The following is a 112,754-nucleotide window of genomic DNA, read 5'->3' on the forward strand; positions in this document are numbered from 1 at the left end:
CGAAGCGCTCGAGGATCTGGGCACGGTTCATACCCTCGGCCTCGCCGGCGCAGACCTCCCGCAGCCGAGGGTCGTACGCAGCCTCCAGGCCGGTCTCCCCGGCGACGTACGCCGCGGTCTGCCGTGCCCGCATCAGGTCCGAGGAGACGAGGCCGGTGACGGTGAAGGTCGTGCCGAGCGCACGAGCAGCGGCCTTCGCCTGCTGGTGGCCGGTCTCGGCCAGCTCGATGTCGGTCTGGCCCTGGTAGCGGCCGTCGGCGTTCCAGCCGGTGACGCCGTGACGGAGCAGGATGAGCCGACGGATCTCGGCAGGCTCGACCACGGGCGATCAGCCCTCGGAGACGACGTCGGCGGGCAGCGTGATCGACGGGCAGTCGCGCCAGAGCCGCTCGAGGGCGTAGAACTGGCGCTCCTCCTCGTGCTGGACGTGCACGACGATCTCGCCGTAGTCGAGGAGCACCCAGCGCCCCTCCTTGTGACCCTCGCGACGCAGCGGCTTGGAACCGAGGTCGCGCAGCTTCAGCTCGACCTCGTCGACGATCGACTGCACCTGACGCTCGTTGGGCGCGGAGGCGAGCACGAAGGCGTCGGTGATGGCCAGCTGGTCGCTGACGTCGAAGGCGAGGATGTGTCCGGCCTTCTTCTCCGAGGCCGCCCGGGCGGCGGTGATGGTGAGCTCGATGGCGTGCTCGGTCGCGGTCATGCGCGGTCCTTGTCTGAGGGAGTCTTGCGGTAGAGGTCGTGCTTGCCGATGTACTGCACCACGCCGTCGGGGACGAGATACCAGACCGGCTCGCCACGGTGACGCCGCTCGCGGCAGTCGGAGGAGGAGATCGCCAGCGCGGGGATCTCGAGCATGGTGATGCGATCGGCGGGTATCTTCGCGATGACCTCGGGGTCCATGCTGTATCCCGGACGCGTGCACCCCACGAACTGGGCGAGCTCGAAGAGCTCGTCGGTGTCGCGCCAGGTGAAGATCTCGGCGAGCGCGTCGGCTCCGGTGATGAAGTAGAGCTCGGAGTCGGGCAGCGCCTTGGCCAGGTCGCGCAGCGTGTCGATCGTGTAGGTCTTGCCGGCCCGGTCGATGTCGACCCGGCTGACGGTGAAGCGGGGGTTGGCGGCGGTCGCGATGACCGTCATCAGGTAGCGGTGCTCGGCCGGCGAGACGTCCCGGTCGGCCTTCTGCCAGGGGTCGCCGGTGGGCACGAAGACGACCTCGTCTAGGTCGAAGAAGGACTGCACCTCGGAGGCCGCCACCAGGTGGCCGTGGTGGATGGGATCGAACGTGCCACCCATCACCCCGACACGGCGCTTGCCGGTCAGGCCCTCCAGACCTGGCTCGGGCGCTCCCCCGCTGCCCATCTGATCAGCGCTCAGGAGTGCTCACGGCCGCCGGCGAACCAGACCAGGACCAGCAGAGCGAAGACGAGGATCGCCAGGGAGACACCACCGATGACCCACTCGACGCCGGAGGTGCCGTGCTCGGCCCCGTGCTCGGCGGCGGTGATGATGCTCGACACAACAGAGTTCGACATGGCGCACAGATTACCTTGCCCGTTGCCAGGTCAGCGCACGTGCCCGTCCCCGGTGACGACGTACTTCGTCGAGGTCATCTCGGGCAGGCCCATCGGGCCCCGGGCGTGCAGCTTCTGGGTCGAGATCCCGATCTCCGCCCCGAAGCCGAACTCGCCCCCGTCGGTGAACCGCGTCGAGGCGTTGACCATGACCGCCGCGGAGTCGACGGCGGCGGTGAACCGACGGGCCGCACCGAGGTCCTCGGTCACGATCGCCTCGGTGTGACCGCTCGACCAGCGGCGGATGTGCTGGACGGCGGCATCGAGGGAAGGTACGACGGCGGCGCTGATCTTCAGCGCCAGGAACTCGGCCGCGTAGTCCTCGTCGGTGACCGGCTCGACCCGGTCGTAGGCCTGGAAGGCGTCGTCGCCGTGGATCTGCACGCCCCGCTCCTGCAGCGCGGGGACGACCTTGGGCAGGAACTCCTTGGCGATGTCGGCGTGCACGAGCAGCGACTCGGCGGAGTTGCACACGCTGGTGCGCTGCGTCTTGGAGTTGATGACGATCGAGAGCGCCTTGTCGAGGTCGGCGGCCTTGTCCACATACACGTGTACGTTGCCCACCCCCGTCTCGATGACCGGCACCGTCGACTCCTCGACGACCGTGCGGATCAGGCCGGCACCACCGCGCGGGATGAGCACGTCGACCAGGCCGCGGGCGCGCATCAGCGCCTTGACCGAGTCGTGCCCCTCCCCCGGGACGACCTGGATCACGTCGGCCGGGAGTCCGGCGGAGACGACGGCGTCACGGAGCACGGCGGCGATCGCCTCGTTGCTGGCCGCGATGTTGGACGAGCCGCGCAGGAGCGCCGCGTTGCCGGACTTCAGGCAGATCCCGGCCGCGTCGACCGTGACGTTGGGGCGGGCCTCGTAGATCATCCCGACGACGCCGAAGGGCACCCGCACCTGGCGCAGCTCGAGGCCGTTGGCGAGGGTGCTGCCGCGTACGACGTCTCCGACGGGGTCCGGGAGGGCGGCCAGCTCGCGGAGCGCGGCGGCGATGCCCTCGAGGCGTTCCGGGGTCAGGGTGAGGCGGTCGATGATGTTGGCCGGGCTGCCCGACGCCTCGGCGCGGGCCACGTCGGTCGCGTTGGCGGCCAGCACCTCGTCGGCGCGCTCGAGGAGCGCGTCGGCCATCGCGTGCAGCGCGGCGTCCTTCACGCTGCGCGGCGCGACCGCGAGCTCATAGCTCGCCTCTCGTGCCTTCGCCGCCACCTCACGGATCACTGCCTCTGCGCTCATGTCTGCAGGATAGTGACCCGAGCCCGGATGATCCCGCCCGTTCCATCTGTCGTGCGGGTCGCGGGCCTCCGCTCAGCGGCGCTGGCCGCCGCCGAACAGCTCGGACAGGCCGGCGAACGGGCCCGTCGGGCTCTCCGACGGAGCCGGTGACGACGGCTCCGTGGGCTCGGCGCTCGCGGCCTGCTCGGTCGTCTTCGGGCGGGCATGCCGGGGCGTGGCGGTGGGCGTCGGGTCGGGGCGACGGCTCTCCACCGGCGCCTCGGCCTTCCTCTCCCGCCGAACGGGCTCGGGCTGCGACGAGGACGCCTCGACGACGCCCGCCTCCACGTCCGGCTCGTCGATCGCCGGATAGGGCGCGGGCGGCTCGTAGGAGTTCCGTACGTACGCCATCCCCGACATGGCGCCGGCGAACATCGCGGCGCCCACCAGAGCCGTTATCCAGACCGTCCAGCCACGCAGCCAGCTCCTGGCTACGCCGCGGACCCCTCCACTCACACCCACAACCATTCCCCCATGTAGACCGGTGCGATCCACAGTGCACCCTAGCCGCCGGGCCGGGACTTTCGGCCCTGCCGTGCCGCTGCTCTCACGATTCGGGCACGGTGTGGACGTCTCCGGAGCGCGCGATCGCCAGCAGGAGGTCGTGCGCCCGCGCCGCCACCGGGTTCTCCGTACGCCGCGCCGCCAGCTCCACCAGTGCGACCAGGTCCGCGGAGCGGGCCAGATCGAGGGCGTCCGCGGTGCTGCCGCCGCGCACCGCGACGTAGCCTTCCAGCACCCCCGAGACGTACGCCTCGCCGCGGTCGAACCGCAGCAGGTTGCCGAGGTCGGTGTACGGCGAGCCGGCATGGGCGAACTCCCAGTCGAGCACCGCGCGCACGCGCAGGGTCTCCGGGTCGACGATGAGGTTCTTGGGGTTGAGGTCGCTGTGCACCAGGCTCACCCGGACCACGGCGTCGAGGAGGTACTGGGCATCGGCCGCCACCTCGCGCAGCCCCTCCAGGTCGTCCGGCGCCCAGGCGAGACGCTCGGCGTGCGACTCGACCCACTCGGTCAGGTCCAGCGCGAACGGCTCGACCCGCAGGTCCCGGTCGGCGAAGGTGCCGGCTGTCAGGAACGGCATCCCCGCCAGGGTCGCCGCGAGCTCACCGAGGCGTCGCCCGAGCCTGCCCTGGTCCGCCTCGTCCAGGTCCGGGAGCAGCAGGTCGCCGCGTACGCCGTCGACGAACGCGGTCACCAGGAGCGCTGGCGTGCCCATCGCAGGGTCGGCGCGGCGTACCTCCAGGACCTCGGGCGCCGGGACGAGGCCCCGCACCAGCCGGTGCAGGGCCTCGTGGATCTCCGCAGCCTGCGGGTGGTGGCGGGGGTCGGCGTAGACCCGCACCACCGACCTCTCGTCGCCTGCCTCCGCCAGGAACGTCTCGCCGGACCAGCCGCCGTCGAGCGGCCGGAGGCCCCCACCGAGTTCACCGAAGCTCACGCGCCGAGGTTAACCGCCCGGCGGTCAGGCGCAGGGACGGGTCTTCGGCTGCAGGTAGACGCGGTGGGTCGCCCGCGGGCTCTCCCACATCTTGTTGAAGCGGTTGGTGTAGGCGGTGTAGTAGCTCTTCGAGGTGAACCGGAAGGTGACCTCGTCGTTGCTGAACGACGGCGGCGACCAGTTCTCCGAGCCGGTCCAGACGCTGAAGGTGCCCCGGTCGTTGAAGCGGCCGTTGACGCTCATCCACTTGTAGTGGGAGTAGCAGCGCGAGCCGTAGACGATCTTGTCACCGCTGGTCGAGGTCTTCTGGCCCCAGTCCCAGGCGGCGTCGCGCACCGGGATGCCGACCGCCTTGAGCTTGCGGTAGACAGCGTTGCTGGTGACCGAGCCGATCACCCGGACGACGCAGCCGCGCTTCTTCAGCCGGACGACCTCGTCGGCGATCCGCTCACCGCGGCGGCTGTACCACGCGTACATGTGGATCCGCAGGATCGTCCTGCCCTTGGTGCCGTAGCCGCTCGGCGCACGGCAGCCGATGAGCCGCAGCCGGTCGATCACCCGGTCACCGCTCCCCCGGGCGTAGACCTCGTCGCTGGTCGTGCCCGGAAGCTGACGCTGGAAGCCGACCGAGGTGCCACCACCGGTCCAGGACACGTAGCGCGGGGACGCCTTCCGGTCGGCCTTGAGCTCGTTGAACATCCGCAACCAGGTCTTCCACAGGCTGTCGTTGGCGAAGATCGTCTGGGCGTCGTTCCACTGCGAGCCGGCCGCGCCGCCACCGAGGTTGCCGGAGCTGTTGATGATGACGTTGCGCTTGGTGCCGACCTGGGTGAACGAGTGGATCTTGATGTGCAGGTTGCCGGTGTCGTAGCCGCGGCAGGCACCCTCGCAGCCGTAGATGAAGCTCGGGCGGGAGCGCCTGGTGCCGAGCTCGGCGGCCAGGTTGCGCTCGCCGCTGCTCCACATCTTGCGGTTGACCAGGATCTGCACGTGCACCCCGCGCTTGTGGGCCGCGATGAGGTGCTTGACGGTGTCGGCACGGTCCAGGTTGTAGGTGACGAACCGGATGTAGGAGCCCTTGGGCGCGTAGCGGACGCTGTTGTTGATCCGGTGCACGATGAAGTTGCGCTGCGTCGCGTCACCGGTCGGGTTGTTGAAGAACGGACCCGCGGGCGGGGACCAGGTCGCCGCCGTCGCAGGGGTCGAGACCACGGACATCGTCGCCACGACCAGAGCCGCCACGCAGCCCGCCACAGCCGAAGCAATCGAGATCTTCCGGGTCGTCCTGGACCTGAGCACATTCCCCCACATGCGGCCGGACTATACCCAGCGACGTATGGGCCGCAACGGCAATTCGCCAAACAAGACGACGAACAGAAGAAAACCCGCCTCCGAGCAGTGCTCGGAGGCGGGTTGTGTGACGTACGTCCCAGGCTCAGGCCTTCGCCGCCTTGACGGCCTCGGTGACGGCCGGGAGGACGGTGTGCAGGTCGCCCACGACGCCGAAGTCGACGAGCTCGAAGATCGGCGCCTCCTCGTCCTTGTTGACCGCGACGATGGTCTTCGAGGTCTGCATACCGGCACGGTGCTGGATCGCACCGGAGATCCCGTTGGCCACGTAGAGCTGCGGGGAGACGGTCTTACCGGTCTGGCCGACCTGGAAGGTGTGCGGCATCCAGCCGGAGTCGACCGCGGCACGCGAGGCGCCGACAGCGGCACCCAGGGCGTCGGCGAGACCCTCGACGGCGGAGAAGTCGCCGCCGGTGCCACGACCACCGGAGACCACGATCGCGGCCTCGGTGAGCTCGGGGCGACCGGAAGCCTTACGCGGCTGGGAGGCCACGATCTGGGCGGTCTTGGCGGCGTCGGAGATGGTCACCTCGAACGGGGTGACCGCGGCGGCGCCGGCCTTCTCGACCGGAGCGGCCGAGTTGGGCTTGACCGTGATGATCGGGGTGCCCTTGGTGACCTTGCCCTTGACGGTGTAGTTCCCGGCGAAGACGGACTGGGTCGCCACACCGGACTCGTCGAGGTCGACGGCGTCGGTGATCAGACCGGAGTCGAGCTTGATCGCCAGACGGGCGGCGACCTCCTTGTTCTCCGCGGAGGAGGGCAGCAGGATCGCGGCCGGCGACGCAGCACCGGCGACCTGAGCCAGCGCCTCCGCCTTCGGGGCCACCAGGTAGCCCTTGATCTGGGCGTCGTCGATGACGTAGACCTTCTCGGCACCGTAGCCCTTGACGGCCTCGGCGGCGCCGGCAGCACCGTCGGCGCCACCGATGTAGACCGCGGACGGCTCGCCGAGCTTGGCGGCCAGGGTGAGCAGCTCGTAGGTCGGCTTCTTGACCTGACCGCCCACGTGGTCGATGAGAACGAGAACTTCAGCCATGATTCAGATATCCCTTCTCGGCCTCAGATGAACTTCTTGGACGCGAGGAACTCGGCCAGCGCCTTGGCGCCCGAGCCGTCCTCGTCGGTGACGATCTCACCGGCGGTGCGCGGCGGGCGGGCCGCGGTCTCCTCGACCGCGGTGTACGCAGCGCCCAGACCGACCTGGGAGGCGTCGACACCGAGGTCGGCCAGCGACCAGGTTTCCAGCGGCTTCTTCTTGGCCGCCATGATGCCCTTGAAGGACGGGTAGCGGGCCTCGCCCGACTGGTCGGTGACCGAGAGGACCAGCGGCAGGGTGCCACCGATGACCTCGGTGGCGACGTCACCGTCGCGCTTGATGCGGACCTGGTCGCCCTGGGTCTCGACGACCGAGGCGAGGGTGACCTGCGGCAGGCCGAGACGCTCGGCGAGCATCGCCGGGACGACGCTCATGCCGGCGTCGGTCGAGGCCAGACCGCCGACGACGAGGTCGACCTTGGTCTCGGCGCCGAGCTTCTCGATCGCCTTGGCGAGCACCAGCGAGGTGGCGATGGCGTCGGAGCCGGCGATCGCGTCGTCGACGACGTGGACGCCCTTGTCGGCGCCCATCTGCAGCGCCTTGCGGACCGCAGCCTCGGCCGCCTCCGGACCAACGGTCAGCGCGGTGACGGTGATCTCCTCGCCCTCGCGCTTCTCCTTGATCTGCAACGACTGCTCAACCGCGTACTCATCGAGCTCGGAGAGCAGACCGTCGACGTTCACGCGGTCGACGGTGAAGTCGTCCTCGAACTGCCGGTCCGCGGTCGCGTCCGGCACGTACTTCACAAGCACAACAATGTTCATGGTGGTGCGGCCTTGCCGGCCCCTCCTGGAATGGTCGTAGTTCGCCAGCGATGTTACCCGTCAGTCACATAGGGACGACAGGTGCCTACGCGTTGAGAATGTCACATGGTCTCAGGGCCGGATGAACCCGGCCACGATCCGGCCGACGATCAGCCAGGCCAGTGCGCCGAGGCCCCAGTTGAAGAGGGCGTTCTTGATCTCCGCGTCCTCGCCGCCGAACTGCTTGATGCCGTTCTCCCGCGAGAACAGGCCGAGATCGGCGGTGTCGGCCGCGTTGAGCACGAACTCGACCAGGGTGTTGCCCTGATTGGCCTTCAGCGCGATCAGCAGGGCGCCGATGGCCAGCACCAGGGCAGCGATCAGCGCGATCGCCCAGACCACCCTGGAGGCATAGGACCGGACGGTGTGGACCACACCCGGACCGGAAGACGTCTTGGTGTCGGACACGGTGTTCACTTCCCTTCGAAGGTTGCTTTGCCGGGGCCGTTCTCCAGGAACGATGCCATCCCGGTCTGGGAGTCCTGCGTCGCGAACACGCCGGCGAACTGCTGCTGCTCGATGGCCAGCCCGGTGGCGAGGTCCACCCCGAGTCCCTTGTCGATCGCTGTCTTCGCCGCCGCCAGAGCGTACGGGGCCGCCTTCGTGAACTGGCTCGCCCACGCGAGCGCCTCCTCATAGACCGAGGCCGCCGGCACGAGCCGGTCGGCCAAGCCGATTGCAAGCGCCTCGTCAGCCTTGACGAAGCGGCCCGAGAAGATCAGATCCTTGGCCTTCGACGGCCCGACCAGCCGCGCCAGCCGTTGGGTGCCACCGGCACCCGGGATGATGCCGAGCAGCACCTCCGGCTGACCGAAGGTGGCGTCGTCGGCGGCGATCCGGAAGTCGGCCGCGAGCGCCAGCTCGCACCCACCGCCGAGCGCGTAGCCGGTCACCGCCGCGACCACCGGCTTGGGAATCTCCGCGACCGCTGTCACGGCCGCCTGCACGCCCGCGACCCGCTTGGCCATCTCGGAGTAGGAGAGGCCGGCCATCTCCTTGACGTCGTTGCCGGCGGCGAAGAGCTTCTCGCCGCCGTAGACGACCACCGCGCGTACGTCGTCGTCGGCCGCCGCCTCGGTCGCGACCTCGAGCAGCTCTGCCTGCACCTGGAAGCTGATCGCGTTCATCTTCGGCCGGTCGAGACGGATCGTGCCGATGCCGTCCTCGACGGTGAGGTTGACGAAGTCACCCATCGTGGCGCTCCCCTGTCTGTGAAGGCGGTTACATGTGTCCGGAACACTATCGGGTGCTCTCCACCTCGTGTGTGCCGGTTGGCGGTACATGCGTTGCGTGTATCGCGTAACCCCCGTTGGTAAAGGGGCGTTTCAATCACATGACCGATATTCGTTCCAGTCGCACTCGGGTGAGCCTCGGTGCCGCGCTGAGCCTGGCCCTCGGCGCCTTCGTGCTGGCGACGCCGGTCTCGGGTGCCGCGCTCTCCACTACTGATGACACTGCCAACACCAAGGCCGACCTGGCCCGCTCCGGCGGGCTGCTCGGTCACGAGGCCGATGCCGGCCTGGACGTACGCGACCGCGTGCTGCCCACCTCGACCCAGGAGTCCGCGGCCAAGGCCCTGGACGCCGTGGACATCCGCTGGAACGCGCACGGGACGCCGACCTCGCTGATCACCGACGACGGTGTGCTGGCCGCGGCCGGCTCCTCGGACCCGGTCGCCGCCGCGCGGGGCTTCCTCGCCGACAACGCGGCGGTCTTCGGGCTCACCGCCGCCCAGATGGGCGACCTCGAGCTGGTCAGCGACCAGAAGCTGGCCGGGGGCGGCGGCCACGCCGTGCTCTTCCGGCAGACCTACGACGGTCTCTCCGCCGCCACCGAGGGGCTGGTGACCGTCGGGGTGGCCGACGGCGACATCACCTACGTCTCCTCCTCGCTGTCGAAGGTGACCGGCACGCCGGCGAAGGCGGAGCTCAGCCCGACCGAGGCGTGGCTGAAGGCGGCGGCGTCGGCTGGACGCCCGGTCGCCGCCTCGAAGGTCGGCGAGATCGTCACCGACGCCGCCGAGAAGCTGACCGACTGGACGAAGCTCACCGTGCCCGGCCTGGCGACCGAGCAGCTGGTGCGGCTGCGGGCGTTCCCGGTCCCCGGCGAGGGCGTGCGCCCCGTCTTCCAGGCCACCGTCGTCGACTCCGCCGCGGCGACGCTGCTGGGGCAGACGGTTCTGGTCGACGCGGTCACCGGGAAGGTGCTGTGGCGTCACGACAACGTCGACCACGAGAACGACGTCGAGGGCCCGTTCACAGGCACCGCGCTCGGTGCCTGCGGGCCCAAGCACACCTTCGAGATCACCGACGACAAGACGCGCACGATCGCCGCGGTCGCGGTCGGGCTGCCGACCGACGACTTCACCGTGAAGCTCTTCGCCCCGGACGGGAAGCTGCTCGTGGAGGGTGACCTGCTCACCAGCCCCGAGACGGCGACCTACACGGCGGAGAAGATCGACCCGGGGACGTACGCGGTCCAGGTCTGTCCGTTCGACGACTCGCTGCTGGTGGGCAGCTACACCGTGACGGTGGCGTCCTCCGACGCGGGCGCAGAGACCAGCGACCTGCCGGGCAGCAACCCGCGCTGGTCCTACTTCCCCGGCACGCCCGACGCCGCCTCGACCGGCGGTGACGCGGTCCCCACCAACGACGTGATCGCCTGCTGGACCAAGGTCGCCGAGTGCACCGGGCCGGAGCTGAAGAGCCTGGCCAACGCCGGTCCGTGGGACACGCTCCTCAACACGACCGTCGGCGTGCCTTCGCTGACGACGATCGGCAACAACGCCAACACCCACGAGGGCTGGCTCTCCCCGATCGGACCGGTCGGGCTCGCGCAGGCGCCGGTCTCGCCGGTGCGTGACTACACCGGCACCTTCACCGACGCGTGGAACAACTCCCAGTGCTCGCCGACGACGCTGGTGCCCGGCGGCAACGACGTGAACTACGTGGTCGGCAACCTGTTCGCCAGCCACAACCGGATGCACGACTGGTCCTACTTCCTCGGCTTCACCGAGGAGAACTACAACCTGCAGACCGACAACCTCGCCCGCGGCGGACGCAGCGGCGACGCCGAGGTCGGCAACGCGCAGGCCGCAGCGCTCGACTCGCAGGTGGTCGAGCAGACGGGCATCCTGACCGGCCGCAACAACGCCAACCAGCTGACCCTGATGGACGGGGTGCCGGGCATCACGAACCAGTACCTCTTCCAGCCCGCCGCCGGCGCCTTCTACGCGCCGTGCACCGACGGCTCGCTGGACTTCGGGATCGTGGGCCACGAATACACCCACGCCATCTCCAACCGGATGGTCGGCGGCCCCGACGACGGGCTGACCTCGGACCAGGGCGGTGCGATGGGCGAGTCCTGGAGCGACCTGGCCGCGGCCGAGCACATGTTCGCCCACGACCTCTACAACGGCGGCAGCCCGTGGGCCGTGGGCTCCTACGCCACCGGCAACACCGACACTGCGATCCGTAACTTCGCGATCGACAAGAACCCGCTCAACTTCTCCGACGTCGGCTACGACAGCACCGGCCCCCAGGTCCATGCCGACGGCGAGATCTGGAACGGCACGATGTGGTCGGTCCGCCAGGCGCTGGTCGACAAGTACGACGCGACCTACCCCTACGCCGACAAGGCGCTGCAGCGGCGCTGCTCGGTCGGGACGACGACGGCGTCGCCGCTGGCGGCCGACAAGTGCCCCGGCAACCGCCGCTGGATCCAGCTGGTCTTCGACTCGTTCCTGCTCCAGCAGGGTGCGACCTCGATGCTGGACGCCCGCGACGCCTTCCTCGCCGCCGACCAGATGCGCTTCGGCGGCGCCAACCGCCAGGTGATCGCGGACGCGTTCGCCCGGCGCGGCATGGGCCGGTACGCCACCACGACCGCCGACGACCACGAGCCGACCCCGAGCTTCGCCTCACCGGCCTCGCGCAACGTCAAGGTCACCTTCAGCGCCCCCGCCGGCACCCCCGGCAAGGTGTACGTCGGCCGCTTCGAGGCACGGGCCACGCCCATCGCCGACACGCTGGTCGACACCGCGATGGGGTCGGTGGCGCACTTCGTCCCCGGGACGTACGAGTTCCTGTACGTCACCAAGACCGGCGGTGCCCAGCGCAAGACCGTCACGATCTCCCCTGCGGAGATCACCAAGACGGTCTCCTTCGCGACGAGCACCAACCTCGCCGCGGCCGCCAGGGGCGCGACGGTGATCGCCTCGACCGACGGGTCCCGCAACCCGGACGCGTTGATCGACGGCACGGAGAGCACCAACTGGGGCGGCGTGACCGAGGGCAACGTCGACGAGACCACGCCGTCGATCGCCGTCGACCTGGCCGGTGGCACGCACACGGTGACGCGGGTCAACGTGAGCGCCTACCTCTCCCCCGCCACCGAGACGGACGCCGACTCGGGCTCGCGCTTCACCGCCCTGCGCAAGTTCGCACTCGAGGCGTGCGTCTCCGGGTGCAACACCGCCGGTGCGGTCTGGAAGCGCTTCTACACCTCGGCCGACGACGCCTTCCCCGGAAAGCGCCCGAGGCCGGTCGCGCCCAACCTCAACCTGCGTTCCTTCGACGTCCCCGACACCGCCGCTGCCGCGGTACGTCTGGTGGCGCTGGAGAACCAGTGCACGGGCTACGCCGGCTACGCCGGCGAGCAGGACGCCGACCCGACCACCACGACCGACTGCAAGGCCGGGTCGGACCGAGGGACGATCGTCCACGCTGCTGAGCTGCAGGTCTTCGGTCAGTGAGTCCGTAGGCGTCTCGGTGTCCTGGGGTGGCACCGAGGCGCCTTTCGGGTCTTACGCGGCCCTTCGTTGAACCGTATCTCGAAGGCTGGTGGCCGCCGACCCGTTACGGAGGGTGTTCTCGCCTGACCCCGGAGTCAAGGCGATGTATCGAGCTTGTCGAGATGACGGCCTTCGGCCGCCGGCTTCGCCGGCCGCTTACGCGGTCCTTGACACCGGGCTCCGCCGAGAAGATTTGGCTGGCTATCGGGTCGGCGGCGGCAGTTCGGCGCAGCAAGATTTGGCTTCGGTACGGGCTTGGGGACCCGGCCAGCGCTCCGGGCAGGCAGACGAGCTCCCCTGGGCTTTTACTAGACGATGACACCTTGTGAAGGATTCACAAGGGACGAGGCAGTGCCCTCAGGTGCGTCGGGTGAACCGGATCCGGCCGTCCGGGAGTCGCTCATAGCCGTATTTGGGGTCGTGGATCCGACGATGGTCACTGCCACACAACAGGACCATGTTGGCGAGGTCGGTTCTTCCGCCTTCGGACCACGGTTTCAGGTGATGGGCTTCGGTCCATGCGGCTGGGGCGTCGCAGTCTTCGGCTTGGCAGCACCTGTCGCGTAGCCGGAGTGCGCGGTGTTGGATCGGATGCGCCAACCGCGCGGTCCTGCCGAAGTCGAGGATCTCAGAGTCGGTGCCCAGCACCAACGGGACGAGGTCGGCATTGCAGGCCATCCGGCGGGCCTCGGCGGCGGTGATCTGATCACCGTCGAACCCCAACGCTGCGGTGCCGAGGTCAGCACGCAGCTGATCGAGGGTCATGGTGATGAACACCGTGGTGCCATGCCCACCATGCCGCGGGAGCTGGTCGACGTCGTAGGTCTCGACCACCCGGGCGAACGCCTGCCCCAACAACCGGTCATACGGCGCCTTGACACCCCGGTCCTGAGCCGAGAGCTTCCGCGGCTGGGCCAGCGAGTCCAGGATCGTGCGGAGCCGAACGCCGACGGCACGGGACACCCGGACGTGGATGTCGACGGTCCCGTCGCCGTTGTCCCGCGACTGGAAGAACGTACGCCGCTGCGCCCGCTCCTCCTCCCGCTGCAACGCCTTCGCCTCAACGGCCTCGAACCGCTCGGGGTCGATCTCGGCGAGAATCCGCTTCCCGACGATCTTGAGCTCGTTCGCCGTCAGCCGGGTCGCGTAGTCGACCAGCAGCTTCTCGGCCAAGACCAGGTCTTCGCTGCTGGCGGCGGGATCGGCCTCGATCGCATCCAGGGCCTTGGTGATCACCCGGGCCTTGTCTTGGGACACCATCCCCTCGGCCAGACCGGCGGCCACGAGGTCGTACTTCGCGACCCCGGCCGCCAGCTTGACCTGCGAACGCGCGACCGCCTTGTCGACCAGCAGGTCGGTTCGCAACCATCCCGAGGCGTCCTTGGCGCCGGTCTCCTCGGCGATATCGCCGGCAACAGCAAGGACCCGGAGCTTCAACGCCGCCTGCTGGGCCTGCAACTTCTCGAGCCGCTCGAGCAGGTCCTTCTTCTGCTCGATCCGCCAATACGCCGGATCGGTCGACAGCAGCTCTTGAACGGAGGATTCGATGGCGGTCAGGGCAGCGTCGACCATGTCGCCAGGGCTGGTGCCCCAGTGGTCGATCCCGCTCCCGAGACTCATCGCTTCCCGCCTTCAAGGGGTGTGCTGCGATAGCCCCAATTCTACTCCGGAACCACCCCCGGGAGAACCTATTTCCCCAGGTCAACCCCAACTTTCGCGGCCAGCGAACGACCCTCTTCTGCTGCGCCACACCCGGGCCGCCGCCCCGATAGCCAGCCAAGTTTTTTCTCGCCGGACCCCGGTGTCAAGGACCGCGAAGCGGCCGGCGAAGCCGGCGGCCGAAGGCCGTCCTTTACTCCGGGGTCCGGCGAGAACACCCTCGAGAACGGGTCGGCGGCCCACCCCAACCCCGAAGACCATGTCACCGCTCGTCCAAAGACGCCAACGCAACCCCAGCAAGCCCCCAGCCACCAAAACCGCCCCAGCCAAAACCCAGTACAACGCGTCATACCCACCCAGAACAGAAGCAACCCCAGCCCCCAACGCCGGAGCAAGCGCCCCAGCAACCCCCGCAGGCGCCGAGTAGACCCCGTTGAGCGCCGCGTACCTCTCCGGCCCCCACACATCACTGACAACCGTGGCCGAGATGAGCGTGTAGAGCCCGCGGGCGGTCCCGGTGAGCACCGAAACGAGGATCATCACCCAGCCCACCGCAGGCAGTAATGGCAGCAGCACGACAGAAGCCGCGAACCACAGCACTCCCCCGATCATCCGGGCCCGGACACCGAAACGCCAGGCCAGCATCGGGTAGAACGCACGACCGGCGACCTGCCCGGCGCCGCCGAGCCCGAGCGCCCAGGCGGCCGTGGTCGGGCTCAGTCCGTGCTCGACGAGGAACGGCACGAGGTGCACGATCGAGGCGAACACGACCATCGTGACCAGCGTCCCCGCGAGCGTGAGCAGGACGAACCGGCGACTCCGCAGCACGTCCCGGTCCCGTACCGGACGACCGTCCTTGACCGGAGCAGCCGGCTCCCAGGTCAGATCGAGCACGAGGATGCTCGGCACGAGCGTCAGCACGACGAAGATCCCCGCCAGGATGACGTATGTCCATCGCCACTCCACCCACCCCGCCAGCGCATCGGTGAGCGGGGCGAAGATCGTCGAGGCGAACCCGCCGGCGAGGGTGAGGGTCGTGATCGCATCCACGCGCCGCGACCCGAACCACTGCGTCAGCGCCGCGAACGCCGGCGGGTAGAACGTCCCCGCGGTCGCGAGCCCGACCAGCAGCCAGCCCAGAGCGAAGATCCAGTACGTCGGCGCAGCAGCGACCACCAGCAGCGACAGCGTCCCCAGCAGACTGGCGCCCGCCATCACCCACCGCGGACCGAAGCGCTGGACGACCCGCCCCACCGGGATGCCCGCGACCGCCCCCACGAGCGTGCCCGCCGAGAACGCGGTGGTGATCGCGGCCGCCGACCACCCGGTGGCGTCGACGATCCGCGGCTGCAGCACGGTGAAGGCGTAGTAGAGGACGCCGTAGGCGGCCGTGACGGTGACGCAGAGCGTCACCAGCACCCCGAGAAGCGGCCGACGACCCATCCAGTCAGCGTTCCAGGCGGATCTGCTCGACGACGCCGCTGAGCTTGGACGGGTTGCGGACGTAGTAGAGCCCGGTGACCAGGCCGTCCTCGACGTGGAGCGTGACGACGCCGTCGACCACCTCGTCGAAGTAGACCAGCATCCCGGGAGCGCTGTTGACGTCGGCCAGCTCGAACCTCGGGATGCCGTACTTCGTCGCCAGGCCCTCGAAGAACCGCAGCACCTTCTCGGCGCCGTGGATCGGCTTGCGGGCCGCCTGGACCACACCGCCACCATCGGAGAAGAGCACGACGTCCGGCGCCAGCACGTCCAGCAGCGACTGCAGGTCGCCGCCGGTCGCGGCGTCGCGGAACCGCTCCAGAGCGTGACGCGCCTCGGCCGCCGAGACCGACTCCCGCGGCCGACGCTCGGCGACGTGGTCGCGTGCCCGGTGGGCGATCTGCCGCACCGCGGCCGGCGACTTGTCGACCGCGGCCGCGATCTCGTCGTAGCCCAGCGCGAAGACCTCGCGCAGCACGAAGACCGCCCGCTCCGTCGGTGAGAGCGTCTCCAGCACCAGCAGCACCGCGGTCGAGAGCGAGTCGGCGAGCTCGACGTCCTCGGCGACGTCGGGCGAGGTCAGCAGCGGCTCGGGCAGCCACGGACCGACGTACGTCTCCTTGCGGCGCGACAGCGTCCGGATGCGGTTGAGCGCGAGCCGGGTCGTGATCCGCACCAGGTAGGCGCGCTGGTCGCGCACCTCCTCCAGCGGCACCTCGGCCCACCGCAGCCACGTCTCCTGCAGCACGTCCTCGGCGTCGGCGGCCGAGCCGAGCATCTCGTAGGCGACGGTGAAGAGGAGGTTGCGGTGGGCCACGAAGGCCTCGGTCGCGGCGTCCGCGGCCGACCCGTGCGACTCGCTCATGTCGCCGCCTCCGTAAGACGGACCAAAGAATACGGAGCCGGCGACCTGAGGCCTATGGTCGCTCGCTGGCGCTCGCTCATGCCTCCGACCCTACCGATGCCGGCGCCAGCGGGATCTCGCACACGTCGGAGTAGCCCTGGCTCTGCAGCCCGGCGGCCGAGTTGAACCGCGAGCGCATGTTCTCCAGCGCGATCATCTGGGTCAGCTCCACCGTCGCCTCGGTGCCGAGCTCGTCGATCAGGTCCGCGACCATCTCGTCGGTGACGGTCGGCGGCGTCGACGACATCGCCTCGGCGTACTCGATCACCCGTCGCTCCGTCTCGTCGAAGACATCGGCGGTCCGCCACACCTGCACCTGGCTGATCTTGGCGATGTCGAGCTTCTCGTTGCGGGCGAGGTAGTAGCCGAAGTCCAGACACCAGCTGCACCCGATCGTGCTGGCCGCCGCCAGCTGGGCCAGCGACTTGTACGTCGGGTCGAGCGCGTCCCACTTCCCGACCTTGCTCTCGAACCCCATCACCGCGCGCAGCACCGGCTTGTGGTGGAAGTAGACGTAGCCGACGTCGGGGACCTCGCCGTACATCTTCCTGCTCACCCGCCTCACCACGGCGCCGTAGAGACCGGTCAGCTCTGCCTTCGGGATCCTGAACGTGCTGGGCATTGGTCGCCCTCCTCTTCGGATTGGAGCATCTCGTCGCCATCCAGACACCGACAACCGTCAGGCTGTGACACTAGGGTGGTCGCGTGAGCGAGCCAGAGACGACGACCATTGCCGAGGGAGTTGCCCGGATCGAGTGGGCCGCGGGCGAGGCCGTCGACGTCGTACGCCGCGAGGTGGCCGCTGCACTGCTCACCCACCACCGGGTGGAGGCGCTGGTGGCCCCGGAGGACACCGCCGAGCAGCGCACCGCGACCTGGTCGGGCCTCCACCGCGAGGGCCTGCTCCGCGGAGTGGCGGGCGGCGAGGACCGGATGCTCTACGCCCGGGTCGCCAGCGACGCGCCGGTCGAGGCGCCCGAGGGCTTCCGGGCGCTGCTCAACTCCTTCCTCCCGCGCAAGCGCGCGATCGGCCAGATGCTGGTGCGCGACCCCGAGGACCGCGTCCTGATGTGCCAGCTGACCTACAAGAAGGACTGGGACCTCCCCGGCGGCATCGTCGAGGTCGGCGAGTCGCCGAAGCTGGCGACCACCCGCGAGATCGAGGAGGAGCTCGCGCTCGTCCTCCCCGCCGGCGACCTGCTGCTCACCGACTGGCTGCCGCCGTGGGGCGGCTGGGACGACGCCGTCTGCCTGGTCTTCGACGGTGGCGTCCACCCGGCCACGATCGTCGACAACACGACCCTCCAGCCGCGCGAGATCCGCTCAGTGGCGTTCTGCACCCTCGACGAGGTCCGCGAGCGGGCCGCCGACTTCACCGCGCGCCGGGTCGAGGCCGCCCTCGCCGCGCTGGGCGGAGGCCCGGCCTACACCGAGTCGGGGCGCGCGTAGCACTCCCTGGGCGACGAGCGCCCCGACCACCAGCAGGGCCCCACCGGCGAGCTCGCCGGCGCTCGGCACCTCCCCCAGCAGCAGCCACGCGGAGCCGATCGCGACCGGAGGCACCAGCAGGATCCACGGCACCACCGACGACGCCGGGTGCCGCGCGAGCAGCGAGTTGAAGATCCCGTAGCCGACGAACGAGGCGAGCACCACCGTGTAGGCCGTGGAGGCGAGAGCCTCCCAGCCGAAGGCGGCCACCCCCTCGCGTACGCCCTCGGGCCCGTCTATCACCAGCGAGAGCAGCAGCAGCGGGACCGGCACGACCAGCGCGGACCAGACCGTCAGCGAGAGCCCACCCGGCACCTTGGCCGCACGGGAGATCACGTTGCCGATCGCCCAGGACAGCGCGGCCAGCAGGCACAGCACGAGTGCCACGAGGGGTACGTGACCACCTCGGCCCAGCGCCACCACGAGCAGCCCGACCGCACCGGCGACGACGCCGACCACCTGCAGGAGACTCGGCCGCTCCCGCAGCACCCCGGCCGCGATCACGATGGTGAGCACGACCTGCGCCTGGAGCACGAGCCCGGCCAGCCCGGGCGGCATCCCGGCGGCCATCCCGGTGTAGAGCAGCCCGAACTGGCCCAGGCTCATGAACACCCCGACCGCCGCGACCACGCGCCACGACGCTTTCGGCCGCGGCAGCAGGAAGACCGCCGGGAACGCGACCAGGACGAAGCGCACCGCGAGCAGCAGCAGCGGCGGCACCGAGTGCCCGTCACGCGTCTCGAGACCCCAGTCGATGACGACGAAGTTGAAGCCCCACAAGACGGCCACGAGCACGGCGAGCAGCGAGTCACGACGATTCACACCCCCAGGATGAAGGCAAAGATCATGAAGCACCAGCGAATGATTCTTCATCCAATGGCGTAGCATCGCTTCATGATCGACCTCGCCGCGCTCGTCGCTCTCCGAGCCGTCGACACCCACGGCTCGGTGGTGGCCGCCGCCGACGCCCTGGGGTTCACGCCCAGCGCCGTGTCCCAGCAGGTGAAGCGGCTCGAGCGACAGGTCGGCCTACCTCTGCTGGAGCGGATCGGGCGCGGTGTCATGCTCACCCACGCCGGCCGACACCTGGTCGAGGAGGGCTCCCGACTGCTCGCCGACATGGAGTCGCTGGAGTCCGGGCTGCACGAGCAGGCCACGACCGTGGCCGGCCGGCTGCGGCTGACCGCGTTCTCCACCGCGATGCGCGGGCTGATCGCGCCGGTCGCCGGCGAGCTCCGCACCGCCCACCCCGACCTCGTCCTCACCCTCTCCGAGCGGGAGCCCTGGGACACCGTCGACCTGGTCGCGACCGGTCACAGCGAGATCGGCGTGGTGCACTCCTGGGGCGACGTACCGCTCTCCATCCCCGACCATCTCGTCATCACCGACCTCCACCGCGACGTCGCCGACGTGATCGCCCATCGCGACCACCCGCTGGCCCAGCTCGCCAAGGTGACCCCGCACGACCTCGTCGCCGAGGACTGGATCGCGACGCCGGAGGGCACGATCTGCCGGCAGTGGCTGAACCGGATGTACGCAGGCACCGGCCGGCTGCCGAAGATCGCGCACGTCTCGATGGAGTTCGACAGCCATCTGGCCCTGGTGCGGGCCGGCCTCGGGATCGCGCTCATCCCACGTCTGGGACGGGCGGAGCTGGGCGAGGACCTGGTCGCCCTACGCGTCGTCGACCCGGTCCCCACCCGCGAGATCCTCGCGCTGCACCGGCGCACGATGGCCGCCTCGCCGGCGGTCACCGCCGTACTCGCGGCGCTGGCGGATCAGAACAGCGCGGAGGCCAGCGACTGACGACCCTTGAGCACCCGCTCGTCGTCGTTGCCGACCGCGGCGAAGAGTCCCAGCAGGTGCTCGCGCGCCTTGTTGCGGTCGTCCCCCGACGTACGCCGCACCAGCTCGACCAGCCGGAGGAAGGAGTCTTCCACGTGGCCACCGAGAAGGTCCAGGTCGGCCACGAGGGTCTGCGCGTCGACGTCCTCGGGCGCGGCCGCCGCGGCGGCACGGGCCGCGTTGAGGTCGACTCCCTGCGTACGCTGCAGAACCTTGGCCATCGCCAGCCCGGCGGCGGCCTCGGAGTCGGCGGGGTTGGAGGCGATCAGCTTCTCGTACTCGGCCACGGCGGCGTCGATGTCACCGCGCTCCAGCGCGTCCTGGGCCGGGGCGTAGCGCGGGTCGAGCGCCGGCTCGGCGCCCTCCTCGGCCGCACCGCCGCCGACGGCGTTGGGCTTGTGGCGCCCACCGATGCCCTGGGTGGTGAGCTGCTGACCGAGCTGCTGGAAGACCGTACGCAGCTCGTCGAGGTTGAGCGCGCCCGGGATCGGCTGGGTGACCGGCCGGCCGTCGAGCAGGATGTAGAGGAGCGGCACCTGGGGCACCTGCAGCGCCTGCGCGATCTGCTGGTTCTTGTCGATGTCGACCAGGCCGACCATGAACCGGCCGTCGTACTCCTCCACGACCGTCGACACGTCGCGCGCGTAGGTGACGCTCTCCGGAGCGCGGGAGGCGGAGTAGAAGACCAGCACCACCGGCGCGGTCATCGACGCCTCGAGCACCGACTGGAAGATCTGCTCGTCGACCTCGACGGTGTAGGAGCCGGCGCTCCGCGCCTGGGCGGGAGCCACGTCGGCCGGACCGCCGAACGGGGCGTCCTGTGCGGGGCTGGTGCTGGCGAGCCCGGAGAGGTCGACGGCTCCTGGACGGGAGAACGGCTGCTGCGTCATGCGGTCAATCCTAAGAGGACGGTCTACCCGACGCTGCCGCGGAGGCCCGCACGCTGGACGACACGCTGGATCGTCAGGTCGCGCTCGTTGGGGCGGCCGACGAAGTAGATGTTGTTGAGGCCCTGCTCCTGGGCGGCCGACTCGAAGACGAAGTGGCCGTAGTTGAAGATCTGGCCGGTGAACGACTGCTTCACGGTGATGTCGAGGACTCGCGCGAGCGGCATGGTCGCCAGCTCGCTCGAGAGCACGCCGTGGACGCGGAAGATGCGCATGTTGGTGACCACGAACCGGTCCCGGCTGACCACCAGGGCCCGCCAGAACGCGTGCCCGACCAGCGCGAACGCGAGCAGCACGATGATCCAGGCGACGTTCATGTCGATCGTCGCCGCGACGATCATCAGCGCCAGCCCGAGGATCGCCTCCGCCACCGGGCGGATGTAGGAGACCCAGTGATGGGTGACCTCGTCAACGACGACCTCACCTTCGTCGCGCAGAAGGTGCTTGGAGATATCGACACCGAAGAGGTTCACACCAGCAACGATAGTGACTCCGCGGAGCGGGAGTCGACAGAACAAGCCGTACGCCGGGACAACTCCCGCCGAAAGCCCGGTGACGGGGTGAGCGTCAGGGCTGTTCGGCGAGGAGCGTGTCCGCGGCGGCGTACGGGTCCTTCTCGCCGGTCACGACCTTCTCCGCGAGGGCGTCGAGGTCGCTCGACGACCCGACGGACGTCCACCGCGCCCGGAGGGTCTCGACCGCGATCGCCTCGATCTCCGCTCGCGCCCGCCGCGTACGCCGCGCCAGCAGCGTGCCGCTGGACTCGAGCCAGGCGCGATGCTCGTCGAGCGCCGCGACCACCTCGGCCAGACCCTTGCCGGACTGGGCCACGGCGGCGAGGACGGGCGGCGTCCAGGCGCCCTCGGGACGGTCGGAGAGACGCAGCATCCCGCGCAGGTCGCGCTGGACCTTGGTCGCCCCTTCGCGGTCGGCCTTGTTGACGACGTAGAGGTCGCCGATCTCCAGGATCCCGGCCTTCGCGGCCTGGATCCCGTCACCCATCCCCGGCGCGAGGAGGACGACGGTGGAGTCGGCGAGGCCGGCGATCTCCACCTCGGACTGACCGACGCCGACGGTCTCGACCAGCACCACGTCGAAACCGGCGGCGTCCAGCACCCGGATCGCCTGCGGCGCCGACCACGCCAGCCCACCGAGATGACCTCGGGAGGCCATCGACCGGATGAAGACGCCCGGGTCGGTGGCATGGTCGGTCATCCGGATCCGGTCGCCCAGCAACGCGCCGCCGGAGAACGGGGACGACGGGTCGACGGCCAGCACGGCCACGGTGCGCCCCGCGGAGCGCAGCTCGCGGACCAGCGCGGACGTGGTCGTCGACTTCCCGACGCCCGGCGCGCCGGTGAGCCCCACGATCTGAGCGTGCCCACCGTGCGGGGCGAGCGCCGCCATCACCTCGCGGAGCCGCTCTCCCCCGCCGACGGGGGCGTTCTCGACGTACGACACCAGCCGCGCGACCGCCCGGGGCTCACCGCCCCGGGCGCGCGCGACCAGGTCGCTCACATCAGCGATGGCTCAGGCCTTGGGCACACGCACGATCAGGGCGTCACCCTGACCGCCACCGCCACACAGCGCAGCCGCACCGGTGCCGCCGCCGCGGCGCTTGAGCTCGAGCGCCAGGTGGAGCACGACGCGGGTGCCGGACATGCCGACGGGGTGGCCGAGCGCGATCGCACCGCCGTTGACGTTGACGATCTCCGGGTCGAGGCCGAGCTTCTTGGTGGACTCGATGCCCACGGCCGCGAACGCCTCGTTGAACTCGACCAGGTCGAGGTCGGCGGCGGTGATGCCCTCCTTCTCCAGGGCCTTGGCCGTGGCGTTGGCCGGCTGCAGCTGCAGCGAGGAGTCGGGACCGGCGACCATCCCGTGGGCGCCGATCTCGGCGAGCCACTCCAGGCCGAGCTCCTCGGCCTTCTCCTTGCTCATCACCACGACGGCAGCGGCGCCGTCGGAGATCTGCGAGGCGGAGCCGGCGGTGATGGTGCCCTCCTTGGAGAACGCCGGGCGGAGCTTGGCCAGCGACTCGACGGTGGTGTCGCCGCGTACGCCCTCGTCGGCGCTGACGACGATCGGCTCGCCCTTGCGCTGCGGGATCGACACCGGGACGATCTCGTCGTCGAAGACGCCGTTCTTCTGGGCCGCGGCGGCGCGCTGGTGGGAGGTCGCGGCGAACGCGTCCTGCTCCTCACGGGTGAGCTTCACGCCCTCGGCGTTGACCTGCTCGGTGAGCCCGCCCATGGCCTGCTGGGTGAGCTGGTCGAAGAGCGCGTCGTAGGCCATCGAGTCCACCAGGGTGGTGTCGCCGTACTTGAACCCCTCGCGCGACTTCGGCAGCAGGTGCGGCGCGTTGGTCATCGACTCCATGCCGCCCGCGACGATGATCTCGGCCTCGCCCGCGCGGATCAGCTGGTCGGCCATGGCGATGGTGTTGAGGCCGGAGAGGCACACCTTGTTGATGGTGATCGACGGGATGTTCATCGGCAGACCACCGGCGATACCGGCCGCGCGGGCCGGGTTCTGACCGGCGCCGGCCTGGATGACCTGGCCCATGATCAGGTAGTCGACCTGCTCGGGCGAGACGCCTGCCTTCTCCAGGGCGCCCTTGATGGCGACGCCGCCCAGATCGGCTGCGGACAGGCTCTTGAGCCCGCCGAGGAGGCGGCCGATCGGCGTGCGTGCCCCGGCGACGATGACGTTGGACATGGGTCCTCCAAGAATGTTGGTGGTGCTGATCTGCCACTGAGGTTACTTATTAGTAACCTCAGTGGGAAGAGAGATGACAGCAGCTTGGTGTGGCTGTCATCACACATTGTGCCTCTTTGGCCCGACCTCAAGGAGAGTAGGCCCATGACAACCGTTGAGATCCCACCCCACCTGTTCACCCAGATCGACCACGTCGGCCTCGCCGTCGCCGATCTGGACGCGGCGATCGACTTCTACGAGAAGACCTTCGGCATGAAGCTCGCCCACCGGGAGACCAACGAGGAGCAGGGCGTCGAGGAGGCGATGATCGCCATCGGCGACTCCGACAACAAGCTGCAGCTGCTCGCCCCGCTCAACGAGAGCAGCACCATCGCCAAGTTCCTCGACCGCAACGGCCCGGGCATGCAGCAGCTGGCCTACCGGGTCACCGACGTGGAGCAGGTCTCCGCGATCCTCCGGGAGCGCGGCGTACGCCTCCTCTACGACGCACCGCGACGCGGCACCGCCGACTCCCGGATCAACTTCATCCACCCCAAGGATGCCGGCGGTGTTCTGGTCGAGCTCGTCGAGCCGGCCGCGAACCCTGCCCACTGAGGATCCACCACGGCACGTGAACGATCCAAGAGTCATGTGTCACATCAGGCTGGTGTTAACGGTTACTCACCAGTAATGTCCGGCGAAATAGCCCAACCGCGACCCCTACGACGACGCAGGAGCCGACCAATGCAGAACATCCTCGACGCGATCCTCGCCGGCGATACGCCGGGCGAGGAGTTCGCGAACCTCGAGATCCCCGACCACTACCGTGCCGCCACCGTCCACAAGGACGAGGTCGACATGTTCGAGGGCGTCGCGACCAAGGAGAAGGACCCCCGGAAGTCCCTCCACGTCGAGGACGTCGCCCTCCCCGAGCTCGGGCCGGGCGAGGCCTTCGTCGCGGTGATGGCGTCGGCGATCAACTACAACACCGTGTGGACCTCGATCTTCGAGCCGGTCTCCACCTTCGGGTTCCTGGAGCGCTACGGCAAGGAGTCCGAGCTCGGTGCCCGCCACAACCTCGACTACCACGTCGTCGGCTCCGACCTGTCCGGCGTCGTGCTGAAGGTCGGCCCGGGCGTCACCAAGTGGAAGCCGGGCGACCGCGTCGTGGCCCACTGCCTCTCGGTCGAGCTCGAGGCTCCCGACGGCCACAACGACACGATGATGGACCCGTCCCAGCGCATCTGGGGCTTCGAGACCAACTTCGGCGGCCTCGCCGACGTCGCCATGGTCAAGGCCAACCAGCTGATGCCGAAGCCGGAGCACCTCACCTGGGAGGAGGCCGCCTCCCCCGGTCTGGTCAACTGCACCGCCTACCGCCAGCTCGTCTCCGCCAACGGCGGCAACATGAAGCAGGGCGACAACGTCCTGATCTGGGGCGCCTCCGGTGGCCTCGGCGGCTTCGCGACGCAGTACGCCCTCAACGGCGGCGCCAACCCGGTCTGCGTGGTCTCCAACGAGGAGAAGGCCAAGATCGTGCGCAACATGGGCGCCGAGATGGTCATCAACCGCTCCGAGATGGACTTCAAGTTCTGGAACGAGGACGGCACCCAGCAGAACCCGAAGGAGTGGCTGCGCCTCGGCAAGGCCATCCGCGAGCTCACCGGCGGCGAGGACATCGACATCGTCTTCGAGCACCCGGGCCGCGAGACCTTCGGCGCCTCGGTGTTCGTGACCCGCAAGGGCGGCACCATCACCACCTGCGCGTCGACCTCGGGCTACATGCACGAGTACGACAACCGCTACCTGTGGATGAACCTCAAGAAGATCATCTCCAGCCACTTCGCGAACTACCGCGAGTCGTGGGAGGCCAACCGCCTCATCGCCCAGGGCAAGATCCACCCGACGCTGTCGCGGTCCTACACCCTGGAGGAGGTCGGTCAGGCCGCGCTCGACGTGCACCACAACAAGCACCAGGGCAAGGTCGGCGTGCTCTGCCTGGCTCCCGAGGAGGGCCTCGGCGTGCTCGACGAGGAGAAGCGGGCCGCACACATCGACAAGATCAACCTCTTCCGGGGAATCTGAGACTCGAGGTCTCAGTAAATAGATCCCGTTTGAGACTGGATTCACGGCCGGTCTCCCCTTGCGCGAGGGGCGACCGGCCGTAGTCTTGCCCTTTGGGAGCAGAGGCAGCTCGTAGACGACCTACAGTGTGAGGAATCCGCCACAAATGACGAATGAGGGACTGTCCATCTTCAATGAGGCGTCAGAGCCTCGGAAGAACCCCGAACAGGACTCGACAGAGACACAGGTCCTCCCCCGGGTTCCCGGTGCATCCGGGTCGCCCAGCTCCGGCCACACCTCCCCACCACCGGCTCCAGGCTCGCTCCCAGCCTTCCCGGTCGTGCGTCGTGGTGGCTACGACCCCGGCACGGTGAACGCTCGGGTCCAGCAGCTTCTCCAGGCCAACGGTCAGGGCCAGTCGGCCCTGCGCAACGCCCAGCGGCGCATCGCCGAGCTCGAGCGCAAGGTCAGCGACCTCAAGGCAGCTGCCGCGCAGAGCAACGAGGCCCCGTCCTACGCCTCCCTCGGTGGCCGCGCGAGCGCCATGCTCCGTCTGGCCGAGGAGGAGGCGGGGGCGGTCAAGGAGTCCGCCGAGAAGGAGGCCGCGGTCATCCGCGAGGCCGCGCAGCGCGAGGCCGCCGCGACCAAGGCGTCCGCCCAGCGTGACATCGAGGCGCTGCGTACGACGCACTACAAGGAGATCGACGACCACCGCGAGAAGGTGATGTCGGAGGTCCAGCAGGCGCGCAAGATGGTGCAGGCCGAGAGCGACGAGATGCTCGCCGCTGCCAAGCGCGAGGCCGACCAGATCCGGCTCGCCGTGCAGCAGGAGGTCACCCAGCTGCGTACGTCGACCCAGCGCGAGGTCGAGAAGGCCCGCGCCGGCGCCGACCGTGAGGTCCAGGAGGCCCGCCGTATGCTCGCCGTCGAGCGCGAGCGTCTCGCGCGCGAGGCAGCCGACCACCACGACCAGGCGATGGCCGAGACCGCTCGCATCGTCTCCGAGGGTGAGGCGCGCGCCGCCGACGCCGAGGAGCGCGCCCGGATCGCCGCCCAGCACGTCGCCGACCAGCGCGCCGAGCTGGCCAAGGAGTCCGAGGGCATCGTCTCCCGCGCCCGCCGCGACGCCGAGGCGATCCTGTCGAAGGCTCGCGCCGAGGCCGACCACCTCGCCTCCACGGCGACCGTCGAGGCCGAGAAGGGCCTCGCGATCATCAAGGCCGAGGTCGACCGCTTGACCAAGCGCCGCGACGCCATCGCGGCTCAGCTCTCCTCGCTCACCGACCTGGTCTCGGGGTTCGGCAAGACCGAGGACCCGGCCGAGCTCGAGGCGCCGAAGCCGGCCACCGAGGACGAGGACATCGTCGACGGCGAGCTGGTCGACCAGGTCGAGGAGAGCGTCACCCTGGTCGACGACGAGGATCTCGACGACTACGACGACTACGACGAGCCCTCGGAGAAGACCGCGATCCGCGAGCCCGAGACTGCGAAGTCCGAGAGCCGGTGAACGCGGCCGCTGCCGACCGTCCCACGGACGGTCCTGACTCGACGCCTGCCGAGACCGGCTCGCACGAGGACCCGGCGGTCGACAGCGACGCCGCGATCGACGTCGAGGAGGTGCCCGAGGAGGAGAGCGAGCGCGACAAGCGGTTCGGCAAGCCCGGACCGCCGTTCGACCGCAACTCTCCCTACCTCTTCGGGCTGCTCCTCGGCCTCGGCCTGCTGACGGCCTACGCAGCGGGCAACCTCCTCACCACGATGGGGAGCGTGATCCTCCAGGTGGTGGTCTCGCTCTTCATCGCGGCCGGGATCAACCCGATGGTGGTCTTCCTGCAGCGGCGGGGCTTCCCCCGCCCGTGGGCGGTCATCTCCGTCATCCTCGGGGTCCTGGGCGCGCTCGCGCTCTTCTTCGTCGCCCTGGTGCCGGTGATCAGCGACCAGGTCGCCAAGATCTCGGCCAACGTCCCCGGCTGGATCGAGGAGCTGCAGCGCAACCAGCGCATCCAGCAGCTCAACGAGGACTACCAGATCCTCGACAAGGTGCAGGAGTACGTCGCCAGCGGCGACTTCGTCAGCAGTGCCTTCGGCGGCGCGCTCGGCGTCGGCCTGGCGGTGATCAACGTGCTCGTCACGGCCTTCATCGTCATCGTCCTGACGCTCTACTTCATCGCCGCCTACGACCAGACGAAGCACGCGATCTACCGGCTTGCCCCGGCCTCGCGCCGTGACCGGGTCAGCAAGCTCGGCGACCGGGTCTTCGACGGCATCGGCGGCTACGTCTCCGGTGCCTTCATCGTCGCGCTGTGCGCCGGCCTGTCGACGCTGGTGCTGCTCTTCGTCATCGGGATGGGCGAGTACGCCGTGGCCCTGGCCTTCGTGGTCATGATCACCGACGTGATCCCGATGATCGGCGCCACCATCGGCGCGGTCATCGTCTGCGCGATCACCTTCGCGACGACCGACCTGAAGACCGGGCTCATCGCGGTCGTCTTCTACATCGCCTACCAGCAGTTCGAGAACTACGTCGTCTACCCGCGGGTCATGTCCCGCTCGGTCGACATCCCCGGCGTCGTCACCGTGATCGCCGCCCTCGTCGGCGCCTCGCTCCTCGGTGTCGTCGGCGCGCTGCTGGCGATCCCGACGGCGGCCGCCGTGCTGATGCTGATCCGCGAGGTCTACGTCAGAGCCCAGGACGAGCGCTAGCCACGACCTGCGAGAGCGCCGCACGCACCGGATCGAGCCGGCGCGTGCGGCGCTTCGGCTTTCAGGAGGCGGTCGTCGACTGCTCGCCCTGCTGGACCGCGATGATCCCGGCAAGCACCACCAGCCCGCCGATGAGCTGAATCAGGCCGGGAGCCTCACCGAGCAGCAGCCAGGCGAAGACGACAGCCGAGACGACCTCCAGCAGCCCGACGAAGGAGGACAGGCGCGAGCCGAGGGTGCGGGTGGCGGCGATGCCCGCGGCATAGGCGATCGAGCAGGTGAGCACACCCAGGCCGATCAGCGGCCCCCACCAAGGCATCTCCAGGCCCGCCAGGACCACCGGCGAGGTCTCCATCGCGAATGGGATCGCCCCGATCAGGCAGAGCAGCACGAGCAGGATCGTCGCGCCGGTCAGACCCAGCCAGGCCAGCGCGAGCGGCGGCAGGGTGGTGCTGGAGTGGGCGTTGAGCACGTAGTAGCCCGCCAGCCCCACGGCGGCCGCGGAGCCCCACAGCACGCCGAACGGGTGCACGTTGGCGCCACTGACCAGGTCGAGGACCAGCACGAGGCCGGCGATGGCGACCAGCGCGCCCACCATCGTCAGGCGCGAGGGCCGCTCGCCGTGGCGCAGCCACATCCACCCGACGACGAGCACGACGCCCATGTATTCCAGCAGCAGCGCCGGTCCGACCGCCATCCACTGCACGGCCGAGAAGAACGCGAACTGCGGCACCACGATCGCCAGCAGTGCGTACGCCACCACGACCCGCCAACTCGCGGCGACGCTTCGCCATCGGCCGGCGAGCGCGCGCACCGCGAACGGGGCCAGCACGAGGGCGCCGATGCCGACGCGGAAGACCAGCACGCCTCCCGTCGACCAGCCGGTGTCGAACAGGCCGCGGCCCAGTGGCCCGGAGAGGCTGAACGTGACCGCCGAGAGGACTGCCATCAGCAGTCCGGCAGCCACCAGCGGCGTTTTCTGCGTGCTCTGCGGCACCGCCTCGTCATTGGTCAACGTCGTCATGACACATGACGATCCCAGCGACGCGGTAATGTGTCAACATGGTTTTCACCCATGACACCGAGGTAGGCCTCCAGGCAGCCGCGGCGCTGGCGAACACCCTCGCCCTGTCCCCCGGCTCGGTCGACGAGCTGGCGACCGTGGCGGCGCTGGACGAGTTCTTCGTGACGTACGACTACACCGGGCGGCACGACCGCGACCGCGCCGAGCTCGAGGAGGTCCGCGCCCTCCGCACCCGGCTGCGCGACCTGCTCACCGCCGAGCGCGACGAGGCCGTGCGGCTGACCAACGCGCTGCTGGCCGAGCACCGGGCCACGCCCCAGCTCGTCCGGCACACGACGTACGACTGGCACATCCACGCCACCGAGCCCGACGCCCCGCTGGCGACGCGGATCGCCGTCGAGACCGCGATGGCGATGGTCGACGTCATCCGCGCCGACGAGCTGTCCCGGCTCTCGATCTGCGCCGACGACGGCTGTCTCGGGGTGGTCGTCGACCTGTCCCGCAACCGCTCGAAGCGCTACTGCTCGCCGACCTGCACCAACCGCAACGCGGTCGCGGCTTATCGAGAACGTCAGGCCAGCACGAAGTAGCGCAGCGCGACGTAGACCCAGGCGACGGCCAGCGTCACGATCGTCACCACGATGCCGTACCTGGTGAACCTCCAGAAGCTGATCGGGTGGCCGGCCTTGGCGGCCAGACCGAGCACGACCACGTTGGCGCCGGCGGCGACGGCGGTGGTGTTGCCGCCGAGGTCCGCGCCGAAGACGAGCGCCCACCACAGCGGGCTGTCGGCGCCCGAGGACGGCGTCGCGGCGACCATCTCCTCCACGATCGGCACCATCGCGGCGGTGTAGGGGATGTTGTCGACGAACCCGCCCACGACGGCCGAGCCGATCATCAGGCCGGTGACCCCGGCGAGCTCGTTGTCGCCCATCAGGTCGGCGGCGAGGGTGCCCAGCGAGCCGATGACTCCCACCTCGACCAGACCACCGACCAGCACGAACAGCGCCATGAAGAAGGCCAGGGTCGACCACTCGACCTCCTCCAGGAACGCCTCGGTCTCCGTCCGGGAGACGATCACCATCGCCCCGGCGCCGAGCATCGCGACCAGCGACGGATCCAGGTGGAGCTCGGTGTGGAGACCGAACGCGAGCATCACCAGCGCCAGCACGGCCAGGCAGCGGTAGAGCAGCCCGCGGTCGTGGATCGCCGAGGCGGGCGGCTCGATCAGGCCGTCCAGGTCGACGTGGCCGCGCAGGTCCTTGCGGAAGAGCACGCGTACGAGCCCGATCAGCACCACCAGCAGGATCAGGCACAGCGGCAACGAGTGGATCAGGAAGTCGTCGAAGGTCAGGTTCGCGCGGCTGGCCACGATGATGTTGGGCGGGTCGGCGATCAGGGTCGAGGTGCCGCCGACGTTGGCGGCGAGGATGAGCGAGATCAGGTACGGCATCGGCCGCAGGCCCAGCCGCTCGCAGACCGACAGCGTCACCGGGGTCACCAGCAGCACCGTGGTCACGTTGTCGAGGATCGGCGAGAGCGCCGCGGTGACCAGGATCAGCAGGGTCGCCAGCCGCGCCGGGCGGCCGCCGGAGTGCTTGACCGCCCACAGCGCGAGGAACTCGAACAGCCCCGTCTGCTTGAGGACGCCGACGATCACCATCATCCCGAAGAGCAGGAAGATGACGTCCCAGTCGACACCGGTCTCGTGGCTGAAGAAGGCCGACTCGGCACTGATGACCCCGATCGCGACCATCGCGGCGACGCCGCCCAGGGCGGCAGCGACGCGGTGGACGCGCTCGGTGGCGATGAGGCCGTAGGTGACGATGAAGATCGCCACCGCCGCGTACACGATCATGCGTTGAGCTCCATGCCGTCGACTCTCCGCGACCGGAGACTCGATCCGAATGGGTGCTGCCACCCATAAGTCCAGGCCAGATGACATGTCAGGGTTGGGGCATGAGTCACTTGCCCCTCTTCTGGCGGGTCTGCCTGACGAACTGGGCGGTCTTCTGCGTCGGCACCCTGGTCCTGGCGCTGTCGCCGGCCCGGGTCTCGGAGCGCGTCCTGGCCTCGGAGGCGGTGGTGCTGGCGGTCGGGCTGGTCGTGATGGCGACGCTCAACGCGCTCCTGCTGCTGCGCAGCCTGGCGCCGATCGACCGGGTGATCCGCACCATGGACTCGGTCGACCACCTCTCCCCCGACCAGCGCCTGCCGACCCACGGCAAGGGCGCCGGCGCCCGCCTGGTGGCCAGCTACAACGCGATGCTCGAGCGGCTGGAGACCGAGCGGAGCACCAGCAATGCCAAGGCGCTCGCGGCGCAGGAGGCCGAGCGGCACCGGATCGCCCAGGAGCTCCACGACGAGGTCGGGCAGTCGCTCACCGTCGTACTCCTGGGGCTGAAGGGGCTGGAGCGACAGGTGCCGGAGGAGGTTCGTCCCGAGCTGGCCGCCGTCCGCGAGTCCGCGCGCACCGGCATCGACGACGTACGCCGCGTGGCGCGGCAGCTCCGGCCCGGCGTGCTCGAGGACCTCGGCCTGCACGCCGCCCTGGCCTCGCTGGCCACCGACGTCGGCGCGCTGGGCCGCACGACCGTACGCCGCACCATCGGGCGTGGGCTGCCCGAGCTGCCCCAGGACCGCGAGCTGGTGATCTACCGGGTCGCCCAGGAGGCGCTCACCAACGTCGTCCGCCACGCCCACGCCGCCACCGCGGAGCTCTCCCTGTGCAAGATCGGCGACCGGGTCGTCCTCACCGTCTCCGACGACGGCCGCGGCAGCGCCGACCTGGTGGCCGGCGCCGGGATCAGCGGCATGCGAGAGCGGGCCCTGCTCGTCGGCGCCGATCTCCAGGTGACCAGCGTCCCCGGACGTGGCACCACCGTCCGCCTGGAGGTGCCGCTGTGACCCCCACGCCTCCGAAGATCCGGATCCTGCTGGCCGACGACCACACCCTGGTCCGCCGCGGCGTACGCCTCATCCTCGACGCCGAGCCCGACCTCGAGGTGGTCGCCGAGGCGGCCGACGGCGCCGAGGCGGTGGCCGCGCTGCGCGACATCGAGGTCGACCTGGTGATCCTCGACGTCGCCATGCCCCGGATGACCGGTCTGCAGGCCGCGCGCGGCATCGCCCGGATGCGTACGCCACCGAAGATGCTGATGCTCTCGATGCACGACAACGAGCAGTACTTCTTCGAGGCGCTCAAGGTCGGCGCCAGCGGCTACGTCCTCAAGTCGGTCGCCGACGAGGACCTGGTCAAGGCGTGCCGCACCGCGATCCGGGGGCAGGCGTTCGTCTATCCCGGCGCGATGAGCGCGCTCGTCCGCGACTACCTCGACCGCCTCAACCGCGGCGAGAGCCTGCCGCGCACCGTGCTGACCGAGCGCGAGGACGAGGTGCTCAAGCTCATCGCCGAGGGTCACTCGACCCGCGAGATCGCGCGCGAGCTGACGATCTCCTACAAGACCGTCGAGCGCCACCGCGAGAACATCCTCGCCAAGCTGGGCCTGCGCGACCGCACCCAGGTGACCCGCTACGCGATCAGGGCAGGTCTGATCGAGCCCTGAGGCTCCTACCGGTGCCCGAGCTCAGGCGCCGAACTCCTGGGCGCGCAGCCGCGCCAGGTGCGCGTGCACCAGCGGGAGCACCGACGCGCCCTCGCCGCTCGCGGACGCGACCCGCTTCATCGACCCGGCACGTACGTCGCCGACGGCGAACACACCCGGCACCGTCGTCTCCAGGCTCGCGGGCGGGCTCCCGTCGATCCAGTGCTCGCGTGGTACGTCGCGGCCGGTCAGGACGAACCCGTGCTCGTCGAGAGCCACCCCCTCCGCCAGCCAGGCGCAGTCGGGTTCCGCTCCGAGCAGGCAGAAGAGGCCGTCGGCGGACGTCTTCGTCTCCTCGCCGGTGTCCAGGTTCTCCAACCTCAGCCACTCCAGCTGGCCCTCACCGCCGCCGTCGGCGACGATCGTGCGGGGCCGGACCTGGATGTTCGACGTCGCATCGATCTCGCGCACCAGGTAGGCCGACATGGTCTCCGCGAGGTCGTGCCGCCGGACCAGGATCGTCACCGACTTCGCGAACTTGGCGAGGTGGATGGCAGCCTGCCCGGCCGAGTTGCCGCCGCCCACCACGAAGACCTCACGGCCCTGCATCTCGCGCGCCATCGACGTCGCGGCGCCGTAGTAGACGCCCGCACCGACCAGGTCGTCCACGCCGGGCACCCCGAGCCGTCGATAGGTCACGCCCATGGCGAGCACGACCGTACGCGCGCAGAACTGCGCGCCGCGTACGTGCACGTGCTGGTGCTCGGGCTCGTCGACCGGACCGGGCTCGATCCCGGTCACCGGTCGCCCGGAGAAGAAGCGGGCGCCGAACCGGCTGGCCTGGATGCGGGATCGCTGGGCGAGGCGCATGCCCGAGATGCCGCGCGGGAATCCGAGGTAGTTGCGGATCATCGAGCTCGAGCCCGCCTGGCCGCCGATCGCGTCGCGCTCCACGACGACCGTCGCCAAACCCTCCGACGCCGCGTAGACGGCCGCTGCGAGGCCCGCCGGCCCGGCGCCCACGATGGCGACGTCGGCGATCACACCTTCGGGGATGTCGTCGAACCCGCCGTAGATGGCCTCTGCGGCCGTCGCCGTCGTCGCCCCGGAGACCACCCGGCCCGTGAAGGTATGGACCAGGGGCAGCTGTGCCCCCGGGCCGGCGGCCTCGATGATCTCCTGCGCCTCGTCGTCGCTCGGCTCGAGCGCGCGAAGCGGGAAACCCATGCGTTCGAGCAGGTCGCGGATCGCCGCCGCGTCCCGATCGCCCGGCTCGGCCACGACGTCGGTCACGGTCACCAGGGGCCTGCCCACCGACCAGCCCCACTCCGAGAGGAGCTCGATCAGTGCGGTGTGGAACTCCTCGTCCCGCGGGCCGCGCGGGATGAGGACGTAGGTGTCCATCTCGCGCTCGAGCGCCGCGTCACGCAGGTCGTCGAGAGCACCGGTGAAGTCCTCCCACGAGACCAGGGCGACCCGGCGTGCCGTCGCCACGATGCCCGGTACGCGGCGGAGGAGATCGATCGAGGTGCCCTCGTCGAGCACGTGCTCGACGGCGACCATCGCGATCTGCGCACCCTCGGCCACGAGCTCCTGGGTCCTGTCGAGGCCGGCGGTGAAGCCGACGACCGGCTCGATCCGGTAGTCACGGTCGTACCGGGCCCGGAACTCCCGCTCGATGACCTCGGCGTGCTCGCCGCCGACCAGCACGATGACCGGCTTGTCACGCTCCATGCCGCACAGCGTAGACGCCGCGGTGGCTCAGTCGCCGAGGAACTGGCGCAGGGCCGCCAGGAACGTCTCCGGCTTCTCGGAGTGGACCCAGTGGCCGGCGCCCTTGATGGTCACCTTGCGGTAGCGCGGGAACCATTCCTTCATCGCCGGCGCGTACTCGTCGGCGACATAGTTCGACAGCTCGCCGGCCAGCCACAGCACGGGCCCGTCGTAGGGGTCGTATGCCTTCAGCTCCTCGGCAGGCCAGGCGCCGATGCGGTCGAGGTCACGGCCGAGTACGTCCAGGTTCATCGCCCAGCGCCAGCCCTCGCCGTCGCGGCGCAGGTTCTGCAGCAGGAAGCCGCGGATCGTCGGGTCCGGGACCGCCTCCTGCATCCCCGCGTCCGCCTCCTCGCGCCGGGTGATGCGGCTCAGGTCGAGGCCCTGCATCGCCTCGACGTACGTCTTGAAGCCGCCGACGCGCTCGTAGACGACCGGCGACATGTCGGCCACGACCAGCTTCGCGACCAGCTCGGGGCGGGTGATCGCGAGCAGCATCGCCACCTTGCCGCCCATCGAGTGACCGACCACGGTCGCAGGGTCGTCGGCCCCGTCATCAGCAGAGAGCAGCTCGGCGACGGCGGCGGTCACGTCGAGGTAGCCGAAGGTGTCGGGCTGCGGCGATCGGCCGTGGTGGGGCAGGTCGACCAGCGTCACCCGGTGCTTGTCGGCCAGCTGCTTGCCGAGGGTGTTCCAGTTGCGTCCCTGGCCGAAGAGCCCGTGCAGGAAGACGACGCGGCTGCCGGTCTCGCCGAGCTCGAGCGTGTGCAGGTCAGTCACAAGCGAGGATCGTACGTGCGCTGTCGACTTGCTCAGAAGTCGAAGCCGTCGAACATGTCCCCGAGGCCCTCGCCGAAGCCGCCGATCGCCTCGCCCATGCCCTCGCCGATCTCACCGATCGCCTCGAAGCCACCGAACGCGCCGAACATCATGCCCGCGAACATCCAGTCCATCGGCCCGAAGGAGCCGAAGTAGCCACGGGCGTAGGGCTGGTAGGCCGGGCCGCCCTGCCAGTAGGGCACTCGCTCGTTGCCCACCATCACCTTGCGGCTGTCCGGCTCGGCACCGGCCCGGATCCGCTCGAGGTCGAGCGCGCAGGCGGGTACGTCACGGGGCACGCCACCTGGGGGCGCCCACTCCACGTCCTCGACCGAGAGCCCGTGGCGGGGGTCGAAGAAGCACGGCGGGCGGCGCTTCGGCAGCGGCTCGCCGGCGACCCGCGCCTTCACGCACGCGATCGCGTAGCGGCCGTCCTCGACGATCGTGGTGATCTGCTTGACGTCGTCAGGCGAGGTCATCTTGTCGACGGTGCGCTTGGCGGTCTCGTACTCGTCCAGCGCCCGCTGGTAGTCGGCGTTGGCGCCCTCGTCGAGCTCCTTGCCGGCCATGTCGAGGTCGAGCTTCTGCAGCTCCTCACCGAAGGCGGTGACGTCCTCGAAGGCGAGCTGCTTGACCGGCTCGAGCTCGGCGCGCTGCTTTTCCAGCGCTCGCGCCTGCGAGCGCCTGCTGGTCACGACCACGGTCCCGATCACCGCGACGACGATGAGAAGTGCGATCAGAAGTCCCACGTCATTCAGCGTACTGCCACGGTGGTCGGGACCGTCCCGCTCAGGAGTAGTCGCGGAAACCCTTGCCGGTCTTGCGACCGAGGTAGCCCGCAGTGACCAGGTGCTCCAGCAGCGGCGCGGGCGCGAAGCCCGGCTCGCGGAACTCGAGGTAGAGCTCGCGCTCGATGGCGAGCGAGACGTCGTTGCCGACCACGTCGAGCAGCTCGAAGGGGCCCATCGGCAGCGCACAGCCGAGCTTCATCGCGGTGTCGATGTCGTCGGCGGTGGCGTAGTGGGCCTCGAGCATCTTGACCGCGTCGTTGAGGTAGGGGAACAGCAGCGCGTTGACGATGAAGCCGGCGCGGTCGCCGCACGAGACCGGCGACTTGCCGACCTTCGCGCACAGCGCCCGGACGGTCTCGGAGACCTCCTCGGCCGTGGTGACCGTGGAGACGACCTCGACCAGCTTCATCACCGGAGCCGGGTTGAAGAAGTGCATCCCGACGACGTCGGCTGGCCGCTTCGTCACCCTGGCCAGCTCGATGACCGGCAGGCTCGAGGTCGTGGTCGCCAGGATCGCGCCCGGCTTGCAGATGTCGTCGAGGTTCTCGAAGAGCGTGGTCTTGATGGCCAGGTCCTCGGCGATGGCCTCCACCACGATGTCGACGTCGGCCAGGTCGTCCAGCGCGGTCGTGCCGGTGAGCCGGCCGAGGATCTCGGGCTTCTCCGACTCGTCCAGCTTGCCCCGGCCGATCGCCTTGTCGAGGCTCTTGGTGATGCGTTCGCCGACCTTGGCCACCTTGTCGGGGCTACGCCCCACGTACGTCACGTCGTAGCCACCCTTGGCGAACACCTCGACGATCCCGGAGGCCATCGTCCCGGTCCCGACCACGCCGACCTTGGCGATGTCACGCCGCAGCTCGTGGGTGGCGTCGGCGCTCGGGGTGAGCGCGTCCGGCACCACGACGGGCGAGTCGGCGGCCTCGTAGGTGTAGAAGCCACGACCCGACTTCCGCCCGAGCATCCCGGCGGTGACCATCTGCTTGAGGATGGGCGCGGGGGCGTGCAGGCGGTCGCGGCCCTGGCGGTACATCGTGTCGAGGATCTCGTAGGAGGTGTCCAGACCGATCAGGTCCAGCAGCGCCAGCGGGCCCATCGGGTAGCCGCAGCCCAGCCGCATCGCGGTGTCGATGTCCTCGCGGGTGGCGTAGTGGCCCTCGAACATCGAGACCGCGTGGTTGAGGTAGCCGAAGAGCAGCGCGTTGGCGATGAACCCGGCGCGGTCACCGCAGACCACCGGCGACTTGCCGAGCTTGCCGACGACCTCGCGGGCGTCCTCGAGCACGTCGGGCTCGGTCACCACGGTGCGTACGATCTCGACGAACTTCTGCACCGGGGCCGGGTTGAAGAAGTGCACGCCGACGACGCGGCCGGGGTGCTTGGACGCGGTCGAGATCTCGGTCACCGACAGCGAGGACGTGTTGGTCGCCAGGATCGTCTCGGGAGCGACGATCTCGTCGAGGGTGGCGAGGATCGACTTCTTCAGCTCCAGCGACTCCACGACCGCCTCGACGACCATGTCGACGTCCTTGAGCGCCGTCGCGTCGGTGGCGAAGGAGATCCGGCCGAGCAGCGCCTCCTGCTCCTCCTCGCTGAGCTTGCCGCGCTTCACCGCGCGGCCGGTCGAGTGCGCCAGGTGCGCCTTGCCGCGCTCGAGGCCCTCCTCGTCCCGCTCCACCCCGACGACGGTGAACCCGTTGCGGGCGAACACCTCCGCGATCCCGGCCCCCATGGTGCCGAGGCCGACGACTCCGACTGTCTCGATCGTGCGCTCACTCATGCCCGCATCCTGCCACGGTGTGATGCCAGGCACGCCAGGACGCCGCTAGATTCAGGCCCCGTGACCGAACAGACCCAGGCGGCCGAGACCGTCGAGGCCGAACGCATCGAGGCCGAGCGGATCATCCCCGCCTCCCCCACCGACATCTTCGCCGTTCTCGTCGACCCGGACGGCCATGTCGCCATCGACGCCTCCGGCATGCTCCAGTCCGCGGAGGGAGCCCCGGTCGCCGCGGTCGGCGACCGGTTCGTCGTCCACATGGACCGCGAGGCCCTCGGCGACTACCCGATGGGCAGGTACGACGTCACCGTGATCATCACAGGCCTCGAACCCGGCCGGTCGATCGAGTGGACCATCGACGGCACCATCAAGCCGCCGATCGGTCACCGCTTCGGCTACCAGCTCGAGCAGCTCGACTCCGGAGACACCCGAGTCACCTCCTACTGCGACTGGTCCACCGCCCTCCCCGAGTGGAAGCCGATCTTCCCGGTCATCGACCAGAAGTCGATTCGGGCCACCCTGGGAATCCTGGAACGAGCCGTACGCCGCGGCTACCCCAGACCCTGACCGAGCCTCGGCGCCGCCGGCCGAATCCTCAGAAGATGCAGCCGAGTCTGCAGTTGTGGGTGACGAAACTGCCCTTTCGTTCGCCACAACTGCAGACTCGGCCGCCAGAAGTGAGGATTCGGCTGTCAGTAGGTGTGGAAGCCCTCGCCGGTCTTGCGGCCGAGCTTGCCTTCCTGGACCTTCTGGACCAGGAGGGCGGCGGGGTCGAAGCCGGGCTCGCCGAACTCGTTGCGGAGCTCGGACTGGATGGCCAGGGAGACGTCGTTGCCGACGACGTCGAGGAGCTCGAAGGGCCCCATCGGGAACCCGGCGGTCTCCTTGATCGCGGCGTCGATCTCGTCCATCGCGACGCCGGACTCGTGCAGCTTGACGGCGTCGTTGAGGTAGGGGAACAGCAGCGCGTTGACGATGAAGCCTGAGCGGTCGCCGCAGGAGACCGGGACCTTCTCGACCGCCGTGGACAGCGCGCGGACGGTCTCGTCGACCTCGGCCGAGGTGAGGTCGGTGGTGACCACCTCGACGAGCTTCATGACCGGCGCCGGGTTGAAGAAGTGCATCCCGATGACGTCGCCGGGGCGCGAGGTGACCTTGGCCAGCTCGGTGATCGGCATCGAGCTGGTGGTCGTGGCGAGGATGGCACCCGCCTTGGCGATGCGGTCGAGGTCGCGGAAGAGCTCGGTCTTGACGTCGAGGTCCTCGGCGATGCCCTCGACGATCAGGTCGGCCCCGGCGAGGTCCTCGCGGGACGTGCTGCCGGTCAGGCGGCCGAGCACGGCGGCCTTGGTCTCCTCGTCCGAGCGGCCCTTGGCGATGGCCTTGTCGAGCGACTTGGTGATCCCGGCGACGACTCCGTCGAGCTTCTCCGGGGAGCGGCCGACGAAGACGACGTCGTAGCCCGCCTGGGCGAAGACCTGGACGATGCCCGAGGCCATGGTGCCGGTGCCGACCACGCCGATCTTCTCGATCGTGTGGCGCAGCTCCGGAGCGCGTACGTGGTCCCCGGCGGCCGAGGCGAACGACCCGGACTCGCCGGCGACCTGGGTGAGCAGGCCGGCCGGCTTGTGCAGGTTGTCGCCGGTCTCCTCGAAGCGGGCGAGCAGCGCGTCGCGTACTGCGGAGGCGCCGATCTCGTCGACCGTGGCCAGCGGTCCCTGGGGGTAGCCGCAGCCGAAGCGCATGGCGTTGTCGATGTCCGTGGCGGTGGCGTAGCCCGACTCAAGCATGCGAATCGCGTGGTTGAGGTAGGGCAGTACGAGCACGTCGTGGATGGAACCCTGGGTCGAAACCGTCATGCGACGGAAGACTGCCAAATTTATTACCCATGAGTAACCCCTGGTGGCGTGACGCTGCTCACATGAGGCCATGCGATACGTTCTCCCGGTGAGACTCGTCGTTGCCACCTGCCAGGTCGACTATGCGGGGCGGCTCACCGCCCACCTCCCGATGGCCACGCGGGTGCTGATGCTCAAGGCCGACGGATCGGTGCTGGTCCACTCCGACGGGGGCTCCTACAAGCCCCTCAACTGGATGTCGCCGCCCTGCACCCTCTCGGAGGGCAAGTCCGACGACGGCCGTATCGAGTGGACGGTCACCTCCAAGACGGATGACACCCTGCGCATCCTGATCGAGGAGATCCACCACGAGTCCTCCCACGACCTCGGCGTCGACCCCGGCCTGCAGAAGGACGGCGTCGAGAAGCACCTCCAGGAGCTCCTCGCCGACCACCCGGCGACACTGGGCGAGGGTCTGACCCTCGTACGCCGCGAGTACCCGACCGCGATCGGACCGGTCGACCTGATGTGCCGCGACGCCGACGGGAAGTCGGTCGCCGTCGAGATCAAACGACGCGGCGAGATCGACGGCGTCGAGCAGCTGACCCGCTATCTCGAGCTGCTCAACCGCGACCCTCTTCTCGCGCCGGTACGGGGCATCTTCGCCGCTCAGGCCATCAAACCGCAGGCCCGCGTGCTCGCCGAGGACCGCGGGATCACCTGCACGATCGTCGACTACGACGCCCTGCGCGGCCTCGACGACCCCACCGAGAGACTCTTCTGACCAACAGTTGGTGCACGGTCGGGCAAGTTCACGTCGGCGAAACACCATTCCATACGTTTCGCATGGAACTGCGTGACAAGATTCACGCCATGTCCATGAACTACTCGGGGCATGGCGTTGGGGGCCGCCTGTCCGTGAGCGACGTCGAGGCGATCATGATCGATCTCCTGACGATGCAGCAGATGCACACGGCGGAGTTCCACGCGATCAAGGGCCGGATGGAGCGCACCGACGCCGCGATCGACAGCGTCAACGCGCGCCTGGACAGCGTGGAGCGCCGGCTGGACGACCTGCTGATCTCGATGAGTCAGCTGCTCAACTGGATCAACCCCCGCTGACCCCTACTCCACGGTGATCGGCTCGCCGCCGGAGACGAGGCGCCAGTCGACCGACGCGAAGGCGGCCGGGTCGATGACCTGGTGGGCGGTGACCCAGTCGATGAGCAGCTGCCGGATCTCGACCTGCTGGTTGTAGACCACGGTGGCGTCGGTGACGTGCGGGAAGCCGCCGCCACCGGACTGGCGGTAGTTGTTGACCGCGAGCACGAACTCCTGCGCGTCGGTGACCGCGACGCCGCCGTAGGCGAGCCCGGTGATCCGCGAACCGACCGGGACCGAGATGTCGATGTCGTAGGTCAGCGCCGCGTCGAGCCCGGCGATGGTGTCGAAGTTGTAGTCGGGGGTGCCGTTGGGCGCGGTGTCGGTCGGCGCGTTGGTCACCTGGTCGATCGGGAACGGGCCGGTGCCGCTGACCTGCTTGAAGTAGCGGGCGGTGAACTCGAGGTAGTCCTTGAGCTGGGCGCCGGTGATGCGCACCGCCATCAGGGTGTTGTCGTAGATGTAGAGACCGGCGACGTCGCGTACGGTCACCTCGCCCGCGGGGAAGGCCGCGGCGCGGCTGAACGGGGCCGCGATCGAGAGGACCGGAAGCTCCGCGTCGGAGCCGGTCAGTGCCGCCTTGACGGCGTCGGCCTGGACGAAGTTGACGAAGTCGATGATCGGTACGTCCTCCACCACCGCCCGCGCTGCGCGCATCTCCACCGCGGAGGTGCCGATGACGGAGTTGACGTAGGAGACAACCACGTCGTGCTGCTCCTGCACGGCGGCGGAGACCTCCGGGTCGGCGTCGACGGTGTTGGAGTTGAGCGTCTGCGAGGTCGCCGACTCCAGGACCCAGCGGGGCCGGCCGTGGCGCTTCTCGCGGCGTACGACCAGGTCCATCACGGAGACGCGCATGCCCCAGTAGAGCGGCTCGGTCAGCAGCACCTGCTTGCCGGTCTCGGTGTTGGTGACGTAGCGCTGGGTGATCTCGCGGTGGGCGTGGCCGACGAGGATGGCGTCGATGTCGGGGACCTGCTCGGCGACCAGGGTGGAGGCGTTCTCCGGCGGCAGCTCGTCGCCGTAGGAGCTGGAGGTGTCGGCGCCGGAGTGGGCGCTGACGATGACCAGGTCGCAGCCGGCCTTCTTGAGCTCGGGCACGAAGATCTTGGCCTGCTCGACCAGGCCGGGGAACTCCATCCGCCCCTCGACGTTGGCCTTGTCCCAGATCGCGATGCCGGGGTTGGTCAGACCGAGCACGCCGACCCGGAGGCGGCGGCCGCGACCGAGGTCGTAGTCCTTGATGACGTAGGGCGGGAAGACCGGCAGCTTCGTCGACGGGTCGACCGCGTTGGCGCCGAGCATCGGGAAGTTCACCTGCTCCTCGAACTTCCGGATGGTGTCGATGCCGTAGTTGAACTCGTGGTTGCCGAGCGCCGCGGCGTCGTAGCCGACCAGGTTCATCGCGCGCGCCATCGGGTGGATCGCGCCTTCGGTGATCGGGTCGATCCGGGCGTAGTAGTAGGCCAGCGGGGTGCCCTGGATGGTGTCGCCGGCGTCGATGGTGAGGATCGGCTCGCCGCGACGCTCCTCGCGCACCGCGTCGATCAGCGTCTTGACCTTGGCGACGCCGATCTCGTTGCCGGCGCTGTTGGAGAACACGGCGTTCTTGTAGTAGTCCCAGTTGAAGACGCTGCCGTGCAGGTCGGTCGTGCCGAGCACGGTCAGCCGGACCGTGTCAGGCTTCCCCGCATGCGCCGGAGAGGCGGTGTAGCCGGCAGCGCTCAGCGCCGCGGCGCCCGTGACTGCGCCGGACAGGACAGAGCGGCGGGTGGCGTGAGGCATCGGTAACGTCCTTGCACGAGTAGGTAATCGGCTGCAAGGCAATTCCTACCACCCGGGCGATGGATCGGCCGCCCAATTTCCGTACTTGCTCGAGGACCGGAACCGACACGTCCGTCAGACTGCGCGGAGCCGGTGCCGCTCGTCGTAGACCACCAGCGCCTCCAAGCGCTCCGCGGTCACCTGGTCGAGCTGGAAGAGGTGCCAGCGCTCCTGGGAGTCCATCCGCAGCGTGCGCGCGACCGCCTCCAGCACCTGGACCGACGCATTGATGTCGCGGCCCTGCTCCAGCCAGGTGTACCAGGTGACACCGACCCCGGCGAGCATCGCGACCTCCTCCCGCCTCGACCCCGGCGTACGTCGCCGGCCGCCGCCGGGCAGCCCGACGTCCTCCGGGGTGATCCGTTCACGGCGCGCGCGCAGGAAGGCGGCGAGCTCTGCTCGTCCGGCGGCGCTGGTGGCCATGGGTCCTATGGTCACCCCGCGGTACGCCGATGGCCAGCGGTCAGCCGGGCACCAGTGATACCTGGATAACCAGGCACTCACCACCGGGATAGCACCACCCTCAGGGTGAAGACGGCTCTCGCCGCTGCACTGTGCGCGGTCGCGGTGCCAGTCATCTCCTTCGTATCGGTCACCGTCGCCCTCGGCGAGATCGGTGCCGAGCTGCATGCCTCACCGGGCGTCCTCCAGCTGGTCGTCGCGGCGTACGGGGTCGTCTACGCCTCCCTCGTCGTCATCGGCGGACGGCTCGGGGACTCGCACGGCCGCCGTCGGATGCTGTCGATCGGGCTGGTGCTCTTCGCCGTCACCGGGCTGCTCTGCGCCGTCGCCCAGAGCTCCGAGGTGCTGATCGGGGCCAGGCTGCTGCAAGGCGCGACCGCCGCCCTCGTCGCCCCACAGGTGCTGGCCAGCATCCATGCGAACACCGACGGCCACCACCGGGTGCGCGCGATGGCGCTCTTCGGCGCGACCGCCGGGGTGGCCTTCTCCGTGGCGTTCCTCGCGGGCGGCATCCTCACCGACTCCTCGCTCGGCTGGCGCTCTCTCTTCTGGGTGACGTCCGCGCTGGTCGCCGTCGTCATCGTCGTCGTGCTGCGCTACCTGCCGGAGTCGAAGGCCCCGACACCGAGCCGGCTCGACATCGGAGGTGCCGCGCTGCTGGGCATCCTGATGACCCTGCTGGTCCTTCCTCTCACCGAGGGGCGTGCCCTGGGCTGGCCGGCCTGGACCTGGGTCTGCCTCGCCGGCACACCCGTGGCGGCAGCGGCGTTCGTGTGGTGGCAGGCCAGGCTCGAGCGCCGCGCGTCGATCCCGCTGGTTCCGCTCTCCCTCTTCAGGTTCCGCAGCGTCTCCGCCGGTCTGGGCATCGGACTGCCGATGTACGTCGCCTTCAGCGGCTTCACGTTCGTCTTCTCCATCACCGCGGCGACCCGAGGGCTCTCGGCGGTCGAGATCGGGACCAGCATGCTGCCCCTCGGGCTGGCGTTCCTCTGGCGCTCGGGTCCGCGCTCGTCGGCGCCCTCTACCTCGGCTGGGACGGCGATTTCGCGCGGACCGGATACGTGCTCGCGGTCGCGATGCTGGCGGTCGGCGGTCTCACTCTCACGCTGCCGCGACAGACGGCTGGCTGAGCGGGCTCAGGCGGCGAGGTGCTTCTTCTTGACCGGCTTGCCGTCGAGGGTCACCAGACGGCGCTTCTTGACCGTCATCCCCTCGGGCAGGGTGCCTTCCTTGAGCATGCGGATCGGACACCGCTTGCAGCGCGACTTCGACACGCAGCACTCCGTCTTGGGAGGCTTCCTCTTCTTGCCCACGCCCGAAGGGTAACAGGAGGGTTAGGTGAGCCTTACTTCGTCGGTACGGCCACGATGAAGTCGCCGTCGGCCCGCTCCCCCGCCGCGTCGGAGGTGCGGTTGAGCAGGGTGCCGCCGCTCGCCATGGCGGTCGAGCCGCCACCGTCGAGGTTCATCGCGTCCTCCGCGCCCAGGCTCTTCATCAGCTTGGCCTCCTCCGCGAGCGTGAGGCCCTCGGAGACGCCGGGCTGGCGGCCGTCGACGGTCACGAGCAGGAGCCGGCCGCGGCGGTCGATGCCCGCCATCGTCCGCGGCTGTCGGATCTCCGCCCACGCGTAGTTGAAGGACAGGTCGGCGGGGTCGATGACACCCTCCTCGGCGGCGTCGATGTCGGTGCGACCGTCGGTGACCAGGTTGGGCGCGGCGCTGACGATCGAGGTGTCCGGTGTCAGCGGTACGCGGTGGCCGTCGGCGTCGCGTACGGACTCGGCGACGGGCAGCGAGCTCCCGACGCGCGCACGGGCGGCAAGCCACTCACCGGCGCCTCCGATGCCCTGGATCACGCTCCCGCCGTCGGGGACCGTGCCACCCCGCGCGCCCACCGCGGTGACCACGTCGTCTTCGTCGAGGACGACCTGGGTGCCCTCGCCGGTCGGCAGCTCCGTACCGAGCCGCGGCGTGAAGAGCACGAGCTCCGACTCGGTCCGGCAGGTGACGTCCTGACGGGGCTCCGTGGTGGGCGTGGCCCCCGGGCGGCCGCAGTTGCGGATCACGCCGGGCTTGCGGTTGATCCCGTTGACCGGATGTACGGACCCGCCGCTGCGTACGTCGACCTTCGCCGTCAGGCGCGTGATCCGCGCCGGCCCGTTCCCGAGCACGATGCCCGTCCGCGACCCGGCGTCCATCGCCTCGAGCCGCCCGTCGTACGCCGCGATCCCCGCGGGAGCGCCCTGGTAGCCGTCCGCGTCCGCGGTGATGAAGAACCCGCCGTTGACCGCCACGGTCGCACCCAGCTCGCCGCTCACGTCCGACAGCCTCTGCCGCTGGGCGACGACGCCGTGGTGGGTGCCGTAGACCTCGCCGTCGAAGGCTCGCTGGTCGATGACCGCGACGTGGATCCGCTCGGCGTCAGCGGGGGTGTCGACGTCGTAGCCGGTCCAGGCGGCGACCGCGGTCGAGAAGCCCTGCGCCTTGAGCGCGGTCACCGCCGCTCCCGCCTCGGCCTGCGACGCGTACTCCCCCGTCCGCACGCGCACGCCCTGCAGCCCGCTCGGGGTGTCGGAGTAGTCCGGCCAGGGGATGTCGTCGAGCCGCGGCTCGTGGCCAGCCGCGCGGAGCCGGTCAGCGGTCTCCTCCGCCCACGCACGCGGTCCCACACCGGCCGCGGCGGGGCGACCCGTGATCGAGCTGGTCACCGGGTGCTGGACGGTGACGGTCCAGAAGGGCTCGCTGTCGGGGTCGTCGAGCACCCCGGTACGCAGCGTGACCCCGTCCGCGAGGGACCGCGACGTCCACTGGATCTCGTCGGTCCAGGCGTCGGTGGGCGCACTGGCAGACGCCCCGGCGTGGGCGGCTCCCGGGACGACGGCGACGACGGCGGCCAGCGCGACACCGCTGGCGAGAAGGCGAGCAGACTTCGGCATGGGCGCGAGGCTAGGAGCACCCGCTGAACCACCGTTGAACGCCGTACGTCAACGCCGCGTCGGTTGCCCGGAGACGAGTGCCGCGACCTCGGTGGCACAGCCCCAGCTCAGCGTCACCCCGGCACCGCCGTGGCCGTAGCAGTGCACGATCCGGCCCTCGCGCTCCAGCCGGACCGAGGGGCGGGCCGGCCGGAGGCCGACCTTGTGGGCTCTGACCTCGGCGTCGGCGATCTCCGGCATCGCGGCGGTGGCGTCGGCCAGGATCCGCTCGGCCGTACGTGGATCCGGGGTCTCGTCCCACACGTGCGGCACCGACGTACCTCCGACCACGGTGTCGCCTCCGCGTGGGAAGACGTAGGAGGGAGCATCGCCCTCGGCCTCCAGCCACTCCTCGGTAGCGCCCGGCGCGAGGACGACGATCTGGCCCTGGACCGGGTAGAGGCTGGTGTCGCCGACCAGCTCCCGTGCGCCGAGGCCGGTCGCGTTGACCACGACGTCGGCGTCCAGGCTCTCCAGGTCGTCGACGGTGCCGGTCGAGATGGTCCCACCGGCCTCGGTGACCTGCCGCTCGAGCCAGGGCAGGTAGACCGGCATCTCGGCGATGGGGACGGTGAACTCGGCGCGGCCGTCGCTGACGGCCAGGTCGGTGAGCGGCGCGGCCCACCACAGGTCGGCCTCGGGGTTGTGCTGGGTGCCGTGCACCATGCGTACCCCTGCCTCCGGCTCCTCCTGGGCCAGCCGGGCGAGCTCGAGGAAGGTCTCCGCCGCCCAGGTCATCACCCGCTCGCGTGGCTCGGCCAGGTAGGGGAACCAGAACCCGCCGGCCACCGCCGACGTCGTCCCGGTCGTCCGCTCCCGGCCGATCACGCTCACCTCGTGACCGGCCTCCAGCAACCGCACCGCGCACGAGAGCCCGATGACTCCGGCTCCGACCACCGTTACCCGCATGCGCGCAGGCTACTCGCCGCGCCTGTAACACGTCGTTCGTAGGACTCTGTGGTCGTCTGGAACGACCGGACAGTCCTACGAACGACGTGTTACACGATGCGCTGGCCGGCCGAGCTCACCGCTCCTCGGCCAGACGGCGACCCAGGACCGGGACGACGATGACGGCAGCGACGACATGCAGCGCCATCAGCACGACCGCGCTGGCGGCATCGAAGCCGAAGGTGACATCGGGGACAAGCGAGGCGATGGTCAGCACGACGCAGGTGACCACGAACGTACGCCGCGGGCGGCGCGCGACGCGGGCCATCACGGCGGCCATCGCGACGCCGACGAGCGAGAAGATGGCGGTCAGCTGGGCGAAGCCGAGGATCGGGATCGGCCCCGAGGCGGTCTCGAAGCTCACCCCGGCCGCCGAGGCCGCGACGGCGAGGACGGTGACGACCGCGCTCGCGGTGGCCGTGGCAGCGAGGCCGTGGAGCCAGACCGGCTTGCGGGCGGCGGCGCGACCAGCGCGGGCGGAGTAGGCGGTCGGCTGGGCGGTGGTGATCGTGGACATCGTGTTCTCCCGTGACGTGGTGGGAGGCTCCGTACGCCTCCCTCTGCCCAGTCCACGAACGAGAGCAGCGCAGATCGACACGTCCCCCGAATGTTTTTCCGGGGGACGTGTCGACGCAGACTCAGGAGAGGTCGTTGGCCTTGCGGATGACCTCGACGATGTCGGCCATGATCTCGGTCAGGCTGAAGTCCTTGGGCGTGTAGACCGCCGCGACGCCGGACGCGATCAGGGCCTTGGCGTCGGACTCGGGCACGATGCCGCCCACGATGACGGGTACGTCGCCGAGACCCGCCTCGCGCAGCCCGTCCACCACCGACGGCACCAGCGACATGTGGGATCCGGAGAGGATCGACAGCCCGACCACGTGTACGTCCTCGGCGACCGCCGCGGAGACGATCTGCTCCGGGGTGAGCCGGATGCCCTGGTAGATCACCTCGAAACCGGCGTCACGGGCCCGCACCGCGACCTGCTCGGCGCCGTTGGAGTGACCGTCCAGACCCGGCTTGCCGACGAGCATGCGCAGCTTGACGCCGAGCTCCTCGCCGGTGGCCTTGACTCGCTCCCGGACCGCGGCGAGCTCGGCACCGGCCTCGGCGGCACCGACGGCGCCGGAGACACCGGTGGGCGCCCGGAACTCGCCGAACACCTCACGCAGGGTGCCGGCCCACTCCCCCGTGGTCGCGCCCGCACGGGCGGCGGCCAGGGTGGCCTCCATCAGGTTGGCGTCGGTCTTCGCGGCGGCAGCCAGCGCGGCCAGCGCCTCGGCGACGGCGGCATCGTCACGCTCGGCCTTCCACGCCTCGAGGGAGGCCTTGGCAGCCTCCTCGGCGCGCGGGTCGGCGACCATGATCGCGGCGTCCAGGTCAGCGGTGAGCGGCGAGGGCTCGGTCGTCGTGAACTTGTTGACGCCGACGATGATCTCGTCGCCGGCCTCGATGGCGGCTCGACGGCGCGCGTGCGAGGAGACCAGCTCGGACTTCATGTAGCCGCTGTCGACCGCGGCGATCGCGCCGCCCATGGCCTGGACCCGGTCGATCTCCTCCTTGGCGCCCGCGACGAGCTCGGCCACCTTGGCCTCGACGACCGGCGAGCCGTCGAAGAGGTCGTCGTACTCGAGCAGGTCGGACTCGTAGGCCAGCACCTGCTGCAGACGCAGCGACCACTGCTGGTCCCAGGGACGCGGCAGGCCGAGCGCCTCGTTCCAGGCAGGCAGCTGCACCGCGCGCGCACGCGCGTTCTTGGACAGCGTCACGGCGAGCATCTCGAGCACGATGCGCTGGACGTTGTTCTCCGGCTGCGCCTCGGTCAGGCCGAGGGAGTTGACCTGCACGCCGTAGCGGAACCGGCGCATCTTCGGGTCCTCGACGCCGTAGCGCTCACGGGTGATCTCGTCCCACAGCTCGACGAAGGCGCGCATCTTGCACATCTCCTCGATGAACCGCACGCCCGCGTTGACGAAGAACGAGATCCGGCCGACGACCTTGCCGAAGTCCTCCTCGGAGACCTGCCCGGACGCCTTGACCGCGTCGAGCACCGAGATGGCGGTGCACATCGAGTAGGCGATCTCCTGCACCGGCGTCGCGCCGGCCTCCTGCAGGTGGTAGCTGCAGATGTTGATCGGGTTCCACTTCGGGATCTGGTGGACGGTGTAGGCGATCATGTCGCTGATCAGCCGCAGGGAGTGCTCCGGCGGGAAGACGTACGTCCCCCGGGAGAGGTACTCCTTGATGATGTCGTTCTGCGTGGTGCCGGCCAGCTTGGCGGCCACCTCGGCCGGGTCCATGCCGGGGTTCTGCTCCTCGGCGGCGACCTGATACATCGCGAGCAGCCACATGGCGGTCGCGTTGATCGTCATCGAGGTGTTCATCTCGGTGAGGGGGATCTGGTCGAAGAGCTTGCGCATCTCCCCCATGTGCATGATCGGCACACCCACCTTGCCGACCTCGCCGCGGGCGAGGGCGCTGTCGGGGTCGTAGCCGGTCTGCGTGGGCAGGTCGAAGGCGACCGAGAGGCCGGTCTGGCCCTTGGCGAGGTTGGTCCGGTAGAGCTCGTTGGACGCCTCGGCGGTCGAGTGGCCGGCGTACGTCCGCATCAGCCAGGAGCGATCCTTCGCCGGGCGGCTCTGCTCGGAAGGCGTGGTGTCCGTCATAAGAGGCATGCTAGCCCCTCGGTTACCGATCAGTAACCGGCTCCGGTGTGGAAGATGTCACTCGCCGACCCGCTCTTTACCGACTACGCGATGAGCGGGGAGTTCTCCACCTCGAGGACACGATAGAGCCTGGAGAGGTGGAGCATGCGGCGCACCGCGGGAGTGCAGCCGGTCAGGGTGAGGTGGCGACCCTCCGAGTGCGCCTGCCGGGTCGCGACGGCGAGCAGCTTCAGCGCCGTCACGTCGGCACTGTCCACGCCGGAGACGTCGAGGACGACGTCGCCCTCCACAGAGTCGAGGTGGTCGTAGATGACACTGCGTGCCATCCAGGTGCTGCGTACGTCGAAATCTCCACTCAGCACCAGCGTCGGCCCGTCGATCACGATCTCCATGCCTGCCTCCATCCCCGGGAAGTGGGTTGCCCTACACAGAAGAAGACGCTCCCTCTCGCCCACTATGACGCGCGGCCGCTCGGATTGGTTGCACCTCAAACGCCTCATTCGTCACTTTTGTCACAATTTTCTGTCATTTGACCATACGCAGAGAAGTGGTCCGCCCGCATAGGCTCAGCGCATGGTCAACCTGACGCGCATCTACACCCGCACCGGCGACGCCGGTGAGACCCGGCTCGGCGACATGAGCCTGACCGCCAAGACCGACCTGCGGCTGGAGGCGTACGCGACCACCGACGAGGCCGGGGCCGCGATCGGCGTCGCGCTCGCCCACGGCGGCATCGACGAAGACGTCGTGAAGGTCCTGACGACGATCCAGAACGACCTCTTCGACGTCGGCGCCGACCTGTCGACCCCGGTGGTCCCCGACCCGGAGTATCCGCCGCTGCGAGTCGAGCAGGCCTACATCGACCGACTCGAGGCCTGGTGCGACGAATACAACGAGCCCTTGGAGAAGCTCCGCTCGTTCATCCTCTCCGGCGGCACCGTCGCCGCGGCCCACCTGCACGTGGCCCGCACCGTCGCGCGTCGGGCCGAGCGGGCGGCCTGGGCTGCGTACGCGGTCCACGGGGAGACCATGAACAAGCTCGCGCTGACCTACCTCAACCGCCTCAGCGACCTGCTCTTCATCCTCGCCCGGCACGCCAACCGCGAGCAGGGCGACGTCCTCTGGGTGCCAGGCGGCGAGCGCGGCTAGACGCCGCGCGCGTCCGTAGGGCCACGTGTTACAGCCAGCCGCGGCGGCCCGCCTCGTAGCCGAGCTGGAGGCGGGTGTCGACCTGGGCGCGGTCCATCATCTGGCGCACCCGCCGCTGGACCGTACGCAGCGACAGCCCGAGCTGCGCCCCGATGGAGGCGTCGGTCAGGCCCGCCAGCAGCAGCGAGAGCACCTTGGTGTCCAGCGGCTCGAGCCGGTCGGCGGCCATCTCGACCGTGCCCTCGGGCGTCGCGACGAGCTTCGGAGCCGAGGCCCAGATCAGGTCGAAGAGCGCGATGATCGCGTCGAGGAGCCCGCTGGGGTGGAGCAGCAGCGCGTCCTGGACGGTGTTGCGCTCCCCCGATTCCGACGAGCTCTGCATCAGCGGGATCAGGGCGATCTCCCGGTCGACGATGAAGGCGCGCAACGGCACGGTCGGCACGACCCGCAGCTCGATCCCGATCTCGAGCCCGGAGTCGATGGTCTCGTAGATGCCGGGGGTGTCGAAGACGGAGCGCTCGAGCACGATGTCGTGCCGGACCCCGCGCTCGATCGCGGCCCGCTCGGCCTCGTCGGCGTCCTCCCGGGTGACGACCGCGGCCTGCGGCTTCTGCAGCGCCTGGATGCACTTCTTCGCCGAGTACTGCAGCTGGGCGAACCGCTGGGCGATCGCCTCGGTGCCGTGCACGACGTCGACGACGTCGGCCACGTCCCGGCGAGCGACCGACCCGCGATAGAGGCCGGCGAGCTCGGTCATCTCGACCTGGGCACGCCGCAGCTCGTCCTGGCGCTGGACGAGCAGCGCCCCGAGCGCCACCGCCGGAGGCGAGGCGACGTAGCGGTCCTGCCCGGCCGAGGCCCTCGCGACCAGACCTTTCCCCTCGAGGGCGGCCAGCATTGCGGAGACCGCGTACGTGTCCAGGTCGGCCGCCTCGGCGAGCTCCTCGAGGTTCGCCGACGGGGTGCCGACCAGCTGGCGGTAGACCGTCTCCTCGAGGTTGTCGAGACCGAGAGCATCGAGCATCCGAGAAACCCTTTCGTGGCGGGGGGAAGAACGACGGCCATCATGGCAGATATACGACACGTCACATTCCCGCCAGGGTGGTTCGACTTGCATTCACCGCCGGATTGGCCGAAAGTATTCATCGCCACCTCGGTCCGGATCCCCCCGCTCGGATCGAGGTGGCTTTCCTTTTGCGCGACGATCGGGTCGCGATGACTTCGGATCCGGTTGTCTCGGCACCCTCGACGTACGCGCGGCTATGCAGCCGGATGAATGCACCGGAACCCCGCCATCGTGCGCCGCTGGTCTAGACCACTGCGACCGCATCGAACGAGACGCTGCTCACCACGAGCGTCCACGAAGTCGCAGAACCGCCCTCATCCTGGAAGACTAGGTCGGGTGTCCTCGCTCGAAGCTCTCACGAACGACCTGCTCCGCGAGACCTTCGACCCACAGACCATGGAGCGTGGCGAGGCCTATGCGGCCGAGGGCCGGGTCGGCGAGCCCCAGGTCAGCGAGGTCGGCGGCACGCTGCGTGCGACGGCCGAGGTCTCGGGCACCGGCCCCGCTCCCTATCGCACCACGCTCAGCCTGGCGTCCCGAAACGGTGTCGACCGGGTCACCAGCTCGTGCACCTGCCCCGTCCACAACAGCTGTAAGCACGGTGCCGCCCTCGGCCTCGTCCTCCTCGGCTCTCGGTCCTCGGCCGCGTCGCAGGGATCGTTGTGGGAGACAGAGCTGCGTACGCTGCTGGGCCAGCTCGCCGAGGACAACAAGCCCGAGGACGACCTGCCTGCGCTGGCGCTGGAGATCGACGTGCACAGTCCGCGGTCGGTGGTGGCGGGCGCCCCGACGGTCGAGCTCCGGCCGATGCGGATGGGCAACCGTGAGCGGTGGGCGAAGACGGGCGCCGACTGGGCCAACATCCCCAGCGCACTGCCGGGCAAGGACTTCCCGCGCAGCCAGCTGCTCCCGCTGCAGGAGCTCGCCCGGCAGCTGCGGCCAGACCGGCTGCTCTACGCCCGCGGCTCCTCGCTCAGCCTGGCCGACTTCGGCGAGCACGCGGTCAGCCTGCTCCGCGATGCGATCCGTGGTGGCGTGACCGTGCTCCCCGGCGAGAACGTACGCGGCGTGGTCGTCTTCGACGACCCGCTCTCGCTCGCCGGCGAGCTGCGCCGCGAGGGCGGCGACGCGGTGCTCCGCTTCGGCCTGGCCCACGGCGACCGGGTCTACGCCGGCCCGACCGTGCTCCCGATCGGTCGCCCGACCCGTTCGGTGGGCGTGCTCGACGCCGGGGTGCTCCACCTCGGCGATCTGGCCGGGCCGCTGTCGACGCACGCACAGCGCCTGGTGACGGCCCGGGAGCCGCTGACCGTCCCCGAGGCCGAGATCGGCACGCTGAGCGCCCTGCTGGGCCCGCTGGCCCGTCTGGTGCCGCTGCGCTCGACCGACGACTCCCTCGACATCCCCGAGCCCCCGGCGCCGCGCCTGAGCCTGACGGTCACCTGGCGCAGCTCGACGCATGCCACGCTCGGCTGGACGTGGGCCTACGGCGTACGTCACTACCCGGTGGACTCCCGCGAGGATCTGGGCCTGGTGCGCGATCCGGCCCAGGAGGCCTCTCTGCGGGAGAAGGTCTCGGCCGAGCTGCTCCGCAAGCAGGAGGTACGCGACGGCGACGCGCTCTCGCTCGCCATCCACGATCTCCCGGCGCTGCGCGAGATCGAGGGCGTCGAGGTCACCGAGGTGGAGCGCCCCGACTTCCGCGAGACCGACGAGGACCCGGAGATCTCCTTCGAGGTCACCTCTCCCGAGGGCACCGCCGTGGCCGGGCAGGACTGGCTCGACCTGCAGGTCGTCATCCGGATCGGCGGCGAGGCAGTGCCGCTGCCCGACGTGCTCGCGGCCCTGACCCGTGGCGACGACCACCTGATCCTGCCCAGCGGCACCTACATCACCACCGACCGGCCCGAGCTCGACCGGCTGCGCAACGTCGTCGAGGCCGCCGGTCAGCTCCACGAGCGCACCGGCGACGGACTCGCGGTCGGCAAGCACGACCTCGGCGTGTGGGCCGAGCTCGCCGAGCTGGGCGTCGTCGACCAGCAGGCCGCCGAGTGGGTCCAGCGCGCCCAGGCGCTGCGCGACCTGCGCGAGATCCCGCGGCCCGAGCCCTCCGGGCTGGCGACCGAGCTGCGCCACTACCAGCTCGACGGGTTCCACTGGCTGGCCTTCCTGCACGACCAGGGCCTCGGCGGGATCCTCGCCGACGACATGGGCCTCGGTAAGACGCTCCAGGTCCTGGCCACGATCTCCCACGCCGTGCACGCGCAGCCGGGCCCGCGCGCCCCCTACCTCGTGGTGGCGCCCACCTCCGTCGTACCCGCCTGGGTCCAGGAGGCCCGCCGCCACACCCCCGGCCTCCGGGTGAGCACCGTGAGCAAGCGCGTCGACTCCGTCGCCGAGGCCCGCGAGGACGCCGATGTCGTGGTCACGACCTACGCCATCCTCCGGCTCGAGCAGGACGCCTTCGCCGGCCGCCCCTGGGCCGGCCTCGTCCTCGACGAGGCCCAGCAGGTCAAGAACCACCAGTCCAAGACGTACGCAGCCGCCCGCCGCATCGACGCCCGCTGGCGTCTCGCGGTGACCGGCACGCCGTTCGAGAACCGGCTGATGGAGCTGTGGGCGCTGCTCTCGATCACCGCGCCGGGCCTCTACCCCAGCCCGCGGATGTTCCGCGACACCGTGGTCTCTCCGGTCGAGAAGTCGGGCGACGACAGCGCGCTGCGCCGCTTCCGCACCCGGCTGCGCCCGTTCCTGCTACGGCGTACGAAGGAGCTCGTCGCCGACGACCTGCCGCCCAAGCAGGAACAGGTGCTGGGCGTGGACCTCAACCCGGCCCACCGCAAGATCTACGACGCCCACCTGGCCAAGGAGCGGCAGCGGATCCTGCATCTGCTCGACGACTTCAACGACAACCGGGTCGCGATCCTCAGCGCACTGACCAGGCTGCGCCAGCTCTCCCTCGACCCCGGCCTGGTCGACCCCGAGGACGACCACGTCGGCTCCGCCAAGCTCGACACCCTCGTCGACCACATCGAGGAGCTCGCCGCCGAGGGCCACAAGGCGCTGGTCTTCAGCCAGTTCACCTCGTTCCTCGGCCGCGCGCGCACCCGGCTCGCCGAGGCCGGCATCGACGCCGCTTACCTCGACGGCGCCACCCGCGACCGCGGCGCGGTGATCGAGAGCTTCCGCGACGGCGACGCCCCCGTCTTCCTGATCTCGCTCAAGGCCGGCGGCGTCGGCCTCACCCTGACCGAGGCCGACTACGTCTTCGTGCTCGACCCCTGGTGGAACCCCGCCGCCGAGGCCCAGGCCGTCGACCGTGCCCACCGCATCGGCCAGACCCAGCACGTCATGGTCTACCGGCTCGTCTCGACCGACACGATCGAGGAGAAGGTCATGGAGCTCAAGGAGCGCAAGGCCGAGCTCTTCGCGAAGGTCGTCGACGGCGAGGGCGCCATGGGCTCCACCATCGGCGCCGACGACATCCGGGCCTTGTTCGACTGATCTCGCGGGGCGTCCATCCCGTGTAACACGTCGTTCGTAGGACTGCTCGCCCGGTCAGAACGACCGGATAGACCTACGAACAGCGTGTTACAGGGCCCGCCGCCGCGCCACCGTCGCCGCCAGAGCCGCCGCGGGGAGCATGAGGACGGCCACGACCAGGAGCGCGCGCAGGGTGCCGATCTGGTCGCCCACGGCACCCAGGATCGGCGGGAAGCCGAGGAAGGCCCCGTAGGCCAGCGTGGACACGACCGAGACACGAGCAGCCGCCCGGGTCTCGTCGTCGGCGGCGATGCTGATACCGAGCGGGAAGCCCAGGGCGGCGCCGAAGCCCCACAGCACGATGCCCACGAGTGCGAGGCCGAAGGAGCCGGCGAGCACGGTGAGCACGATCCCGGCACCTGCCAGGGCCGCGGAGGTGATCAGGACCGGCTGCCGGCCGACGCGGTCGATGACCTTCGCGCCGGCGAACCGGGCCAGGCTCATGCAGAAGACGAAGGCCGCGTAGCACGCCACCCCGACCCGGTGGCTCACGTCGTACCCGTCGATCATCGCCAGCGAGACCCAGTCGTTGGCGCTCCCCTCGGCGGCGGCGAAGGCGAGCACCATCAGGCCCAGCAGCAGGGTGTGGGGCGAGCGCCAGGCGGCGAGCAGCTCGCGCCGCGGCGAGTGCCCCTCCGCGGGCGCCTCGGCGGGCAGGAACCCTGCGGTCCCCCACCAGCAGACCGCCAGCGCGACGGCCGCGACGCCGGCGATGTGCCACACCGTCGGCAACGTGCCGACCAGAGCGATGCCGAGCAGCCCACCGAGCACGGTCCCGACGCTCCACATCGCGTGCAGCTGGGGCATCAGAGTCTTCCCGCCGAGCCGCTCGACCGCGGCACCCTCGACGTTCATGGCGACGTCCCAGACCCCATAGCCGACGCCGTACGACACCAGGAACACCGCCACCAGCCAGGCCTGTCCCGGCCAGCTGCCGGAGACGGCGACGAGGGTGAGAGCTGCGACGCAGAGCACCGCGCAGCGGCGTACGACCCGGGCGGCGCCCCAGCGCATCACCAGTCCCCCGGCGAGGGGCAGGGCGGCGACCGAGCCGATGCCCATCGCCAGCAGCATCAGGCCGACGGCCGAGTTGTTCAAGCCGAGACTCTCGCGCAGGGCGGGGATGCGGGAGATGAAGGTCGCGGACAGCAGGCCGTTGGTGGCGAACGCCACCACCGATCCGGCTCGGGCACGGTGGAGAGGCGTCACGAGTAAAGGCTAGTGGCCTCCTCGCCGCGCCTCTGGCCGTGACCAGGGGTGGGACTCAGTCGCGCTTCTTCTCGTAGGGACCACCGCGGCCGAAGATCGGCAGCACCCACGGCTGGCGCAGCGGAGCGCCGGCGAGCGCGACGACGGCGAAGGCGGTCGCCAGGACCCAGGCGATCCCGTAGAGCGCGCCACCGAGGCCGAAGGTCACGATCGTGACCGCGAGCAGGGTCAGCTGCAGGTTGAGGGCACCGGCGGCGTGGTGCTTCACGAACTCGGAGCGCTTGCCGACCGTGTAGTAGAGGATCGCGGGACCGACGACGATCGGCACCCAGGTCGTGGCCTGGGCGAGAGCGGCCAGCAGCCGCTCCTCCGTGGTCGGCGGCGGCAGCAGCTCGTGGGCGGGCTTCGCCGGGGCGGGTGCCGGCGTGGGCTGCGCCACCAGATCGCGCGTGATCGACTCGAGAGCGGCGTACGTCTTCGCCTTCATGGTCAGGTCGAACCGGACGTCGAACTCGGCCTGGTCGAGCCGGCCGTCGGCGTAGGAGGCCTTGAGCAGGTCGATCACGCGCTCGCGGTCGGCGTCGGTGCAGCGGAGCTCGTCGCCGGCGGGCAGCGTCGAGGTGGTGGACGAAGCGGGCGGGGTGGGAATGGGAGCAGTTGAGGACATACCTCAACGATCCGTCGCAGACGCCCTCCGGACAATCAGGGAAGCCCCCGAAAGCAAACCGACCGACCCCGGTCTTGCGCCGGAGACGGTCGGAGGGTGACAGCTCAGAAGACGGTCCAGTTGGACCGGATCGGGCGGGACTCGAGCCACGCCTGGAAGCCGATCAGGGTCTGCTGGTCCATGGCGAGATCGATGTGCTCGCCGTTGACCTCACAGGTCACGATGAGGCTCTCGGGATAGAGGACGAGCTCCTCGATCCCCTCGGGAGAGCGGCTGGAGATGTAGGACATCTCGGTGCGGCGCCAGACCCGCTTGGGTTTGGGCGAGAGCGAGAAGATCCGGAACCACTCCAGCTGTGCTTCGCCGGAGTAGCGGCCGATACCGATGACCCAACCGCGCCCGGGACTGGTGTCCCGGACGCGGTGGCTCAGTTCGAAGACGCCGCCGTTGCGGGCGAGCAGACGGCGGCGTACGGCGATCCCGATGCCATAGGCGAGGACAAGCAGAAGCGATGCGGCCACAACGGCCAAGAGCAGCTCCCACCATGCCATCCGGGTATCGCCCCTCTTCCCTTAGGAGGCCTTCTCGACAGCGCGGATGCGTGCCTCGGCACGACGGATGCGCTTCTCGGCGTCGTTGTTGGTGCCGAGCAGGCGGCGGGCCTCCTCGAGCTCGACCTCAGCCTGGCTGAGGTCGATCTCGTGGGCCAGCAGCACGTGCTCGGACAGGATCGAGACACGGTCGTTGGCCACCGAGAGGAAGCCACCGTCGACGGTCGCGATGACCTCGGTGCCCTCCTCCGGAGTGATCTCCACGACCGCCTCGGTGAGCGCCGACAGCACCGGCGCGTGACCGCGCAGGATGCCGACGTCACCGTCGACCGTTCGGGCGATGACCATGGTGGCCCCGCCGCTCCAGACCACCCGGTCTGCAGCGACGAGCTCCACCTGAAGTGCGTCCGTCATCAGAGGCTCTTCTGGATCTCGGCCCACTTCGCCTCGACGTCGTCGAGGCCACCGCACATGAAGAACGCCTGCTCGGCGACGTGGTCGTACTCACCGTCGGCGATCTTGTTGAACGCCTCGATGGTGTCCTTGACCGGAACCGTCGAGCCCTCGATGCCGGTGAACTGCTTGGCAACGTAGGTGTTCTGCGAGAGGAACCGCTGGATCCGGCGAGCGCGGGAGACGATGATCTTGTCTTCCTCGGAGAGCTCGTCGACACCCAGGATCGCGATGATGTCCTGGAGCTCCTTGTTGCGCTGCAGGATCTGCTTCACGCGGACGGCGCAGTCGTAGTGGTCCTGACCGATGTACTGCGGGTCGAGGATTCGCGACGTCGAGGTCAGCGGGTCCACCGCCGGGTAGATACCCAGCGACGCGATCTCGCGGGAGAGCTCGGTGGTCGCGTCGAGGTGGGCGAAGGTGGTCGCCGGAGCCGGGTCGGTGTAGTCGTCGGCCGGCACGTAGATCGCCTGCATCGAGGTGATCGAGTGACCACGCGTCGAGGTGATGCGCTCCTGCAGGATGCCCATCTCGTCAGCCAGGTTGGGCTGGTAGCCCACGGCGGACGGCATGCGGCCGAGCAGGGTCGAGACCTCGGAACCCGCCTGGGTGAAGCGGAAGATGTTGTCGATGAACAGCAGCACGTCCTGGCCCTGGACGTCGCGGAAGTACTCCGCCATCGTCAGCGCCGAGAGGGCCACGCGCAGACGCGTGCCCGGCGGCTCGTCCATCTGGCCGAAGGTCAGGGCGACCTTGTCGTAGACGCCGGCGTCCTGCATCTCGTGGATGAGGTCGTTGCCCTCACGGGTGCGCTCGCCGACACCGGCGAACACGGAGACACCACCGTGGTTCTTCGCGACTCGGGCGATCATCTCCTGGATGAGGACGGTCTTGCCGACGCCCGCACCACCGAAGAGGCCGATCTTTCCACCGGTCACGTAGGGGGTGAGGAGGTCGATGACCTTGATGCCCGTCTCGAACATCTGGGTCTTGGACTCGAGCTGGTCGAAGGCCGGAGCCTTGCGGTGGATGCCCCAGCGCTCCTTGACCTCGACCGTCGACGGGTCGACGTCGAGGATGTCGCCGGTCGCGTTGAACACGTGGCCGAGGGTGGAGTCACCCACGGGCACCGTGATCGGGGCGCCGGTGTCGGTCACGGTGGCACCGCGGACCAGGCCGTCGGTCGGCTTCAGCGAGATCGCGCGGACCATGCCGTCACCGATGTGCTGGGCAACCTCGAGCGGAAGGGTCGCGGTCTCACCGTTGACGGTGACCTCGACCTCGAGCTTGTTGTAGATGTCCGGCATGGCGTCGACGGGGAACTCCACGTCGACGACCGGGCCGATCACGCGGGCGATACGGCCCGTCGTGGTCTTCTCGTCAACCTGTGCGGTCATTTTCTAGTCAGTCTTTCTGTGGGTTCTCAGTCGTTCGCAGCCTGGGCGTCGGCCAGCGCGTTCACGCCACCGACGATCTCGCTGATCTCCTGGGTGATGCCGGCCTGGCGAGCCTGGTTGGCAACCCGGGTGAACTTCTTGATGAGCTCGTCGGCGTTGTCGGTAGCCGACTTCATCGCCTTCTGACGCTGGGCCAGCTCGGAGGCGGCCGCCTGCAGCAGCGCGAACCAGATCCGGCTCACAACGTACTGCGGGAGCAGCGAGTCGAGCACAGCCTCCGCCGACGGCTCGAACTCGTAGAGCGGCAGGACGTCGCCCTCGGCCGGAGCCTCGGTGCCCTCCACGACCTCCAGAGGCAGGAGACGTACGGCGGTGGGCTTCTGCGTCATCATGGTGATGAACCGCGTGTAGACCACGTGGACCTCGTCGACGCCGGGAGCGGCGGCCTTCTCGGCCTCGGTGCCCTCGACGAAGACCTCGATCAGCTTCTCGCCGATCTCCTTGGCAGCGTCGTAGTCCGGGCGGTCGGAGAAGCCGGTCCAGGCCTGCGACACGGAGCGGCCGCGGAACTTGTAGAAGGCCTCCGCCTTGCGTCCGGTGACGTAGAGGTCGACCTCCTTGCCCTCGGCCTTGAGCTTCTCGACCAGGCCCTCGGCCTCCTTGAGCACGCTCGAGGAGTAGGAGCCGGCCAGACCACGGTCGCTGGTGACCACCAGCACGGCGGCGCGGGTGGGCGCCGCCGGCTCGGTGGTCAGCGGGTGGTCCACGTTGGAGTAGGTCGCCACCGCGGAGACGGCGCGGGTGAGCTCACGGGCGTACGGCGCGGCCGCATTGGCCCGCTGCTGCGCCTTGATGATCCGGGACGCAGCGATGAGCTCCATGGCGCGCGTGATCTTCTTCATCGACTCCGTCGACTTGATCCGCGCGCGGAGTTCACGCACTGACACGGCCATGGTCAGCCCCGCTTCTGCTTGACGATCTGCTCCTGCTCGACGTCCTCGTCAGCCAGGGCCTCTTCCTTGGCGGAACCCGGCTTGACCGAGGCGCCCTCCGAGGTCTCGAACTGGTCGAGGAAGCTGTCGTACGCACCGCTGAGCGCGGACTCGGTGGAGTCCTCGAACTTCAGCGACTCCCGGATCGCGGCGAGGGTGCCCTCGTGCGAGCGGCGCAGGTAGTCGAGGAACTCCCGCTCGAACTTGAGCACGTCCTCGACCGGGACGATGTCGAGGCGGCCGGTCGTGCCGAGCCACAGCGAGACGGTCATCTCGTCGATCGGGTAGGGCGAGTAGGCCGGCTGCCTGAGCAGCGCCATCAGACGCTGACCGCGGGCCAGCTGCTGCTTCGAGGCCGCGTCCAGGTCGGAGGCGAACATCGCGAAGGCCTCCATCGCGCGGTACTGCGCGAGGTCGACCTTGAGCGAGCCGGTGACGGCCTTCATCGCCTTGGTCATCGCCGCACCACCGACGCGGGAGACCGAGACACCGACGTCGATCGCCGGGCGCTGGTTGGCCGCGAACAGGTCGGACTGCAGGAAGATCTGACCGTCGGTGATGGAGATGACGTTGGTCGGGATGAACGCCGAGACGTCGTTGGCCTTGGTCTCGATGATCGGCAGACCGGTCATCGAGCCGGCACCCATGTCGTCGGAGAGCTTCGCGCAGCGCTCCAGCAGACGGGAGTGCAGGTAGAAGACGTCGCCCGGGTAGGCCTCGCGGCCCGGCGGGCGGCGCAGCAGCAGCGACACGGCGCGGTAGGCCTCGGCCTGCTTGGTCAGGTCGTCGAAGACGATCAGGACGTGCTTGCCCTCGTACATCCAGTGCTGGCCGATGGCCGAGCCGGTGTAGGGAGCGAGGTACTTGAAGCCGGCGGAGTCGGACGCGGGAGCGGCCACGATGGTGGTGTATTCCAGCGCGCCGGCCTCCTCCAGGGCACCACGCACGGAGGCGATGGTCGAGCCCTTCTGGCCGATCGCGACGTAGATGCAGCGGACCTGCTTGTCGGGGTCGCCCGAGTCCCAGTTCTGCTTCTGGTTGATGATCGTGTCGATGGCGACCGTGGTCTTACCGGTCGCGCGGTCACCGATGATCAGCTGACGCTGGCCACGGCCGATCGGGGTCATCGCGTCGATCGCCTTGATGCCGGTGGCGAGCGGCTCGTGAACCGACTTGCGCTGCATCACGCCCGGAGCCTGGAGCTCCAGGGCGCGGCGGCCGACCGTCTCGATGTCGCCGAGGCCGTCGATCGCGTTGCCGAGCGGGTCCACGACGCGGCCGAGGTAGCCGTCGCCGACGGGGACCGAGAGAACCTCGCCCGTACGTCGGACCGACTGGCCCTCCTCGATCTTGTCGAAGTCGCCCAGGATGACGACACCGATCTCGCGGGTCTCGAGGTTCAGGGCGAGACCGAGGGTCCCGTCCTCGAACTCGAGGAGCTCGTTCGCCATGGCCGAGGGCAGGCCCGAGACCTGGGCGATACCGTCGGCGGTCCGCGCAACAGTGCCGACCTCCTCGGTCTTCGCCGCCTCGGGCTTGTAGTCCGCGACGTACTTTGCCAGCGCGTCCCTGATCTCGTCGGGACGGATGGTGAGCTCCGTCATCTCTGCCTTCTCTCTCGTTCTTACGTCGAAGTCTGTGTCACACAGGGGTCATACGGCCAGTTGGGGCCGTGATGCCGGATCAGCCGGCGAGTGCTCGCTGCGCCCCGTCGAGGCGGCTGGAGATGGTGCCGTCGATGACGTCGTCACCGATCGAGACCTTGATGCCGCCGACGATGGCCGGGTCGACCACGATGTTCAGGTGGACCTCGCGGCCGTACTTCTTCGCGAGGGCCGCAGCCAGGCGGTTGGTGTCCGCCTCCGAGAGCGGAGCGGCCACGCGGACGACCGCGGTGCCTTCGCCCGCGACCGCTGCAGCGACCTTCTGGTATTCACCCAGCGCGACCGTGGCGGTGCGGTAGGTGCCCGCCAGGGCCTGCTTGGTCAGGGTGACGGTCGCGGCCAGCGCCTTGCCGCCGAGCAGGTCGTCGACCAGCGTGATCTTGTCCTCGGTCGTGCGAGCCGGGTCGGAGAGCGCGTCGCGGAGCGCCGGGGTCTCCTGCACGGCCTGCTGGACCGCGAACAGCTCGTCGGCGAGGCGCTTGGCCTCGCTGCCGGCGCTGCGGACCGCGGCGATCTCGCTCAGTCGCTCGACCGCGTCGCTCAGGTCACCGGCATGCGTCCAGCGGTGCTTGACCGCCGACTCGAGCACGCTGAGTGCCGTCGCGTCGACCTTCCCGCCGAAGAGCTCACCGAGGAGGCCGGTCTTGGCCTCCGACGGCACCGATGCGTCGGTGACGAAGCGGCGCAGAGCTGCTTCGGCGCGGAAGGTCTGGGAGACCTCGAAGAGGGAGTCGGCCGCCTTCGCCGCCGCCTCAGGAGAGGCGGAGACAGCGGTCTTCAGCTCCTCGGTCAGGGCGGCAACTGCGTCGGCCGACGCTCCACGGAAGTCCATCAGTGAACCCCTGCCTCGAGGTCAGCGAGGAACCGCTCGACCACACGGCTGGAACGCTCGTCGTCGTCGAGGGACTCCCCGACGATGCGACCGGCGAGACCGGTGGCCAGCGAGCCGACCTCGGTCTTCAGCGATGCAGCGGCCGCCTGGCGCTCGGCCTCGATCTGTGCCTTGCCTGCGGTGATGATGCGCTCGGCCTCGGCCTGCGCCTCAGCACGCAGCTCGGCCTTGATCGCGGCGCCCTCCTCACGGGCCTGCTCGCGGATGCGGGCAGCCTCGTGACGAGCATCGGCCAGCTGGGCCTCCAGCTGAGCGAGCTTGGCGTCGGCCTCGGCCTGCTTGGCGTTGGCGTTCTCGATGCCGCCTTCGATCGCCGCGGTTCGATCGGCGTACGCCTTCTCGAAGTTCGGAACGATGAACTTCGCGACTCCCACGAAGAGGATGGCGATGACGATGACACCGAGGATGATCTCCGGGACGTGCGGGACCAACGGGTTGATCTCGGTCTCCGCAGCGGTTACCTGGGTAAGGATCATGTCGGAACCTTCAGTAGTTCCCTACGTCAGCGAAGGACGAAGGCGAGAGCCAGGGAGATGATGAAGAACTGCTCACAGAGAGCGAAGCCGAGGATCGCGATCGCCTGCAGGCGGCTCTGGGCCTCCGGCTGACGGGCAACACCGGCGACGTACGCGGCGAAGATCAGACCGACACCGACACCCGGGCCGATGGCGGAGAGGCCGAGGCCGATGATTCCGAGCTGTCCCTCCATGGGGATATTCCTTTCGGTTGTGACGCGATCTGCGTCAGTTGTTGTGCGTCGACTGGGTTGGCTATTTGGACGAGGCTCAGTGCTCGTCGGCGACCGCCCCGGCGATGTACATCGCCGAGAGCAGCGTGAAGACATAGGCCTGCAGGAACATGATCAGGATGTCCAGGAAGGACACCATGATGCCGAGCAGGAAGGCGAAGAGGCCGGCCGCGACGCCCTGCCAGGTCGGTGCGTAGTGCAGGAGCAGCCAGGCACCGCCGAGCGAGAACAGCGCCAGCAGCAGGTGGCCGGCGAACATGGTCGCGAAGAGACGGATGGCGAGCGTGAACGGGCGCACGATGATGTTGGAGAGGAACTCCAGCGGCACCATCATGATCAGGATCGGACCCGAGACGCCGCTCGGCACCGTCTGGAGCTTGAGGTAGCCGACGAAGCCGTGCTTGGCGATACCGACCACGTTGTAGATCAGCCAGGTGATCAGCGCCAGCGCCGCGGTGTAGCCGATGTGCGACATCGTCGGGAACTGGATCAGCGGGATGATCCCGTAGAAGTTGTTGACCAGGATGAACGTGAAGACCGTGAACAGGTACGGCACGAACCGCATGTAGTCCTGGGAGCCGATGATGTCGCGCGCGATGGAGTTGCGGACCATCCCGTAGACGTACTCACCGGCGAACTGCAGCCGGCCCGGGACCACGGCGGCCTTGCGAGAGGCCGCGTAGAAGAAGCCGAGGACGATCACGACGGACAGCACGACCAGAAGCATGATCTTGGTCGGAGCCCACTCGCCGGATCCGATGATCGGCGGAAGGAAGAAGTCCGCGGGCCCCGGGATATGAGGCCCCGACTCCGACGCCATGACGGTGGCGGCAAGCGACTTCACGCTGTCTCCTGTTTGTTTCGAACGTACGATTCTGGGTGGCGAGCTTCAAAGGCTCGGGCATCATCCCGGCGGCCGCCCCCGACGGCCCGGACGATATCAGGCACTACTGGCGAGTCATGAGTCTGCCCCGGGCAAGTCGAAGAGCGGGATCCGCTCGCGTCGCACCAGGACCGCAAACGTGGTCGTCCAAGCGACCGTGAGCGCCATGACCGAGAAGGCTGCCGGACGTACGACAGCGTCTCCCCCGGCCTGCGAGACGACCAGCAGGACAACGAAGAGAACCATGCCTGACAGCGTGAAGACGCCGACGGCGGCAGGCATCGAGAGGGCGGGCGACTTCGCCGCGATCACGAACATCGCCCAGGAGCCGATGGCCAGCACGACGACGGTCGCGATCGACCCGATCGCAGCACCGGTCAGACCAGTGGTCCCGGCAAGAAGGAAGGCCACCCCGAGGGCCGCGAGCACAGCAACTGCGGACACTGCGGCAGAACCTCGCAGCACCTTGGACTTGCTGGTTGCGGTCGTCATCGTCGGCGGCCGTTCTCTCTGGGGGCATTTCACGTGTTCAGGAGCGTATCCCGAACGCTCGTGAAAACTATCACAAGCGTCTTTGGGCTCCCTAATCGATCGATCAAGGCTCTGCTAGCGGGGCTGTTCCTCCAGCGGCGTGAGCTCCTCGGGGACCTCGAGGAGCTTGTCGGTGCGCTCGCCGCGGATCTTGGGGAGGACGAAGGTGAGCAGCACGATGAGGGCGGTGGCGACGGCGACGCCGACGATGACGACGGGGCCGCGGTAGAGGGTCACGAAGACCGAGCCGAAGGACATCAGACCGGCCCAGAGCCACATGATCAGGACGGCGCGACGCTGGGAGTGGCCGATCTCCAGGAGGCGGTGGTGCAGGTGCTTCTTGTCGGCGGCGAACGGGGAGCGTCCGGCGCGGGTGCGGCGTACGACGGCAAGGACCAGGTCGACCAGGGGTACGACCAGGATCGTCAGCGGCAGCAGCAGGGGCAGGAAGGTGACCAGGAGCGCGGTCGAGGCGTCGAAGGCGTTCACGTTCAGGCCGCCCGCGTTGTAGGAGCCCGAGAGGGTGACGGCGCTGGCGGCGAGGATCAGCCCGATCAGCATGGAGCCGCTGTCGCCCATGAAGAGCCGGGCGGGATGCCAGTTGTGGATCAGGAATCCGACGCAGGCGCCCGCGAGCGCAACGGTCAGGAGGGCCGCGGTCGAGGCGCGGCCGATGTCGTTGATCCGGGTGAACTGGTAGCAGAACAGGAACAGCGCCAGCGCGCCGATGCCGACGACTCCGGCGGCGAGGCCGTCGAGACCGTCGATGAAGTTGACGGCGTTGACCACGGTGATCACGACGAGCCCGGTGAGCAGGGCGCCCTGGGCGGGATCGATGGCGAACTGGGTGCCGTCGGGGAACGTGATCAGGCTGTACTGCAGGTTGAAGCCGACCAGGATCGCCGTCGCCAGCACCTGACCGCCCAGCTTGGTGAGGGCGTCGAGCTCGAAGATGTCGTCGATGACGCCGACGATGCAGATGAGCGCGCCCGCCAGGATCACCACGCCGGTGTCCTGCAGCACGAAGTCCGGTGCGTCGGCCAGGAACGGCAGCTCGCGGGCGACCAGATAGGCGGCGATCAGACCGCCCAGCATCGCCACACCACCCATGTAGGGGATCGGAACGGCATGTACGTCACGGTCGCGGACCTTCGCGACGGCTCCTGTGCGCATCGCGAACTCGCGGGCGACGACAGTGAGCAGGTAGGTCACCACGGCGGCGACCAGGAAGAGGAGGACGTAGGCGCGCATCAGGCTTCTGTGTCGGCGTCCGTGTCGGGCATGTCGGTGTCGGTCACGGCGGGGTCCGGATCGCCCGGTCTCCGGATGGCGACGTCGTGCTTCGCCAGCAGCTCGTTGATCCGGTCGATGCTGATCGCGCCCTCCCGGAGGACCTTCGGCTCGTCACCGGTGGCGGAGATGATCGTGGACGCCTCACCGACCGGCGACTCCCCTCCGTCGATGATCGCCTTGACCATCTTGCCGAGCATCTCGTCGGCCTGGTCGGCGTTGGTGGCAGCGGGCATCGTGGTGCGGTTGGCGGAGCTGGTCGCCAGCGGACCGACCCGGTCGATGATCCGGCGCAGGATGTCGGAGTCGGGGATGCGTACGGCCACGGTCTGGCGGGCCTCGCCGAGGTCCCACTGCAGCGACGGCTGCTGGTGGAAGACGACCGTCAGGCCACCGGGCCACAGCTCCTCGACGAGGGTGCGGGCCCAGTCGGGGATCCGCGTCGCGAGGGCGTCGAGGGTGGCGACGTTGGAGATCAGCACCGGGGGCGGCATCGACCGGCCGCGGCCCTTGGCGGCCAGGAGGCCGGCCACGGCTCCCTTGTCGAACGCGTCGGCGGCGACGCCGTAGACCGTGTCGGTCGGGACGACCACGAGCTCGCCGGCCTGCAGCGCGGCCACCGCAGCGTCCACCGCCTTGGTCTGCTCGTCCTCGGTCGCGATCGGGTAGCGCTCAGTCACAGTGCTCATGTTGCCAGTTGTGCGGTCGTGAAGCGCGGACGGCCTGCCAGATCGAGGTGATCGCGTACGTCCTGCCATCGTCCGGTGGCGGAGAAGACCGCCGGCGCCCCGCCGTTGTCCGCGTCCGGACCCTGCTCGTCGGCGTGCTCGAAGCCGACCACTCCCCCGGGCTTGAGCAGCTCCGCGGCCCGTCGTTCCAGCACGCGGATCGCGTCGAGACCGTCCTGCCCGGAGAAGAGCGCGAGGTCCGGGTCGTGGTCCCTCGCCTCGCGGGCGACCGACTCCCAGGCCTCGAGCGGGATGTAGGGCGGGTTGCAGACGAGCACGTCGACGCTGCCGTCCAGGTCGGCGAAGGCATCGGCCATGTCGCCCTGCCGCAGGTCGACGCCGGTGCCGGTCAGGTTGCGTACGGCCCAGGGGTAGGCGTCCTCGGAGAGCTCGACCGCGTGCACCTCGGCGCCCGGGACCTCGTCGGCGATGCTCTTCGCGATCGCGCCCGAGCCGGTGCAGAGGTCGACGACGACAGGTGCGTCGATCTCGGTGGCACGGTCGATCGCCCAGCCGGCGAGCAGCTCGGTCTCCGGCCGCGGCACGAAGACGCCGGGACCGACGGCGAGCTCGACGTGCCGGAAGTACGCCACCCCGGTCAGATGCTGCAGCGGCTCACGCTCGGCACGGCGGGCGAGCAGGTCCGCGTAGGCCTTCTCGTCCTGCGCCGCCACGTCGTCGACGAGGAAGAGGCGGTTGCGGTCGGTGTCGAGGACATGGGCCAGCAGGATGGCGGCGTCAGCGTCGGGACTGGCGACTCCGGCCTCTGCGAGCTGCTTTCGGGCACTTGCCAGAAGTGTGCGCGGGGCGGTCATGGGCAACTGCTCCTGAATGTGTTAGTCATGCTTTACCCGGCTGAGGGTAACGTTCGGGCGCCTCAACGGTTCTTCCGGTCATATCGGGGGACGCGGGAAATGGCCGCCACCCTCGTCGGGCGCTGTGCTGCCCCACCAACACACCCGAGATCTCCCCCGGAAGGAAACATCACCCCATGAAGTGGCTCTTGCTGCTTGCCCTCATTCTCGTCCTCGCCCTCCTGATCTGGTTCTTCTTCGGACGCCCGATCCGCAAGGACACCAAGGCCGCCCACCGAGCGGACAAGGACCACCCGACGACCGAGACCAGCGCCCCCGTCGCTGCTGCCACGGTGCCTGCCGAGGCGACCGTGACCGAGCCTTCCGCTGAGGCTCCTGCCGCCGACGCTCCTGCCGAGACTCCCGCGGCCGAGACCCCCGCGGGTGAGGAGCCGGTCGAGGCTCCTGCTGAGGTCGAGACCGCCGTGGCCGAGGAGACCGCCGTCGACGAGGTGACGGAGGCCGACACCGCCGCCGTCGTCGCCGAGGCAGAGAGCGTCACCGCCGAGGCCGCTGCTGCTGACGCGGCTGCCGAGGCCACCACGGAGAGCGCGGCCGCCCCCGAGGCCGACTCCGCCGAAGCACCGACCGCCGACCCCGCTGAGGCCGTCGCCGCCGAGCCCGTGCCCGCCGCTGAGCCGGTTGCGGCTGAGCCCGCCGCGGAGCAGACCGAGGAGCCCGCTGTCGAGGTCGCCGCGGCCGCTCCCGTCGCCGCCGAGCCGGAGGCCGCCGAGGCGCCCGCCGCGACCGACGGCGCGCCCTACGCCGGCGCCGTGCTGCCCGCCGCCGACGGCAGCAGCTCGGATGCTGCGTACACGATCAAGGGCAGCAGCGGGAAGAAGTACCACACCACCGCGAGCCCCTACTACGGACGTACGAAGGCGGCTGTCTACTTCGACACCGTGGAGTCGGCCGAGGCGGCCGGGTTCGTCGGCGCGAGCAGCGACTTCTACGACCGGGGCAAGAAGGCCGCGGCCGCCGAGACGGACCAGCCGCTGCCGCCGGCGAGCAGCTACGGCGCGGGTAGTGCCGACCCGCTCGCGGACGGCTCCAGCCCGCACCCGGCGTACGTGGTGAAGGGCAACATCCGCAAGGACGGCGCCAAGCGCTACCACACCTCCGAGAGCACCGCCTTCAAGCGGACCCAGGCCGAGGTCTGGTTCGACAGCGAGGAGTCGGCCGAGGCCGCCGGCTTCGTGATCGGCTTCAAGAAGAAGGCCAACGCCTGAGCGAAATTCGCAGCAGACGTACGAAGGTCGCAGTCCCCTGGGGGCTGCGACCTTCGTACGTCTCAGGCGGTCCTAGGACTCGAGGGAGGCCAGGCGGGCGGCCAGGTCGGCGTCCACGGCGCTGCCGATGACCGGCTCGAGGTCGCCGTCGAGGACCTGGTCGAGGTTGTAGGCCTTGTAGCCGGTGCGGTGGTCGGAGATGCGGTTCTCCGGGAAGTTGTACGTCCGGATGCGCTCGGAGCGGTCGACGGTGCGTACCTGGGAGCGGCGGGCGTCGGAGGCCTCCGCGTCGGCGGCGTCCTGGGCGGCCTGGAGCAGACGCGAGCGCAGCACGCGCATCGCCTGCTCCTTGTTCTGCAGCTGGGACTTCTCGTTCTGCATCGAGACCACGATGCCGGTCGGGATGTGGGTGATCCGGACCGCCGAGTCGGTGGTGTTGACCGACTGACCGCCGGGGCCCGAGGAGCGGTAGACGTCGATGCGGAGGTCGTTGTCGTTGATCTCGACATCGATGGGCTCGGCCTCGGGTACGACCAGGACACCGGCCGCCGAGGTGTGCACGCGACCCTGCGACTCGGTGACCGGCACCCGCTGGACCCGGTGGACGCCGCCCTCGAACTTGAGCAACGCATAGGGGGCGCGACCGGGCTCGGGAGTGCCCTTCGCCTTCACCGCGACGGTGACCGACTTGTAGCCGCCGAGATCGGACTCGGTGGCGTCGAGGAACTCGAGCTTCCAGCCCTGGCGCTCGGCGTAGCGGGTGTACATCCGCAGCAGGTCGCCGGCGAACAGCGCCGACTCCTCACCGCCCTCCCCCGACTTCACCTCGAGGATCGCGTCCTTGTCGTCGGTGGGATCGCGGGGCACGAGCAGGCGACGCAGCCGCTCCTCGGCCTCCTCGCGCTGCGGCACCAGCGCCTCGGCCTCCTCCGCGAACGCGGGGTCCTCCCCGGCCAGCTCGCGGGCGGCCTCGATGTCGTCACCGAGCTGCTGCCAGGCGCGGTAGGCGTCGATGATCGAGCTCAGCTCGGCGTACCTCTGGTTGAGCTTCTTCGCCAGGCGCGCGTCGGCATGTGTCTCGGGCTCGGCGAGCCGCTTCTCCAGCCCGACGTGCTCCTCGATCAGTCCCTCGACCGCTTCAAACTGTGACATCTCCGCCTCGCTTCTCGCCTGGGATGAAATGCGCCGCGCCGGCCCCCACGACACGTGGGAGCCGGCGCGCTGAGAGCTACTTGCCGCGCTTGCCGAAGCGAGCCTCGAAGCGAGCCACGCGACCGCCGGTGTCGAGGATCTTCTGCTTGCCCGTGTAGAACGGGTGGCAGTTGGAGCACACGTCGGCACGGATGGCGCCTTCGGCAACGGTGCTGCGGGTGGTGAACGAGTTGCCACAGGTGCAGGTGACCTGGGTCTCGACGTACGTCGGGTGGATGTCGGGCTTCATGAGGTTCCTCTCAAGACATGGGGTTCCGGGTCGCCGCCGCAGGTTGCGGGACGTGAACCGGCACCGAGGATTCAGTGTATGTGAACGCCTGGGGCCGCCAATAATTCCCGGCGGCCCCAGGGCGCTCAGCTGACTCAGGCCTTGGCGACCTCGTTGAGCAGCACCATGTTGGTGGGCGACCCGGCGACCTTCTCCGCGAGCACCGAGGCGGCCTTGGCGCCGTCGAGGGTGGCGAGCGAGGCACGCAGCTTGCGCACCGCGTCGCCCTCACCGCCGGCGAAGAGCAGGTCGTCGCGGCGGGTGCCCGACGCGTTGACGTCGACGGCCGGGAAGATGCCGGCCTCGGCGTACTCCTCGCTCAGTCGCAGCTCGGAGTTGGCGGTGTCCTTGAACGCCTCGAAGATGATCTCGTCGGTCTTCGAGCCGGTCTCGACCGCGGCGGTGGCGAGGATGGTCAGCGAGCCGCCGTCCTCGACGTTGCGGGCGGCACCGAAGAACCGCTTCGTCGGGTAGAGCGCCGCCGAGTCGACGCCGCCACCGAGGATCCGGCCCGAGGCCGGGACGGAGAGGTTGTAGGCCTTGCCCAGACGGGTCAGGCCGTCGAGGAGGACGACCACGTCGTGGCCGAGCTCGACCAGACGCTTGGCCCGCTCGATGGCCAGCTCGGCAACCACGGTGTGGTCGGCGGGCTGCCGGTCGAAGGTGGAGGCGATGACCTCGCCCTTGACGCTGCGTTCGAAGTCGGTGACCTCCTCGGGGCGCTCGTCGACGAGCACGACCATCAGGTGGCACTCGGGGTTGTTGGCCGTGATCGCTCCGGCGATCGCGTGCAGGACCGTGGTCTTGCCGGCCTTCGACGGCGAGGCGATCAGGCCGCGCTGGCCCTTGCCGATCGGCGAGACCAGGTCGATGACCCGGCCGGTCACCGGGTCGGTGCCGCCCTCGAGGCGCAGCCGCTGGTCGGGGTGGACCGGGGCGAGCTTGTCGAACTCCACGCGGTGCTTGGCGATCTCCGGGTCGGCACCGTTGACGGAGTCGATCCGCACCATCGGGTTGTACTTCTCCTTGCGCTCGCCCTCGCGGGGCTGGCGCACCTGGCCGACGATCGCGTCACCACGGCGGAGGCCGAGGCGCTTGACCAGCGACAGGGAGAGGTAGACGTCGTCCGGTCCGGGCAGGTAGCCGGAGGTGCGGACGAAGGCGTAGTTGTCGAGCACGTCCAGGATGCCCGCCGCGGGCACCAGCACGTCGTCCTCGAGGATGGTCGTGTCCGGCTCGCCGCGGCCCGGGCGGTTGCGGTCACGGTCGCGGCCACGACGGCGGCGGTTGCGGCGGCTGCCGCCCTCGCCCTGGTCGTCGTCGCCCGCGTCGTCGGCCGACTCGGCCGGCTTCTCCTTCGGGGCGTCCTCGTTCTTCTTCTCGGCGGCGGGCTGGCCGGCCTTGGCCGGGCCCTTGCTCTGGCCACCGGCGGCGGGCTGACCGCCCTGACCGCCCTGGCCGCCCTGGGCCTGGCCGCCGCTCTTGTTCTGGTTGCGCTGGCGGCGCGGGCGCTGGGCACCCTCGCTGCCGGCGTCAGCAGCCTCGTCGGACTTCTCCGCGGGCTTCTCAGCCTTCTCGGCCGGCTTGTCTGCAGGCTTCTCAGGAGCCTTCTCAGCGGCAGGCTTCGCGGCCTTCTCGGCCGGCGCCGACTGCGCGCGGCTGCTCTGGGCGGCCTTGATCGCGTCGATCAGCTGGGCCTTCTTCATCGAGTTGGCCCCGCTGATGCCCATGCCGTTCGCCATCGCCTTGAGGTCGGCGAGGAGCATTCCGCCAAGGCCACCGCGCTTCTTCGGGGCGGCGTTCGGCTCCGGCGCGGTGGATTCCATGGTCTCAGTCACGTGAGTCCTTTCCCACGTATCGCCGATCGGCGTACGACGCCGACGGCTCGTCTTGTCAGAACCCCTGACGCGCCGGTGCGCGCCAAACGAAGTGGCACGGCACGAAAGGGGGATGGCACACCCATAGGCCTGAACGGCCCGACGGATGTATGTCCAGGCTAACACGCATGGCGCCCCTCACAGGAGGGGCCCGGAAGGCCCGGTCAGAGGATGCGTACGCCGTCCATGTCGATGCGCAGCGCATGGCAGGCCCAGCCCGCCGGACAGCGGGCGGCGAGCTTGGTCGTCTCGCCCGACTCGACACCGTTGCTGAACGCCAGGACCGTCGGCCCGGCGCCCGAGACGATCGCCGCGACGCCGTCGGCGCGCAGCTCGTCGACCAGCGCGAGCGACTCCGGCATCGCGGGGCGGCGGTATTCCTGGTGGAGGAAGTCGCGGGTGGCGCGGTGCAGGTGCTCGGGCGCGTCGCTGAGCGCCGCGACCAGGAGCGCCGTACGTCCCGCGTCGGCCGCCGCGTCGGAGTGCGGGACGGTCTCGGGCAGGAGCCCGCGAGCGGCCTTGGTCTCCACGCCGGCCTCCGGGACGAAGACGACGACGCTGACCCGCGGGTCGACGGCCGTGCGGACCGCGAAACTGTGCCGTCCTTCGCCTGGCGGCAGGGCGTCGTCCTCACCCGCGATGGTGAAGCCGCCGTAGAAAGCGGGCGCCACGTTGTCCGGATGCCCCTCGATCTCGGCGGCGGTCTGGAAGAGCGTCTCGTCGTCGAGGATCAGCTCGCCGCCGGCGACCAGGGCACGAGCGAGCACGAGGCCGCCGATGATCGCCGCCGAGGACGACCCCAGGCCGCGCGCGTGCGGGATCCGGTTGCGGCAGTGCAGCCGCAGACCGGCCGGCTGCTTGCCGATGATCTCGAAGGCAGCCCGCATGGAACGTACGACCAGGTGGGACTCGTCGAGCGGGACCGTGCCCTCGCCCGCGCCCTCGACGGTGACCTCCAGGCCATCCGCAACCACTTCCCCGGTGAGCTCGTCACGCAGGTCGAGCGCCAGCCCGAGCGAGTCGTAGCCGGGGCCGAGGTTGGCGGAGGTGGCCGGTACGGTGACGGTGACCGGGCCTTCTACGAACGTCATCGGTGCTACGCGAGCCCTGCTGCGGCGGCCGCGGCCTCGAGGTCGGCGTCGATGACGATCTCGGGGATCTCGCCGAAGTACTCCAGCGCGGTGGCGGTGTCCTTGAGCCCGTGACCGGTGACGGTGATGACCGTGGTGGTCCCGGCGTATGTCTCCCCGAGCTCGAGGTCGGCGAGGAGCCCGGCGACACCGGCCGCCGAGGCGGGCTCGACGAAGACGCCGTCGTTGCGGGCGAGCTGGGACTGGGCGGAGAGGATCTGCTCGTCGGAGAGCGCGCGGAAGCGACCGCCGGACTTGGCGGCGGCGGCCTCGGCGAGCTGCCACGAGGCCGGGTTGCCGATGCGGATCGCGGTGGCCTTGGTCTCCGGGTGCTCGACCGGGTGGCCGAGCACGAGCGGGGCCGCGCCCTCGGCCTGGAAGGCACGCATGACCGGGGTCTTGGTGGCATGGCCGGCCGCTGCGTACTGCTCGTAGCCGAGCCAGTAGGCGGAGAGGTTGCCGGCGTTGCCGATCGGCATCAAGTGGTAGTCGGGGGCGTCGCCGAGGCGGTCGACGACCTCGAAGGCAGCGGTCTTCTGGCCCTCGAGGCGGACCGGGTTGACCGAGTTGACCAGCGCGACCGGATAGCTGTCGGCAAGCGCGCGCGAGAGCTTGAGACAGTCGTCGAAGTTGCCGCGTACCTTGACCACCTCGGCGCCGTGGACCAGCGCCTGGGCCATCTTGGCGGCGCTGATCTTGCCGTTGGGGACGAGCACGACCGGGGTGATCCCGGCCTTGGCGGCGTAGGCCGCCATCGACGCGGAGGTATTGCCGGTGCTCGCGCACACCACGGCCTTCGCGCCCTCGTGGACGGCCACCGAGATGGCCGCGGTCATGCCGCGGTCCTTGAACGAGCCGGTCGGGTTCTGGCCCTCGACCTTCAGCCACACCTCACCCTTGGTGGCGCCGGAGAGCCACTCGGAGTGCACCAGCGGGGTGCCACCCTCGCCGAGCGTCACGGCCGGGGTGTCCTGGGGGATGTCGAGGAGGGTCCGATACTCCTCGATCACGCCGCGCCATTGGCTTGTGGTCATCAGACTGCTCCTTCTACGCGCATCACCGAGGCGACGTCGCGGACGAACTCCATCTCGCGCAGGTGCTGCACGGTCGCCGCGAGCGCGGCATCGGGGGCCTCGTGGGAGACGACGACGAGCTGGGCGTCCTCTCCCCTGCCTTCCTGGCGGACGGCCTTGATCGAGACGCCGTGCTCGGAGAAGGCGGTCGCGACGGCGGCGAGCACGCCGGCCTTGTCGGCCACGTCGAGGCTGACGTGGTAGCGGGTGACTGTCTCGCCCATCGGGCGGACCGCGCGGGCGGCGTAAGCGGACTCGCCGAAGCCGCGGGCGCCGAGAGCCTTGTTGCGAGCCACGGTGACCAGGTCGCCCAGGACGGCGCTGGCGGTGGGCGCGCCGCCCGCGCCCTGGCCGTAGAACATCAGGTCACCGGCGGAGGCGGACTCGACGAAGACGGCGTTGTAGGCGCCGCGTACGGTCGCCAGCGCGTGGGTGCGCGGGATCATCACCGGGTGGACCCGCGCCGAGACGTCGTCGCCGTCGAGCTCGGCGATCGCGAGCAGCTTGACGACACTGCCCATGGCTTTGGCGGAGGCGACGTCGCCCGCGGTCACCTCGGTGATGCCCTCGCGGTAGACGTCGCTGGCGGTGACCCGGGTGTGGAACGCGAGGCTCGCCAGGATGGCGGCCTTGGCGGCCGCATCGAAGCCTTCGACGTCGGCGGTCGGGTCGGCCTCGGCGTAGCCCAGCTCCTGGGCCTCGGCGAGCGCCTCCTCGAAGCCGGCGCCATAGGTGTCCATCTTGTCGAGGATGTAGTTGGTGGTGCCGTTGACGATGCCCATCACCTTGGTGACGTGGTCGCCGACGAGCGAGTCGCGCAGCGGGCGGAGGATCGGGATCGCGCCGGCCACCGCGGCCTCGTAGTAGAGGTCGGTGCCGGCCTTCTCAGCGGCCTCGTAGAGTGTCGGACCGTCCTCGGCCAGGAGCGCCTTGTTGGCGGTGACGACGCTGGCGCCGCTCTCCAGCGCCTTGAGGATGAGGCCGCGGGCAGGCTCGATGCCGCCGATCACCTCGACGACGACGTCGACGTCGTCGCGGGCGACCAGGCCCTGGGCGTCCGTCGTCAGCAGCTCGGCGGGCACCTCGACGTCGCGAGGGGCGTCGAGGCGGCGTACGGCCACGCCCCTGATCTCCAGAGGCGCACCCACTCTGGCGGCGAGATCCGCGTCGCCCTCGAGCAGGAGTCGGACCACCTGGGACCCCACCACACCGCAGCCGAGGACGGCGACGCCCAGGGTTTCGACGGCGTGCGCGGTCGTCTTGTTGCTGCTCACGCGCCCAAGGGTATCCGGGACAGGCTCCAGGATCCGACTTCCGCTCTAGGCGCGGACACCCATCCGGGTCGCCGGGACGAGGGACACCACCCCGACCACCGCGGCAAGGCTGATCAGCAGCGTCGCTCCGCCGACCGGGGCATCGTGGGCGAAGCCCGCGAAGAGGGCGCTGCCGAGCGCGAGCGCGGCCGCCTGGACCAGCGAGTCGTTGAGCTGGAGGGCCGAGGAGGCACGCCCCTCACCACCTGGCTCGGCGGCGCGGAGGGTGAGCACCGAGATGGTGGAGAACGCCGTCCCGATCCCGGCGCCCGCGATCGCCCAGCCGACGACCGGGACGGCGATCGGGCCGCCGGCCACGCTCGCTGCCAGGATCGCGATGCCGACGGTCATCACCGCGGCACCGAGGACGACACGGAAGGTCTCGTCGGCCAGGAACCTCAGGTTGACCGCTGCCCAGGCCGCGCCCGACCAGGTGACCGCGCCGACCGTCAGCACCCACCCGGCCGCGGTCAGGGACAGGCCGCGGTCGAGGGTGAGGAGGAGCGGGACGTACGCCTCGGCGCCGGCGAACGCGGCGGCGATCAGGCCGCGGGTGGCGACGATGCTGGCCAGGCCGCGTCGGCCGGTCCAGGTGCCGGGCGGGAGCAGCCGCGGGCCGGCGACCAGGACGACCGCGAGCGCCGCGGCCAGGAACGCGGGCCACGCCGGCAGATCGCGCTGGCCGGCCAGGCTCACCAGGAGTACGCCGACCGCCGCCACCCCCGCCCACGCGAGTCTCACCCCCGTGCCCGACGGGACACCGTCACCGGGCTGCGAGGGCGCGTCCCCGACCATCAGCCAGGAGAGGACCGCGATGACGGGCACCCCGAGGAAGACCCAACGCCAGCCGACGGTGTCCGCGACCCCGGCGGCCATGACCGGGCCCACCAACGCGGGCAGGATCCAGGCGGCCGTGAGGACCGTGAAGACCCGCGGACGCAGGTCGTCCGGATAGGCCGTGGCCACCACGACGTAGATGGCCACGCCGACGATGCCGCTGCCGAGCCCCTGGACACCCCTGCCGAGGACGAAGACCAGCATCGTGGGCGCGAGCCCGCACAGGACCAGGCCCGTCGAGAAGACGGCGATGCCGGCGGCGAGCGCCGGGCGGGGCCCGCTGCGGTCGGCCCACGCTCCGGCCAGGACGTACCCGATCACGGAGACGGCCAGCGGTGCGGCGAACCCGACGGCGTAGAGGCGGATGCCGTCAAGGTCGTCGGCGACGTCAGGCATCACCGTGGCGACCGCCATGTATTCGAAGGCGATCAGGAAGCCCAGGAAGAAGATGCCTGACGTACGCCGCAGGTTGGCGCCCCTCCAGAGCGAGCGTTCGCTCCCTCGGGTGGCTCGGACCGTGCTCACCCGGTCCTTGTCCCCGTCAGCAGGACGACCTTGCCGGTGGTCTCCCTCGCCTCGAGGGCGCGGTGCGCCTCCGCGGCCTCGGCGAGCGGGAAGGCGGAGCCGACGTACGGCTTGCGGGAGCCGTCGGCAGCCGCCGCGAGCGACGCCTGCTCGAACTCCTTGATCCGCCCCTGGACCCACGGACCGAGGATGTCGATGATCTTCGCACCGCCCTCGTAGCCGTCCTGGTCGCCGGAGAACCGGACCATCCGCCCGTCGTTCTCGAGGTGGGCGTAGACCTGCCTCGGTACGTCACCCCCGACCCCGTCGAGAAGAACCGTGATGCGGGGCTCCTCTGCGCGAAGCCTCTCCAGCCAGCCGTCCGTGCGGTAGTCGATCGCCGTCTGCGCTCCGAAGCCGCGGGCGATCTCGAGCTTGGCCTCCGATCCCGCGAGCCCGATCGCACGGGCGCCTGCGTTGCGGATGCCCTGGAGCAGGATCGCGCCCATCCCGCCGGCGGCGGAGGTGACCACGACGACGTCGTCGGGGGTGATCTGGGCGGCCTCGAGCACCGCCGCCGAGGTGCGCCCGGTGCCGATCGCAGCCACGGCTTCGGCCGACGCCAGGCCGTCGGGACGACGGTAGAGCTGCTTCTCGTCGGCCACGGCGAGCTCGGCGTAGCCGCCGCTGCTCCCCGGGCCGAGGTGGGCGACGACCTTCGCGCCTCGCCAGGCCTCGTCGACGCCCTCGCCGAGCTCGTCGACCACCCCGGCGACCTCACGACCGGGAGTCATCGGGAGCTCCGGCCGGGGCATCGTCGGCGGCAGGTCGGCCGCTCTGATCGAGGTGTCGAGACGGTGGACGCCGGCCGCCTCCACCCTGATGCGTACCTGGCCCGGACCCGGTGTCGGGTCGGGCACCTCCTCGAGGTGCAGAACCTCCGGACCGCCGAACTCGTGCTGTCTGATCGCTCGCATGCCTCGAGTCAACATGCTCAAGTTGACTTGAGGTCAAGCGATTTCCGCGAACCCTCAGGCGAGCTCCGGGATCGGCCGGAGCACCGCGGCGACATCCCGTGCCAGACGTACGCGGCGGAGCAGCTCCTCCGCGTCGGGCTCGACATCCGTGGTGACGGTGATCGCGTCCTCACGGGCCACCACCCACAGCCGCTCGTCGACGACGTGGCTCGCGAACCGGGACAGCGACCGCGCATGCTCCTCGTCGGCCGCGATGACGGCACCGTCGGGCGTGGTCACGTTGGTCTTGGCGCGGAACTCGGGCGGGAAGAAGACCGGGGTCGGCACCCGGCCGGTGCCGGTGTTGCCGGAGCCCGGCGAGAGCCCGATCATCGCGGCCGTCTTGGGCAGATGCGCCGGGACCCGCACGACCACCCAGCGCGCCGGGCGCCAGGGCCCCTTCCCCGGGGACGCCTTGCCGTGCCAGTACTCCACCAGGATGCCGTCGCAGGTGCCGTCGACGACGAGGTCGCACCGCTCGGCGCGTACGTCGGGGCCCAGCACCTCCCACCGCACCGGACGCTGCGCGGCGGCCTTGCCGACCACCACCGGCCAGCCGAACGTCTGCGCCGCGCGAGTGACGCTGTCGCGCCGTTCCTTGGTCAGCCGGGCGACGGACGTCCGCGGCGCCTGGGACGGCGCCGCAAGGTGTCCTTCTGAGTAGACCCCCCTCGGCATGCGGACCATCGTAGGCTCACATGCCCTCGGATTTCGGGAAGGCGAAACCGAATTTCCTCGGTGACGCGGTTTGATGGGTGCGTGCTGTTCCCCAACGCCGACCTCGAACGCATCCGCACCGGCGAGGTCGACCTCGCCTTCCGCCGCTGGAAGCGGCCGATGCACGTCGCCGGCGGGCGCCAGCGCACCCGGATGGGCGTGGTCGAGTTCGTCTCCGTAGCGCCGGTCTCTCCCGACTCGCTGACCGAGGACGACGCCCGCCGGGCAGGCACCACGCTGCCCGACCTGTTGGCCTTCCTGGCCCGCAAGGACGGCGAGGTCTACCGGATCGAGATGCGCTACGGCGGTGACGACGAGCGGGTCGCGCTGCGTACGAAGCGTCCCGGGAAGAAGGAGACCGACGCGCTGCTCGCGAAGCTGGCCGACATGGACCGGCGCAGCCGCCGTGGCCCGTGGACCCGGGAGCACCTCGAGCTCATCGAGGCCCGGCCCGGCGAGCTCGCCGAGACCATCGCGGCCTCGATCGGGCGTGAGAAGAAGCCGTTCAAGGCCGACATCCGCCGGCTGAAGGAGCTCGGGCTCACCGAGTCCCTCCCCGTCGGCTACCGGCTCTCGCCGCGTGGGCGGGCGGTGCTGCGGGCGCTGCGGTCGTGATCCTCCAGACCTCTCAGCCCATGTCGGTGGCGAAGAGGTCGTCCTCGGTCTCGCGCCGCACGATGACCCGGGCCTCGCCGTCGCGGACGGCGACGACAGGCGGCCGCAGCGCGTGGTTGTAGTTGGAGGCCATCGAGCGCCCGTAGGCACCGGTGCCGGGGACCGCGATCAGGTCGCCGGGAGCGATGTCGGCGGGCAGGAACTCGTGCTTGACCACGATGTCGCCGGCCTCGCAGTGCTTGCCGACCACGCGGCCGAGCACGGGCTCGGCCGACGAGGACCGGCCGGCGAGGGTGGCGGAGTAGTCGGCGTCGTAGAGAGCCGTGCGGATGTTGTCGCTCATCCCGCCGTCGACGCTCACGTAGGTCCGGGTGGCGCCGCCGTCGAGGGCGACCTCCTTGACGGTGCCGACCGTGTAGACCGTGCACATCGAGGGACCGACGATCGCGCGACCGGGCTCGATCGAGAGATGGGGCACCGCGAGGCCGAAGCCACGGCACTCGTGCTCGACGATCGCGGTCAGCTCCTCGGCGAGTGCCTTGGGCGTCGAGGGGTCGTCCTGGGTGGTGTAGGCGATGCCGAAGCCGCCGCCGAGGTCCATCTCGGGCAGCTCGGTGCCGAGCTCGTCTCGGATCCGGGCCTGCAGCGCCAGCACCCGCCGGGCGGCGACCTCGAACCCGGAGGAGTCGAAGATCTGGGAGCCGATGTGGGAGTGGAGGCCGCGCAGCTCGACGTTGGGAGCGTCCAGCAGGCGGCGTACGGCCTCGAAAGCGTCGCCCGACGAGATCGAGAACCCGAACTTCTGGTCCTCGTGGGCGGTGGCGATGTACTCGTGGGTGTGGGCCTCGACCCCGGCGGTCACGCGCACCATCACCCGCGCGGTGATCCCGGTCTCGGCGGCGATCGACGCGACCCGCTCGACCTCGGCGAAGGAGTCGACGATGATCCGGCCGACGCCCGCGACGATCGCCCGGCGCAGCTCCATCGGGGTCTTGTTGTTGCCGTGGTAGCCGATCTTCGCCGGATCCACCTCGGCCCGCAGCGCGACCGAGAGCTCGCCGTTGGAGCAGACGTCGAGGCAGAGCCCCTCCTGCGCCACCCAGCGCGCCACCTCGGTGCACAGGAACGCCTTGCCGGCGTAGTAGACGTCGTAGCCGGTGAAGGCGTCACGGAACGCGCGGGCCCGCTCGCGGAAATCGGCCTCGTCCAGGACGTACGCAGGGGTGTTGATGTTGGCGACCAGGTCGGGCACCGCGACGCCGCCGACGGTGAGGACGCCGTCGTTCTTCTCGGCCGTCGCCGACCAGAGCGCGGGCACGAGAGCGTTGACGTCGTCGGGCGTCTTTAGCCAGACCGGCGAGGTGCCGGTGAACGAGCCCGGGGAGGCGTGGGCCGTCATCACATACGCTCCGGGGCGGAGACGCCGAGCAGGCCGAGGCCGTTGGCGAAGACGGTGCGAGCGGCGGAGACGAGCGCCAGGCGGGCCAGGTTGACCGGCGCCACCGGCTCGTCGCCCTTGGGCAGCATCCGGCAGTCGTCATCGTCGTACCAGCGGTGGAAGATCCCGGCGGTGTCCTCCAGGTAGCGCGCGACCCGGTGGGGCTCGCGCAGTTCGGCGGCGGTCGCGACCACGCGCGGCAGCTCGGCCAGGGCGCGCAGCAGCTCGCCCTCGCGCTCGTGGGTGAGCAGCTCCGGCTCGAAGGTGTCGAGGTCGATCTGCATGCCGAGGTCGGCGGCGTTGGCCATCATCCGGCACGTGCGGGCATGGACGTACTGCACGTAGTAGACCGGGTTGGCGCTGTCGGCCTTGGCCCACAGGTCCAGGTCGATGTCGATGTTGGAGTCGCTGGAGTAGCGGGCCAGCGCGTAGCGAGCCGCGTCCACGCCGATCGCCCCGACGATGTCGTCGATGGTGACGACGGTGCCGGCACGCTTCGACATCCGCATCGGCTGGCCGTCCTTGAGGAGGTTGACCATCTGGCCGATCAGGATCTCGAGGTTCTCGTGGGGCGTGTCGCCGAAGGCGGCGCACATCGCCATCATCCGGCCGACGTAGCCGTGGTGGTCGGCGCCCAGCATGATGAAGCAGCGGTCGAAGCCGCGCTCGCGCTTGTCGAGGTAGTAGGCGAGGTCGCCGGAGAAGTAGGCGCCGTTGCCGTCGGCCTTGATGACCACGCGGTCCTTGTCGTCACCGAACTTCTCGGTCGCCAGCCAGATCGCGCCGTCCTTCTCGTAGACGTTGCCGAGCTCGCGGAGCTTCTCGATGGCGCGGTCCACGGCACCGGACTTGTGCAGGTTGTCCTCGTGGAAGTAGACGTCGAAGTCGACGTTGAAGTCGTGCAGGCTCTGCTTGATCTCGGCGAACATCAGCTCCACGCCGATCGCCCGGAAGACCTCCTGCGGGTCGTCGGCCTCGAGCGCGTTCGGCTCCTTGGCGAGGACCTGCTTGGCGATCTCCTCGATGTACGCCCCGCCGTAGCCGTCCTCCGGCACCGGCTTGCCCTGCGCCCAGGCCAGGAGCGAGCGGGCGAAGCGGTCGATCTGGCCGCCGTGGTCGTTGAAGTAGTACTCCCGGGTGACCTCGGCGCCGGACGCCTGCAGGACCCGGCCGAGCGCGTCGCCGACCGCGGCCCAGCGGACGCCACCGAGGTGGAGCGGGCCGGTCGGGTTGGCGGAGACGAACTCCAGGTTGATGTTGTGGCCCTTGAAGGAGTCGTTGTTGCCGTAGGAGGCGCCGGCGGCGACGATCTCGCCCGCCAGCTTCCCTTGTGCCCCGGCCTCGACGGTGATGTTCAGGAACCCGGGACCAGCGATCTCGATGTCGGCGACGCCGTCGTGCTCCTTGAGCTTCGCGGCGATCTGCTCGCCGAGCTGGCGGGGGTTGGTGCCCGCCTTCTTGGCCAGCTGCAGCGCCACGTTGGTGGCGTAGTCGCCGTGCCCCTTCTGCCTGGGTCGCTCCACCGTGACCGTGCTCGGAACGCCGTCGGGAAGGGTGATCGCACCCTCATCGACGAGCGCGGTGAGGACATCGACGACCGCGGTGGAAAGCTGCTCAGGAGTCACGGGGTCCAGCGTATAAGCGCCAGTCGGTTTCACCGTTATCCGTCCCAGCCTGTAGGGTTCCATCTGCACCACTCAGGTGGTGCACTGCCTCCGTAGCTCAGGGGATAGAGCGCCGGTTTCCGGTACCGTAGGCCGCAGGTTCGATTCCTGCCGGGGGCACACATGAAACCGCTGGGTGACCAGCGGTTTCTTTCATTTGTCGGCGAGCGTGTGGGCGACGAGGGCGTTGGCGTGGCCGTGCCCGAGGCCGTACTCGCTCTTCAGGTGGGCCACGATCTGCATGTGCTTGGTGATCCCGCAGTCGCGGATGATCTGCTGCCACTCCGCGATCGGGCGGCCGTACTTCTTCTCGATGGACGGGAAGTAGGAGGCGGGGCCCTTCACCTGGTCGGTCATCTCTGGTCTCCTTGGTAGATCGTGGCGACGATCGCCACACGCCTACGCGTCGAACCACGCTCGGCCGCTTCGACACGACCATCCAAGAGATTTCGGGAGACCCACGTGACCAGCTATCCCCCAGCCCCTTGGCACATGCACGGCTCGATGTGGCTCTCGGTCTACCGGCTCGCCCACGACGTCGACGAGCGGCACCCGAAGGGCATCTACGCCGTCGCCCTGGTCGACTACACCGAGCCGAGCCCGCTGACCTACCACGAGCTCCTCTCCGCCCGGGTGATCACCGCCTCCAACGGGAAGAAGGCGGTGAGCGTGGTCGACATCTGGGTGGACTCCCCCGACTCCGTGGCCGGCGGCCGTACGTTGTGGGCGATCCCCAAGGGGCTGGCCAAGTTCAGCGGCGGGTCGTCGCAGAAGGGGCCGCTGGCGACCCACACCTGGGAGGCGAGCCACGACGACGGTCCGATCGCGTCCGCGAAGTTCAGCGACGTCACCCAGCTCGCCCCGCGCCTCCCGATGCAGGGCAACGTCGAGCAGCCCGGGATCGAGGAGCACCCCGACACCGCCTGGCTCACCATGAAGGGCGGCGCCAAGCTCCTCCCCGCCCGCGGCACCTGGAACTTCGACCCCGACGGCCCCCTCGCCTACCTCCGCGGCGCCACCAAGATCGGCTCCTTCCGCGGCAAGGGCTTCGAGGTCGACTTCGGCTGAGCAAGAGTGTCGGTGGCTGCACGTAACGTCGAAGGCATGAATGCACTCCACATCGACTACCTCGAGCTCGCGGTCACCGACCTCCCGGGCTCACGCACCTTCTACGAGTCCGCCTTCGGCTGGTCCTTCAACGACTATGGCGGGGTCTACGCCGGGATCGTCGGTCCCGACGGCAAGGACGAGAGCTGCGGGATGTACGCGTCGGAGACGCCGGTCGCGCCGCTCCCGCTGATCCGCACGACCGATCTGGAGGCCGCGCTGGCGGCCGTCGAGACGGCCGGCGGGACGATCGCCGAACCGCCCTACGACTACCCCGGCGGGCGCCGGTTCATCTTCACCGACCCGTCGGGGAACCGGCTCGGCGTCTACCAACCCGCCGAGTAGCCGCTAAACCTAAGGCTCGACCGAATTACGGAGGCCGCTCTAGACTCCGACCGCATGACCGACGCTACGCCGGCTCTGCTCGCGTATCTGTCCCGGTGGCTCGACGAGTCCCAGGGCGATCGCGACGCGGAAGCCGTTCTCTGGGGGAGAGTCGCGAAGGTGAGCGAAGGGGCCGGCGAAGCCATCGCCGCACTCATCGGAGCCACCGGCCATCATCCCCGAACGGGCACGACCCACAGCCACGACGAGCTCGTCGATGAGTTCTTCGATGTTGCGATCACCGCGATGACCACGGCCGAGCCCGCCACCGTCACGACCTGACGGCTACGACTTCCGCTTCGCTGCCTTCCGCTGTGCCCGGAGGCGGCGCTCCTCGACGTACATCGCCTCCGCCTCCTCGAGCGTGGGGGCCGAGCCGCCGTACGCCTTCGGCAGCCACCACGAGCCCGGGGGCTGCTCCTCGGCCGGGTGCGCCTTGATCAGCCGGTCGAGCATGGTCTCCATCTGCGACTTGAGGGCTGCGGTCTCCGCAGCGGGGTCCTCCCCCGTCACCGGCAGCGGCGGGCCGATCTCGATGCCGATCGTCTTGTGGCGCGACAGGTCGACCTTCTGGCCCTTGGTCATGATCCGCTGGGTGCCCCACAGCACGACCGGGACCAGCGGCACGCCGGCCTCGGCGGCGATGCGTACGGTGCCGGTCTTGAGGTCCTTGATCAGGAACGAGCGCGAGATCGTGGCCTCGGGGAAGATCCCGACGATCTCGCCGTTCTGGAGGTACTCGACGGCCTTCTTCATCCCGGCCGCGCCGTAGCTGCGGTCGATCGGGATGTGGTGGAACGAGCGCATCACCGGGCCGCCGACGGGGTGGTCGAAGACCTCCTTCTTGGCGATGAACCGGGTCAGCCGGCCACGCTCGGCGCCAGGGAACCCGGCCATGACGTAGTCGACGAATGACAGGTGGTTGATCGCCAGCAGGGCACCGCCCTTCTCCGGGATGTGCTCCGCGCCGGTCATGTTGATCTTGATGTCGCCGAGCTTGAACCAGGTGCGGGCCGCGGCGATCGTGACCGGATAGCTGATGTCCATGGGGCGAATCGTGTCACGTCGGCGTGAACGCCGCCCGACTAGCCTCGCCACGTGAGCGAGCGCCAGCGAGTGAATCAAACAAACAAGACGCGACCGCGTCCGTATCCTGGCGCTCGCGCGACGGAGGTGGTCGCGTGAGCACCCTTTACGTGACGACCACTGATGGGATCCGGCTCGCGGTCACCGACTTCGGGTCACCCGGCGACACCCGGCCGACCCTGGTCTGCGTCCACGGCTACCCCGACAACTCCAGCGTCTGGCTGCCGCTGGTCAGGATCCTCGGCGCCGAGCTGCGGATGGTGACCTACGACGTACGCGGCCACGGCAGCTCGCAGGCTCCGGCCACGCGCGAGGGCTACCTGATCGAGCAGCTCAACGCGGACCTGGAGGCCGTCATCGACGCGGTCAGCCCGTCGGCGCCGGTGCACCTGCTCGCCCATGACTGGGGCTCGACCCAGACCTGGGAGGCGGTCGCCGGCAACGTACCGTCGGAGCGGATCGCGTCGTTCACCTCGATCTCGGGGCCGAGCCTCGACCAGACCGGGGCGTGGCTGCGTACGCCCGGCCGGACCGCCCGCGGCGTCCTCGAGCGCCTCAAGCAGGGCGCCGAGTCGACCTACATCGGCTTCTTCCAGGCGCCGCTGCTGCCCGAGCTCGCCTGGCGCTCCGGGATCCTCGACCGGATCGTCGGCGGGCCGTCCGTCGACCGCACCCGTGCCGACCGGATCAACGGCCTGGAGCTCTACCGCGCCAACGCGATCGCCCGGTTGGGCCGCCCGCAGCCGCGGCCGGTCCGCGTCCCGGTCCAGGTCATCGCCCCGACCGGCGACCTCTACGTCAGCCGTGCGCTCGCCGCCGAGGCACCGGAGCCGTACGTCGCGGACCTGACGGTCCACGAGGTCGAGGGCTCGCACTGGGTGGTCGCCGACCACCCCGAGCGGGTCGCGCCGCTGGTGCGCGACTTCGTCCTCAGCCGGCGCTAGCCCCGGCAGCCTCGGTTGAGGCGGCCGTCGTGGCGCGCGTCGTTGCCCATCGCCCGGGCGGCGCCGACGTTGGGGAAGACCACGCTGGCGGCGCCGGCGTTGCCGATCCCGCCGGGAACGACGCAGGTGCGGACCTTCGCCGGGTTGATCGCGGCGACCGCGTTGCCGAGCTGGTAGAGGTCACGGCCGGAGAGGCCGGTGGTGTGCATCTTCCGCATCACCAGCGAGACGCCCTTGGCCATGAAGCCGACGTCGTGCTGGCGGGCGACGATCTTGCGGTGGATGCCGCGGATGACCCGGGACTGGTTGGCGGAGCGGTCGAAGTCACCGCCGGGCAGCGTCTTGCGGGCCCGCGCGAAGTCGACCGAGTGCGGTCCGCTGATGTGGATGCGGCCCTTCTTGAAGCCGTAGGGCGCGACGTACGGGTCGCTGAAGGCGCGCGGGTTGTCGACGTCGACGCCGCCGATGCCGATCACCAGGTCGCTCATGCCGGAGAACGAGGTGACGAAGACGTACTGGGGCTGCACGCCGACCAGGTTGCCGACGGCGCGGCCCATCAGCTTCGGTCCGCCGAGCAGCAGCGCCTCGTTGATCTTGGAGCGGCCGTGGCCGGGGATGTTGACGTAGGAGTCGCGCGGGATGCTGATGTCGGTCGCGTAGCCCGAGGACGGGTTGAAGCCGATCAGGTGCAGCGCGTCGCCACGGGTGCGGGTGGTCTTCTGACCGGGGCGCGCGTCGGACCCGACCGCCAGCACCCAGATCGTGCCGCCCTTGCGGGTGAACTTGGCCACGTCGAGACCCTTGGCCCACTTCGTGGCGATGAGCTCGGCGCGCGGCTCGGCGACCTGGGCGTCGGGCACCATGACGGCGGTCAGCGCGAGCACCACACCGAGCGCGAGCGTGGTCAGGAAGCGGCGGCGTACGAACGTGGTCATGCGGCTCATGACTTGTCTCCCGAGGGGCTCGGCGAGGCGGAGGCGGGCGTGACCGGCTTCTCCTCGCGGGTGATGTTGAAGCCGAAGACGGCCCACGAGGTCTCGGTCGGCACCATGTCGAGGCTGCCCCGGACGGTCTGGCGCGACTCGCGGTCACCGGTGGTGTCGTAGACCAGCCGCACCCGCGCGACCGCGCCGACCGGATAGTTGTTGTTGGCCAGCAGGTCGACGTGGACGTCGCTGGAGACCACCTCGATCCCGTCGATCTGGGGAGCGATCGTGGCGTTGCTCATCAAGGTCATCTGCTTGCCCGCCTGGGCGACCGCACCCTTGGAGAACCCGGGGAAGGACTTCGCGGTGAACGTGGAGGTCGCGCGCGGGTAGTCGCCCCCGACGTACGCGGCCTGCAGCCAGCGGTCGACGACCTTGGCCACGTTGGTGGCGACCGCCTGGTGCCGGCTCTTGGGGAACTTGCCTTCCACATGGATGAGCTTCGCGGCCGACTTCACGGTCGGCGGAGGGGTCGGCGACGGGGACGGCGAGGCAGCCGGCTTGTCGGGTTCGCCGCCGCACCCGGCGAGCGCGAGAGTGCCGCTCAGTACGGCCGCCGTGAGTGCCGTCGCGACGCGCGGGCTGATCCGCCTACGGGGCTTCGTACTGCTGCTCGTCATGTGGGGAATCCACCTCATCGACCTGCTCCGGGACCGGGCCACCATACGCACATCGACCCGGGTTGCAACTTCCCCCGGGAGGTAACGCAAGATGTGTGACGGATTACATCCTGTCCACAGGAAGAACCTGCATCGGGCATTTGCGTGTTCGTGGGGCTAGCCTTGCTCGTGGGCAACCCATTTCTTACAGTGCGAAAATTCGGAAGAGGCGAATCAAGCCGTGTCCTCAGGCACCCCGTCCCCCAACACTGCCGACATCCCCGCGGAATTCGGCGCCAACGAGTGGCTGGTCGAGGAGATGTACGACCAGTACACGAAGGATCCCAGCAGTGTTGACCCCGTGTGGGTGAAGTTCTTCGAGACCAACGGACAGCCTGGCGCGTCGCCGAACGGCGCCGCGGCCCCGGCCACGCCCGCTGCCAAGTCGCCGGTCCCGACCGCGCCGGCCAACGCTCCGGCCAACGCGCCCGCGCCGACCACCCCCGCATCGGCCGAAGCGCCGGCGGCCAAGGCCGCTCCGGCTCCCAAGGCCAAGCCGCGCCCGGACGCGCAGGCCGCCGAGCCGGCCAAGGGCACCGCGACGCCCACCCCCAAGGACGCCCCGAAGCCGACCGCCGTCGCCGTCACCGACGAGCCGACCTACACCACGCTGCGCGGCATCCCCGCCGCCACCGCCAAGAACATGGACGTGTCGCTCTCGGTGCCGACCGCGACCTCCGTGCGCAACATGCCGGTCAAGCTGCTGTGGGACAACCGCACCGTCATCAACAACCACCTCAAGCGCGCCCGCGGCGGCAAGGTCTCCTTCACCCACCTCATCGGCTACGCCATCATCAAGGCGATCAAGGCGATGCCGGCGATGAACAACACCTACGCCGAGATCGACGGCAAGCCGACCATGGTGACCCCGCCGCACATCAACCTCGGCCTGGCCATCGACCAGCAGAAGAAGGACGGCACCCGCCAGCTCGTCGCGCCCTCCATCAAGGGCTGCGAGCTGATGGACTTCGCCGGCTTCTGGACGGCCTACGAGGACATCGTCCGCAAGGCCAAGGACAACAAGCTGTCCATGGCCGACTACTCCGGCACCACGGTCAGCCTGACCAACGTCGGCGGCATCGGCACCAACAACTCGGTGCCGCGGCTGATGCAGGGGCAGGCCGCCATCATCGGCGTCGGCTCGATGGACTACCCGCCGGAGTTCCAGGGCGCCTCGCCCTCGAAGCTCGCCCAGAACGCGGTCTCGCGGATCATGACGATGACCTCGACGTACGACCACCGGGTCATCCAGGGCGCGCAGTCGGGTGAGTTCCTGGCCACCGTCCACAAGCTCCTGCTCGGCGAGAACGACTTCTACGACGAGATCTTCGCGTCGCTGCGGATCCCCTACGAGCCGATCCGCTGGAACCAGGACATCGACACCACCCACGACGACCAGATCTCCAAGCAGGTCAAGGTCGGCGAGATCATCCACGCCCACCGCGTGCGTGGTCACATGATGGCCGACACCGACCCGCTGGAATACAAGCAGCGGTCGCACCCCGACCTGCAGATCGAGTCGCACGGCCTGACCCTGTGGGACCTCGACCGCGAGTTCCCGGTCGGCTCCTTCGCCGGCGGCCGCAAGCCGTTCATGAAGCTGCGCGAGATCCTCGGTGTCCTGCGTGACTCCTACGTCCGCACCACCGGCATCGAGTACATGCACATCCAGGACCCCGAGCAGCGCCGGTGGATCCAGGACCGCGTCGAGCGGCCCTACGACAAGACCCCGCGCCAGGAGCAGCTCCGGATCCTGTCGAAGCTCAACGAGGCCGAGGCCTTCGAGACGTTCCTGCAGACGAAGTTCGTCGGCCAGAAGCGCTTCTCCCTCGAGGGCGGCGAGACCGCCATCCCGGTCATCGACGAGGTCTGCGAGGCCGCCGCCGAAGCCGGCCTGGACGAGGTCACCATCGGGATGGCCCACCGTGGTCGTCTCAACGTGCTCGCCAACATCGTCGGCAAGTCCTACAACCAGATCTTCCGCGAGTTCGAGGGCAACATCGACCCGCGCACGGTCCAGGGCTCCGGCGACGTGAAGTACCACCTCGGTGCCGAGGGCGAGTTCGTCTCCGACCTGGGCGACACGATCAAGGTCTCCGTCGCGGCCAACCCGTCCCACCTGGAGACCGTCGACCCGGTCCTGGAGGGCATCGCCCGCGCCAAGCAGGACGTGCTCGACCAAGGCCAGGTCTTCCCGGTCCTGCCGCTGCTCGTCCACGGTGACGCCGCCTTCGCCGGCCAGGGTGTGGTCGCGGAGACGCTCAACCTGTCGCAGCTGCGTGGCTACCGCACCGGCGGCACCGTCCACCTGGTCATCAACAACCAGGTCGGCTTCACCACCTCGCCGGGATCCTCGCGGTCCTCGCTCTACGCGACTGACGTCGCGCGGATGGTCCAGGCGCCGATCTTCCACGTGAACGGCGACGACCCGGAGGCCTGCGTGCGCGTCGCGCGGCTCGCCTTCGAATACCGCCAGGCGTTCAACAAGGACGTCGTCATCGACCTCATCTGCTACCGCCGCCGCGGTCACAACGAGGGCGACGACCCGTCGTTCACCCAGCCGATGATGTACGACCTGATCGAGCAGAAGCGCTCGGTCCGCAAGCTCTACACCGAGTCGCTGATCGGTCGTGGTGACATCACGATCGAGGAGGCGGAGCAGGTGCTGGCCGCCTACCAGGCCCGCCTCGAGCAGGTCTTCACCGAGGTGCGCGAGGCCGACAAGATGCCGCAGGCCTGGGAGACCGTCCCGGACTACCCGGAGAAGCCTGCCGGCGAGACCGTCACCGCGATCACCAACGATGTGCTGAAGCGGATCGCGGACGCGTACGTCACCCCGCCGGAGGGCTTCACGGTCCACCCGAAGGTGATGCCGCAGCTGCAGCGTCGCGCGACCGCGATCACCGAGGGCAACATCGACTGGGGCACCGGCGAGATCCTCGCCTTCGGCTCGCTCCTGCTCGACGGGCGCCCGGTACGTCTGGCCGGTCAGGACTCGCGTCGTGGCACCTTCGCCTCGCGCTTCGCGACCATCATCGACCGCAAGAACGCCGACGAGTGGACCCCGCTCAACAACCTCACCGAGGACCAGGCGAAGTTCTACGTCTACGACTCGCTCCTCTCCGAGTACGCCGCCCTCGGCTTCGAGTACGGCTACTCGGTCGCGCGTCCCGACGCGCTGGTCATGTGGGAGGCGCAGTTCGGTGACTTCGTCAACGGCGCCCAGTCGGTGATCGACGAGTACATCTCGGCCGGCAAGACCAAGTGGGGCCAGGACTCCGGCGTCGTGCTGCTGCTGCCGCACGGCTACGAGGGTCAGGGCGCCGACCACTCCTCGGCGCGCATCGAGCGGTTCCTCACCCTGTGCGCCGACGAGGCCATGGTCGTGGCTCAGCCTTCGACCCCGGCGTCCTACTTCCACCTGCTGCGTACGCACACCCTCGGTGCCGAGCACCGGCCGCTGATCGTCTTCACCCCGAAGTCGATGCTGCGCCGCAAGGAGGCTGCCTCGCAGCCGGCCGACTTCACCTCGGGCTCGTTCCAGCCGGTCATCGGCGACGCCGAGGCCGACGCCTCGAAGGTCTCCACCGTGATGGTGGTCTCCGGCCGCCTGACCTGGGACCTCGTCGTCGAGCGCAAGAAGCGGGGCCGCGAGGACGTCGCGATCGTCCGCGTCGAGCAGCTCTACCCGTGGCCGACCGAGCAGCTCGCCGCCGAGCTCGCGAAGTACCCGAACGCGAAGGTCAAGTGGGTCCAGGACGAGCCCTTCAACCAGGGCCCGTGGCCGAGCTACTACCTCAACGTGGTCCCCGAGCTGGGCCGCGAGGTCGAGCCGATCACCCGCCCGGCCTCCTCGACCACCGCCGTCGGCACCATCAAGCGGCACACGGTCGAGCAGAAGGAGCTCATCGAGCGCGCCTTCGCCTGATCCACAACCAAGGCCGAGTCGGCGCGTTCTGACGCGCCGACTCGGCCTTGCCTTTTCGGTCACACCGGGACGGGGACCGGCTCCTCCCTCAGGCCGACCTTCGTGTGCAGGCGGCGGAGCGGGCGCGGCGCCCACCAGGCGGCCTCACCGAGCATCCGCATGGCGGCCGGCAGAAGGACGCCGCGGATCAGGACCGCGTCGATGAGGATCGCCAGCCCGACGCCGAGCCCGAAGAACTTCATGAAGCTGACGTCGCTGACCATGAAGGCGAAGAAGCTGGTCGCGATCAGCGCTGCCGCCGTGGTGACGATCCTGCCGGTGTGGGCGAGGCCCTGGACGACCGCCTCGACGTTGCCCAGGCCACGCCGGCGCATCTCGGTGATCCGGCCGAGCACGAAGACCTCGTAGTCCATCGACAGCCCGAACGCGATCACCAGCAGCAGCACGACCATCGAGACGTTGAGCGGCATGGCGGTGAAGCCGAGGAGATCGGCCCCCAGGCCCTCCTGGAAGATCACCACGGTCGTTCCGACGGTCGCCCCGAGGCCGATGATGTTGAGCACCAGGGCCCGCAGCGGCTGGATCAGGCTGCCGGTGAACAGGAACAGGATCACCACCATGGCGATCGCGAGCCCGCCGACGGCGTACGGGAGCTTGGCGCCGATCGCGTCGAGGGAGTCCAGCAGCTCCGCGGCGCCCCCGCCGACGAGGGCGGTCGTGCCGGCCGGTGACGGGACCGCGCGTACGTCACGGACCAGGTCGCGCGCCTCCTCCGCCTGGCGGTCGAGCTGGTTGACGACAGCGAGCTCGTCCGCGCCGTCGCCGGGCGGAACGGCCGGTGTCTCCGAGACGAGGGCACCGTCGGCGTACGTCCCCACGCGGGTGTCGACGCGGTCGACGTCGTCGAGCCGGGAGAGGTCGGCGGCGTAGGCGCCGAGGCTGTCGTCCGCGACGGTCGAGGTGGTCACCACGCGGATGGGACTGGTGCCGTCGCCGTCGAACTCCTCACGGAGCAGGTCGCCGGCCTGGCGGCTGCCCGCTGACGTCGGGAGGACCCGGTCGTCAGGTGTGCCGAACTCGATGCCGGCCAGCGGTGTGGCCATCGCGAGCAGGACGGCCACCACGGGGAGCGCGACCCAGGGGCGCTTGGTGACGAAGCCGGCGAGGCGCGTCCAGAACGGAGCCGGGCCGCCACGCAGCCCACGCACGCCGGGGATGCGGAGCGCGTCGATCCGGTCGCCCAGTAGGACGATCGTCGCCGGAAGCAGCACGACCGCGACGACGGCGGTGATCACCATGACCCCGATGCCCGCGTACGCCGAGGAGCGCAGGAAGTAGAGCGGGAAGACGAGCAGCGAGGCCAGCGAGACGGCGACCGTGGTGGCGCTGAACACGATGGTCCGGCCAGCGGTCTCCACGGCCCGTACGACAGCGTCATCGTGGCTCGCTCCGGCGGCTCGCTCCTCGCGGACCCGCGCCACCATCAGCAGGCCGTAGTCCACGGCCAGGCCGAGCCCGAGGCCGGTGGTCAGGTTGAGCGCATAGATCGAGACGTCGGTGAAGCTGCCGAGCACCGAGAGCTCCGCGAAGGTGCCGGCGATGGCGAACCCACCCACGCCGATCGTCACGAACGCGGCGACGACGTTGCCGAAGGCGAGGACGAGCAGCGCGATCATCAGCGGGATCGCGATCGCCTCGGCGAGACCGAGGTCGGCGCCGATCTGGGTGCCGACCTCCTCGAAGGTCGCGAGCTGGCCGCCTACGTGGACGGTCGTGGCGCCATCGGAGGCGGTGTCGTCGGTGTAGCGGTCGATCACGGCGGCCGCATCGACGCTGTCGGGGTTCTTGGCGCCCACCGAGATCAGCCCGTGAGCGCCGTCGTCCGAGACCATGCCGGGTCCCGGCGCGTCGAGGTAGGAGACGACGTCCGTCAGGTCGTCGTCGGCTCGGAGGCGGTCGACGAGGGCTCGGGCGTCCTTCGCGGCAGCGCCCTCGGTGACCGCGCCGTCGGCGGCGCTGACCGTGAGGAGGAACCCGGCCCCGTCGCCGAAGCCCTCCTCCAGCGCGACGGCCGCGCGGCTGCTCTCCGACGCAGGGTCGTCGAAGCCGGCGTCGTCGAGCTTGCCGAACGCCGAGGTGGCCAGGTAGATCGCGCCGAGGAGGGCGATCAGGCCGATCACCAGGACCCGGCGCGGGTTTCGCACCACAAGGGTGCCGAGTCGGTGGAACATGATTCCTCCAGAGGAATGTGGACAGGCGTAAACTTTGCAGGTGTTAACTTTCCCTTCGATGTGGGCAGGTGTCAACATGTATTTCGTGAAATCCTCAGAGAGCTCGGGCGAGGGTGCCCGCCCCTACCACCACGGCGACCTCCGCAACGCACTGGTCGATGCGGCAGCGACGCTCGCCGAGGAGGGCGGCCCGGACGCGGTGACCATCCGCGCCGCGGCGCGCTCGGTGGGCGTGACACCGACCGCCACCTACCGCCACTTCGCCAACCAGTCCGACCTGCTCGACGCGGCCAAGCACGAGGCGATGGAACGGCTCACGGCGACGATCCTCGAGCTTCTCGCCGAGGAGTCCCCCGCACCCGACCCGGCCGAGGCAGCGGTGCAGCGACTCACGGCAGCCGGCCGGGGGTACGTCCACTTCGCTCTCGCTCAGCCAGGACTGTTCCGCACCGCGTTCTGCCGTCCCGCCACAGACGACGAGCACCCGGCCGTGGAGCTCGACCAGATCCTCGCCGAAGCCCCGCCGTACGCCTTCCTCACCACCGCGCTCGACGACCTGGTCGACGCGGGCTGGCTCGCCCCCGAGCTCCGTCGCAACGCCGAGACGGCCGCGTGGTCCACCGTCCACGGTCTGTCGGTCCTCTTCGTCGACGGCCCCTACCGCCACGTCCCCGTGCCCGAGCGCGACCAGCTCATCAACGCCACGCTCGGCATGGTCGTACGCGGCCTCTCCGGCGGCCCGGCCTCCGACTCACCCCTGGCTGGCCACGGTCGGGCCGGCGAGTGAAAGACTGAGCCCATGTACTTCACCGACCGCGGCATCGAGGAGCTCGTCACCCGCCGGGGCGACGAGGAGGTCACCCTCGCCTGGTTGGCCGAGCAGCTCCAGGCCTTCGTCGACGTCCACCCCGAGCACGAGACCGCGATCGAGCGTCTCGCCACCTGGCTGGCCCGCCTCGACGACCCCGAGGACTGACCCCCGCCGAGACGTCACATACGCAGGCCGATACGTCAAACAGGTCGGCCGAGTTGACATCCGATTGCCAACTCGACCGACCTAGGTGACGTCTCGGCCGACGCGGGTGCCTATTCGGTGAGGTCTCTCTCGGCTCGCTTCGCGGCGGCGCGGAGCTCGAAGAGCTCGGTGGCGAGGCCACCGATGGCACCGGCGACGTCACGTACGGCGCCGGTGATGATGACCGCGACCTGGCCGACGGTGGTCGCGGTGACCTCGACGGCGCTCTGCGCGACATCCTTGCGGATCTCGTTCTTGCTCAGCTCGGGCTCCATGACAACCCATTGTGGCTGGTCAGGGCTCATGCCGCGACTCCCTCGAGGGCGGGGGCGGCCTCGACACCCGCTGCGGCGGGGCGCTTGCGGTCGGGCAGGGCGTACCGGCAGATCTTCTTGAAGACGCCCCACAGCTGCCGGTGCAGCGGGCCGGTGTTGTAGGCGAGGCCGTAGCGCTCGCAGATCTCGCGGACCTCCTCGGCGATCTCCGGGTAGCGGCGCGCGGGCAGGTCGGGGAAGAGATGGTGCTCGATCTGGTGCGACAGGTTCCCGGACATGATGTGGAAGATGCGGCCGCCGGTGATGTTGGCCGAGCCGAGGAGCTGGCGGTAGTACCAGTGACCCTGGGTCTCGTCCTCGCACTCCTCCTGCGAGAAGGAAGCCACACCGGCCGGGAAGTGGCCGCAGAAGATGATGTTGAACGCCCAGATGTTGCGTACCAGGTTCGCGGTGGCGTTGCCGAGGAACGTCAACGGGGCCAGCGGACCGGAGAGCAGCGGGAACAGGACGTAGTCCTTCAGCGCCTGGCGCTTGACCTTCTTCATGATGCCGCGGTGCATCTCGGCGTTGTCGGACAGCTTCCGCTTGCCCGCGACGAGGTTCTCGACCTCGAGGTCGTGCAGGGCGACGCCCCACTCGAAGAAGACCATGAGCAGGAACGCGTACAGCGGGTTGCCCAGGTAGTAGGGGTGCCACTTCTGGTCCTCGTCCATCCGCAGGATGCCGTAGCCGATGTCACGGTCCTTGCCGAGGATGTTGGTGAAGGTGTGGTGGATGTAGTTGTGCGAGTACTTCCACTGGTCGGAGGGACAGACGTTGTCCCACTCGAACATCCGCGAGTTGAGGTCGGGGTCGCCCATCCAGTCGTACTGGCCGTGCATGACGTTGTGCCCGATCTCCATGTTGTCGAGGATCTTGGAGATCGACAGACAGGCGACGGCGGGCAGCCAGCCGACGACCGGCAGATACATGAGCGCGCGACCGGCGATCTCGAAGTTGCGCTGCTTCTTGACGATGTCGTAGATGTACGCCGCGTCCTTCTCGCCCAGGTCGGCGACGATGCGCTGGCGGATGGCGTCCATCTCCTTGCCGAAGGCTTCGAGCTCCTCGGCGGAGAGGCGGCGGTTGCCGGTCTTCTCAACGGTGGTCATGGGGTGTCTCCTTGGAGGAATCGTCAGAGGTCCACGGAGCAGTCGCCCTCGGGCGTGCTCACGCAGATCCGGATCTGTTCGTCGGGGAGCTCGGAGGTCTCGCCGGTCAGGATGTTGCGGACCCGTCCGGAGCTCTTGTTGGTGGTGCAGGAGAAGCAGATCCCCATCCGGCAGCCGGACTCGGGGGTCAGCCCCGCGGCCTCGGCCTGGTCGAGGATCGTGGCACCGTCGTTGGTGACGGTCCTGCCGGTGCGCGCGAACTCCATCTCGCCCCCGGCCACGCCGGCGGTCTTGGGCGGCTTGAAGTACTCGACCTTCAGCGACTCCGTACCCTCGTACGCAGCCTGGGCCGCCTCGATGAGCGAGGCCGGCCCGCAGGCCCAGGTCGGCAGCTCCCGATATCCCGGGACCAGCTTCTCCAGCAGCGCCGGGGACAGGTAGGGCGCGCCCTCGGAGGTGTGCAGGATGTGCAGGTCGACGCCGTGGCCCTGGTGACGGATCTCCTCGAGCTCGTCGGCGAAGATCTGGCGGTCGGCGCTGGGCGACCAGTGCAGGAAGGTGACCTTGCCCCGGTGCGTACGCCGCTGGAGGGAGCGCAGCATCGACATCACCGGGGTGATGCCGGAGCCACCGGAGATCAGGACGATGTGCTCGGGCACACGGTCGGGAAGGACGAAGTCGCCCTCGGCCTGGGAAAGGTGCACCAGGGTGCCGACGGTGGCGCGCTCGGTCAGGTACTTGGAGATGCTGTAGGGCGTCGCGTGCTCGTCGTCGTGGGCACGCACCGTGATGGTGAGCGGCTCACCGGGCTTGCCCTCGGTGTTGGAGACGGTGAAGACGCGGGTGGTGCGCCGCCCCTCCCCCGTGTCGATGCCGACGCTGACGTGCTGGCCGGCGCGGTGGCCGCGCCAGGTCGAGGTGGGCTGGAGCGTCACGGTCGCCACCCGGGGCGCGCCGGGCGCGCTGACCTCCGGGCGGATGTCGGTGATGCGGGCGCGCACCTCGTGCGCTGCCAGCATCGGGTTGATCCGGGTCAGATAGCGGTCGATGCCGTGCGGGGAGGCGAGCGCCGCAACCGTGCGGGAGCGGAGGACCCGGCCGCCGAGGCGATGTACTGAGCTTGTCGAAGTGTCGAGTGCCATGTATTTCGCCTTTCAGTGAACATCTGTACACCGACAACGATGGCGGGTCATGCCGGGACGCGTCAAGATGCGGCGCGCGTGGTCCAGATCACGGTGCACAGGTGTGCACTTCACGCCTCTCCGGCCGTTACCCCTAGGATGGTCTGGTGATCGAGACGGGTGCGGAGCCGGAGAGCCGTGCGGAGCGCAAGCTCCGGACCCGGCGGGCGATCCTGGACGCGACCCTGGAGCTGTCCACCGACAGCTCGCTGACGGCACTCTCGCTGCGCCAGGTCGCCAAGCAGGTCGGCATCGTGCCGACCGCGTTCTATCGCCACTTCGACTCCATCGAGTCGCTCGGGCTGGCGCTGGTCGAGGAGTCCTTCGACTCGCTGCGCGACCTCTTCCGCGACGTACGCCGCAACGCCCAGGCCGACAAAGATATCGTCGACGGCTCGATCGACGCCCTGGTCGACCACGTCCACCGGCGCCGCGACCACTTCGGGTTCATCGCCCGCGAGCGGGTCGCCGGGCCGCGCTCGGTGCGCGAGGCCATCCGGCATGAGATCGAGCTCTGCGAGCGTGAGCTGGCCACCGACCTGGCGCTGATGTCCGGGACGGACACCTGGACCGCCAAGGACCTGCACGTGCTCTCGTCGCTGTTCGTGACCGTTCTGGTCGCGACCGCCGAGCAGATCCTCTCCACCACCCGCCCCGAGCAGGAGGCGCAGATCGTCGCGACCGTGCGTACGCAGCTGAGGATGCTGCTGATCGGGGTGTATCAGTGGCGGTCCGAGGCGTAGAAGTAGGTGTAGGGATACCCGGTTAGCCGGGCCCTACAAATTTTCGGGGCCTACACCGACATACGACTCTCAGCAGCCGCAGACCGCAGCCTCACGCCCGTGCTCGCACAGCTCGGCGAGCTCGACATCGAGATCCGCAGCAGGCTCGTCAGCGGGCGCCTCAGCAGGCTCCTCGGCGGACTCCTCGTGCCCCTCCGCCCGAGCCGGCAGCATGATGGCCATCGCGACCACGATCAGCGCCAGCCCGGCACTGACGAGGAACGCAGCCTGCAGGCCGCTCACCTGAGCCGCGACGGCACCGACCTCGTCGACGACCTGGTCGCTGCGTACGGACATCACGGTCACCGCCAGCGCGGTGCCGAAGGCGGCCGCGACCTGCTGCAGCGTGCCGAGGATCGAGGAGCCGTGGGAGTAGAGATGTGACGGCAGCGACCCGAGGCCCAGCGTGAAGACCGGGGTGAAGGCGGCAGCCAGGCTGACCATCAGGACCAGGTGGAGCACCAGCACCAGCCAGTAGGGCGTGGTCAGCGAGATCTGCGAGAGCCCGGCGAGCGCGGCGACGATGCCGATGGCGCCCGGGATGACGAGCACGCGGCCACCGTAGGTGTCGAAGATCCGACCGACGGTCGGCCCGAGGAGACCCATGGCCAGACCGCCCGGCATCACCAGGAGGCCGGTGTAGAGCGGCGAGAGGCCGCGCACGGTCTGCAGGTAGAGCGGCAGCAGGATCATCGAGCCCATCATCGCCAGGAATGCGATCGCCATCAGGACGAGCGACTTGGTGAAGGTGGAGTGCAGGAAGGCGCGCAGGTCCAGGAGCGGCGACCCTACGCGCTGCAGCCGGAGCTGACGGAGCACGAACCCGAGGATCAGCACCGCACCGACGGCCGCGATGACCAGCGGAAGCCCGACCTCGCCCTCGGCGAACCGGCTCAGCCCGTAGACGAGCGAGCCGAAGCCGAGCGCGGCGATGACGACGGAGGCCCAGTCCACGCTGGACTCGGCGGGCTCGTTGACGTTCTCCAGACGCTGCAGGCCGGACCAGGCGACGACGACGGCGATCGGCAGGACCAGCAGGAAGAGCAGGCGCCACGACCCGAAGCCCAGGATCAGACCGGACAGGGTCGGCCCGAGAGCCGGCGCGACCGAGATCGCCATGGTGACGTTGCCCATCACCCGGCCCCGGTCGCTCTCGTCGACGACCGTCATCAGGGTGGTCATCAGCAGCGGCATCATCACCGCGGTGCCGGCCGCCTGGATGACCCGGCCGGCGAGCAGGATGCCGAAGACCGGCGCGATCGCGGAGATGACGGTGCCGGCGATGAAGACACCCATCGCCGTGGCGTACGCCGTCCTGGTCGTCACCCGCTGCAGGAACCAGCCGGTCACCGGGATCACCGACGCCATGGTCAGCATGAACGCGGTGGAGACCCACTGAGCGGCGTGCTCGGTGACCCCGAAGCTGTTCATCAGGTTCGGGATCGCGTTGAGCATGATCGTCTCGTTGAGGATCACCACGAAGGTGGCGAGCACGAGCAGGGTGATGACGGCAGGCGTACGCCGCTTCTCACCGTCGAGTGGACGATGCGATGTTGTGACGGCAGCAGTCATGACGAGTTCCTCGGGATCGTACGCAGGGGCCCGTTGCCACCCGCTCTCATACATAGATCGAACGGGCGAGGCCGATTTCGACATCACGCCACGAGAAACCTTTCGAGCCCCCCGGCAGTGACACTCAATGGTCCCTTGTTGAACCCCGGGGAGTCGAACGATATTCCGTACGTCACATTCCGCTGCCTCAGAGCGTGAAGACGACCTTCCCGAACAGGTCACCGGCATGCATCGCCTCGAACCCGGCCTTGGCCTCGGTCAACGGCATGGTCCGGTCGATCAGCGGCCGGGTGCCGGTCGCCTCGAGCAGCGAGACCAGGCTCGCCAGCTCGTTGCGGGTGCCCATCGTCGAGCCGATCACCTTCAGCTGCAGGAAGAAGATGTTGGTGAGCAGCGCGTCGTCGAGGTTCGGCCCCGAGGTGGTGCCGCTGATGATGATCGCCCCGCCGGGACGCAGCGAGCGCACCGAGTGGGTCCAGGTCGCCCGCCCGACGGTCTCGATCACCGCGTCGACCTTGACCGGCAGCCGCTCGCCGGACGCGAAGGCCTCGTGGGCACCCAGCTCAAGGGCCCGCTTCTGCTTCGCCTCGTCGCGCGAGGTGGCGTAGACCTTCAGCCCGGCTGCCCGCGCGAGCGTGATGGCCGCGGTCGCCACTCCCCCGCCGGCGCCCTGTACGAGCACCGAGTCGCCGGCCTTGAGCCCGCCCTGGGTGAACAGCATCCGGTAGGCCGTCAGCCACGCCGTCGGCAGGCACGCGGCCTCCTCGAACGACATCCCGGACGGCTTCGCGACCACGTTGCGGCGCGGAACGGTCACCTTCTCGGCGAAGGTGCCCTGGTGACGCTCGGAGAGCAGCGACCGCTTCGGGTCGAGGGTCTCGTCACCGGTCCAGTCGGGCGAGGAGATCACCGAGTGCACCACGACCTCGTTGCCGTCCTCGTCGAGCCCGGCCGCGTCGCAGCCGAGGATCATCGGCAGCGCCTCGGCCTTGAGCCCGACGCCCTGCAGCGACCACAGGTCGTGGTGGTTGAGCGAGGCGGCCTTGACGGTGACCGTCGTCCACCCGTCGGGCGCTACCGGCTCGGGCCGCTCCCCCAGCACGAGGCCGGAGATCGGGTCGTCGGATGAGAACTTCTCGGCGTACGCAGCGAACATGGCCCGACCCTACCGAACCTCGACCCGGCTCATCTTGACCGATCCGAAGGCCGAGTCGGCCCGTCATGACGGGCCGACTCGGCGTCCGTACGTGTCAGGACGAGCCGACTCGGCTAGCGCCGAGCCACGCCGTCGAGCCGAGCAGCCTCGGCGACCGCGGCGGCGACCGCAGGCCCCACGCGCGGGTCGAAGGGCTCGGGGATGATCTTCGCCTCGTTCAGCTCGTCGCTGACCAGGGCGGCCAGCGCCTGGGCGGCGGCGAGCTTCATACCCTCGGTGATCGAGGAGGCGTGGACGTCGAACGCGCCCCGGAAGATGCCGGGGAAGGCGAGGACGTTGTTGATCTGGTTGGGGAAGTCCGAACGACCCGTGGCGACGATCGCGGCGTACCTGTGCGCCACATCGGGGTGGATCTCCGGGTTCGGGTTGGCCATCGCGAAGACGATCGCCTGGTCGGCCATGGTCGCGACGAGCTCCTCGGGGACGGTGCCGCCGGAGACGCCGACGTAGACGTCGGCGCCGGTGAGCACCTCGGCCAGCGAGCCGGTGCGGCCGGTGACGTCGGCGGTCACCTCGGCGATCGCCTTCTTCGACGCGGTCAGGTCGGAGCGGGTCGAGGAGATGACGCCCTTGCGGTCGAGCAGGACGAGGTCCTTGATGCCGAACTCGAGCAGGATCTTGGCGACCGCGACGCCGGCGGCCCCGGCACCCGAGATGACCACCCGGGTCGACTCGGGGTTGCGGCCGGTCAGCTTCAGGGCGTTCATCAGCGCGGCCAGCGTGACCACGGCGGTGCCGTGCTGGTCGTCGTGGAAGACCGGGATGTCGAGCGCCTCCTTGAGGCGGTCCTCGATCTCGAAGCAGCGCGGCGCGGAGATGTCCTCCAGGTTGATCCCACCGAAGGAGGGCGCCATCCGGATGACGGTCTCGACGATCTCGTCGACGTCGGTGGTGTCCAGGCAGATCGGGATCGAGTCGACGCCGCCGAACTCCTTGAACAGCACCGCCTTGCCCTCCATCACCGGCATGGCCGCGGCGGGACCGATGTCGCCCAGGCCGAGCACGGCGGTGCCGTCGGTCACGACCGCGACGGTGTTGGGCACCCAGGTGTAGGTGTGGGCCAGCTCGGGCTGCTCGGCGATCGCGGTGCAGACCCGCGCGACACCGGGGGTGTAGGCCATCGACAGCGACGCCTTGTCGGAGACCGACGCGGTCGCCGCGATCGCCATCTTGCCGCCGCGGTGAAGCTCGAACACCGGGTCGCCGTCATAGGCAGTGGTCTCGGTGGACAGGGTGGACTCGGTCATTGGGGGCCTCCAGAAAACTACGGACTCGGACGTCGGGCGATCGAACGCGAGCCGAGGGGTGGAGCCGCGCAAGGCGCCATCTGCAGGGATGTGTTGCCCGGATGGCAGTTTCGCACAGGCTACCGGAGGAAGTGGTTGATGTTTCCTACAGGTGACGAAGCCCTCATCTGGAGCCCTCATCCAGAGACGGCCGGAGGAGGCGCGGCCGCGGCCAGAGCCGGGCCACCACGACACCGATGACGTCGGCGTCCGCGACAGGCCCCCGATGACGGGAGTCCATCGCGTTGGGGGCATCCGGGTTGTCCGAGAGCAGCCACCACGCGGGGCGCCCGGAATAGGTCGTACGCCGATCCGCAGCACGTTTCACCACGATCGCCCCGTCGGGGAAGCGGGCCACCAGGACCGATCCCTCGACCGGCGTACGCCCGTAGGCCACCAGGAGCCGGTCGCCGTCCCTCAACGACGGCTCCATCGACGGACCTCGGACGAGCGCTGTGCCGAACGGGACCACGTGGTCGTCCGAGTAGCGGGGTGCCTTGCGCCCGGTGTGTTCCATGCGGAGTAGTGTCGCAATCCGTAGGACACATGAACACTCTTTGAGAGGACCCGCATGTTCGCGCGACTTTTCGCTCCCACCATCGAGGTCTCGGCCCACTGCGACCTGCCCTGCGGCGTCTACGACCCCGCCCAGGCCCGCATCGAGGCCGAGTCCGTCAAGGCGGTCATCCAGAAGGCCCTGGACAGCGACGACCCCGACTTCCGCACCCGCGCCATCATCATCAAGGAGCAGCGCTCCGAGCTGGTCAAGCACCACCTGTGGGTGCTGTGGACCGACTACTTCAAGCCCCCGCACTTCGAGGCCTACCCCCAGCTCCACACCCTCGTCAACGAGGCCACCAAGCTCGCCGGCGCCTCCGGCACCAAGGGCACCCTCGACCTCGAGACCGCCGACAAGCTCCTCGCCAAGATCGACGAGATCGCCGAGATCTTCTGGGCGACCAAGAAGGCCTGAGGCTCCCCGAGACTCAGCCGTACGCTGCAGCCGCTCCGTCCGCGGAGCGGCTGCGGTGCGTTTCCGGCACCACGCACGAGATCTCGTTGCATAATCAGGCGCAAGCCAACACGAAGGACTGACAAACCCAGATGCCCCAGGTCGAGCTGCGCCTTCCCGCAGAAGGTGCTTACGTCTCCGTGCTGCGTACGACGACCGCCGCGCTCGCCGCGCGGCTCGACTTCACCCTCGAGGACATCGAGGACCTGCGGATGGCGGTCAGCGAGGCGGCGGCGATCTGCCTGGAGTGTGCCGCCGAGAACGCCGACCTGGACGTCGTCTTCGACCTCGGCGAGGACACCATCGGGGTCACCGTGACCACGACCTGCGACACCGAGGCCGAGATCGACGAGGAGAGCTTCGCCTGGCAGGTGCTCACCACGCTGGCCCGCGAGGTCACCGCCACCCCCGACGGCGACCAGCTCAGGATCTCGCTGGTCGCGGGAGCGACCCCGCTTGGAGCCGCGCGCTGACATGGCGCAGGAGACGATTCGGTCGTCGAGGTCCAGGAGCAGCGGCGAGGTGGACACCACCCGCGCCCGCTCCCGCGAGCTCTTCACGGCCCTCGCCGGAACAGGTCTGACCGACGCCGAGCGCACCGCCGCCCGCGAGGAGCTCGTCCACCTCAACATGGCGCTGGTGGAGTACTGCGCCTCCCAGTTCTACGGCCGCGGCGAGCCGCACGAGGATCTCGTCCAGGTCGGCGTGGTCGGCCTCCTCAACGCCGTGGACCGCTACGACCTCGGGCGCGACGTGGAGTTCTCGACGTACGCAGTGCCCACGATCCTCGGCGAGATCAAGCGCTACTTCCGCGACAGCCGGTGGGCGGTCAGCGTCCCCCGCCGCCTTCGCGACCTGCAGCAGAACCTGCGCGACGCCACCGCGGAGCTCTCCCAGGAGCTCGGCCGCTCCCCCACAGCCCGCGACCTCGCCACCCGCCTCGGCGTCAGCCTCGAGACCGTCGTCGAGGGCCTGGAGTCCAGCAACGCGTACGCAGCGCTGTCCCTCGACTCCGAGAGCGACGAGGCCGCGCCGATGCTCGACTCGCTGACCGCCCACGACCTGCGTCTCGACGACGTCGAGGTGCGCGAGTCGATCAAGCCGGTGCTCGACGGCCTGTCCGCGCACGAGAAGCAGGTGCTGATGCTGAAGTTCTTCCGCAACAAGACCCAGACCGAGATCGCTGCCGAGCTCGGCGTGTCGCAGATGCAGGTCTCCCGGCTGCTCAACCGCTCGCTCAAGCAGCTGCGCAAGGCGCTCGAGGAGGATTAGCCCTCGCGCTCCTCGAGAGCGGCGATGCTCGGCGGCGCGAAGATGCCGGCAAGGGCGACCACCGCGACCAGCGCGAGCCCGCCGGCCAGGGCGAGATCCTCGCGGAGGTTCCACGCCAGGCCGAGCACGATCAGCTGGACGAGCACCAGTGGCGCCCGCGACCACGACTCCAGCCGCCAGAACATGTTCACGCACCAGCCGATGCCGGCGGCGCAGAGCAGGAAGAACAGCCCACCCGCGATCGCGGTCGTGAGCGAGGCGGCGTCGGGGATGCGTACGAACTCGAGGGCACCCCACACCAGCATCGCCGCGGCCTCGACGCCTGCGGCGATCACGGTCAGCAGGAGGGTCCAGGGGCGTTGCTGCGCGGTCACCTCAGCAGCCTAGAACCACACCCAAGACTCCGAAAATCGGCGGGCAGCATACACCACCGGGTTTTCGGGTAACTCACCGCGTTACCGAAATGTCTAGCGCCAGGAAGACTTAGTGTTACGGTCCGGTGACGAACCAGACACTGGTTAGGGGTTGTTTCGGCGTCCATTTCTTGGAACGCTAGAGACAGCACGCACGTGAAGACATTCACACATCCCCGCCACGTGCCCATTCGCAGGGTCTCAGAGCACCAGGGCCTTGCCCATCCTACGTCAGAAAGAGGGTCTACCCAGCCATGGATTGGCGCCACCGTTCGGCTTGTCTCGATGAAGACCCGGAACTGTTCTTCCCCATTGGAAACACCGGTCCGGCGATCCTTCAGATCGAGGAAGCCAAGCAGGTCTGCCGGCGTTGCGACGTCCGGGAGCAGTGTCTTCAGTGGGCTCTTGAGGCCGGTCAGGACCACGGCGTGTGGGGTGGACTGAGCGAGGACGAGCGTCGTGCGCTGAAGCGCCGCAACGCCCGCTCCCGTGTCCGCACCGCCGTCTGACCAACCCCCTAGAGCTCCAACGGCAGCTCGACCGACGCTCTCGCCCCGTGGCCATCAGGCCGGGGACCCAACGAGAGTCGGCCACCGAGCTCGCCTTCGACGAGAGTCTTGACGATCGACAGCCCCAGGTTCGTCGAGGTGTCGAGACTGAACCCGTCGGGTAGTCCATGACCGTCGTCCTCGATGGTCACCTGGAGATGCCCGGCGGGTTGTTGTCGTACGGACATCACGATCTTGCCCGTCTCGGCATCTCCCGGGCCGCGACCTCGGTAACCGTGCTCGACCGCGTTCTGCAGCAGCTCGGTGACGACCATCGCCATCGGCGTGGCCACCTCCGAGGGCAGCGACCCGAACGAGCCCTCCCGACGCACGCGCACCGGGACACCGACCGAGGTCACCTCACCGACCATCGAGGCGAGCCGGTCGGCGATCTCGTCGAACTCCACCGTCTCCTCGACGGCCTGCTGGGAGAGGATCTCGTGGACCAGCGCGATCGATCCGACGCGGCGTACGGCCTCGTTCAGTGCGTCCTGGGCGACACCCGAGTCGACCCGACGCGACTGCATCCGGAGCAGCGCGGCCACGGTTTGTAGGTTGTTCTTCACCCGGTGGTGGATCTCGCGGATGGTCGCGTCCTTGGTGACGAGCTCGCGATCGCGCCGGCGCAGGTCGGTGACGTCGCGCAGCAGCACCAGCGCACCGATCGCCTCACCGCGCGGCCGCAGCGGGATCGAGCGCATGATGATCGCCATCACCCCGGTGTCGATCTCGGTGTCGCGGTGGGCCCGCCCACCGAGCACGGCGCTCAACGTCTCCTCGTCGGGACGCTTGCGCGGCGGCACCAAGGCGCGGGTCATCCCGGCCAGGGACTGGCCCGCGAGATCGCCGGAGAGGCCGAGCCGGCGGAAGACCGAGAGAGCGTTGGGGCTGGCGTAGTCGACGACCCCGTCGGCGTCCACCCGCACGAACCCGTCCCCCACCCGCGGGGTGTCGGTGTGGTCGCTCCGCTGGCCCGCCGCCGGGAAGTAGCCGTTGGCGATCATCTGGGTCAGGTCGGAGGCGGTCTGCAGATAGGTCAGCTCGAGCTTGGAGGGCGTGCGTACGCCGAGCAGGTTGGTGTTGCGGCTCAGCACCGCGATGATGCGGCCGGCGCGGCGTACGGGGATCGTCTCGACCCGCACCGGGAGGTCGTCGCGCCACTCCGGGTCTCCCTCGCGCACCAGCCGGCCGGCGTCGACGGCGTCGTCGAGGGTGGCGTGGCGCCCCTTCGGCACGAACATGCCGACGATGTCGTCGACGTAGGCCGTCGGGCCCGTCGTGGGCCGCATCTGACCGGCGGCCCAGAAGCCGTTGCCCGACTTGTCGGGCAGCCACAGGACCAGGTCGGCGAAGGAGAGATCGGCCAGGATCTGCCAGTCGGCCATGAGCAGCTGAAGCCAGCCGACATCCTCGCTGTCGAGGTCGGTGTGGCTCTGGGCAAGCTCACTCAGGGTGGGCACGGGCACAGCGTAGATGTAGACCTTGGTAGGGCATTGCGCGGGTCGGATGTCCACGCGTGGCCGGGTTTGGCAGGATGTTCCCTATGTCGGAGGCGTACTGGCGGGAGGTTCACTCGACCGGTCTCGCCGTACCCACGGACCGGCCCCTCGGTGACCTCACGATCGAGCTCACCCGGATGCTCGGCGACCCCGACCCGGACGTACGCAGCGGGCTGGCCGTGCCGGCCCTGTCGACCTGGATCCAACGCGGTGTCTACGACGACCTGCTCGCGGGCCTGGGCGACGGGATGGCCGCCGGCCTGGTGGTCGGTCTCGGCGACTCCGGCAACAACGGCGTCTTCCGCCGGGCCTCGTCTGTCGAGGCCCTGGCCGAGTGCATCGCCCGCGACAACGCGCGTTCGCTGGTGCCCGCGGAGAAGGTCCTGGAGTGGGGCGACCGGATCGCCACCTGGCTGCTGCGCGAGCGGGACCTGCGCGCCTTCGTCCCCGAGCGCGGCTGGGCGCACGCGGTCGCCCGCGGCGCCGACGCCCTCGGCACCCTGGCCTCCTCCGAGCATCTCGGCAAGCCCGAGCTGACGGTCATCCTCGACGTCGTCGCCGACCGGGTGCTGGCCCGCGGCGACACCATCTACACCCACGGCGAACCCGACCGGCTGGCAGCGGCCACGATGTCCGTGCTGCGCCGCAACCTGGTCCCGCTCAACATCATGGAGCCGTGGATCAACCGGATCGTCACGGTCGCCACCGCGACCCCGGAGACTCCCGACCGCGACCCGTTCCTGCTCACCGGCAACGCCGAGGCGTTCCTGCGCGCGCTCTACATCCAGCTCGCGCTCAGCAACGACATCCCGCAGATCCGCGGCGACCTGCTGCTGGTCGTGGTCGCGGCCCTGAAGAAGTCCAACAGCGCCTACCTGGGCTAGGAGACCGACCCAGATTGGCTCTCACACCCCTGGGTTTGAGAGACTGTGCCGAGGCCCCTCGGGGTCGACGTACCCCAATGGAGGAGATCATCATGGGCAAGACCGGCCGCAAGCGCCGCGCGCGCCGCAAGAAGGGCGCGAACCACGGCAAGCGCCCCAACAGCTGAACACAGCCCATCAAGGGTCAGAGCTGTAATGACGTGAGAGCCCCAGCCGATTCGGCTGGGGCTCTCGTCGCGTCTGTGGCCGGCTCAGGACCTCGTGCGGAGCTCCTGGATCTGGACCATGATCTTCGCGCGCAGGTCCCCCGGAGCGACCTCGGTGCACGAACGCGCGACGACCGCCTTGACGATGCGCTGCTGGTCGTAGGTCTCCAGGCAGGGGTTGCAGCTCTGCAGGTGGGCCTTGACCTGGTCGGCGTCCGCCTCGGCGAGCTCGTTGTCGATCAGGAAGACGATCTGCTCGAGGAAGTCGGCGCAGTCGCTGGGTGAGGCGTCGTGTTTGTGGGCACTCATGACGCACCTCCACGAGCGCCGGTGAGATCGTTGCTGCGTACGTAGTCGGAGAGAAGATCGCGCAGCTGGCGCCGGCCGCGGTGAAGCCGCGACATCACGGTGCCGATCGGGGTTTCCATGATCTCGGCGATCTCCTTGTAAGCGAATCCCTCGACATCGGCGAGGTAGACGGCGAGCCGGAACTCCTCCGGAAGGCGCTGCAGGGCGTCCTTGACCTGGGAGTCGGGCAGGTGCTCGAGGGCCTCCATCTCCGCCGACTTCAGACCGGTCGAGGTGTGAGACTCGGCCCGAGCGAGCTGCCAGTCCTCGACGTCCTCGGACATCGACTGCTGCGGCTGGCGCTGTTTCTTGCGGTAGGTGTTGATGAAGGTGTTGGTGAGGATGCGGTAGAGCCAGGCCTTCAGGTTGGTGCCGGGCTTGAACTGGTGGAACGAGGAGTACGCCTTGGCGAACGTCTCCTGCACCAGGTCCTCAGCGTCGGACGGGTTGCGGGTCATCCGCATCGCCGCCGAGTAGAGCTGGTCGAGGAAGGGCAGCGCGTCCCGCTCGAAGCGCAGCGCGCGCTCCTCGGGCGTCTCGGTGGCCAGGTCGACCTCAATGTTGTCGTCGCTCATCACGTCCCAGGGTACGCGCGTGAGCATCGGGGCGCCCATCGGCGACACGTTCTCCGTGGGGCGTTCGAGCAGGATGGTCATGCTGCGTGAACGCCACGGCGGCCACGAAACATTCCCCGCGCCCGGGGAGTGCCGCGGCCGCCGGCTACCTCACGACGTCTGCAGGACGAACATGCTCCACGAGGCCGGAGGCAGCTCGGCCTCGAGCGCGCTGCCCACGACCTTCGCCGAGTCGTACGCCCTCGGCACCACCCGGTCGGGATCCTCCATGCTGTTCACCGCGAACAGGTCCTCGTCGCCCAGGAGCGTCGCCTCGACCAGGTCCACGTCGCCGAAGTAGTGCAGATCGGTCGAGAACGCCACGGGCTCCGACGGGTGCCGGTTGACGACGAAGACCGCCACGCGGCCGGTCTCCGGGTCATGGGTCGCCACGGAGTCGAGGACCGAGACCTCACCGTGCTTGGTGGTGGCCATCGTCGGACCGACCACCCGTGGCTCGAGCACCTCCCCCTGCGCGAACCGGGCGGTCAGCGCGAACGGGTGGAAGATCGACTGTCGCCACGCCGGCCCGCCGGGCTCGCACCTGATCGAGCCGATGGTGTTGACCAGCTGGGCCTGACAGGCGGCGGTCACCCGGTCGCTGTGCTTGAGCAGCGTGATCAGCAGCGAGCCGACCACGACGGCGTCGAGCACGGTGTAGGCGTCCTCGCTGAGCCGCGGGGAGACCGTCCACTCCTCCGGCGTACCCTCCTGCTGGAACTTCTTCAGGTACCAGACGTTCCACTCGTCGAAGGAGATGTTGATCCGCTTCGGCGAGGAGAGCTTCGCCCCGACGTGGTCGGCGGTCGCGACGACGTCCCGGATGAAGAGATCCATGTCGACGGCCGAGGCGAGGAAGCTCGCGACATCGTCGCCCTCGAGCTCGTAGTAGGCGTGCGCCGAGACGAAGTCGACCTCGTCGTAGGTGTGCTCGAGCACCGTCGCCTCCCAGGCACCGAAGGTCGGCATCGATCGGCCCGAGCTGCCGCAGGCGACCAGCTCGAGGTCGGCGTCGAACTGACGCATGCCCCTTGCCACCTCCTGGGCCAGCCGGCCGTACTCCTCGGCGGTCTTGTGGCCCAGCTGCCAGGGACCGTCCATCTCGTTGCCGAGGCACCACATCCGGATGCCGTGCGGGTCCACGGCCCCGTGCGCGATGCGTCGGTCGGACAGCTCGGTTCCGCCGGGGTGGTTCGCGTACTCCAGCAGCTCGAGCGCCTCCGCCAGGCCGCGCGTGCCGAGGTTCACCGCCATGATGGGCTCGATATCGGCCTTCCTCGCCCAGGTCATGAACTCGTTCAGACCGAACGCGTTGGTCTCGATGCTCCGCCACGCCGGGTCCAGGCGGGTCGGCCGCTGGTCGCGCGGCCCCACCCCATCCTCCCACTTGTAGCCGGAGACGAAGTTGCCGCCGGGGTAGCGAACGGCGGTCACCCCGAGCTCACGGACGAGATCGAGTACGTCACCCCGCAGGCCGTCCTCGTCCGCCGTCGGGTGCCCCGGCTCGAAGATGCCGCCGTAGACACAGCGCCCCATGTGCTCGACGAACGATCCGAAGAGCCTCCTGTTGACGGGGGCGACGGTGAACGCCGGATCGATCGTGAGCTTGCCGTTCTCCATGGGTTCCTCCTGGTCCGGGCAGCGGCATCCCGGGCGCCGGCGAACGCTGGCGCCCGGGGTCCGTCGCCATCTACTTGAGCTGGTTCTCCAGATCGGCCTGCGCCTGGTCCAGCGCCTGCTTGGCCGGGACGCCGTCCCCGAAGATCTGGTTGTACGTGCTGGTCGTGAACACCTCGTCGACCTTGGGCAGGTTCGGGTTCTCGAAGGACTCGAAGTGGCCGATGTCGCCCTTGACCTCGTTGAGCACGTCGAAGAGGTTGGTCCGGAAGTACTTGTTGAACTTGTTCTCCGGGTTGTGGGTGACCTCCTTGTCCTCCCACACCGACATGTTCACCGGGTCGAAGCCGAGCTCCTCCCAGACGGCGACGTTGGCCTCCGGCGACAGCTTCGCAAAGGCGAGCCACTCCATGGCGAACTCCTTGTCCGGGGAGCTGTCGATCACCGCGGTGCCGGTGCCGCCGCCACCGACCGTGGCGACCTCACCGCCCTCGATCACCGGCGCCGGTGCGATCGCGATGTCGCCAGCTAGGTCGGGCATGTAGTCGACGAACCTGGAGGTGTACCAGGCCGGGTAGACGATGGCCGCGTAGTCGCCGTTGTTGATGGGGCCGTAGGCCTCCTCGATGTCCGGGCTGCCACCCGGGATCGTCGAGAGCGCTCCGGCCTTCTGCATGTCCTGCAGCAGCTCGATCGCCTCGACGACCTCCGGGCTGTTCACGGTGACGTTGCCGTCCTCGTCGAACAGGTTTCCGCCGAGCTGCGCCATGACCAGCGGCTGCACGATGTTGGTGTCGGTGCTGGCGACGCCGAACGCCTTGCCGGTCGCCTTGTTGTACTTGGCTCCGGCGGCCTTGAAGTCGTCCCAGGTCTCGATGGTCGTGTAGTCGACCCCTGCCTTCTCCAGCAGCGGGACGTTGTAGAAGGCCACCTGAGCCCCGACGTGGGTCGGGAAGCCGAGCTGCTTGCCCTCCCGGGCGTACAGGTCCATCCGGGCCTGCACGATGTCCTCCTGGTAGGGCTCGGCGGCCTCGGACAGGTCAGCCAGCGGCGTACGTCCGTCCTCGGTGACGAAGTTGGAGAACTTGTTCACCTCGATGTCCACGACGTCGGGGAGCCCCTTGCCGGAGTTCACCGCCAGCTGGAGCTTGTTGTGCATCTCGTCGTAGGGGAAGACCGTGACGTCGAGCTTGATCTCCTTGTCGGGGTTCTTCTCGTTCCACGCCTCGGCCATCGCCTCGTAGTAGGTGCCGTGCAGCTCGGCGAACACCCACATGTCGATGCTGGTGCGGCCCTG

At 69.5% G+C, this 112,754-nt stretch carries 111 protein-coding genes, 1 tRNA gene and 1 pseudogene (2 of these 113 only partly in view); 33 read left to right on the forward strand and 80 right to left on the reverse strand.

Translation table 11 applies throughout. The annotated features are described in order from the left end of the window. From G5C66_RS04645 to G5C66_RS04700, 12 genes are all read right to left on the reverse strand, one after another. On the reverse strand, positions 1-322 hold the 5' portion of the coding sequence (locus G5C66_RS04645) for a histidine phosphatase family protein (protein ID WP_165109790.1). The gene continues 314 nt to the left of window position 1, outside the view; 322 of the gene's 636 nt are visible here — the first part of the coding sequence; its start codon is at positions 320-322; its stop codon lies beyond the left edge, outside the window. A 6-nt stretch (positions 323-328) separates the two neighbouring features. Continuing rightward, positions 329-703: a ribosome silencing factor gene (rsfS, locus tag G5C66_RS04650; RefSeq protein WP_165109791.1), complete on the reverse strand. Its 375-nt coding sequence runs from the start codon at positions 701-703 to the stop codon at positions 329-331. Beyond that, positions 700-1,362, reverse strand: a complete 663-nt coding sequence (gene nadD / locus G5C66_RS04655; RefSeq protein ID WP_165109792.1) for a nicotinate-nucleotide adenylyltransferase — start codon at positions 1,360-1,362, stop codon at positions 700-702. Before nadD ends, rsfS begins: the two co-directional genes overlap by 4 nt. An 11-nt stretch (positions 1,363-1,373) precedes the next feature. Next, entirely contained in the window at positions 1,374-1,535 is a 162-nt protein-coding gene (locus G5C66_RS04660; RefSeq protein ID WP_165109793.1) for a hypothetical protein, read from the reverse strand. Between the two features lie 30 nt (positions 1,536-1,565). Continuing rightward, positions 1,566-2,816, reverse strand: a complete 1,251-nt coding sequence (locus G5C66_RS04665) for a glutamate-5-semialdehyde dehydrogenase (protein WP_165109794.1) — start codon at positions 2,814-2,816, stop codon at positions 1,566-1,568. 72 nt (positions 2,817-2,888) lie between these two features. Continuing rightward, on the reverse strand, positions 2,889-3,311 hold the full coding sequence (locus G5C66_RS04670) for a hypothetical protein (protein ID WP_165109795.1): 423 nt from the start codon (positions 3,309-3,311) through the stop codon (positions 2,889-2,891). 91 nt (positions 3,312-3,402) lie between these two features. Beyond that, the gene (locus tag G5C66_RS04675; protein ID WP_165109796.1) at positions 3,403-4,296 is read right to left on the reverse strand and encodes a phosphotransferase; all 894 of its coding nucleotides are present in this window, start codon (positions 4,294-4,296) and stop codon (positions 3,403-3,405) included. Positions 4,297-4,320: 24 nt separating this feature from the next. Continuing rightward, complete coding sequence (locus G5C66_RS04680; RefSeq protein ID WP_165109797.1) at positions 4,321-5,538, reverse strand: phospholipase D-like domain-containing protein; 1,218 nt, start codon at positions 5,536-5,538, stop codon at positions 4,321-4,323. 193 nt (positions 5,539-5,731) lie between these two features. Next, on the reverse strand, positions 5,732-6,685 hold the full coding sequence (locus G5C66_RS04685) for an electron transfer flavoprotein subunit alpha/FixB family protein (RefSeq protein ID WP_165109798.1): 954 nt from the start codon (positions 6,683-6,685) through the stop codon (positions 5,732-5,734). A gap of 23 nt (positions 6,686-6,708) precedes the next feature. Further along, entirely contained in the window at positions 6,709-7,509 is an 801-nt protein-coding gene (locus G5C66_RS04690) for an electron transfer flavoprotein subunit beta/FixA family protein (RefSeq protein WP_165109799.1), read from the reverse strand. Positions 7,510-7,620: 111 nt separating this feature from the next. Further along, positions 7,621-7,956, reverse strand: coding sequence for a hypothetical protein (locus G5C66_RS04695; protein ID WP_165109800.1), 336 nt, complete (start codon positions 7,954-7,956; stop codon positions 7,621-7,623). 5 nt (positions 7,957-7,961) lie between these two features. Continuing rightward, the gene (locus tag G5C66_RS04700) at positions 7,962-8,741 is read right to left on the reverse strand and encodes an enoyl-CoA hydratase/isomerase family protein (RefSeq protein ID WP_165109801.1); all 780 of its coding nucleotides are present in this window, start codon (positions 8,739-8,741) and stop codon (positions 7,962-7,964) included. A 170-nt stretch (positions 8,742-8,911) separates the two neighbouring features. On the opposite strand from G5C66_RS04700, the gene G5C66_RS04705 reads away from it, so the two are divergent. Further along, complete coding sequence (locus tag G5C66_RS04705; RefSeq protein WP_338144063.1) at positions 8,912-12,301, forward strand: M36 family metallopeptidase; 3,390 nt, start codon at positions 8,912-8,914, stop codon at positions 12,299-12,301. A gap of 396 nt (positions 12,302-12,697) precedes the next feature. Here the strand turns inward: G5C66_RS04705 and G5C66_RS04710 are convergent, their stop codons facing one another. The 4 genes from G5C66_RS04710 to G5C66_RS04725 form a co-directional block, all read right to left on the reverse strand. Beyond that, positions 12,698-13,960 (reverse strand): HNH endonuclease signature motif containing protein, encoded by a 1,263-nt coding sequence (locus G5C66_RS04710; RefSeq protein ID WP_165109803.1) that lies wholly within the window; start codon positions 13,958-13,960, stop codon positions 12,698-12,700. A gap of 81 nt (positions 13,961-14,041) precedes the next feature. Further along, positions 14,042-15,442, reverse strand: a complete 1,401-nt coding sequence (locus G5C66_RS04715; RefSeq protein WP_165109804.1) for an MFS transporter — start codon at positions 15,440-15,442, stop codon at positions 14,042-14,044. Between the two features lie 4 nt (positions 15,443-15,446). Next, positions 15,447-16,346, reverse strand: a complete 900-nt coding sequence (locus G5C66_RS04720) for an RNA polymerase sigma-70 factor (protein ID WP_165109805.1) — start codon at positions 16,344-16,346, stop codon at positions 15,447-15,449. Between the two features lie 76 nt (positions 16,347-16,422). Next, positions 16,423-17,007, reverse strand: coding sequence for a carboxymuconolactone decarboxylase family protein (locus G5C66_RS04725; RefSeq protein ID WP_165109806.1), 585 nt, complete (start codon positions 17,005-17,007; stop codon positions 16,423-16,425). An 83-nt stretch (positions 17,008-17,090) separates the two neighbouring features. On the opposite strand from G5C66_RS04725, the gene G5C66_RS26720 reads away from it, so the two are divergent. Then, positions 17,091-17,834: an NUDIX domain-containing protein gene (locus G5C66_RS26720; protein ID WP_338144064.1), complete on the forward strand. Its 744-nt coding sequence runs from the start codon at positions 17,091-17,093 to the stop codon at positions 17,832-17,834. Between the two features lie 72 nt (positions 17,835-17,906). On the opposite strand, the pseudogene G5C66_RS04735 reads toward G5C66_RS26720, so the two are convergent. Then, positions 17,907-18,761: pseudogene (locus G5C66_RS04735) on the reverse strand (EamA family transporter); the annotation flags it as partial. A gap of 6 nt (positions 18,762-18,767) precedes the next feature. Between G5C66_RS04735 and G5C66_RS04740 the strand changes: the two are divergent. Then, positions 18,768-19,679 carry a LysR family transcriptional regulator gene (locus G5C66_RS04740; RefSeq protein WP_165109808.1) on the forward strand — a complete coding sequence of 304 codons (912 nt, stop codon included), beginning with the start codon at positions 18,768-18,770 and terminating at the stop codon, positions 19,677-19,679. Here G5C66_RS04740 and G5C66_RS04745 read toward each other — a convergent pair. The 4 genes from G5C66_RS04745 to G5C66_RS04760 all read right to left on the reverse strand — a co-directional run bounded on the left by G5C66_RS04745 (position 19,652) and on the right by G5C66_RS04760 (position 23,383). Continuing rightward, a complete protein-coding gene (locus G5C66_RS04745) occupies positions 19,652-20,608 on the reverse strand; it encodes a co-chaperone YbbN (RefSeq protein ID WP_165109809.1) in 957 nt (318 codons plus the stop codon). The genes G5C66_RS04740 and G5C66_RS04745 overlap by 28 nt on opposite strands. Before the next feature lie 23 nt (positions 20,609-20,631). Continuing rightward, positions 20,632-21,138 carry a PH domain-containing protein gene (locus tag G5C66_RS04750; protein ID WP_165109810.1) on the reverse strand — a complete coding sequence of 169 codons (507 nt, stop codon included), beginning with the start codon at positions 21,136-21,138 and terminating at the stop codon, positions 20,632-20,634. Between the two features lie 94 nt (positions 21,139-21,232). Then, on the reverse strand, positions 21,233-22,183 hold the full coding sequence (gene meaB, locus G5C66_RS04755) for a methylmalonyl Co-A mutase-associated GTPase MeaB (RefSeq protein WP_338144065.1): 951 nt from the start codon (positions 22,181-22,183) through the stop codon (positions 21,233-21,235). Between the two features lie 12 nt (positions 22,184-22,195). After that, positions 22,196-23,383 carry an acetyl-CoA C-acetyltransferase gene (locus G5C66_RS04760; protein WP_165109811.1) on the reverse strand — a complete coding sequence of 396 codons (1,188 nt, stop codon included), beginning with the start codon at positions 23,381-23,383 and terminating at the stop codon, positions 22,196-22,198. Positions 23,384-23,527: 144 nt separating this feature from the next. Here G5C66_RS04760 and mce point away from each other — a divergent pair, with 144 nt between their 5' ends. From mce to G5C66_RS04780, 4 genes are all read left to right on the forward strand, one after another. Then, complete coding sequence (gene mce / locus G5C66_RS04765; protein WP_165109812.1) at positions 23,528-23,977, forward strand: methylmalonyl-CoA epimerase; 450 nt, start codon at positions 23,528-23,530, stop codon at positions 23,975-23,977. Between the two features lie 129 nt (positions 23,978-24,106). Beyond that, positions 24,107-25,447, forward strand: a complete 1,341-nt coding sequence (gene ccrA / locus G5C66_RS04770; protein ID WP_165109813.1) for a crotonyl-CoA carboxylase/reductase — start codon at positions 24,107-24,109, stop codon at positions 25,445-25,447. A 319-nt stretch (positions 25,448-25,766) separates the two neighbouring features. Further along, on the forward strand, positions 25,767-26,933 hold the full coding sequence (locus tag G5C66_RS04775) for a coiled-coil domain-containing protein (RefSeq protein WP_165109814.1): 1,167 nt from the start codon (positions 25,767-25,769) through the stop codon (positions 26,931-26,933). Further along, a complete protein-coding gene (locus G5C66_RS04780; protein ID WP_165109815.1) occupies positions 26,930-28,129 on the forward strand; it encodes an AI-2E family transporter in 1,200 nt (399 codons plus the stop codon). Before G5C66_RS04775 ends, G5C66_RS04780 begins: the two co-directional genes overlap by 4 nt. Before the next feature lie 61 nt (positions 28,130-28,190). On the opposite strand, the gene G5C66_RS04785 is transcribed toward G5C66_RS04780, so the two are convergent. Then, positions 28,191-29,153: an EamA family transporter gene (locus G5C66_RS04785; protein ID WP_165109816.1), complete on the reverse strand. Its 963-nt coding sequence runs from the start codon at positions 29,151-29,153 to the stop codon at positions 28,191-28,193. A 38-nt stretch (positions 29,154-29,191) separates the two neighbouring features. On the opposite strand from G5C66_RS04785, the gene G5C66_RS04790 reads away from it, so the two are divergent. After that, complete coding sequence (locus tag G5C66_RS04790; protein ID WP_165109817.1) at positions 29,192-29,743, forward strand: CGNR zinc finger domain-containing protein; 552 nt, start codon at positions 29,192-29,194, stop codon at positions 29,741-29,743. On the opposite strand, the gene G5C66_RS04795 is transcribed toward G5C66_RS04790, so the two are convergent. Continuing rightward, complete coding sequence (locus tag G5C66_RS04795; protein ID WP_165109818.1) at positions 29,725-31,011, reverse strand: ArsB/NhaD family transporter; 1,287 nt, start codon at positions 31,009-31,011, stop codon at positions 29,725-29,727. The genes G5C66_RS04790 and G5C66_RS04795 overlap by 19 nt on opposite strands. A gap of 101 nt (positions 31,012-31,112) precedes the next feature. On the opposite strand from G5C66_RS04795, the gene G5C66_RS04800 reads away from it, so the two are divergent. Both G5C66_RS04800 and G5C66_RS04805 read left to right on the forward strand, forming a co-directional pair. Continuing rightward, on the forward strand, positions 31,113-32,060 hold the full coding sequence (locus G5C66_RS04800; protein ID WP_241248236.1) for a HAMP domain-containing sensor histidine kinase: 948 nt from the start codon (positions 31,113-31,115) through the stop codon (positions 32,058-32,060). Then, complete coding sequence (locus G5C66_RS04805) at positions 32,057-32,719, forward strand: response regulator (RefSeq protein ID WP_165109820.1); 663 nt, start codon at positions 32,057-32,059, stop codon at positions 32,717-32,719. The genes G5C66_RS04800 and G5C66_RS04805 overlap by 4 nt, the downstream gene beginning before the upstream one ends. 21 nt (positions 32,720-32,740) lie before the next feature. Here G5C66_RS04805 and G5C66_RS04810 read toward each other — a convergent pair whose 3' ends face one another. The 4 genes from G5C66_RS04810 to G5C66_RS04825 are packed head-to-tail and all read right to left on the reverse strand — an operon-like array spanning position 32,741 to position 37,858. Next, complete coding sequence (locus G5C66_RS04810; RefSeq protein WP_165109821.1) at positions 32,741-34,432, reverse strand: NAD(P)/FAD-dependent oxidoreductase; 1,692 nt, start codon at positions 34,430-34,432, stop codon at positions 32,741-32,743. A 27-nt stretch (positions 34,433-34,459) separates the two neighbouring features. Then, a complete protein-coding gene (locus G5C66_RS04815; RefSeq protein WP_165109822.1) occupies positions 34,460-35,251 on the reverse strand; it encodes an alpha/beta fold hydrolase in 792 nt (263 codons plus the stop codon). A gap of 32 nt (positions 35,252-35,283) precedes the next feature. Next, positions 35,284-36,039: a hypothetical protein gene (locus G5C66_RS04820; protein ID WP_165109823.1), complete on the reverse strand. Its 756-nt coding sequence runs from the start codon at positions 36,037-36,039 to the stop codon at positions 35,284-35,286. 40 nt (positions 36,040-36,079) lie between these two features. Next, positions 36,080-37,858: a 3-hydroxyacyl-CoA dehydrogenase family protein gene (locus G5C66_RS04825; RefSeq protein ID WP_165109824.1), complete on the reverse strand. Its 1,779-nt coding sequence runs from the start codon at positions 37,856-37,858 to the stop codon at positions 36,080-36,082. A gap of 60 nt (positions 37,859-37,918) precedes the next feature. On the opposite strand from G5C66_RS04825, the gene G5C66_RS04830 reads away from it, so the two are divergent. Beyond that, on the forward strand, positions 37,919-38,425 hold the full coding sequence (locus tag G5C66_RS04830) for an SRPBCC family protein (RefSeq protein WP_165109825.1): 507 nt from the start codon (positions 37,919-37,921) through the stop codon (positions 38,423-38,425). A 125-nt stretch (positions 38,426-38,550) separates the two neighbouring features. Here G5C66_RS04830 and G5C66_RS04835 read toward each other — a convergent pair whose 3' ends face one another. Beyond that, a complete protein-coding gene (locus G5C66_RS04835; protein ID WP_206443728.1) occupies positions 38,551-39,717 on the reverse strand; it encodes a 3-hydroxyacyl-CoA dehydrogenase family protein in 1,167 nt (388 codons plus the stop codon). An 88-nt stretch (positions 39,718-39,805) separates the two neighbouring features. Between G5C66_RS04835 and nucS the strand changes: the two genes are divergently transcribed. Then, positions 39,806-40,480, forward strand: coding sequence for an endonuclease NucS (gene nucS, locus G5C66_RS04840; protein ID WP_338144066.1), 675 nt, complete (start codon positions 39,806-39,808; stop codon positions 40,478-40,480). Between the two features lie 62 nt (positions 40,481-40,542). Then, positions 40,543-40,818 carry a hypothetical protein gene (locus G5C66_RS04845; RefSeq protein ID WP_008362168.1) on the forward strand — a complete coding sequence of 92 codons (276 nt, stop codon included), beginning with the start codon at positions 40,543-40,545 and terminating at the stop codon, positions 40,816-40,818. A 3-nt stretch (positions 40,819-40,821) separates the two neighbouring features. On the opposite strand, the gene G5C66_RS04850 is transcribed toward G5C66_RS04845, so the two are convergent. Then, a complete protein-coding gene (locus tag G5C66_RS04850) occupies positions 40,822-42,642 on the reverse strand; it encodes a bifunctional metallophosphatase/5'-nucleotidase (protein WP_165109827.1) in 1,821 nt (606 codons plus the stop codon). Positions 42,643-42,756: 114 nt separating this feature from the next. Then, a complete protein-coding gene (locus tag G5C66_RS04855; protein WP_338144067.1) occupies positions 42,757-43,104 on the reverse strand; it encodes a helix-turn-helix domain-containing protein in 348 nt (115 codons plus the stop codon). Between the two features lie 105 nt (positions 43,105-43,209). On the opposite strand from G5C66_RS04855, the gene G5C66_RS04860 reads away from it, so the two are divergent. Continuing rightward, on the forward strand, positions 43,210-44,469 hold the full coding sequence (locus tag G5C66_RS04860) for an MFS transporter (protein WP_165109828.1): 1,260 nt from the start codon (positions 43,210-43,212) through the stop codon (positions 44,467-44,469). Between the two features lie 19 nt (positions 44,470-44,488). Here the strand turns inward: G5C66_RS04860 and G5C66_RS04865 are convergent, their stop codons facing one another. The 5 genes from G5C66_RS04865 to G5C66_RS04885 form a co-directional block, all read right to left on the reverse strand. Further along, positions 44,489-46,078 (reverse strand): phosphodiester glycosidase family protein, encoded by a 1,590-nt coding sequence (locus G5C66_RS04865; RefSeq protein ID WP_165109829.1) that lies wholly within the window; start codon positions 46,076-46,078, stop codon positions 44,489-44,491. A gap of 48 nt (positions 46,079-46,126) precedes the next feature. Then, positions 46,127-47,026, reverse strand: a complete 900-nt coding sequence (locus G5C66_RS04870) for an NAD(P)/FAD-dependent oxidoreductase (protein WP_165109830.1) — start codon at positions 47,024-47,026, stop codon at positions 46,127-46,129. Between the two features lie 115 nt (positions 47,027-47,141). Then, positions 47,142-47,582 (reverse strand): DUF6069 family protein, encoded by a 441-nt coding sequence (locus G5C66_RS04875; RefSeq protein WP_241248237.1) that lies wholly within the window; start codon positions 47,580-47,582, stop codon positions 47,142-47,144. 121 nt (positions 47,583-47,703) lie between these two features. Further along, positions 47,704-49,731: a protein meaA gene (locus tag G5C66_RS04880; RefSeq protein WP_165109832.1), complete on the reverse strand. Its 2,028-nt coding sequence runs from the start codon at positions 49,729-49,731 to the stop codon at positions 47,704-47,706. A gap of 83 nt (positions 49,732-49,814) precedes the next feature. Beyond that, entirely contained in the window at positions 49,815-50,123 is a 309-nt protein-coding gene (locus tag G5C66_RS04885) for an STAS domain-containing protein (RefSeq protein ID WP_241248238.1), read from the reverse strand. A 181-nt stretch (positions 50,124-50,304) separates the two neighbouring features. On the opposite strand from G5C66_RS04885, the gene G5C66_RS04890 reads away from it, so the two are divergent. Continuing rightward, complete coding sequence (locus tag G5C66_RS04890) at positions 50,305-50,880, forward strand: cob(I)yrinic acid a,c-diamide adenosyltransferase (RefSeq protein WP_165109834.1); 576 nt, start codon at positions 50,305-50,307, stop codon at positions 50,878-50,880. A 28-nt stretch (positions 50,881-50,908) separates the two neighbouring features. Here G5C66_RS04890 and G5C66_RS04895 read toward each other — a convergent pair whose 3' ends face one another. Further along, entirely contained in the window at positions 50,909-51,904 is a 996-nt protein-coding gene (locus G5C66_RS04895) for a helix-turn-helix domain-containing protein (RefSeq protein WP_165109835.1), read from the reverse strand. A gap of 378 nt (positions 51,905-52,282) precedes the next feature. Here G5C66_RS04895 and G5C66_RS26385 point away from each other — a divergent pair, with 378 nt between their 5' ends. Next, positions 52,283-55,450, forward strand: a complete 3,168-nt coding sequence (locus tag G5C66_RS26385) for an SNF2-related protein (protein ID WP_165109836.1) — start codon at positions 52,283-52,285, stop codon at positions 55,448-55,450. Positions 55,451-55,537: 87 nt separating this feature from the next. Here the strand turns inward: G5C66_RS26385 and G5C66_RS04905 are convergent, their stop codons facing one another. The 15 genes from G5C66_RS04905 to prmC form a co-directional block, all read right to left on the reverse strand. Then, a complete protein-coding gene (locus tag G5C66_RS04905) occupies positions 55,538-56,698 on the reverse strand; it encodes an MFS transporter (protein ID WP_165109837.1) in 1,161 nt (386 codons plus the stop codon). A 55-nt stretch (positions 56,699-56,753) separates the two neighbouring features. Then, complete coding sequence (locus G5C66_RS04910) at positions 56,754-57,365, reverse strand: DUF1707 and DUF4870 domain-containing protein (RefSeq protein ID WP_165109838.1); 612 nt, start codon at positions 57,363-57,365, stop codon at positions 56,754-56,756. A gap of 104 nt (positions 57,366-57,469) precedes the next feature. Further along, complete coding sequence (locus G5C66_RS04915; protein ID WP_338144068.1) at positions 57,470-57,886, reverse strand: DUF2550 domain-containing protein; 417 nt, start codon at positions 57,884-57,886, stop codon at positions 57,470-57,472. Positions 57,887-57,937: 51 nt separating this feature from the next. Beyond that, a complete protein-coding gene (locus G5C66_RS04920) occupies positions 57,938-58,330 on the reverse strand; it encodes a F0F1 ATP synthase subunit epsilon (protein WP_165109840.1) in 393 nt (130 codons plus the stop codon). After that, positions 58,330-59,766, reverse strand: a complete 1,437-nt coding sequence (atpD, locus tag G5C66_RS04925; protein WP_165109841.1) for a F0F1 ATP synthase subunit beta — start codon at positions 59,764-59,766, stop codon at positions 58,330-58,332. Before atpD ends, G5C66_RS04920 begins: the two co-directional genes overlap by 1 nt. A gap of 26 nt (positions 59,767-59,792) precedes the next feature. Then, on the reverse strand, positions 59,793-60,719 hold the full coding sequence (locus G5C66_RS04930; RefSeq protein WP_165109842.1) for a F0F1 ATP synthase subunit gamma: 927 nt from the start codon (positions 60,717-60,719) through the stop codon (positions 59,793-59,795). A gap of 2 nt (positions 60,720-60,721) precedes the next feature. Beyond that, positions 60,722-62,362, reverse strand: a complete 1,641-nt coding sequence (gene atpA, locus G5C66_RS04935) for a F0F1 ATP synthase subunit alpha (protein ID WP_165109843.1) — start codon at positions 62,360-62,362, stop codon at positions 60,722-60,724. 79 nt (positions 62,363-62,441) lie between these two features. Then, on the reverse strand, positions 62,442-63,254 hold the full coding sequence (locus G5C66_RS04940) for a F0F1 ATP synthase subunit delta (protein WP_165109844.1): 813 nt from the start codon (positions 63,252-63,254) through the stop codon (positions 62,442-62,444). Beyond that, positions 63,254-63,790, reverse strand: a complete 537-nt coding sequence (locus tag G5C66_RS04945) for a F0F1 ATP synthase subunit B (RefSeq protein WP_008362140.1) — start codon at positions 63,788-63,790, stop codon at positions 63,254-63,256. Before G5C66_RS04945 ends, G5C66_RS04940 begins: the two co-directional genes overlap by 1 nt. A 26-nt stretch (positions 63,791-63,816) precedes the next feature. Then, positions 63,817-64,023, reverse strand: coding sequence for an ATP synthase F0 subunit C (locus G5C66_RS04950; protein WP_091047785.1), 207 nt, complete (start codon positions 64,021-64,023; stop codon positions 63,817-63,819). 76 nt (positions 64,024-64,099) lie between these two features. Further along, on the reverse strand, positions 64,100-64,906 hold the full coding sequence (atpB, locus tag G5C66_RS04955) for a F0F1 ATP synthase subunit A (RefSeq protein ID WP_338144069.1): 807 nt from the start codon (positions 64,904-64,906) through the stop codon (positions 64,100-64,102). Positions 64,907-65,020: 114 nt separating this feature from the next. Next, positions 65,021-65,389 carry a hypothetical protein gene (locus G5C66_RS04960; RefSeq protein ID WP_165109845.1) on the reverse strand — a complete coding sequence of 123 codons (369 nt, stop codon included), beginning with the start codon at positions 65,387-65,389 and terminating at the stop codon, positions 65,021-65,023. Between the two features lie 162 nt (positions 65,390-65,551). Beyond that, a complete protein-coding gene (locus tag G5C66_RS04965; protein ID WP_165109846.1) occupies positions 65,552-66,727 on the reverse strand; it encodes a glycosyltransferase family 4 protein in 1,176 nt (391 codons plus the stop codon). Further along, positions 66,727-67,455 carry an L-threonylcarbamoyladenylate synthase gene (locus tag G5C66_RS04970; RefSeq protein ID WP_206443730.1) on the reverse strand — a complete coding sequence of 243 codons (729 nt, stop codon included), beginning with the start codon at positions 67,453-67,455 and terminating at the stop codon, positions 66,727-66,729. The genes G5C66_RS04965 and G5C66_RS04970 overlap by 1 nt, the downstream gene beginning before the upstream one ends. Beyond that, entirely contained in the window at positions 67,452-68,309 is an 858-nt protein-coding gene (gene prmC, locus G5C66_RS04975; protein ID WP_165109847.1) for a peptide chain release factor N(5)-glutamine methyltransferase, read from the reverse strand. The genes G5C66_RS04970 and prmC overlap by 4 nt, the downstream gene beginning before the upstream one ends. Before the next feature lie 176 nt (positions 68,310-68,485). Between prmC and G5C66_RS04980 the strand changes: the two genes are divergently transcribed. Next, positions 68,486-69,577, forward strand: a complete 1,092-nt coding sequence (locus G5C66_RS04980; protein WP_165109848.1) for a sunset domain-containing protein — start codon at positions 68,486-68,488, stop codon at positions 69,575-69,577. Between the two features lie 72 nt (positions 69,578-69,649). Here the strand turns inward: G5C66_RS04980 and prfA are convergent, their stop codons facing one another. From prfA to G5C66_RS05025, 9 genes are all read right to left on the reverse strand, one after another. Further along, complete coding sequence (gene prfA, locus G5C66_RS04985) at positions 69,650-70,729, reverse strand: peptide chain release factor 1 (RefSeq protein ID WP_165109849.1); 1,080 nt, start codon at positions 70,727-70,729, stop codon at positions 69,650-69,652. A gap of 76 nt (positions 70,730-70,805) precedes the next feature. After that, positions 70,806-71,018 carry a 50S ribosomal protein L31 gene (gene rpmE, locus G5C66_RS04990; protein ID WP_165109850.1) on the reverse strand — a complete coding sequence of 71 codons (213 nt, stop codon included), beginning with the start codon at positions 71,016-71,018 and terminating at the stop codon, positions 70,806-70,808. A gap of 134 nt (positions 71,019-71,152) precedes the next feature. Then, positions 71,153-72,895 carry a transcription termination factor Rho gene (rho, locus tag G5C66_RS04995; protein ID WP_165109851.1) on the reverse strand — a complete coding sequence of 581 codons (1,743 nt, stop codon included), beginning with the start codon at positions 72,893-72,895 and terminating at the stop codon, positions 71,153-71,155. A gap of 203 nt (positions 72,896-73,098) precedes the next feature. Then, entirely contained in the window at positions 73,099-74,025 is a 927-nt protein-coding gene (gene thrB, locus G5C66_RS05000) for a homoserine kinase (protein WP_165109852.1), read from the reverse strand. Positions 74,026-74,030: 5 nt separating this feature from the next. Further along, positions 74,031-75,098 (reverse strand): threonine synthase, encoded by a 1,068-nt coding sequence (gene thrC / locus G5C66_RS05005; protein WP_165109853.1) that lies wholly within the window; start codon positions 75,096-75,098, stop codon positions 74,031-74,033. Further along, a complete protein-coding gene (locus G5C66_RS05010) occupies positions 75,098-76,411 on the reverse strand; it encodes a homoserine dehydrogenase (protein WP_165109854.1) in 1,314 nt (437 codons plus the stop codon). Before G5C66_RS05010 ends, thrC begins: the two co-directional genes overlap by 1 nt. A 45-nt stretch (positions 76,412-76,456) precedes the next feature. Beyond that, positions 76,457-77,812, reverse strand: a complete 1,356-nt coding sequence (locus G5C66_RS05015) for an MFS transporter (protein WP_165109855.1) — start codon at positions 77,810-77,812, stop codon at positions 76,457-76,459. Further along, positions 77,809-78,768: an alcohol dehydrogenase catalytic domain-containing protein gene (locus tag G5C66_RS05020; protein WP_165109856.1), complete on the reverse strand. Its 960-nt coding sequence runs from the start codon at positions 78,766-78,768 to the stop codon at positions 77,809-77,811. The genes G5C66_RS05015 and G5C66_RS05020 overlap by 4 nt, the downstream gene beginning before the upstream one ends. A gap of 54 nt (positions 78,769-78,822) precedes the next feature. Continuing rightward, positions 78,823-79,485, reverse strand: a complete 663-nt coding sequence (locus tag G5C66_RS05025) for a hypothetical protein (RefSeq protein WP_165109857.1) — start codon at positions 79,483-79,485, stop codon at positions 78,823-78,825. Positions 79,486-79,566: 81 nt separating this feature from the next. On the opposite strand from G5C66_RS05025, the gene G5C66_RS05030 reads away from it, so the two are divergent. After that, on the forward strand, positions 79,567-80,139 hold the full coding sequence (locus tag G5C66_RS05030) for an ASCH domain-containing protein (RefSeq protein WP_165109858.1): 573 nt from the start codon (positions 79,567-79,569) through the stop codon (positions 80,137-80,139). Positions 80,140-80,152: 13 nt separating this feature from the next. On the opposite strand, the gene lysA is transcribed toward G5C66_RS05030, so the two are convergent. Next, the gene (gene lysA, locus G5C66_RS05035; RefSeq protein ID WP_165109859.1) at positions 80,153-81,538 is read right to left on the reverse strand and encodes a diaminopimelate decarboxylase; all 1,386 of its coding nucleotides are present in this window, start codon (positions 81,536-81,538) and stop codon (positions 80,153-80,155) included. Further along, on the reverse strand, positions 81,538-83,202 hold the full coding sequence (argS, locus tag G5C66_RS05040; RefSeq protein WP_165109860.1) for an arginine--tRNA ligase: 1,665 nt from the start codon (positions 83,200-83,202) through the stop codon (positions 81,538-81,540). The genes lysA and argS overlap by 1 nt, the downstream gene beginning before the upstream one ends. Before the next feature lie 86 nt (positions 83,203-83,288). Here argS and G5C66_RS05045 point away from each other — a divergent pair. Continuing rightward, positions 83,289-83,361 (forward strand) — tRNA-Arg (locus G5C66_RS05045). 33 nt (positions 83,362-83,394) lie between these two features. Here G5C66_RS05045 and G5C66_RS05050 read toward each other — a convergent pair. Beyond that, a complete protein-coding gene (locus G5C66_RS05050) occupies positions 83,395-83,598 on the reverse strand; it encodes a DUF4287 domain-containing protein (RefSeq protein WP_165109861.1) in 204 nt (67 codons plus the stop codon). A gap of 105 nt (positions 83,599-83,703) precedes the next feature. Between G5C66_RS05050 and G5C66_RS05055 the strand changes: the two genes are divergently transcribed. From G5C66_RS05055 to G5C66_RS05065, 3 genes are read left to right on the forward strand one after another with little or no spacing between them, the layout of a single operon-like run. Beyond that, positions 83,704-84,309, forward strand: coding sequence for an acetoacetate decarboxylase family protein (locus tag G5C66_RS05055; RefSeq protein ID WP_165109862.1), 606 nt, complete (start codon positions 83,704-83,706; stop codon positions 84,307-84,309). Between the two features lie 36 nt (positions 84,310-84,345). Then, a complete protein-coding gene (locus G5C66_RS05060; protein WP_165109863.1) occupies positions 84,346-84,693 on the forward strand; it encodes a VOC family protein in 348 nt (115 codons plus the stop codon). Between the two features lie 54 nt (positions 84,694-84,747). Then, positions 84,748-85,014 carry a MazG-like family protein gene (locus G5C66_RS05065; protein ID WP_165109864.1) on the forward strand — a complete coding sequence of 89 codons (267 nt, stop codon included), beginning with the start codon at positions 84,748-84,750 and terminating at the stop codon, positions 85,012-85,014. A 3-nt stretch (positions 85,015-85,017) separates the two neighbouring features. Here the strand turns inward: G5C66_RS05065 and G5C66_RS05070 are convergent, their stop codons facing one another. Then, the gene (locus G5C66_RS05070; RefSeq protein WP_165109865.1) at positions 85,018-85,779 is read right to left on the reverse strand and encodes a lysophospholipid acyltransferase family protein; all 762 of its coding nucleotides are present in this window, start codon (positions 85,777-85,779) and stop codon (positions 85,018-85,020) included. 134 nt (positions 85,780-85,913) lie between these two features. Here G5C66_RS05070 and G5C66_RS05075 point away from each other — a divergent pair, with 134 nt between their 5' ends. Further along, the gene (locus G5C66_RS05075) at positions 85,914-86,762 is read left to right on the forward strand and encodes an alpha/beta fold hydrolase (RefSeq protein WP_165109866.1); all 849 of its coding nucleotides are present in this window, start codon (positions 85,914-85,916) and stop codon (positions 86,760-86,762) included. Here G5C66_RS05075 and G5C66_RS05080 read toward each other — a convergent pair. Together G5C66_RS05080 and G5C66_RS05085 are read right to left on the reverse strand one after the other, a co-directional pair. After that, complete coding sequence (locus tag G5C66_RS05080; protein WP_165109867.1) at positions 86,759-87,706, reverse strand: LCP family protein; 948 nt, start codon at positions 87,704-87,706, stop codon at positions 86,759-86,761. The genes G5C66_RS05075 and G5C66_RS05080 overlap by 4 nt on opposite strands. Beyond that, positions 87,703-88,368 (reverse strand): hypothetical protein, encoded by a 666-nt coding sequence (locus G5C66_RS05085; RefSeq protein ID WP_165109868.1) that lies wholly within the window; start codon positions 88,366-88,368, stop codon positions 87,703-87,705. Before G5C66_RS05085 ends, G5C66_RS05080 begins: the two co-directional genes overlap by 4 nt. Positions 88,369-88,588: 220 nt before the next feature. Here G5C66_RS05085 and G5C66_RS05090 point away from each other — a divergent pair, with 220 nt between their 5' ends. Further along, positions 88,589-92,335 (forward strand): multifunctional oxoglutarate decarboxylase/oxoglutarate dehydrogenase thiamine pyrophosphate-binding subunit/dihydrolipoyllysine-residue succinyltransferase subunit, encoded by a 3,747-nt coding sequence (locus tag G5C66_RS05090; protein ID WP_165109869.1) that lies wholly within the window; start codon positions 88,589-88,591, stop codon positions 92,333-92,335. A gap of 59 nt (positions 92,336-92,394) precedes the next feature. On the opposite strand, the gene G5C66_RS05095 is transcribed toward G5C66_RS05090, so the two are convergent. After that, a complete protein-coding gene (locus tag G5C66_RS05095) occupies positions 92,395-94,566 on the reverse strand; it encodes an MMPL family transporter (protein ID WP_165109870.1) in 2,172 nt (723 codons plus the stop codon). Between the two features lie 85 nt (positions 94,567-94,651). On the opposite strand from G5C66_RS05095, the gene G5C66_RS05100 reads away from it, so the two are divergent. Both G5C66_RS05100 and G5C66_RS05105 read left to right on the forward strand, forming a co-directional pair. Beyond that, the gene (locus G5C66_RS05100) at positions 94,652-95,353 is read left to right on the forward strand and encodes a WHG domain-containing protein (RefSeq protein ID WP_206443731.1); all 702 of its coding nucleotides are present in this window, start codon (positions 94,652-94,654) and stop codon (positions 95,351-95,353) included. A gap of 12 nt (positions 95,354-95,365) precedes the next feature. After that, complete coding sequence (locus tag G5C66_RS05105) at positions 95,366-95,542, forward strand: DUF6104 family protein (RefSeq protein ID WP_008362094.1); 177 nt, start codon at positions 95,366-95,368, stop codon at positions 95,540-95,542. A gap of 110 nt (positions 95,543-95,652) precedes the next feature. Here G5C66_RS05105 and G5C66_RS05110 read toward each other — a convergent pair whose 3' ends face one another. The 3 genes from G5C66_RS05110 to G5C66_RS05120 are packed head-to-tail and all read right to left on the reverse strand — an operon-like array spanning position 95,653 to position 98,149. After that, a complete protein-coding gene (locus G5C66_RS05110) occupies positions 95,653-95,856 on the reverse strand; it encodes a hypothetical protein (RefSeq protein WP_165109872.1) in 204 nt (67 codons plus the stop codon). Between the two features lie 26 nt (positions 95,857-95,882). Continuing rightward, positions 95,883-97,007 carry a fatty acid desaturase family protein gene (locus G5C66_RS05115; RefSeq protein WP_165109873.1) on the reverse strand — a complete coding sequence of 375 codons (1,125 nt, stop codon included), beginning with the start codon at positions 97,005-97,007 and terminating at the stop codon, positions 95,883-95,885. 23 nt (positions 97,008-97,030) lie between these two features. Continuing rightward, complete coding sequence (locus G5C66_RS05120; protein WP_165109874.1) at positions 97,031-98,149, reverse strand: flavin reductase family protein; 1,119 nt, start codon at positions 98,147-98,149, stop codon at positions 97,031-97,033. A 146-nt stretch (positions 98,150-98,295) separates the two neighbouring features. Between G5C66_RS05120 and G5C66_RS05125 the strand changes: the two genes are divergently transcribed. Beyond that, entirely contained in the window at positions 98,296-98,931 is a 636-nt protein-coding gene (locus G5C66_RS05125) for a TetR family transcriptional regulator (protein WP_165109875.1), read from the forward strand. Between the two features lie 69 nt (positions 98,932-99,000). Here G5C66_RS05125 and G5C66_RS05130 read toward each other — a convergent pair whose 3' ends face one another. The 4 genes from G5C66_RS05130 to G5C66_RS05145 all read right to left on the reverse strand — a co-directional run bounded on the left by G5C66_RS05130 (position 99,001) and on the right by G5C66_RS05145 (position 103,561). Continuing rightward, positions 99,001-100,542: an MDR family MFS transporter gene (locus G5C66_RS05130; protein WP_165109876.1), complete on the reverse strand. Its 1,542-nt coding sequence runs from the start codon at positions 100,540-100,542 to the stop codon at positions 99,001-99,003. A 187-nt stretch (positions 100,543-100,729) separates the two neighbouring features. Next, a complete protein-coding gene (locus tag G5C66_RS05135; protein WP_165109877.1) occupies positions 100,730-101,698 on the reverse strand; it encodes a zinc-binding dehydrogenase in 969 nt (322 codons plus the stop codon). A gap of 113 nt (positions 101,699-101,811) precedes the next feature. Then, positions 101,812-103,005: an NAD(P)-dependent malic enzyme gene (locus tag G5C66_RS05140; RefSeq protein ID WP_165109878.1), complete on the reverse strand. Its 1,194-nt coding sequence runs from the start codon at positions 103,003-103,005 to the stop codon at positions 101,812-101,814. A gap of 163 nt (positions 103,006-103,168) precedes the next feature. Next, on the reverse strand, positions 103,169-103,561 hold the full coding sequence (locus G5C66_RS05145; RefSeq protein WP_165109879.1) for a S24/S26 family peptidase: 393 nt from the start codon (positions 103,559-103,561) through the stop codon (positions 103,169-103,171). Positions 103,562-103,615: 54 nt separating this feature from the next. On the opposite strand from G5C66_RS05145, the gene sodN reads away from it, so the two are divergent. From sodN to G5C66_RS05160, 3 genes are all read left to right on the forward strand, one after another. Further along, positions 103,616-104,017 (forward strand): superoxide dismutase, Ni, encoded by a 402-nt coding sequence (gene sodN / locus G5C66_RS05150; RefSeq protein ID WP_165109880.1) that lies wholly within the window; start codon positions 103,616-103,618, stop codon positions 104,015-104,017. A gap of 131 nt (positions 104,018-104,148) precedes the next feature. Beyond that, complete coding sequence (locus tag G5C66_RS05155; RefSeq protein WP_165109881.1) at positions 104,149-104,529, forward strand: ATP-binding protein; 381 nt, start codon at positions 104,149-104,151, stop codon at positions 104,527-104,529. 49 nt (positions 104,530-104,578) lie between these two features. Beyond that, positions 104,579-105,328 (forward strand): SigB/SigF/SigG family RNA polymerase sigma factor, encoded by a 750-nt coding sequence (locus tag G5C66_RS05160; protein WP_338144070.1) that lies wholly within the window; start codon positions 104,579-104,581, stop codon positions 105,326-105,328. On the opposite strand, the gene G5C66_RS05165 is transcribed toward G5C66_RS05160, so the two are convergent. Next, positions 105,325-105,702 carry a hypothetical protein gene (locus G5C66_RS05165; protein WP_165109883.1) on the reverse strand — a complete coding sequence of 126 codons (378 nt, stop codon included), beginning with the start codon at positions 105,700-105,702 and terminating at the stop codon, positions 105,325-105,327. The two genes, G5C66_RS05160 and G5C66_RS05165, sit on opposite strands and share 4 nt — an antisense overlap. A 293-nt stretch (positions 105,703-105,995) precedes the next feature. Here G5C66_RS05165 and G5C66_RS05170 point away from each other — a divergent pair, with 293 nt between their 5' ends. Continuing rightward, positions 105,996-106,250 (forward strand): WhiB family transcriptional regulator, encoded by a 255-nt coding sequence (locus G5C66_RS05170; protein ID WP_008362075.1) that lies wholly within the window; start codon positions 105,996-105,998, stop codon positions 106,248-106,250. Positions 106,251-106,258: 8 nt separating this feature from the next. Here the strand turns inward: G5C66_RS05170 and G5C66_RS05175 are convergent, their stop codons facing one another. Continuing rightward, the gene (locus G5C66_RS05175) at positions 106,259-107,749 is read right to left on the reverse strand and encodes a histidine kinase N-terminal domain-containing protein (RefSeq protein ID WP_165109884.1); all 1,491 of its coding nucleotides are present in this window, start codon (positions 107,747-107,749) and stop codon (positions 106,259-106,261) included. 83 nt (positions 107,750-107,832) lie between these two features. Here G5C66_RS05175 and G5C66_RS05180 point away from each other — a divergent pair, with 83 nt between their 5' ends. Both G5C66_RS05180 and G5C66_RS27050 read left to right on the forward strand, forming a co-directional pair. Further along, positions 107,833-108,672, forward strand: coding sequence for a DUF2785 domain-containing protein (locus G5C66_RS05180; RefSeq protein WP_165109885.1), 840 nt, complete (start codon positions 107,833-107,835; stop codon positions 108,670-108,672). A 92-nt stretch (positions 108,673-108,764) separates the two neighbouring features. Next, positions 108,765-108,839 (forward strand): 50S ribosomal protein bL37, encoded by a 75-nt coding sequence (locus G5C66_RS27050; RefSeq protein ID WP_370249596.1) that lies wholly within the window; start codon positions 108,765-108,767, stop codon positions 108,837-108,839. A gap of 84 nt (positions 108,840-108,923) precedes the next feature. Here the strand turns inward: G5C66_RS27050 and rsrA are convergent, their stop codons facing one another. The 4 genes from rsrA to G5C66_RS05200 all read right to left on the reverse strand — a co-directional run. Beyond that, complete coding sequence (gene rsrA / locus G5C66_RS05185) at positions 108,924-109,187, reverse strand: mycothiol system anti-sigma-R factor (protein WP_165109886.1); 264 nt, start codon at positions 109,185-109,187, stop codon at positions 108,924-108,926. Then, positions 109,184-109,828 (reverse strand): sigma-70 family RNA polymerase sigma factor, encoded by a 645-nt coding sequence (locus G5C66_RS05190; protein ID WP_165109956.1) that lies wholly within the window; start codon positions 109,826-109,828, stop codon positions 109,184-109,186. Before G5C66_RS05190 ends, rsrA begins: the two co-directional genes overlap by 4 nt. 123 nt (positions 109,829-109,951) lie before the next feature. Continuing rightward, positions 109,952-111,460 carry an arabinosylfuranosidase ArfA gene (gene arfA, locus G5C66_RS05195; RefSeq protein WP_165109887.1) on the reverse strand — a complete coding sequence of 503 codons (1,509 nt, stop codon included), beginning with the start codon at positions 111,458-111,460 and terminating at the stop codon, positions 109,952-109,954. Positions 111,461-111,530: 70 nt separating this feature from the next. After that, positions 111,531-112,754: the 3' portion of an ABC transporter substrate-binding protein gene (locus tag G5C66_RS05200; protein WP_165109888.1), read on the reverse strand. Its footprint extends 105 nt past the window's final position; the window shows 1,224 of its 1,329 coding nt (coding positions 106-1,329); the start codon falls outside the window, past its right edge; its stop codon occupies positions 111,531-111,533.

The organism is Nocardioides turkmenicus, assembly GCF_011045035.1.
Taxonomy (GTDB): domain Bacteria; phylum Actinomycetota; class Actinomycetes; order Propionibacteriales; family Nocardioidaceae; genus Nocardioides; species Nocardioides turkmenicus.

What these genes read in the sequence shown, in the direction of transcription:
- G5C66_RS04850 (WP_165109827.1), bottom strand. Translation starts at nt 42,642, where the DNA reads ATGCCTCACGCCACCCGCCGCTCTGTCCTGTCCGGCGCAGTCACGGGC.
- G5C66_RS04810 (WP_165109821.1), bottom strand. Translation starts at nt 34,432, where the DNA reads ATGGAGCGTGACAAGCCGGTCATCGTGCTGGTCGGCGGCGAGCACGCC.
- G5C66_RS04885 (WP_241248238.1), bottom strand. Translation starts at nt 50,123, where the DNA reads ATGGAGATCGTGATCGACGGGCCGACGCTGGTGCTGAGTGGAGATTTC.
- G5C66_RS04760 (WP_165109811.1), bottom strand. Translation starts at nt 23,383, where the DNA reads ATGTCCAACGTCATCGTCGCCGGGGCACGCACGCCGATCGGCCGCCTC.
- G5C66_RS05155 (WP_165109881.1), top strand. Translation starts at nt 104,149, where the DNA reads ATGCCCCAGGTCGAGCTGCGCCTTCCCGCAGAAGGTGCTTACGTCTCC.
- G5C66_RS04740 (WP_165109808.1), top strand. Translation starts at nt 18,768, where the DNA reads ATGATCGACCTCGCCGCGCTCGTCGCTCTCCGAGCCGTCGACACCCAC.
- G5C66_RS04725 (WP_165109806.1), bottom strand. Translation starts at nt 17,007, where the DNA reads ATGCCCAGCACGTTCAGGATCCCGAAGGCAGAGCTGACCGGTCTCTAC.
- rsrA (WP_165109886.1), bottom strand. Translation starts at nt 109,187, where the DNA reads ATGAGTGCCCACAAACACGACGCCTCACCCAGCGACTGCGCCGACTTC.
- G5C66_RS05110 (WP_165109872.1), bottom strand. Translation starts at nt 95,856, where the DNA reads ATGGAGCCCGAGCTGAGCAAGAACGAGATCCGCAAGGATGTCGCGCAG.
- lysA (WP_165109859.1), bottom strand. Translation starts at nt 81,538, where the DNA reads ATGACGGCCCACGCCTCCCCGGGCTCGTTCACCGGCACCTCGCCGGTC.
- G5C66_RS04890 (WP_165109834.1), top strand. Translation starts at nt 50,305, where the DNA reads ATGGTCAACCTGACGCGCATCTACACCCGCACCGGCGACGCCGGTGAG.
- G5C66_RS05070 (WP_165109865.1), bottom strand. Translation starts at nt 85,779, where the DNA reads ATGGACATCAGCTATCCGGTCACGATCGCCGCGGCCCGCACCTGGTTC.
- G5C66_RS05135 (WP_165109877.1), bottom strand. Translation starts at nt 101,698, where the DNA reads ATGTTCGCTGCGTACGCCGAGAAGTTCTCATCCGACGACCCGATCTCC.
- arfA (WP_165109887.1), bottom strand. Translation starts at nt 111,460, where the DNA reads ATGGAGAACGGCAAGCTCACGATCGATCCGGCGTTCACCGTCGCCCCC.
- G5C66_RS04940 (WP_165109844.1), bottom strand. Translation starts at nt 63,254, where the DNA reads ATGGACTTCCGTGGAGCGTCGGCCGACGCAGTTGCCGCCCTGACCGAG.
- G5C66_RS04800 (WP_241248236.1), top strand. Translation starts at nt 31,113, where the DNA reads ATGAGTCACTTGCCCCTCTTCTGGCGGGTCTGCCTGACGAACTGGGCG.
- thrB (WP_165109852.1), bottom strand. Translation starts at nt 74,025, where the DNA reads ATGACGTTCGTAGAAGGCCCGGTCACCGTCACCGTACCGGCCACCTCC.
- G5C66_RS04795 (WP_165109818.1), bottom strand. Translation starts at nt 31,011, where the DNA reads ATGATCGTGTACGCGGCGGTGGCGATCTTCATCGTCACCTACGGCCTC.
- G5C66_RS04825 (WP_165109824.1), bottom strand. Translation starts at nt 37,858, where the DNA reads ATGAGTGAGCGCACGATCGAGACAGTCGGAGTCGTCGGCCTCGGCACC.
- G5C66_RS05060 (WP_165109863.1), top strand. Translation starts at nt 84,346, where the DNA reads ATGAATGCACTCCACATCGACTACCTCGAGCTCGCGGTCACCGACCTC.
- G5C66_RS04700 (WP_165109801.1), bottom strand. Translation starts at nt 8,741, where the DNA reads ATGGGTGACTTCGTCAACCTCACCGTCGAGGACGGCATCGGCACGATC.
- atpA (WP_165109843.1), bottom strand. Translation starts at nt 62,362, where the DNA reads ATGACGGAGCTCACCATCCGTCCCGACGAGATCAGGGACGCGCTGGCA.
- G5C66_RS05050 (WP_165109861.1), bottom strand. Translation starts at nt 83,598, where the DNA reads ATGACCGACCAGGTGAAGGGCCCCGCCTCCTACTTCCCGTCCATCGAG.
- G5C66_RS05120 (WP_165109874.1), bottom strand. Translation starts at nt 98,149, where the DNA reads ATGGCACTCGACACTTCGACAAGCTCAGTACATCGCCTCGGCGGCCGG.
- G5C66_RS05170 (WP_008362075.1), top strand. Translation starts at nt 105,996, where the DNA reads ATGGATTGGCGCCACCGTTCGGCTTGTCTCGATGAAGACCCGGAACTG.
- G5C66_RS05180 (WP_165109885.1), top strand. Translation starts at nt 107,833, where the DNA reads ATGTCGGAGGCGTACTGGCGGGAGGTTCACTCGACCGGTCTCGCCGTA.
- G5C66_RS04895 (WP_165109835.1), bottom strand. Translation starts at nt 51,904, where the DNA reads ATGCTCGATGCTCTCGGTCTCGACAACCTCGAGGAGACGGTCTACCGC.
- G5C66_RS04720 (WP_165109805.1), bottom strand. Translation starts at nt 16,346, where the DNA reads ATGAGCGAGTCGCACGGGTCGGCCGCGGACGCCGCGACCGAGGCCTTC.
- G5C66_RS04950 (WP_091047785.1), bottom strand. Translation starts at nt 64,023, where the DNA reads ATGGAGGGACAGCTCGGAATCATCGGCCTCGGCCTCTCCGCCATCGGC.
- G5C66_RS05145 (WP_165109879.1), bottom strand. Translation starts at nt 103,561, where the DNA reads ATGGAACACACCGGGCGCAAGGCACCCCGCTACTCGGACGACCACGTG.
- G5C66_RS05080 (WP_165109867.1), bottom strand. Translation starts at nt 87,706, where the DNA reads ATGAGCCGCATGACCACGTTCGTACGCCGCCGCTTCCTGACCACGCTC.
- nadD (WP_165109792.1), bottom strand. Translation starts at nt 1,362, where the DNA reads ATGGGCAGCGGGGGAGCGCCCGAGCCAGGTCTGGAGGGCCTGACCGGC.
- rsfS (WP_165109791.1), bottom strand. Translation starts at nt 703, where the DNA reads ATGACCGCGACCGAGCACGCCATCGAGCTCACCATCACCGCCGCCCGG.
- G5C66_RS05085 (WP_165109868.1), bottom strand. Translation starts at nt 88,368, where the DNA reads ATGACGAGCAGCAGTACGAAGCCCCGTAGGCGGATCAGCCCGCGCGTC.
- G5C66_RS04690 (WP_165109799.1), bottom strand. Translation starts at nt 7,509, where the DNA reads ATGAACATTGTTGTGCTTGTGAAGTACGTGCCGGACGCGACCGCGGAC.
- G5C66_RS05115 (WP_165109873.1), bottom strand. Translation starts at nt 97,007, where the DNA reads ATGACCACCGTTGAGAAGACCGGCAACCGCCGCCTCTCCGCCGAGGAG.
- G5C66_RS04785 (WP_165109816.1), bottom strand. Translation starts at nt 29,153, where the DNA reads ATGACGACGTTGACCAATGACGAGGCGGTGCCGCAGAGCACGCAGAAA.
- G5C66_RS04965 (WP_165109846.1), bottom strand. Translation starts at nt 66,727, where the DNA reads ATGCGCGCCTACGTCCTCCTCTTCCTGGTCGCCGCCGTGGTGACCTAC.
- G5C66_RS04980 (WP_165109848.1), top strand. Translation starts at nt 68,486, where the DNA reads ATGAAGTGGCTCTTGCTGCTTGCCCTCATTCTCGTCCTCGCCCTCCTG.
- G5C66_RS04945 (WP_008362140.1), bottom strand. Translation starts at nt 63,790, where the DNA reads ATGATCCTTACCCAGGTAACCGCTGCGGAGACCGAGATCAACCCGTTG.
- atpD (WP_165109841.1), bottom strand. Translation starts at nt 59,766, where the DNA reads ATGACCGCACAGGTTGACGAGAAGACCACGACGGGCCGTATCGCCCGC.
- G5C66_RS04970 (WP_206443730.1), bottom strand. Translation starts at nt 67,455, where the DNA reads ATGAGCACTGTGACTGAGCGCTACCCGATCGCGACCGAGGACGAGCAG.
- G5C66_RS04870 (WP_165109830.1), bottom strand. Translation starts at nt 47,026, where the DNA reads ATGCGGGTAACGGTGGTCGGAGCCGGAGTCATCGGGCTCTCGTGCGCG.
- G5C66_RS04745 (WP_165109809.1), bottom strand. Translation starts at nt 20,608, where the DNA reads ATGACGCAGCAGCCGTTCTCCCGTCCAGGAGCCGTCGACCTCTCCGGG.
- rpmE (WP_165109850.1), bottom strand. Translation starts at nt 71,018, where the DNA reads ATGAAGCCCGACATCCACCCGACGTACGTCGAGACCCAGGTCACCTGC.
- G5C66_RS04710 (WP_165109803.1), bottom strand. Translation starts at nt 13,960, where the DNA reads ATGAGTCTCGGGAGCGGGATCGACCACTGGGGCACCAGCCCTGGCGAC.
- G5C66_RS04685 (WP_165109798.1), bottom strand. Translation starts at nt 6,685, where the DNA reads ATGGCTGAAGTTCTCGTTCTCATCGACCACGTGGGCGGTCAGGTCAAG.
- G5C66_RS04920 (WP_165109840.1), bottom strand. Translation starts at nt 58,330, where the DNA reads ATGACGGACGCACTTCAGGTGGAGCTCGTCGCTGCAGACCGGGTGGTC.
- G5C66_RS05025 (WP_165109857.1), bottom strand. Translation starts at nt 79,485, where the DNA reads ATGCCGAGGGGGGTCTACTCAGAAGGACACCTTGCGGCGCCGTCCCAG.
- G5C66_RS04875 (WP_241248237.1), bottom strand. Translation starts at nt 47,582, where the DNA reads ATGTCCACGATCACCACCGCCCAGCCGACCGCCTACTCCGCCCGCGCT.
- G5C66_RS04910 (WP_165109838.1), bottom strand. Translation starts at nt 57,365, where the DNA reads ATGTCCTCAACTGCTCCCATTCCCACCCCGCCCGCTTCGTCCACCACC.
- G5C66_RS04880 (WP_165109832.1), bottom strand. Translation starts at nt 49,731, where the DNA reads ATGACGGACACCACGCCTTCCGAGCAGAGCCGCCCGGCGAAGGATCGC.
- G5C66_RS05105 (WP_008362094.1), top strand. Translation starts at nt 95,366, where the DNA reads ATGTACTTCACCGACCGCGGCATCGAGGAGCTCGTCACCCGCCGGGGC.
- G5C66_RS05140 (WP_165109878.1), bottom strand. Translation starts at nt 103,005, where the DNA reads ATGACCGAGTCCACCCTGTCCACCGAGACCACTGCCTATGACGGCGAC.
- G5C66_RS04865 (WP_165109829.1), bottom strand. Translation starts at nt 46,078, where the DNA reads ATGCCGAAGTCTGCTCGCCTTCTCGCCAGCGGTGTCGCGCTGGCCGCC.
- prmC (WP_165109847.1), bottom strand. Translation starts at nt 68,309, where the DNA reads ATGACCGCCCCGCGCACACTTCTGGCAAGTGCCCGAAAGCAGCTCGCA.
- thrC (WP_165109853.1), bottom strand. Translation starts at nt 75,098, where the DNA reads ATGACCACAAGCCAATGGCGCGGCGTGATCGAGGAGTATCGGACCCTC.
- sodN (WP_165109880.1), top strand. Translation starts at nt 103,616, where the DNA reads ATGTTCGCGCGACTTTTCGCTCCCACCATCGAGGTCTCGGCCCACTGC.
- mce (WP_165109812.1), top strand. Translation starts at nt 23,528, where the DNA reads ATGACAACCGTTGAGATCCCACCCCACCTGTTCACCCAGATCGACCAC.
- G5C66_RS04930 (WP_165109842.1), bottom strand. Translation starts at nt 60,719, where the DNA reads ATGGCCGTGTCAGTGCGTGAACTCCGCGCGCGGATCAAGTCGACGGAG.
- G5C66_RS04790 (WP_165109817.1), top strand. Translation starts at nt 29,192, where the DNA reads ATGGTTTTCACCCATGACACCGAGGTAGGCCTCCAGGCAGCCGCGGCG.
- G5C66_RS05095 (WP_165109870.1), bottom strand. Translation starts at nt 94,566, where the DNA reads ATGTTCCACCGACTCGGCACCCTTGTGGTGCGAAACCCGCGCCGGGTC.
- G5C66_RS05065 (WP_165109864.1), top strand. Translation starts at nt 84,748, where the DNA reads ATGACCGACGCTACGCCGGCTCTGCTCGCGTATCTGTCCCGGTGGCTC.
- ccrA (WP_165109813.1), top strand. Translation starts at nt 24,107, where the DNA reads ATGCAGAACATCCTCGACGCGATCCTCGCCGGCGATACGCCGGGCGAG.
- G5C66_RS04665 (WP_165109794.1), bottom strand. Translation starts at nt 2,816, where the DNA reads ATGAGCGCAGAGGCAGTGATCCGTGAGGTGGCGGCGAAGGCACGAGAG.
- G5C66_RS05020 (WP_165109856.1), bottom strand. Translation starts at nt 78,768, where the DNA reads ATGCGAGCGATCAGACAGCACGAGTTCGGCGGTCCGGAGGTTCTGCAC.
- G5C66_RS04855 (WP_338144067.1), bottom strand. Translation starts at nt 43,104, where the DNA reads ATGGCCACCAGCGCCGCCGGACGAGCAGAGCTCGCCGCCTTCCTGCGC.
- G5C66_RS05190 (WP_165109956.1), bottom strand. Translation starts at nt 109,828, where the DNA reads ATGCTCACGCGCGTACCCTGGGACGTGATGAGCGACGACAACATTGAG.
- prfA (WP_165109849.1), bottom strand. Translation starts at nt 70,729, where the DNA reads ATGTCACAGTTTGAAGCGGTCGAGGGACTGATCGAGGAGCACGTCGGG.
- G5C66_RS04845 (WP_008362168.1), top strand. Translation starts at nt 40,543, where the DNA reads ATGGAACTGCGTGACAAGATTCACGCCATGTCCATGAACTACTCGGGG.
- G5C66_RS05130 (WP_165109876.1), bottom strand. Translation starts at nt 100,542, where the DNA reads ATGACTGCTGCCGTCACAACATCGCATCGTCCACTCGACGGTGAGAAG.
- G5C66_RS04715 (WP_165109804.1), bottom strand. Translation starts at nt 15,442, where the DNA reads ATGGGTCGTCGGCCGCTTCTCGGGGTGCTGGTGACGCTCTGCGTCACC.
- G5C66_RS04835 (WP_206443728.1), bottom strand. Translation starts at nt 39,717, where the DNA reads ATGACGGTTTCGACCCAGGGTTCCATCCACGACGTGCTCGTACTGCCC.
- G5C66_RS04660 (WP_165109793.1), bottom strand. Translation starts at nt 1,535, where the DNA reads ATGTCGAACTCTGTTGTGTCGAGCATCATCACCGCCGCCGAGCACGGG.